Origin of the sequence: Pedobacter sp. 22163 (genome assembly GCF_052045595.1) — a bacterium.
GTDB lineage: Bacteria > Bacteroidota > Bacteroidia > Sphingobacteriales > Sphingobacteriaceae > Pedobacter.
The window spans coordinates 634,385-749,727 of the sequence record NZ_JBQEPM010000002.1 but is presented as its reverse complement, the minus strand read 5'-3'; the positions used below and the strand labels follow the sequence as shown (position 1 = coordinate 749,727).

118 protein-coding genes (2 of these 118 running past the window's edge) are annotated in these 115,343 nt (G+C 41.0%); 35 read left to right on the top strand and 83 right to left on the bottom strand.

Annotated features, from left to right (window positions below; translation table 11 throughout):
• Both ACTJKN_RS07775 and ACTJKN_RS07770 read right to left on the bottom strand, forming a co-directional pair.
• Window positions 1-513, bottom strand: partial view of a ferritin-like domain-containing protein gene (locus tag ACTJKN_RS07775; RefSeq protein WP_440823789.1) — the 5' portion only. Its footprint begins 9 nt before the window's first position; the window shows 513 of its 522 coding nt (coding positions 1-513); the start codon lies at window positions 511-513; the stop codon falls past the left edge of the window.
• A gap of 196 nt (window positions 514-709) precedes the next feature.
• Window positions 710-1,159 (bottom strand): BLUF domain-containing protein, encoded by a 450-nt coding sequence (locus tag ACTJKN_RS07770; RefSeq protein WP_440823787.1) that lies wholly within the window; start codon window positions 1,157-1,159, stop codon window positions 710-712.
• A gap of 182 nt (window positions 1,160-1,341) precedes the next feature.
• Here ACTJKN_RS07770 and ACTJKN_RS07765 point away from each other — a divergent pair, with 182 nt between their 5' ends.
• The 5 genes from ACTJKN_RS07765 to ACTJKN_RS07745 all read left to right on the top strand — a co-directional run bounded on the left by ACTJKN_RS07765 (window position 1,342) and on the right by ACTJKN_RS07745 (window position 7,267).
• Window positions 1,342-2,472 (top strand): Gfo/Idh/MocA family protein, encoded by a 1,131-nt coding sequence (locus ACTJKN_RS07765; RefSeq protein ID WP_440823785.1) that lies wholly within the window; start codon window positions 1,342-1,344, stop codon window positions 2,470-2,472.
• A 188-nt stretch (window positions 2,473-2,660) separates the two neighbouring features.
• On the top strand, window positions 2,661-3,299 hold the full coding sequence (locus ACTJKN_RS07760) for an MgtC/SapB family protein (RefSeq protein ID WP_440823783.1): 639 nt from the start codon (window positions 2,661-2,663) through the stop codon (window positions 3,297-3,299).
• A gap of 38 nt (window positions 3,300-3,337) precedes the next feature.
• Window positions 3,338-4,165 (top strand): MBL fold metallo-hydrolase, encoded by an 828-nt coding sequence (locus ACTJKN_RS07755; RefSeq protein ID WP_440823782.1) that lies wholly within the window; start codon window positions 3,338-3,340, stop codon window positions 4,163-4,165.
• A gap of 316 nt (window positions 4,166-4,481) precedes the next feature.
• A complete protein-coding gene (locus tag ACTJKN_RS07750; RefSeq protein ID WP_440823781.1) occupies window positions 4,482-4,841 on the top strand; it encodes an SPW repeat domain-containing protein in 360 nt (119 codons plus the stop codon).
• A 245-nt stretch (window positions 4,842-5,086) separates the two neighbouring features.
• A complete protein-coding gene (locus tag ACTJKN_RS07745) occupies window positions 5,087-7,267 on the top strand; it encodes a hypothetical protein (protein ID WP_440823779.1) in 2,181 nt (726 codons plus the stop codon).
• Window positions 7,268-7,349: 82 nt separating this feature from the next.
• Here the strand turns inward: ACTJKN_RS07745 and ACTJKN_RS07740 are convergent, their stop codons facing one another.
• Genes ACTJKN_RS07740 through ACTJKN_RS07730 form a run of 3 tightly spaced genes read right to left on the bottom strand, consistent with a single transcriptional unit; the run spans window position 7,350 to window position 10,304 of the window.
• A complete protein-coding gene (locus ACTJKN_RS07740; RefSeq protein WP_440823778.1) occupies window positions 7,350-8,414 on the bottom strand; it encodes a zinc-dependent alcohol dehydrogenase in 1,065 nt (354 codons plus the stop codon).
• 30 nt (window positions 8,415-8,444) lie between these two features.
• Window positions 8,445-9,530 carry a lactonase family protein gene (locus ACTJKN_RS07735; RefSeq protein ID WP_440823775.1) on the bottom strand — a complete coding sequence of 362 codons (1,086 nt, stop codon included), beginning with the start codon at window positions 9,528-9,530 and terminating at the stop codon, window positions 8,445-8,447.
• A gap of 18 nt (window positions 9,531-9,548) precedes the next feature.
• The gene (locus ACTJKN_RS07730; RefSeq protein WP_440823773.1) at window positions 9,549-10,304 is read right to left on the bottom strand and encodes an SDR family oxidoreductase; all 756 of its coding nucleotides are present in this window, start codon (window positions 10,302-10,304) and stop codon (window positions 9,549-9,551) included.
• Between the two features lie 505 nt (window positions 10,305-10,809).
• On the opposite strand from ACTJKN_RS07730, the gene ACTJKN_RS07725 reads away from it, so the two are divergent.
• The 9 genes from ACTJKN_RS07725 to ACTJKN_RS07685 all read left to right on the top strand — a co-directional run bounded on the left by ACTJKN_RS07725 (window position 10,810) and on the right by ACTJKN_RS07685 (window position 17,568).
• The gene (locus ACTJKN_RS07725; protein ID WP_440823771.1) at window positions 10,810-11,505 is read left to right on the top strand and encodes a DUF421 domain-containing protein; all 696 of its coding nucleotides are present in this window, start codon (window positions 10,810-10,812) and stop codon (window positions 11,503-11,505) included.
• 2 nt (window positions 11,506-11,507) lie between these two features.
• Window positions 11,508-12,212: a DUF421 domain-containing protein gene (locus tag ACTJKN_RS07720; RefSeq protein WP_440823770.1), complete on the top strand. Its 705-nt coding sequence runs from the start codon at window positions 11,508-11,510 to the stop codon at window positions 12,210-12,212.
• Between the two features lie 437 nt (window positions 12,213-12,649).
• Window positions 12,650-13,171 (top strand): DUF4142 domain-containing protein, encoded by a 522-nt coding sequence (locus tag ACTJKN_RS07715; protein ID WP_440823768.1) that lies wholly within the window; start codon window positions 12,650-12,652, stop codon window positions 13,169-13,171.
• Between the two features lie 49 nt (window positions 13,172-13,220).
• Complete coding sequence (locus tag ACTJKN_RS07710) at window positions 13,221-13,412, top strand: hypothetical protein (protein ID WP_440823766.1); 192 nt, start codon at window positions 13,221-13,223, stop codon at window positions 13,410-13,412.
• 75 nt (window positions 13,413-13,487) lie between these two features.
• The gene (locus ACTJKN_RS07705; protein WP_440823764.1) at window positions 13,488-14,438 is read left to right on the top strand and encodes a manganese catalase family protein; all 951 of its coding nucleotides are present in this window, start codon (window positions 13,488-13,490) and stop codon (window positions 14,436-14,438) included.
• A gap of 88 nt (window positions 14,439-14,526) precedes the next feature.
• Window positions 14,527-14,724, top strand: a complete 198-nt coding sequence (locus ACTJKN_RS07700; protein ID WP_440823762.1) for a hypothetical protein — start codon at window positions 14,527-14,529, stop codon at window positions 14,722-14,724.
• Window positions 14,725-14,837: 113 nt separating this feature from the next.
• Entirely contained in the window at window positions 14,838-15,665 is an 828-nt protein-coding gene (locus ACTJKN_RS07695; RefSeq protein ID WP_440823760.1) for a cyanophycinase, read from the top strand.
• Between the two features lie 264 nt (window positions 15,666-15,929).
• On the top strand, window positions 15,930-17,081 hold the full coding sequence (locus ACTJKN_RS07690) for a zinc-dependent alcohol dehydrogenase (RefSeq protein WP_440823758.1): 1,152 nt from the start codon (window positions 15,930-15,932) through the stop codon (window positions 17,079-17,081).
• Window positions 17,082-17,085: 4 nt separating this feature from the next.
• Window positions 17,086-17,568, top strand: a complete 483-nt coding sequence (locus tag ACTJKN_RS07685) for a hypothetical protein (protein ID WP_440823756.1) — start codon at window positions 17,086-17,088, stop codon at window positions 17,566-17,568.
• 108 nt (window positions 17,569-17,676) lie between these two features.
• On the opposite strand, the gene ACTJKN_RS07680 is transcribed toward ACTJKN_RS07685, so the two are convergent.
• The 9 genes from ACTJKN_RS07680 to ACTJKN_RS07640 all read right to left on the bottom strand — a co-directional run bounded on the left by ACTJKN_RS07680 (window position 17,677) and on the right by ACTJKN_RS07640 (window position 22,422).
• Window positions 17,677-17,889 carry a hypothetical protein gene (locus ACTJKN_RS07680; RefSeq protein ID WP_440823754.1) on the bottom strand — a complete coding sequence of 71 codons (213 nt, stop codon included), beginning with the start codon at window positions 17,887-17,889 and terminating at the stop codon, window positions 17,677-17,679.
• Between the two features lie 65 nt (window positions 17,890-17,954).
• Entirely contained in the window at window positions 17,955-18,167 is a 213-nt protein-coding gene (locus tag ACTJKN_RS07675) for a hypothetical protein (protein WP_440823753.1), read from the bottom strand.
• Window positions 18,168-18,318: 151 nt separating this feature from the next.
• On the bottom strand, window positions 18,319-18,585 hold the full coding sequence (locus ACTJKN_RS07670) for a hypothetical protein (protein WP_440823752.1): 267 nt from the start codon (window positions 18,583-18,585) through the stop codon (window positions 18,319-18,321).
• Between the two features lie 94 nt (window positions 18,586-18,679).
• Window positions 18,680-18,913 carry a coproporphyrinogen III oxidase gene (locus tag ACTJKN_RS07665; protein WP_440823751.1) on the bottom strand — a complete coding sequence of 78 codons (234 nt, stop codon included), beginning with the start codon at window positions 18,911-18,913 and terminating at the stop codon, window positions 18,680-18,682.
• A 561-nt stretch (window positions 18,914-19,474) separates the two neighbouring features.
• Window positions 19,475-20,023, bottom strand: a complete 549-nt coding sequence (locus ACTJKN_RS07660) for a cupin domain-containing protein (protein ID WP_440823750.1) — start codon at window positions 20,021-20,023, stop codon at window positions 19,475-19,477.
• A 69-nt stretch (window positions 20,024-20,092) separates the two neighbouring features.
• Complete coding sequence (locus ACTJKN_RS07655; protein WP_440823749.1) at window positions 20,093-20,911, bottom strand: helix-turn-helix domain-containing protein; 819 nt, start codon at window positions 20,909-20,911, stop codon at window positions 20,093-20,095.
• Window positions 20,912-21,107: 196 nt separating this feature from the next.
• Window positions 21,108-21,353, bottom strand: a complete 246-nt coding sequence (locus tag ACTJKN_RS07650; RefSeq protein WP_440823748.1) for a hypothetical protein — start codon at window positions 21,351-21,353, stop codon at window positions 21,108-21,110.
• 6 nt (window positions 21,354-21,359) lie between these two features.
• Complete coding sequence (locus tag ACTJKN_RS07645) at window positions 21,360-21,530, bottom strand: hypothetical protein (protein ID WP_440823747.1); 171 nt, start codon at window positions 21,528-21,530, stop codon at window positions 21,360-21,362.
• Between the two features lie 487 nt (window positions 21,531-22,017).
• Complete coding sequence (locus tag ACTJKN_RS07640; protein ID WP_440823746.1) at window positions 22,018-22,422, bottom strand: VOC family protein; 405 nt, start codon at window positions 22,420-22,422, stop codon at window positions 22,018-22,020.
• Window positions 22,423-22,584: 162 nt separating this feature from the next.
• Between ACTJKN_RS07640 and ACTJKN_RS07635 the strand changes: the two genes are divergently transcribed.
• From ACTJKN_RS07635 to ACTJKN_RS07620, 4 genes are all read left to right on the top strand, one after another.
• Window positions 22,585-23,178, top strand: a complete 594-nt coding sequence (locus ACTJKN_RS07635) for an NADPH-dependent F420 reductase (protein WP_440823745.1) — start codon at window positions 22,585-22,587, stop codon at window positions 23,176-23,178.
• Window positions 23,179-23,533: 355 nt separating this feature from the next.
• Window positions 23,534-24,742: a GAF domain-containing sensor histidine kinase gene (locus ACTJKN_RS07630; protein ID WP_440823744.1), complete on the top strand. Its 1,209-nt coding sequence runs from the start codon at window positions 23,534-23,536 to the stop codon at window positions 24,740-24,742.
• Between the two features lie 34 nt (window positions 24,743-24,776).
• Entirely contained in the window at window positions 24,777-26,018 is a 1,242-nt protein-coding gene (locus tag ACTJKN_RS07625; protein ID WP_440823743.1) for a YaiO family outer membrane beta-barrel protein, read from the top strand.
• Entirely contained in the window at window positions 26,018-27,184 is a 1,167-nt protein-coding gene (locus ACTJKN_RS07620) for a hypothetical protein (RefSeq protein WP_440823742.1), read from the top strand. Before ACTJKN_RS07625 ends, ACTJKN_RS07620 begins: the two co-directional genes overlap by 1 nt.
• Here ACTJKN_RS07620 and ACTJKN_RS07615 read toward each other — a convergent pair whose 3' ends face one another.
• Genes ACTJKN_RS07615 through ACTJKN_RS07600 form a run of 4 tightly spaced genes read right to left on the bottom strand, consistent with a single transcriptional unit; the run spans window position 27,185 to window position 32,053 of the window.
• Window positions 27,185-29,206 carry an LTA synthase family protein gene (locus ACTJKN_RS07615; protein WP_440823741.1) on the bottom strand — a complete coding sequence of 674 codons (2,022 nt, stop codon included), beginning with the start codon at window positions 29,204-29,206 and terminating at the stop codon, window positions 27,185-27,187.
• A gap of 2 nt (window positions 29,207-29,208) precedes the next feature.
• The gene (locus ACTJKN_RS07610) at window positions 29,209-30,636 is read right to left on the bottom strand and encodes a glycosyltransferase (RefSeq protein WP_440823740.1); all 1,428 of its coding nucleotides are present in this window, start codon (window positions 30,634-30,636) and stop codon (window positions 29,209-29,211) included.
• Window positions 30,630-31,694 (bottom strand): HEAT repeat domain-containing protein, encoded by a 1,065-nt coding sequence (locus ACTJKN_RS07605; protein ID WP_440823739.1) that lies wholly within the window; start codon window positions 31,692-31,694, stop codon window positions 30,630-30,632. Before ACTJKN_RS07605 ends, ACTJKN_RS07610 begins: the two co-directional genes overlap by 7 nt.
• Window positions 31,691-32,053 (bottom strand): response regulator transcription factor, encoded by a 363-nt coding sequence (locus tag ACTJKN_RS07600; protein WP_440823738.1) that lies wholly within the window; start codon window positions 32,051-32,053, stop codon window positions 31,691-31,693. The genes ACTJKN_RS07605 and ACTJKN_RS07600 overlap by 4 nt, the downstream gene beginning before the upstream one ends.
• 412 nt (window positions 32,054-32,465) lie before the next feature.
• On the opposite strand from ACTJKN_RS07600, the gene ACTJKN_RS07595 reads away from it, so the two are divergent.
• A complete protein-coding gene (locus ACTJKN_RS07595; protein ID WP_440823737.1) occupies window positions 32,466-32,951 on the top strand; it encodes a hypothetical protein in 486 nt (161 codons plus the stop codon).
• A gap of 120 nt (window positions 32,952-33,071) precedes the next feature.
• Here ACTJKN_RS07595 and ACTJKN_RS07590 read toward each other — a convergent pair whose 3' ends face one another.
• Window positions 33,072-33,440 (bottom strand): class I SAM-dependent methyltransferase, encoded by a 369-nt coding sequence (locus tag ACTJKN_RS07590; RefSeq protein WP_440823736.1) that lies wholly within the window; start codon window positions 33,438-33,440, stop codon window positions 33,072-33,074.
• Between the two features lie 386 nt (window positions 33,441-33,826).
• On the opposite strand from ACTJKN_RS07590, the gene ACTJKN_RS07585 reads away from it, so the two are divergent.
• Window positions 33,827-34,117 (top strand): hypothetical protein, encoded by a 291-nt coding sequence (locus tag ACTJKN_RS07585; RefSeq protein WP_440823735.1) that lies wholly within the window; start codon window positions 33,827-33,829, stop codon window positions 34,115-34,117.
• A gap of 117 nt (window positions 34,118-34,234) precedes the next feature.
• Here the strand turns inward: ACTJKN_RS07585 and ACTJKN_RS07580 are convergent, their stop codons facing one another.
• Entirely contained in the window at window positions 34,235-34,639 is a 405-nt protein-coding gene (locus ACTJKN_RS07580; protein WP_440823734.1) for a hypothetical protein, read from the bottom strand.
• Window positions 34,640-35,102: 463 nt separating this feature from the next.
• Between ACTJKN_RS07580 and ACTJKN_RS07575 the strand changes: the two genes are divergently transcribed.
• Together ACTJKN_RS07575 and ACTJKN_RS07570 are read left to right on the top strand one after the other, a co-directional pair.
• On the top strand, window positions 35,103-35,738 hold the full coding sequence (locus ACTJKN_RS07575) for a glycosyltransferase (protein WP_440823733.1): 636 nt from the start codon (window positions 35,103-35,105) through the stop codon (window positions 35,736-35,738).
• Window positions 35,739-35,776: 38 nt separating this feature from the next.
• Complete coding sequence (locus ACTJKN_RS07570) at window positions 35,777-37,093, top strand: glycosyltransferase family 2 protein (RefSeq protein WP_440823732.1); 1,317 nt, start codon at window positions 35,777-35,779, stop codon at window positions 37,091-37,093.
• Here ACTJKN_RS07570 and ACTJKN_RS07565 read toward each other — a convergent pair.
• The 42 genes from ACTJKN_RS07565 to ACTJKN_RS07360 form a co-directional block, all read right to left on the bottom strand.
• The gene (locus tag ACTJKN_RS07565; protein WP_440823731.1) at window positions 37,076-38,011 is read right to left on the bottom strand and encodes an FkbM family methyltransferase; all 936 of its coding nucleotides are present in this window, start codon (window positions 38,009-38,011) and stop codon (window positions 37,076-37,078) included. The two genes, ACTJKN_RS07570 and ACTJKN_RS07565, sit on opposite strands and share 18 nt — an antisense overlap.
• A 5-nt stretch (window positions 38,012-38,016) precedes the next feature.
• Window positions 38,017-39,291: an HlyD family secretion protein gene (locus ACTJKN_RS07560; RefSeq protein ID WP_440823730.1), complete on the bottom strand. Its 1,275-nt coding sequence runs from the start codon at window positions 39,289-39,291 to the stop codon at window positions 38,017-38,019.
• A gap of 10 nt (window positions 39,292-39,301) precedes the next feature.
• Window positions 39,302-41,488: a peptidase domain-containing ABC transporter gene (locus ACTJKN_RS07555; protein ID WP_440823729.1), complete on the bottom strand. Its 2,187-nt coding sequence runs from the start codon at window positions 41,486-41,488 to the stop codon at window positions 39,302-39,304.
• Between the two features lie 115 nt (window positions 41,489-41,603).
• Complete coding sequence (locus ACTJKN_RS07550) at window positions 41,604-43,712, bottom strand: S41 family peptidase (RefSeq protein ID WP_440823728.1); 2,109 nt, start codon at window positions 43,710-43,712, stop codon at window positions 41,604-41,606.
• A 70-nt stretch (window positions 43,713-43,782) separates the two neighbouring features.
• The gene (locus ACTJKN_RS07545; RefSeq protein ID WP_440823727.1) at window positions 43,783-44,856 is read right to left on the bottom strand and encodes a hypothetical protein; all 1,074 of its coding nucleotides are present in this window, start codon (window positions 44,854-44,856) and stop codon (window positions 43,783-43,785) included.
• On the bottom strand, window positions 44,853-45,998 hold the full coding sequence (locus tag ACTJKN_RS07540) for a hypothetical protein (RefSeq protein WP_440823726.1): 1,146 nt from the start codon (window positions 45,996-45,998) through the stop codon (window positions 44,853-44,855). The genes ACTJKN_RS07545 and ACTJKN_RS07540 overlap by 4 nt, the downstream gene beginning before the upstream one ends.
• Before the next feature lie 65 nt (window positions 45,999-46,063).
• Window positions 46,064-47,683 carry a hypothetical protein gene (locus tag ACTJKN_RS07535; protein ID WP_440823725.1) on the bottom strand — a complete coding sequence of 540 codons (1,620 nt, stop codon included), beginning with the start codon at window positions 47,681-47,683 and terminating at the stop codon, window positions 46,064-46,066.
• Between the two features lie 17 nt (window positions 47,684-47,700).
• The gene (locus ACTJKN_RS07530) at window positions 47,701-48,948 is read right to left on the bottom strand and encodes a lanthionine synthetase LanC family protein (protein WP_440823724.1); all 1,248 of its coding nucleotides are present in this window, start codon (window positions 48,946-48,948) and stop codon (window positions 47,701-47,703) included.
• A gap of 32 nt (window positions 48,949-48,980) precedes the next feature.
• Complete coding sequence (locus ACTJKN_RS07525; protein WP_440823723.1) at window positions 48,981-49,829, bottom strand: thiopeptide-type bacteriocin biosynthesis protein; 849 nt, start codon at window positions 49,827-49,829, stop codon at window positions 48,981-48,983.
• Window positions 49,826-52,018, bottom strand: a complete 2,193-nt coding sequence (locus tag ACTJKN_RS07520; RefSeq protein ID WP_440823722.1) for a lantibiotic dehydratase family protein — start codon at window positions 52,016-52,018, stop codon at window positions 49,826-49,828. The genes ACTJKN_RS07525 and ACTJKN_RS07520 overlap by 4 nt, the downstream gene beginning before the upstream one ends.
• Window positions 52,019-52,131: 113 nt before the next feature.
• Complete coding sequence (locus ACTJKN_RS07515) at window positions 52,132-52,365, bottom strand: class I lanthipeptide (protein WP_440823721.1); 234 nt, start codon at window positions 52,363-52,365, stop codon at window positions 52,132-52,134.
• A 492-nt stretch (window positions 52,366-52,857) separates the two neighbouring features.
• The gene (locus ACTJKN_RS07510) at window positions 52,858-53,970 is read right to left on the bottom strand and encodes a hypothetical protein (RefSeq protein WP_440823720.1); all 1,113 of its coding nucleotides are present in this window, start codon (window positions 53,968-53,970) and stop codon (window positions 52,858-52,860) included.
• Between the two features lie 50 nt (window positions 53,971-54,020).
• Complete coding sequence (locus ACTJKN_RS07505) at window positions 54,021-54,821, bottom strand: glycosyltransferase family 2 protein (RefSeq protein ID WP_440823719.1); 801 nt, start codon at window positions 54,819-54,821, stop codon at window positions 54,021-54,023.
• 1,578 nt (window positions 54,822-56,399) lie between these two features.
• Window positions 56,400-56,813 carry a DNA adenine methylase gene (locus ACTJKN_RS07500; protein WP_440824072.1) on the bottom strand — a complete coding sequence of 138 codons (414 nt, stop codon included), beginning with the start codon at window positions 56,811-56,813 and terminating at the stop codon, window positions 56,400-56,402.
• Between the two features lie 81 nt (window positions 56,814-56,894).
• Window positions 56,895-57,233 (bottom strand): DNA adenine methylase, encoded by a 339-nt coding sequence (locus ACTJKN_RS07495; protein WP_440823718.1) that lies wholly within the window; start codon window positions 57,231-57,233, stop codon window positions 56,895-56,897.
• 6 nt (window positions 57,234-57,239) lie between these two features.
• Window positions 57,240-57,440 carry a hypothetical protein gene (locus ACTJKN_RS07490; protein WP_440823717.1) on the bottom strand — a complete coding sequence of 67 codons (201 nt, stop codon included), beginning with the start codon at window positions 57,438-57,440 and terminating at the stop codon, window positions 57,240-57,242.
• A 25-nt stretch (window positions 57,441-57,465) separates the two neighbouring features.
• The gene (locus ACTJKN_RS07485) at window positions 57,466-58,329 is read right to left on the bottom strand and encodes a hypothetical protein (RefSeq protein ID WP_440823716.1); all 864 of its coding nucleotides are present in this window, start codon (window positions 58,327-58,329) and stop codon (window positions 57,466-57,468) included.
• A 16-nt stretch (window positions 58,330-58,345) separates the two neighbouring features.
• A complete protein-coding gene (locus ACTJKN_RS07480) occupies window positions 58,346-58,663 on the bottom strand; it encodes a hypothetical protein (protein ID WP_440823715.1) in 318 nt (105 codons plus the stop codon).
• Between the two features lie 463 nt (window positions 58,664-59,126).
• The gene (locus ACTJKN_RS07475) at window positions 59,127-59,927 is read right to left on the bottom strand and encodes a DUF4099 domain-containing protein (RefSeq protein ID WP_440823714.1); all 801 of its coding nucleotides are present in this window, start codon (window positions 59,925-59,927) and stop codon (window positions 59,127-59,129) included.
• 12 nt (window positions 59,928-59,939) lie between these two features.
• Window positions 59,940-61,157, bottom strand: a complete 1,218-nt coding sequence (locus tag ACTJKN_RS07470) for an ArdC family protein (protein WP_440823713.1) — start codon at window positions 61,155-61,157, stop codon at window positions 59,940-59,942.
• A complete protein-coding gene (locus ACTJKN_RS07465; RefSeq protein ID WP_440823712.1) occupies window positions 61,150-61,677 on the bottom strand; it encodes a M23 family metallopeptidase in 528 nt (175 codons plus the stop codon). The genes ACTJKN_RS07470 and ACTJKN_RS07465 overlap by 8 nt, the downstream gene beginning before the upstream one ends.
• 79 nt (window positions 61,678-61,756) lie before the next feature.
• On the bottom strand, window positions 61,757-62,179 hold the full coding sequence (locus ACTJKN_RS07460; RefSeq protein ID WP_440823711.1) for a hypothetical protein: 423 nt from the start codon (window positions 62,177-62,179) through the stop codon (window positions 61,757-61,759).
• A 34-nt stretch (window positions 62,180-62,213) separates the two neighbouring features.
• On the bottom strand, window positions 62,214-64,256 hold the full coding sequence (locus ACTJKN_RS07455; RefSeq protein WP_440823710.1) for a type IV secretory system conjugative DNA transfer family protein: 2,043 nt from the start codon (window positions 64,254-64,256) through the stop codon (window positions 62,214-62,216).
• 8 nt (window positions 64,257-64,264) lie between these two features.
• Window positions 64,265-65,104: a conjugative transposon protein TraN gene (traN, locus tag ACTJKN_RS07450; protein WP_440823709.1), complete on the bottom strand. Its 840-nt coding sequence runs from the start codon at window positions 65,102-65,104 to the stop codon at window positions 64,265-64,267.
• A gap of 2 nt (window positions 65,105-65,106) precedes the next feature.
• Window positions 65,107-66,330: a conjugative transposon protein TraM gene (gene traM / locus ACTJKN_RS07445; RefSeq protein ID WP_440823708.1), complete on the bottom strand. Its 1,224-nt coding sequence runs from the start codon at window positions 66,328-66,330 to the stop codon at window positions 65,107-65,109.
• Window positions 66,331-66,340: 10 nt separating this feature from the next.
• Window positions 66,341-66,727 (bottom strand): hypothetical protein, encoded by a 387-nt coding sequence (locus tag ACTJKN_RS07440; RefSeq protein WP_440823707.1) that lies wholly within the window; start codon window positions 66,725-66,727, stop codon window positions 66,341-66,343.
• Entirely contained in the window at window positions 66,724-67,344 is a 621-nt protein-coding gene (traK, locus tag ACTJKN_RS07435) for a conjugative transposon protein TraK (protein WP_440824070.1), read from the bottom strand. Before traK ends, ACTJKN_RS07440 begins: the two co-directional genes overlap by 4 nt.
• 8 nt (window positions 67,345-67,352) lie before the next feature.
• Window positions 67,353-68,480 (bottom strand): plasmid transfer protein, encoded by a 1,128-nt coding sequence (locus tag ACTJKN_RS07430; protein ID WP_440823706.1) that lies wholly within the window; start codon window positions 68,478-68,480, stop codon window positions 67,353-67,355.
• A gap of 2 nt (window positions 68,481-68,482) precedes the next feature.
• The gene (locus ACTJKN_RS07425) at window positions 68,483-69,256 is read right to left on the bottom strand and encodes a hypothetical protein (RefSeq protein WP_440823705.1); all 774 of its coding nucleotides are present in this window, start codon (window positions 69,254-69,256) and stop codon (window positions 68,483-68,485) included.
• Window positions 69,253-69,918 carry a hypothetical protein gene (locus tag ACTJKN_RS07420; protein ID WP_440823704.1) on the bottom strand — a complete coding sequence of 222 codons (666 nt, stop codon included), beginning with the start codon at window positions 69,916-69,918 and terminating at the stop codon, window positions 69,253-69,255. Before ACTJKN_RS07420 ends, ACTJKN_RS07425 begins: the two co-directional genes overlap by 4 nt.
• 4 nt (window positions 69,919-69,922) lie before the next feature.
• Entirely contained in the window at window positions 69,923-70,579 is a 657-nt protein-coding gene (locus ACTJKN_RS07415; protein ID WP_440823703.1) for a hypothetical protein, read from the bottom strand.
• Window positions 70,576-71,238, bottom strand: coding sequence for a hypothetical protein (locus ACTJKN_RS07410; protein ID WP_440823702.1), 663 nt, complete (start codon window positions 71,236-71,238; stop codon window positions 70,576-70,578). The genes ACTJKN_RS07415 and ACTJKN_RS07410 overlap by 4 nt, the downstream gene beginning before the upstream one ends.
• A gap of 8 nt (window positions 71,239-71,246) precedes the next feature.
• Complete coding sequence (locus ACTJKN_RS07405; protein WP_440823701.1) at window positions 71,247-73,685, bottom strand: TraG family conjugative transposon ATPase; 2,439 nt, start codon at window positions 73,683-73,685, stop codon at window positions 71,247-71,249.
• Window positions 73,666-73,962: a DUF4133 domain-containing protein gene (locus tag ACTJKN_RS07400; protein ID WP_440823700.1), complete on the bottom strand. Its 297-nt coding sequence runs from the start codon at window positions 73,960-73,962 to the stop codon at window positions 73,666-73,668. The genes ACTJKN_RS07405 and ACTJKN_RS07400 overlap by 20 nt, the downstream gene beginning before the upstream one ends.
• 1 nt (window position 73,963) lies before the next feature.
• A complete protein-coding gene (locus ACTJKN_RS07395) occupies window positions 73,964-74,275 on the bottom strand; it encodes a DUF4134 domain-containing protein (protein ID WP_440823699.1) in 312 nt (103 codons plus the stop codon).
• A 31-nt stretch (window positions 74,276-74,306) separates the two neighbouring features.
• Entirely contained in the window at window positions 74,307-74,618 is a 312-nt protein-coding gene (locus ACTJKN_RS07390) for a DUF4134 domain-containing protein (RefSeq protein ID WP_440823698.1), read from the bottom strand.
• Between the two features lie 9 nt (window positions 74,619-74,627).
• Window positions 74,628-74,963, bottom strand: coding sequence for a hypothetical protein (locus tag ACTJKN_RS07385; protein ID WP_440823697.1), 336 nt, complete (start codon window positions 74,961-74,963; stop codon window positions 74,628-74,630).
• 12 nt (window positions 74,964-74,975) lie between these two features.
• On the bottom strand, window positions 74,976-75,314 hold the full coding sequence (locus tag ACTJKN_RS07380) for a hypothetical protein (protein WP_440823696.1): 339 nt from the start codon (window positions 75,312-75,314) through the stop codon (window positions 74,976-74,978).
• Window positions 75,311-75,946 carry a ParA family protein gene (locus ACTJKN_RS07375; protein ID WP_440823695.1) on the bottom strand — a complete coding sequence of 212 codons (636 nt, stop codon included), beginning with the start codon at window positions 75,944-75,946 and terminating at the stop codon, window positions 75,311-75,313. Before ACTJKN_RS07375 ends, ACTJKN_RS07380 begins: the two co-directional genes overlap by 4 nt.
• 12 nt (window positions 75,947-75,958) lie before the next feature.
• Window positions 75,959-77,143, bottom strand: a complete 1,185-nt coding sequence (locus ACTJKN_RS07370) for a relaxase/mobilization nuclease domain-containing protein (protein ID WP_440823694.1) — start codon at window positions 77,141-77,143, stop codon at window positions 75,959-75,961.
• A gap of 3 nt (window positions 77,144-77,146) precedes the next feature.
• On the bottom strand, window positions 77,147-77,554 hold the full coding sequence (locus tag ACTJKN_RS07365; protein WP_440823693.1) for a plasmid mobilization protein: 408 nt from the start codon (window positions 77,552-77,554) through the stop codon (window positions 77,147-77,149).
• A 443-nt stretch (window positions 77,555-77,997) separates the two neighbouring features.
• Window positions 77,998-78,621, bottom strand: coding sequence for a UPF0758 domain-containing protein (locus tag ACTJKN_RS07360; protein WP_440823692.1), 624 nt, complete (start codon window positions 78,619-78,621; stop codon window positions 77,998-78,000).
• 171 nt (window positions 78,622-78,792) lie between these two features.
• Between ACTJKN_RS07360 and ACTJKN_RS07355 the strand changes: the two genes are divergently transcribed.
• Window positions 78,793-79,221, top strand: coding sequence for a hypothetical protein (locus ACTJKN_RS07355; RefSeq protein ID WP_440823691.1), 429 nt, complete (start codon window positions 78,793-78,795; stop codon window positions 79,219-79,221).
• Window positions 79,222-79,285: 64 nt separating this feature from the next.
• Here ACTJKN_RS07355 and ACTJKN_RS07350 read toward each other — a convergent pair whose 3' ends face one another.
• The 7 genes from ACTJKN_RS07350 to ACTJKN_RS07320 all read right to left on the bottom strand — a co-directional run bounded on the left by ACTJKN_RS07350 (window position 79,286) and on the right by ACTJKN_RS07320 (window position 89,713).
• A complete protein-coding gene (locus ACTJKN_RS07350; RefSeq protein ID WP_440823690.1) occupies window positions 79,286-81,211 on the bottom strand; it encodes a TlpA family protein disulfide reductase in 1,926 nt (641 codons plus the stop codon).
• A 9-nt stretch (window positions 81,212-81,220) separates the two neighbouring features.
• On the bottom strand, window positions 81,221-82,672 hold the full coding sequence (locus ACTJKN_RS07345; protein WP_440823689.1) for a RagB/SusD family nutrient uptake outer membrane protein: 1,452 nt from the start codon (window positions 82,670-82,672) through the stop codon (window positions 81,221-81,223).
• Window positions 82,673-82,687: 15 nt separating this feature from the next.
• On the bottom strand, window positions 82,688-85,921 hold the full coding sequence (locus ACTJKN_RS07340; protein WP_440823688.1) for a TonB-dependent receptor: 3,234 nt from the start codon (window positions 85,919-85,921) through the stop codon (window positions 82,688-82,690).
• A 222-nt stretch (window positions 85,922-86,143) separates the two neighbouring features.
• On the bottom strand, window positions 86,144-87,142 hold the full coding sequence (locus ACTJKN_RS07335) for a FecR family protein (protein WP_440823687.1): 999 nt from the start codon (window positions 87,140-87,142) through the stop codon (window positions 86,144-86,146).
• Between the two features lie 126 nt (window positions 87,143-87,268).
• Window positions 87,269-87,841, bottom strand: a complete 573-nt coding sequence (locus ACTJKN_RS07330) for an RNA polymerase sigma factor (protein WP_440823686.1) — start codon at window positions 87,839-87,841, stop codon at window positions 87,269-87,271.
• Window positions 87,842-88,215: 374 nt separating this feature from the next.
• A complete protein-coding gene (locus ACTJKN_RS07325) occupies window positions 88,216-89,022 on the bottom strand; it encodes a sterol desaturase family protein (RefSeq protein ID WP_440823685.1) in 807 nt (268 codons plus the stop codon).
• 94 nt (window positions 89,023-89,116) lie between these two features.
• Complete coding sequence (locus ACTJKN_RS07320) at window positions 89,117-89,713, bottom strand: Crp/Fnr family transcriptional regulator (protein ID WP_440823684.1); 597 nt, start codon at window positions 89,711-89,713, stop codon at window positions 89,117-89,119.
• A 265-nt stretch (window positions 89,714-89,978) separates the two neighbouring features.
• Here ACTJKN_RS07320 and ACTJKN_RS07315 point away from each other — a divergent pair, with 265 nt between their 5' ends.
• Complete coding sequence (locus ACTJKN_RS07315) at window positions 89,979-90,227, top strand: hypothetical protein (RefSeq protein WP_440823683.1); 249 nt, start codon at window positions 89,979-89,981, stop codon at window positions 90,225-90,227.
• A 535-nt stretch (window positions 90,228-90,762) separates the two neighbouring features.
• Here ACTJKN_RS07315 and ACTJKN_RS07310 read toward each other — a convergent pair.
• Together ACTJKN_RS07310 and ACTJKN_RS07305 are read right to left on the bottom strand one after the other, a co-directional pair.
• Window positions 90,763-91,635: an RteC domain-containing protein gene (locus tag ACTJKN_RS07310; RefSeq protein WP_440823682.1), complete on the bottom strand. Its 873-nt coding sequence runs from the start codon at window positions 91,633-91,635 to the stop codon at window positions 90,763-90,765.
• Between the two features lie 141 nt (window positions 91,636-91,776).
• Window positions 91,777-92,748 (bottom strand): toprim domain-containing protein, encoded by a 972-nt coding sequence (locus ACTJKN_RS07305; protein WP_440823681.1) that lies wholly within the window; start codon window positions 92,746-92,748, stop codon window positions 91,777-91,779.
• Window positions 92,749-93,389: 641 nt separating this feature from the next.
• Here ACTJKN_RS07305 and ACTJKN_RS07300 point away from each other — a divergent pair.
• Complete coding sequence (locus ACTJKN_RS07300; RefSeq protein ID WP_440823680.1) at window positions 93,390-94,532, top strand: hypothetical protein; 1,143 nt, start codon at window positions 93,390-93,392, stop codon at window positions 94,530-94,532.
• Window positions 94,533-94,534: 2 nt separating this feature from the next.
• Here the strand turns inward: ACTJKN_RS07300 and ACTJKN_RS07295 are convergent, their stop codons facing one another.
• Window positions 94,535-94,771 carry a hypothetical protein gene (locus ACTJKN_RS07295; protein WP_440823679.1) on the bottom strand — a complete coding sequence of 79 codons (237 nt, stop codon included), beginning with the start codon at window positions 94,769-94,771 and terminating at the stop codon, window positions 94,535-94,537.
• Window positions 94,772-95,096: 325 nt separating this feature from the next.
• On the opposite strand from ACTJKN_RS07295, the gene ACTJKN_RS07290 reads away from it, so the two are divergent.
• From ACTJKN_RS07290 to ACTJKN_RS07280, 3 genes are all read left to right on the top strand, one after another.
• Window positions 95,097-95,678: a Crp/Fnr family transcriptional regulator gene (locus ACTJKN_RS07290; RefSeq protein ID WP_440823678.1), complete on the top strand. Its 582-nt coding sequence runs from the start codon at window positions 95,097-95,099 to the stop codon at window positions 95,676-95,678.
• A gap of 105 nt (window positions 95,679-95,783) precedes the next feature.
• Window positions 95,784-96,230, top strand: a complete 447-nt coding sequence (locus tag ACTJKN_RS07285) for a MauE/DoxX family redox-associated membrane protein (RefSeq protein WP_440823677.1) — start codon at window positions 95,784-95,786, stop codon at window positions 96,228-96,230.
• A gap of 124 nt (window positions 96,231-96,354) precedes the next feature.
• Complete coding sequence (locus ACTJKN_RS07280) at window positions 96,355-96,678, top strand: DUF6520 family protein (protein ID WP_440823676.1); 324 nt, start codon at window positions 96,355-96,357, stop codon at window positions 96,676-96,678.
• A gap of 732 nt (window positions 96,679-97,410) precedes the next feature.
• On the opposite strand, the gene ACTJKN_RS07275 is transcribed toward ACTJKN_RS07280, so the two are convergent.
• Window positions 97,411-97,785: a winged helix-turn-helix transcriptional regulator gene (locus ACTJKN_RS07275; protein ID WP_440823675.1), complete on the bottom strand. Its 375-nt coding sequence runs from the start codon at window positions 97,783-97,785 to the stop codon at window positions 97,411-97,413.
• A gap of 109 nt (window positions 97,786-97,894) precedes the next feature.
• On the opposite strand from ACTJKN_RS07275, the gene ACTJKN_RS07270 reads away from it, so the two are divergent.
• Together ACTJKN_RS07270 and ACTJKN_RS07265 are read left to right on the top strand one after the other, a co-directional pair.
• Window positions 97,895-98,641 (top strand): SDR family NAD(P)-dependent oxidoreductase, encoded by a 747-nt coding sequence (locus tag ACTJKN_RS07270; protein ID WP_440823674.1) that lies wholly within the window; start codon window positions 97,895-97,897, stop codon window positions 98,639-98,641.
• 23 nt (window positions 98,642-98,664) lie between these two features.
• On the top strand, window positions 98,665-99,414 hold the full coding sequence (locus ACTJKN_RS07265; protein WP_440823673.1) for an NADPH-dependent F420 reductase: 750 nt from the start codon (window positions 98,665-98,667) through the stop codon (window positions 99,412-99,414).
• A gap of 463 nt (window positions 99,415-99,877) precedes the next feature.
• Here the strand turns inward: ACTJKN_RS07265 and ACTJKN_RS07260 are convergent, their stop codons facing one another.
• From ACTJKN_RS07260 to ACTJKN_RS07235, 6 genes are all read right to left on the bottom strand, one after another.
• Window positions 99,878-101,161: an HlyD family efflux transporter periplasmic adaptor subunit gene (locus tag ACTJKN_RS07260; RefSeq protein WP_440823672.1), complete on the bottom strand. Its 1,284-nt coding sequence runs from the start codon at window positions 101,159-101,161 to the stop codon at window positions 99,878-99,880.
• An 11-nt stretch (window positions 101,162-101,172) separates the two neighbouring features.
• Complete coding sequence (locus tag ACTJKN_RS07255; RefSeq protein WP_440823671.1) at window positions 101,173-103,359, bottom strand: peptidase domain-containing ABC transporter; 2,187 nt, start codon at window positions 103,357-103,359, stop codon at window positions 101,173-101,175.
• Window positions 103,360-103,417: 58 nt separating this feature from the next.
• The gene (locus ACTJKN_RS07250) at window positions 103,418-104,569 is read right to left on the bottom strand and encodes a peroxiredoxin family protein (RefSeq protein ID WP_440823670.1); all 1,152 of its coding nucleotides are present in this window, start codon (window positions 104,567-104,569) and stop codon (window positions 103,418-103,420) included.
• Window positions 104,570-104,578: 9 nt separating this feature from the next.
• A complete protein-coding gene (locus ACTJKN_RS07245; protein WP_440823669.1) occupies window positions 104,579-105,250 on the bottom strand; it encodes a hypothetical protein in 672 nt (223 codons plus the stop codon).
• A 71-nt stretch (window positions 105,251-105,321) separates the two neighbouring features.
• Window positions 105,322-105,501 (bottom strand): hypothetical protein, encoded by a 180-nt coding sequence (locus ACTJKN_RS07240; protein ID WP_440823668.1) that lies wholly within the window; start codon window positions 105,499-105,501, stop codon window positions 105,322-105,324.
• Window positions 105,502-105,677: 176 nt separating this feature from the next.
• Window positions 105,678-107,249 (bottom strand): thioredoxin domain-containing protein, encoded by a 1,572-nt coding sequence (locus ACTJKN_RS07235; protein WP_440823667.1) that lies wholly within the window; start codon window positions 107,247-107,249, stop codon window positions 105,678-105,680.
• A 522-nt stretch (window positions 107,250-107,771) separates the two neighbouring features.
• On the opposite strand from ACTJKN_RS07235, the gene ACTJKN_RS07230 reads away from it, so the two are divergent.
• The 4 genes from ACTJKN_RS07230 (at window position 107,772) to ACTJKN_RS07215 (ending at window position 111,293) form a co-directional block, all read left to right on the top strand.
• Window positions 107,772-107,954: a hypothetical protein gene (locus tag ACTJKN_RS07230; RefSeq protein WP_440823666.1), complete on the top strand. Its 183-nt coding sequence runs from the start codon at window positions 107,772-107,774 to the stop codon at window positions 107,952-107,954.
• Between the two features lie 291 nt (window positions 107,955-108,245).
• The gene (locus ACTJKN_RS07225; RefSeq protein ID WP_440823665.1) at window positions 108,246-109,451 is read left to right on the top strand and encodes a S41 family peptidase; all 1,206 of its coding nucleotides are present in this window, start codon (window positions 108,246-108,248) and stop codon (window positions 109,449-109,451) included.
• Between the two features lie 4 nt (window positions 109,452-109,455).
• Entirely contained in the window at window positions 109,456-110,571 is a 1,116-nt protein-coding gene (locus ACTJKN_RS07220; protein ID WP_440823664.1) for a sensor histidine kinase, read from the top strand.
• Entirely contained in the window at window positions 110,568-111,293 is a 726-nt protein-coding gene (locus ACTJKN_RS07215) for a LytR/AlgR family response regulator transcription factor (RefSeq protein WP_440823663.1), read from the top strand. The genes ACTJKN_RS07220 and ACTJKN_RS07215 overlap by 4 nt, the downstream gene beginning before the upstream one ends.
• Window positions 111,294-111,342: 49 nt before the next feature.
• Here ACTJKN_RS07215 and ACTJKN_RS07210 read toward each other — a convergent pair whose 3' ends face one another.
• Both ACTJKN_RS07210 and ACTJKN_RS07205 read right to left on the bottom strand, forming a co-directional pair.
• Entirely contained in the window at window positions 111,343-111,507 is a 165-nt protein-coding gene (locus ACTJKN_RS07210; protein ID WP_440823662.1) for a hypothetical protein, read from the bottom strand.
• 237 nt (window positions 111,508-111,744) lie between these two features.
• Window positions 111,745-112,515 (bottom strand): SDR family oxidoreductase, encoded by a 771-nt coding sequence (locus ACTJKN_RS07205; RefSeq protein WP_440823661.1) that lies wholly within the window; start codon window positions 112,513-112,515, stop codon window positions 111,745-111,747.
• 95 nt (window positions 112,516-112,610) lie between these two features.
• On the opposite strand from ACTJKN_RS07205, the gene ACTJKN_RS07200 reads away from it, so the two are divergent.
• The gene (locus tag ACTJKN_RS07200; protein ID WP_440823660.1) at window positions 112,611-112,961 is read left to right on the top strand and encodes a winged helix-turn-helix transcriptional regulator; all 351 of its coding nucleotides are present in this window, start codon (window positions 112,611-112,613) and stop codon (window positions 112,959-112,961) included.
• 519 nt (window positions 112,962-113,480) lie between these two features.
• On the opposite strand, the gene ACTJKN_RS07195 is transcribed toward ACTJKN_RS07200, so the two are convergent.
• Both ACTJKN_RS07195 and ACTJKN_RS07190 read right to left on the bottom strand, forming a co-directional pair.
• Complete coding sequence (locus tag ACTJKN_RS07195) at window positions 113,481-114,254, bottom strand: hypothetical protein (protein WP_440823659.1); 774 nt, start codon at window positions 114,252-114,254, stop codon at window positions 113,481-113,483.
• Window positions 114,255-114,602: 348 nt separating this feature from the next.
• Window positions 114,603-115,343, bottom strand: the 3' portion of a protein-coding gene (locus ACTJKN_RS07190; protein ID WP_440823658.1) for a RagB/SusD family nutrient uptake outer membrane protein. Its footprint extends 606 nt past the window's final position; 741 of the gene's 1,347 nt are visible here — the last part of the coding sequence; its start codon lies beyond the right edge, outside the window; it ends in the stop codon at window positions 114,603-114,605.

Below are 115,343 nucleotides of genomic sequence, written 5' to 3'. Positions count from 1 at the left end.
TACACCTGTATTTGCTTCAGTTAAAGCGATTTCTGTTAACAGGCTGTCGGTATCTTTTTCTTCCGCAAGTGTAGCAGCCAGTAACTCTTCGGCCTCAGCATGCTCCATCAGCTTTGCAAAGGTTACAAGAGTTCCATAACTCGCTATCTCGTAGTGCTCAACTTTTTGTGCCGCCGTGATTAGTGCAGCATCAAGCACCTGTGGCTCGCTGCTGAAGCTTTCGATAATTTCGTCCGCCTCTTCCAGGAGACCTTCCATTGCCTTACACTTTTTACCCCTCGCAGTGAGACCTATTGAGTTAAAAACCTCTTTCAGTCGGTCAATCTGTCCTTCGGTTTGGGCATAATGGGTTTCAAAAGCATTTTTCAGTTTTTCACTGCCGGCGGCTTCTGAGAGTTTTTTCAGACCTTTAAGCAACTGCTTCTCCGCTCCAAGTATATCCCTTAATTCATCCACAAAAAGTTCATGAAGATGCGCATTTGGCATCTGTACATCATTTTTTTTATTTGCCATGTTTTTATAGTTTAATGTTCATCATAAGAACATGGCCTAACAAAAAAAAGTTTAAAAAATTTAAACTTTGAGTTCTTCTTTCAGGCATTTTATAGGTTTATCTAATAAAAGAAATATTGGTAAGCGGGTGCGAAGCTGTTTAAGGGAAACAAGCCAAGTAGAAACGATCCTGTAAGATTTCCTTTAGCTACAGACATCACAATTTGCTGGATATATCATAAAAAGACTTTAAAAAGTCAAGGGCTGCGTTACCCTTTTGAGAATCTTCTTTTAATAGAAAATCGTCCCCGAGGGGGAAAAAGCCAGGCAGTTTTTGGTATTCTTCGTGTCTTATTGATTTAAAACCCATGGTCCAATCCGGGAAATTGCGTTCTTTTAGAAATGACTCCCTTAATACCAGTACCCCTTGATGCCGTTCGTCCTTAGCTATCTTTTCGAAAAGTTTTTTCACATTACTTTCACTACCTTCCAGCACCTGCATAAAACGGCCTTCATATTCAGAAAAATATCGCCCTTCCATATATAAAAGCATACCTGTAATATCATTTGCCAGGTTATTTACGCTGGATTGGTTAAGTAAGCTGGTAAGACCATCCACGGGCATTAGCGTCCGGGCTTTACTGAAATAGATTAAGTGAAATAACAAAATAAATAAATTAGGTAAAACTGTTCCAAATTATGAATTTATTCTAATCTGCCAATTTTAAAGCGAAAGAATAAGCTGCGCATAAAGGCAACTATTTTTCAAAACCTTCTGTTAAAAGAAATTGTTTTTTTAGAGTTCAACATAAACGACAGTCTATCGGCTACTGGTAAATCGTAAAACGGATGAAAAAATATAAAATAGGAATAATCGGTTATGGAGGTTTTGGTAAATTCCTTCATTATTGGTGGGAAAAACTGCCTAATGTAGAAATTGTCGCGATTGCAGATCCGCACAAAAACTTTCAATCCCAAGAAAATTTCGTGGTATATCGTGATTGGAAAGAATTGATACAAGACAAAAACATAGACATTGTAAGTATTGTTACGCCACCCAGTTTACACGCTGAAATGGCCTGCGCAGCAATGAAGGCCGGCAAACATGTACTGCTCGAAAAGCCTGTGGCAATAAGTGAAGAAGGTGCTCGGGAGATTATAGAAACGCAGAAGCAGACTCGCAAGGTGATAACCGTAGATCACATGATCCGTTATAACCCCATTATTCAAAATCTCATCAAATTAGGACAGGCAGGTACTTTTGGCAAGCTAAGGCATGTTGTAGTAAACAACTATGCGCAGGATGAGGCTTTACCTCCTGATCACTGGTTCTGGAAAACAGAAATGTCTGGCGGAATATTCATCGAACATGGGGTACACTTTTTCGATATTGTGAATGCTATCGGCAATCAGGAATATGTTGAGGTGTATGGTTGCACTGATAGTAGAAATGAAAACCAGCGCGATCGTATGGCTGCAATGGTATTATATAACGAAGGTTTAATTGCGAGCTACTACCATGCTTTTTCCGGACCAGGCTTATTTGAACAAACAACGATACACCTTGCCTACGATCTCGCCCGTATAGAAATTGAAGGCTGGATGCCTATGAAAGGGACTGTGAAAGCACTGGTAAACAGCCGGGGCAAAGCACAGCTGGAAAGCTTGCCGGGCTGGACCATTATCGAACTTGGCGGATTAAATACTTTGAGAGACGTTTCCCGGCCCGAGGGCTGGGGCAGTGAGGATCTATCGGCCCAAAATCAAGCTGTAAATGCCGGCGGAATAACTTACCTGGTAGATGAAATGCTTTCCGGCAATTTTGAAATCCATCAAACCAAGGGTGAGGTTTACGGAAAATGTGTTCAGTCAATTTTATCAGACATCATTCAAAAAATAGAAAATAAAGACCATAAACTTACTATAACGATAGAGGATGCCTTCGAAAGCTTGAAAACAGCTATTCTCGCTTCTCAGTAAGCAATTAAGCATATAAGAGAATGCACTCCAACAAACTCAATATGATAACATATTGTGCGTGCGTTTCTGCGCTGCGATGATTAAAAGAATAAAATATTATGTATGATGTTAGAAAATGTATTTGCGCAATTGTTTAGCTATCCTAAAAAATTGAATCATGAGCGCATTTTACAGATAACAAAAAAAGAATGATTGATCTAACTATTGAAATACGCGATATCATTGCCATGTTGGTTTCTGTCATATGTGGCGGCATCATCGGGTTCGAGCGGGAATACAGGAACAAGTCTGCAGGATTCCGGACCATTATACTGATCAGCCTTGGATCGACAATTTTTACAATTGTGTCCTGGCATGGAACGGGGACCGACGACCGTATTTCAGCAAACATTATAACCGGCATTGGTTTTATCGGTGCAGGTGTAATCTTTAAAGACCGCATATCGGTAAGAGGGCTAACCACAGCTGCTGTTATCTGGACCTCTGCTGCAATCGGCATGACCGCTGGCGTGGGTTATCATGCACTTGCGTTTGTGCTCACCATCAGCACCCTTTGTGTTTTGGTAATGGTTAGTTATGTTGAAAAAATCATATCAGACCTGAAAAAGGAAAGGATGGTTACGATAACTTTCGTCGACAATTCGTTTTCCAGCGTGCTTTTGCTCGAAAAACGGCTAAATAACACCGAAGCCAAGATTGAGCGTATGGAAGTTTCCAAAGAAGAGGGACGGATAAATGTAGTGTACCTGATAAGGGGTAAAAAGGCGGCCGTAAATGAGCTCAACACACTACTGGCTATGGCTGAAGAGGTGGCGAGCTTTTCTTAACTGATATTTTAATTGATAAACCTCAAATAAATATAGATATGGAACAGAGTAAGGACAATAGAGTCATTCCCATGACCTCGTTTTCCAGTGGAAACGGAGAAGCGGTAGCTGATGATGTATATTATTTCACCAACCAGATCGTTAATGTTGTTATGCTTGGCAGCCCGGGTGAAGACTGGATTTTAATAGACTGTGGCATGCCGAAGTGCGGCGAGGAAATTATAGCTGCTGCAGAAAAACGTTTTGGCAAAGATAACCCACCCAAGGCAATTTTCTTAAGTCACGGCCATTTTGACCATGTTGGCGGCATTGTAGCGCTAATCAACAAGTGGAATGTCCCTGTATATGCACACCCACTCGAAATGCCATTTATTACAGGAAAAGAGGAATACCCAGAACCCGACAGTTCAGTTGAGGGCGGGCTGCTGGCCAAACTTTCATCCATTTACCCACACGAACCAATTGATATTTCCGGGCATGTGTACAATTATCCGGAAGACGGAAGTTTGCCAGACATCAAAAAATGGCGTTGGATCCATGCACCCGGACATTCGCCAGGGCAGGTAGTATTTTTTCGCAAGATAGACAGGATTTTGATAGCTGCCGATGCATTTATAACCGTAAAACAGGATTCATTTTACAAAGTTCTTATCCAGAAACGTGAGGTACATGGCCCGCCGAGATATTTAACTACCGATTGGCAGGCTGCATGGGATACGGTTAAAAAGCTGAGAGACCTGCGCCCATCTATAGTGGTTTCTGGCCATGGCCAATATATGAAGGGCGCAACACTTAGGTTAGGGCTTAAAAAGCTAGCTGAAAATTTCGACACCTTAGCAATACCTTCGCACGGCCGCTTCGTATAACTTCGGTGAAACAATGTTTCTTGTTTCTAAATTACCGATAGCGTAAATTCTGCGCCATCGAAAACCTTAACTTGAACTTGCTGCATGGCCTCCAAAAAATGCGTGCATGAGGCAAGAAAAAGAGGGTGTAGCAGGCCTAAAATCAATATCCCTTTACCTTGAAGTAAAATACTTAATCAAAAAAAGGATAAATACGCTTTATATCGTTTCATAAAACACGCGGCCGGTAAATGGGGTTCTCTTTAAAGAACAATGTTTAGAAATCAAAGGCATACCCAAATTAACCTTTAGGAAAAAAGTAAAACATACTTAGCGCATGAAAAGAATATCGAGAAAAACACACGGAATAATTGACTACCTGTGGGCTGCAATGATGATTGCTGCACCTTTTTTCTTAGGTTTTACGACGGTTATTCCAGCTGCAACCTGTTTTTTTATTGCCGCCCTTAGTGTCATTCTGCTATCTCTTTTTACAAACTATGAACTTGGTGTGTGGAAAAGATTGCCAATGGCTTTCCATCTGGATATGGACGTTGTTTTAGGATTCACGCTGGTTATTTCTCCCTGGCTTTTTGGGTTTTATAACCAGATTTTTTTGCCAAACATCGTTATGGGTGCCTTTTCCATTGTGGCCGGATTAACCTCAAACCGCAATTCGATGATTAAAGACGGTTGAAGACAGGAAAAGATAAAGCGTTGGCATTTAAACTAAAATACTGGCGATACCGAATGCTAGCCCGGTACTTTCCGTAAAGTTAATACAGGGAACAAAGATGATTACCGTGCCCTTCAGCTCTAGTGAAACGTACACAGGTTGATCAGGTAAATATTTCCCACAGCCCTTTGGCCAATCAATAAGGAACTTTGTATTACTTTTTGAGCCGTTAATAAAAAAAATTAGTTTTTTATTCCACATCAAATATGAAACCTACTTCCATCTGGGCAGCAAATGCCCAAACAGAGCTTAAATCACTAGCGCCTGTTGCCGAGATTTCCAAATCGCTTCAGCTTTATGCTTATCTGTCAAGTGATACACTTTGGCTGGTAAAAGAACGGCCTGACGGGAGCCGTATTGCTTTCCGCACGGCATTTTCACCATCCGGAAAACTAGAAGTAAAAAAAATCCATCATGAAGATGGAGAAACAACGGTAAGCCTCGCCTGTTCAACAATTGTTTACCAGGTAACGGTACAGCATGAAGCAGGAGATAATTTTTTCCGTTATACTGTAATGGCAACACCGAAGGCACCATTGCTTATCCCTTATTGGCCAAGAGATATCATCTCTTTCGATGAAAAAGGCAAAATAAAACAACAGGGCAAAATCCATACCCAGCAAAGGGGAACCCGCTCCGGAGTCCTTTTTTTTAATGACGGTGATTCTGGCTCCGTTTTTTATTTTCAAAACCTAACAGCCCTTAATGATTATTGCGAAACTGCACAATGCAGTGCTAGTGGCGCTGTTGGAGGAGAATGGCCTGAAATCGGCTTCTCTTTACCAGCGACTAAGACACCGTTAAAAAAAGGCATAAGCTACTGCCTTAGTGACGGTTTTGTGCGCCTATCGGATCCACTTCCTTCTACCCCTGCCGAAACCGCAATATTGTATATGGATCAGTTAGCGGCAACTTATATTAAACTCCCACGACCAGAGCGTTTTTACCATGACTGGCTTGACACCGTGGAGAAAGGTCTGGCGGATTTGACATACCATAAAGGCTGCTGGACATTTGCCGGAGGCCATAGTTATCTCAACGCTTACGTAGCTGATTATAAAACGCCACCTGAAGTGATGGTTCAGCTTGCTGTATTGCTCCCGATGCTTGATTACCTGGATTGGAAAGGGGAAACCACTCATCAACTGGTAACCGAACTAAGGGCGGGGCTCGAGGCATTCTACCAGCAAGATATGGGAACAATTGTAAGATGGCTCCCATCGGCCGAAAAGAACCTGGACCATTCTGAAGAGCAGAAAAAACCGCGGGTGATGGACGCCTGGTATTTACACCATCCATTAATGAACCTTGCCCGCCTAAGCACCCGTGGTGACGAAGACGCAAAAAAAATCCTGCTTGATTCCATCGATTATGCAATTAGGGTAGCCCATAAATTCAATTACCAGTGGCCTGTATTTTATCAGATGGATACCCTTGATATTATAAAAGCAGAAATCGCAGAAGGAGAAGGTGGTGAAAAAGATGTTCCAGGCACTTATGCAGACTTAATGCTGAGGATGTGGAAAATAACCGGAGAGAAAAGGTTTTTTGAAGAAGCCAAAAAAGCAGCATCGAAATTAAAAGGCCTGAGCTTTGAACTGTTTTATCAGGCAAACAACACCGCATTTTCTGCAGGAGCCATGCTCCGGTTATATAAAGAAACTCAAGACAAAACATTTCTGGAACTGAGTTATGTATGTTTAGCGGCACTTTTTGACAACGTGCAGCTATGGGAATGTGATTACGGGAATGCAAAGAATTTTCCAACATTTTTTGGGGTTTTCCCTTTGAGAGATGCGCCTTATACTGCGGCTTACGAAGAGCAGGAGGTATATTCAGCCCTTCATGATTACCTTGCAGAAGCAGAAGGCCTGGAAATCCTCCCATCGGTAAGGTTGTTGATTGCAGAGTTCATCAGGCACATGGTAGGCCGTGTGGCCCATTACTTTCCGCCAATGCTGAAGGAAGAGGTGATAGCTGAAGAAAGCAAGACAGGTGAAATTGATCGCAGGCTCTGGATTGCACTGGAAGATCTGCACGACGGTTGGGAGCAATCTGGCGAAGTTGGACAGGAAGTGTATGGGGCAGGGATCGCATTCGGCGTAATCCCGAATCAGTATTTTAGAGTTAAAAATGAATCTTTCATCATTTTTTGCGATTATCCCATATTCAATTTTCGATGCCGGGCAAATGCGGTGTCATTAACCACTGGCGGCGACGAACGGTTGAACTGCAGGATGATTATTTTATTCCAGGGCGGAGAAAAACCCAATAGTTTGGAAGTGAGATCTGGCCAGAAAAAAGAAAAGCACAATCCAGTGAAAAACAAGCCGGATCTGCTGGAGTATAGCATAGCAGGAAATCAAAAGGTGAGTATTAATTGGTAGGTTAAGAGCAGTTGCAGCACGCTGGTCAATAACCACAGCGTGCTATTTAATTGGAATAACATAAAATCACTACCAAACGGCATTATATTTTCAGCGCGACAAACACTGCACCAGATTCTTTTTTATTTTGAGCGGTTTCGAAGGCTTCGTTGATCTGATCCAACGAAAAAGAGTGGGTAATCATTTTTTTCGCATTGATTTTTCCTTTGGCCAAAAGATCCAGGCATACCGCCATTTCAGGATAGATATCCCAAAAGCCATAACTTGCACTGGGGATAATTGTAATGCCTGACTTTTGCAAATGCTGCCAATCCATCTCTATACCTGTGCTTCCGGATTCGAAACCACCTACAATAATTACCTTGCCCCCTATTCGGGTGAAAGAAACTGCCTGAGGAAGTGTAGTTGACATTGAAGGCCCTCCGGCACATTCAAACGTAATATCTGCCCCCCTCCCATCTGTAAAAGTTTTCAAGCGCTCAAGCCCGTCTTCGACTTCTGTGTTCACCACTTCATCTGCGCCAAGCTCCCTGGCCAGTTGCAGTGCACTGGGAACAATATCAAAAAGGATCACATCTGCACCCGATGCTTTTGCAAGCTGCAGTTGTGCCAGCCCTATTGGTCCACCACCAATAACAGCCACTTTATCGTTAATATGCAATCCGCTTAACTGTTGCGCATGCAAACTCACTGCAAAAGTATCAAGAAGTGTTGCCTCTTCATCGCTTACATGATCGGGCAGGATATGAAATTTTGTTGCGGGACCAATAAGGTATTCGGCAAAGGCTCTGGATATGGTTTCCATCCTCACCTTATATAAGTTTGGACACAGGTTGTATTGTTGAATGCGGCACCATTCGCAGTCGCCATCACCCAAAAGGGTTTCGACTACAACCCTATCGCCTGGTTTTACATTTTTCACGTCCGGCCCTACTTCCACTACCTCGGCGGCAAGTTCATGGCCCATAATTTTACATTCCAGGTCGGGTTCATGTTTCTTCCAATGCCGCAGATCCGTTCCACATATCCCCGAAACTTTAATTCGTGCCAGCACCCAATCTGGCGCAGGTATTTCTACCCGGTCTACTTCCTGAACCTGAAAGGTCCCATCCGGCTTTTTCAACGCCGCTTTCATTTTATTGCTCATTCTGTTAAATTATAATTTAATATACATTAGCTAATTATCACCTGTCGATAGCTGCACAAACTGCATGCAGGCAGGTGCGTTTACCTGAGCGGCCACACCGCGATAGCTTAGTTTTCCGTTTTGAGGGGAGATCTCAAAAGCGGTAATTGAATTTCCCTTCTCATTGGCAGCAAAAAGATAACTTCCAGAAGGGTCAATTACCAGGTAGCGAGGCCCTTTGGCGCCGGAAGGTATTCTCTGAATTTCTTTTAAGGCGCCTGTATGTTCATTGATCGCAAAGACGATAATCTCATCTGCATCGCCCCGGTTGCTGGCATAAAGATACCTGCCGCTACGGTCGATTTTTATATCAGCAGCTTCGCGTCCGTTTGGTACCAGATCATTCGCTACCGTATAGCTGTATATCCATTTATCCAGCTGCCCTTTTTTAAATACAAAAATATCTGCGCTGAGTTCGCAGGTCACATAGAACCACAATCCGGTTGGATGTAGGGCCATACACCTCGGCCCTGAGCCGTCAGGCAGCGAAATAAAAGGAGTGTCTGCAAATATAAGCGGCTGTGTAGCTAAGGAATCATAGCGACAGACATAAATCCTATCAGTACCCAGATCTGCTATAAGAAGTATCCGCTGCTCTGATAGTAAAAGCGAACTGTGAACATGCGATGTTTCCTGGCGATCATGAACCGGTCCGGAGCCGCTAAATTCAAGGAGTTGTAAGGTATCTGACAGTTTTCCCCATTCATCAAAGGGCAGCATAGCCAAACTCCCGCCCCCATAATTGGCAGAGACAGCAAATTTGCCATCCCAGTCTACTGTTATATGACAGGCCCCGGAACCTTTGTATGATACTTTGCTGAGTAAGGCCGGCTTTGCCCCTGGAATCATCTGGAAAGTGACCATTGCCGAATAATCGCCTTTTTTGGTTTCACTGATGGCAAACAATAAACGCCCGCTTCGATCGGGAACGATGAAGGAGGGATTTTCCATCCCACAAACCGAATCCAACAAACCCAGTGTACCATCAGCGGTGTTAAAAGCATACCGAAAAATAGATTCCTGATCTGCCGCAGCATAACTGCCAACCAGAAGATGAGTTTCTACCTTGCTTCTCATACCTTGTTGATTAAATATTTAAATAATCTGCAAGCTTGGGCGGATTTTCAAATTAACCACATCACATGCCGGCGGCTGCGCGATACAGAAGGCTATGGCCCAGGCAATATCTTCTGCCCGGAGCATTTCTTGATTTCTGATCTGTTCTTGCTTTTCCTCCAAACTCGCCTCCTGCATATCGGTATCAACTGCTCCAGGTTCAATAAGGGAAATTTTAATGCCCATGGGATTAACTTCTTTACGCAGCGATTCTGAAAATCCCTGGATTGCCGCTTTGGTGGCAACATAAACAGCACTACTTTCTTCCCTTACATCAGCGCTCATTGAGCCGATATTGATAATCTGACCGGAGCCCTGTTCTTTGAACCTTACGATCGCTTCTTTGCTACAGGCCATGTAGGCCAATAAATTGGTATCCAGAATATACTGCCAATCTTCATAGCCTCCTTCAAGTATGCTTCCATATCCCAGGGCGGCGTTGTTGATCAATATATCCAGTCTGCCAAGCTGTTGATCGGCTTCTTTAAAGAGCCGCTCAATACCTTTTTCAGCCGAAAGATCAACAGCTATACCAAAACTGTTTAATCTGTTTCTTGCCGCAATCGCCTGTAGCGTTTCATCTATCTGCTCCTGATGACGACCACAAATAATACACTGGGCACCAAGCGAGCCGAGTAAAATCGCTGTTGCCCTTCCAATGCCTGTGCTGCCACCAGTAATCATAATTTTTTTGCCCAAAAAGGCACTGCTGAAATACGAATTAAAATCTTCCATAGCTTTAATTTAATTGTTAACAAATATTTATTATTGATTTGCTGAAGGATATTACCCCAGGTATTTCTTGAAACCGATCTGCGAAATACTTCCAATCACTCAGGATGCAACCAATTCCCCAAAGGATAATCCATGGGTTGTTTTCCGGTTCCTGCCGGTCATTCAGCCTATTTTTTTTATCTTGCCAGTAAAACTCCACTAGCGCCTTTATGCTTTTCTGTCTATCATCTCTATACTATTAACCTGCCCTAGGCTAGATTGTTGAGACAGAAACTACGTGTTTTGTATGTGGTTAATACCGTAACTTCTGTAACCGCACTAACACTTTAACCCTTTGTATCATCCATTTTTACAAAAAGCTTATCCTGCACGTTGAAATACGGGGCTTTTCTGCTGAAAGTACCCGTTTTGTGCTTCTATCAAACCGAAATTCCAGAAGAGCTGTTGAGCATTTAATCAGCTCGAACAAAGGTTATAGGGTTATAGCAGGATCAATCGTAAAAACATGAAAAAAGAAGAAATACATTGGGGTGACTGGCACCGCATCCTCATAGGCACCGCACCTACAGCATTTTTACTGGAAGTGCTGATCAGGACAATTATCATTTATCTGTTTCTACTGGTAACCCTTAGGCTGATGGGCAAAAGAATGGGCGGACAGCTGACGATTTCGGAACTGGCGGTGATGCTTACCCTGGGTGCAATCGTCTCTGTACCGATGCAGATACCAGACAAAGGTTTACTACAGGGAATCCTGGTACTTTTTTGTGCTTTTGCTTTTCAACGTGGCATTACCTATCTAGCTGCCAAAAACCATAAAATAGAACTTCTAACCCAAGGTAGCGAATCGTTATTGATCAAAGATGGGGTAATGCTCGCTACCAAACTCGACAGCATGAAAATCTCTCGCGAGCAGCTGCTTGCTGTGCTGAGAAACCAGCATATATACAATTTGGGCGAGGTACAAAGGGTTTATCTGGAAGCCTGTGGTATTTTTTCTGTTTTTAAATACGACCAGCCGAAACCTGGATTAAGCCTGGTTCCCCCTGCTGATGGCAAGGCGGAACAGGAATTTAACATAGTTGAGGAATCCATAATCTGCCTGGAGTGCGGAAATCCTGCCGCTGAACAATCAAGTAATAAAAAAACCTGTAAAAACTGCCACTCAGAAAACTGGGGCCAGGCTGTTATAGCAAAATGATTATGAAAGAATACGAAATTAAACTAACTGACATTCAACGCATCCTTCAGGGTGAAGTTCCGTTTCATTTTTTCATCGAGGTTATCCTCCGTACTGCTGTTATATACCTCATCTTAATGGTATCGATGAGGCTGATGGGCAAACGGATGTCTTCTCAACTAAGCCGTAACGAGATGGCGGCGGTAGCATCGCTTGCGGCCGCTGTCGGTGTGCCATTGATGAATCCTGACAGGGGCCTGCTACCTGCAGTAGTTATAGCAATGGTAATCATCGCGCTTCAGGTATTAATTGCCAAAATTGCCAGAAATAGCAAAAAGTTCGAATCATTAACACAGGGAAAATACAATATTTTAGTTAAGGATGGGGTGCTGAACCATAAGGCTATGTTACTAACCCGTATTACCAGAGACAGGGTGCTTTCACAGCTAAGGTCGCAGGGAATCAGCCACCTTGGAATGGTTAAGCGCCTGTACTTTGAAGCCGGGGGAACCTTTAGCCTGCTTCAGCAATCAGAACCAGTACCGGGTCTATCCTCAATTCCTGAATGGGACCAGGAAATGTCAGCTAAAATCCATCAGCAAAGTACACATAAAGTCTGCAAATTCTGCGGCAATTACCATAATGGGGCAAATAACAATAAATGCGAAAACTGCGGAAAGGATAGCTGGGTTTACGCGGTAAATAACCTCAACAATCAGCAAAACTGATTGCATGTAAAATAGCATTTAACCTAACATCATTTTAAGCCATAACGCCCGACGTTGTCTCGACCGGAGCAACTCATAGTGTTCCAAAGGAACCCCTTTGGAGGAGAGATCTTTGGAATAGATTAAAAGATCTCTCCACTAGGAGATGACGATTCATTGTAAAACGATCATCCAGCTCCTTTGTCTTGGCTAATACTAACTTCTGAAAGATTCCCAATAGAAAGGCGCCTCACAGCAATGGTAACACCCCAGGCTATCCCTTCCTCAAAAAATAAATTATCACCCACAAAAAATCCCAGAGAAGATGCCCACACCCAAATGGATCACACGAATAAATACGGAACAAATTCAGGAATTTATCGGCTTCTTTCGGGTATTTCACCCCTAAACCAGCACAATAAAAAAAAGGTTATCAATAGAAAGAAAAGATAAAAGTTATGAAAACATTAAAAACACTGATTATCGTTATGCTTACCATTTTAAGCTTACAAGCCTGTAAAAAGGATAACGAGGAAAATTACGCGATGGACAACCAGTCTTTTGTAAGCCAGGCCTCGATCAGTAACAGTTTCGAGGTGCAGGCAGGTGCGATGGCCATGCTAAAAGCGCAAAACACTGCGGTAAAACATTACGGCGAGCACATGACAACTGATCATACCGCCGTGGGAAACGAAATGAAATCGCTCGCGGAGGTAAAAGGATGGACTATACCAACGGCATTACAGCCCAGGGAGCAGGCAAACCTTGATAAGCTGAACAACACCGATCCATCATTATTCGACAGCGAGTTTATGAAGATAATGGTTGCCTCCCATCAGGACGCGATTACGCTGTTTTCTAACGCGGCTGGTGATATGGGGGTTTACGATGCAGACTTAAGATCATTTGCCGGAGCAAAGCTACCTTCACTTAAGACCCATCTCGAAGAAGCGGTGAAACTGCAGGCCCAGATCAAATAGCCAGACCAGTTAAGCACCTGTTTAACAACTAAAATATATTAATCCAAAGATGAAAGACAGCAAAAAGACGAAACACGGGCTGGAAGATGAGCCCCTTGGCAATGAAGATCAGAAAGCCGAAGACGGACCTCAATCATTTGAAGATAAGCGGCCCGCCGATCTGGAAATCCCAAAAGGGGATCATCCAAATACAGATACCAGCCGTAACCCGTCCGACTGGAAAAAAGAGCTGGGCGAATAACAAATGTGGACTGCAACCAAATCAGCAGATTATTGGCGCAGATCCACAAGTATTAAACAACTAACAAAATCAATTATGTTCCATCATTCAAAAGACCTACAATTTAATGCAAGGGTATCCAAACCGGATCCTGCATTTGCAAACATCCTGCTAGAACAGTTCGGAGGCGAAAATGGAGAACTCGCAGCTGCTATGCAGTATTTTACACAGGCATTCAATGCCAAACAGCCATATCCGGATAAATACGACATGCTTATGGATATTGCAACAGAGGAGTTTTCGCACCTTGAAATAGTGGGTGCAACTATTCAGATGCTGCTTAAGGGTGTTAACGGAGAATTGAAAAGAGCTGCAGACTCCTCTGAAATTATGCAGGTGCTGGAAGGTAAAGCTGCAAGGGAAGATATTATCCATAGTGCCCTCACAGCAAACCCACAGTTCCCGGTCATTACCGGAGGAGGGCCAACACTTCGCAACAGCCAGGGTATTCCATGGTGTGCTTCTTATATTCATTCCAATGGCGATTTAACCGTAGACCTCAGAAGCAACCTGGCCTCCGAATCGAGGGCCAAGCTGGTGTATGAACACCTCATGAAATTTACAACAGATCCGTACGTAAAAGACACACTTTCCTTTTTGATGACAAGGGAAGTTGCACATTACAAAATGTTCGAAGCCGCCCTGGAAACAATACAGCCCAACTTCCCGCCGGGCGTTTTACAATCAGATCCAAGGTTTACCCAGCAATACTTTAACCTTTCTACGCCAACAAGCTCAAGAGGGCCATGGAACCAGGGAAATATGCCGAAGATGGATAAAGAATGGGAATACATATCCGATCCGGCAGCCTATGTTAAAACGACATCAGGTCTCAGCGCTGAGGATATCAATCTTAACACAGAAATTGAGGAGGCAAATGCATTGAGTATCCAACTGGGCGAAATCCGGAGCCTGGAAGTCAAATCTTCAGAACCTGAAGGAACCGCAACGTGGAGCGATTATAATCCTGGATTAACATCCATTTGACATGGCAAATACCGAACCGATAAAAGCCTGGTCTTTTACTAGACCGGGTTAATCGGTGACTATCAGGATACAGTTATATAACATGCCTATGAAAGATAACAGCAAAAATAAAGAGCGGAGAGAACAAAGGGAAGAAAACAGCAACCCCTCCCTCCAGGATGAGATCGTTAAAACGCTTCAGAAAAAAAATGAACAGATTAAAAGTGGAGCAGAACAAACGAATCAAAACGGAAGCAAAAATAAGGGATCAATGGGTTTTGATGAGCGGTCGGTTTCCTGGCCATAATACCAGCTAATAATAGCAATGCTGCTTACAAAAATAGGATTGCTTGCCTGCCCGACCAGGAATATATCTCTTTTTTGCCTCAGGCACGGAAAAGTTATTTAAAGGTGCAAATTATGAAAAAACAAAGCTGTCCCCTTCCCAAGGGAAAACTTATGCTCATCGGAGGCGCTGAAAACAAATCGCCTACCGAACTGACCGATAAATCTGTCCTTTCAGCCTTCATTGAGATGTGTGGCAAATCTCCTGTTATTGAAATTATTACCACAGCAGGATCGGAAGAAGTTAATGATACCTACAATGTGTATGCAACTTGCTTTAATGCGCTTGGTGCAAGTACAACCGGCCATATCCATCATGAAAACCGTCCGTTGGATGCCGATCTGGCCGAACGTATTGATAAGGCAAACGGCATTTTCTTTACCGGGGGCGACCAGCTTAAACTCACGGCGATATATGGAGGAACGGAAATAATGGGGCAGATCAAAAACAGGTATATCCATGGCGGACTGATCGTTGCAGGAACAAGCGCAGGCGCAATGGCAATGTCGACCCCGATGATTTTTGACGGCACGGGCAATAACGAAATGGTGGCTGCGGGGGTAAAAGTTACCACTGGATTCGAATTTCTGCGAGATGTTTGTGTGGATACACATTTTGTTCACCGCGGGCGTTTTGTACGGATGGCCCAGGTGATTGCTACAAACCCAGCCTCTATAGGCATAGGTATAGAAGAGAATACGGCAATTATAGTTACAGAGGCTTTTAATTGCGAGGTGATTGGCAATGGGGTTGTTATATTGTTGGATGGCGAAGGAAGCAACGGCTCGAATATCACCTCGTTCGATGATGACCGAAAAATTACCATCCGTGATTTGAAAGTATCAGTTTTGTCAATGGGTGAAAAGTTTATTATTCCTTGCAGGAACACGCCTCACCTTTGAGCTAACCGGTTTCCATAAAAGGAAATTTATTCTCCTTACCTGCTTTCTTTTAAGCGTCTCTGACTCGTTTTTATTTGTAGGTCTGTAGAGACGCTACGCTTAACTCTACGGACAGAAAGGGGCATATAGCGGTTGAGCGGGATCATTTCGAATATAACTCTATCATTAACAGCAATTTACGTATTAACGCTTATCAAAAAAACAAAAATGCAATAGGGAATCAACAGAAAACTATCATTTACTTATATATTAAATTTTAAAATTATGTTAGCAATGAACTATCGCGGACCCTACAGGGTACGTACCGTTGAGCGGCCAATGCCTGAAATCCTGCATCCCGAAGATGCGATTGTGCGGGTTACAAGAACTTGTATCTGTGGGTCGGATCTCCATCTTTACCATGGGATGGTACCTGATACACGTGTTGGATCTACATTTGGGCATGAGTTTACCGGAGTTGTTGAAGAAGTTGGTCCGTTAGTAACCAATGTCAAAGTCGGCGACCATGTACTTGTACCTTTCAATATTGCCTGCGGCAAGTGTAATTTTTGCAAGCAGGGACTTTACGGAAACTGCCATGAATCCAATACAATGGCCACCGCTGTGGGTGGCATTTTCGGGTATTCGCATACGGCAGGTGGCTTTGATGGCGGGCAGGCAGAATATGTCCGGGTGCCCTATGCAAACGTTGGCCCAACAGTCATCCCACCTGATATGGATCCCGATGATGCTGTGCTATTGACAGATGTGGTGCCTACAGGTTACCAGGCAGCCGAAATGGGTGGCATAAAAGAAGGTGATACGGTGGTTGTGTTCGGCGCAGGCCCAATTGGAATAATGGCTGCCAGGTGCGCCTGGTTTTTTGGCCCTTCCAGGGTGATCATTATCGACCATGTTGATTACCGGCTTGAGTTTGCAAAAAATTATGCAAAGTGCGAAGCCTACAATTTTAAATCTATGGATGATCCTGTCGTTTTCCTTAAAAAAACAACCGACTGGTATGGGGCAGATGTGTGTATTGATTGCGTTGGTTGCGAAGCCGAAGGAAATGCACTCCAAACTTTTACCGGTAAACTGACCCTGATGCAGGCCGGAACGGCAACTGCGCTTCAGTGGGCTATAAACTCAGTAAAAAAGGGCGGAATCGTTTCGGTAGTCGGCGTTTATGGTCCACCGTTCAATTACGTTCCTATTGGCAATATACTCAATAAAGGTATCACACTAAGGGCAAACCAGGCATCGGTTAAAAGACTGTTACCACGCTTGATCGATCATGTTCAATCTGGCAGGCTTAATCCAAAGGGCCTTATCACCCATAGGGTTCCATTGGAAGAAATTTCGGAAGCTTACCGGATCTTTTCATCCAAACTGGATGAATGCATTAAAACTGTACTTATCCCATCAACTAAATCATAATGTTATGAACACTCAAAATCAAGACTACAAGAATATTCCGGGATGGGGCATGGATATTGATCCTGACAACGAACCCACCTACCCCATTAAAAACTATACCGGAGACGACCACAACAGAAGCAATTATGAAAAAGCTGAACAACAGCCTGTAAATATTGAGCTTCTAAAATCTAATGAGCGGCCACAGCCCAGCGTGGTATTCGGAACCTCCGTTCCCCCATCAGGACTCAGCGGTGCAATACGCAGATATGCTTTTAAGCATAGCGAGGACAGGTACCGCCACTGGATACCGCTAATCCTCGCAGACAGGGTAAATGCTTTGGAAGGCATCATTGAAGACGTTAAGAAAGGTACCTTTCCAGATATTGTTAAAGAAAGAGGCTGGAAATCAGAATTCAGGTATAATCCTGTCAATATGATAGGCAAGGCGGCAATTACCCTCGCCCTAGGTGGTCTGGTGATCAAGTATCTTTGCAAAAGAAAATAATAAAAAAAGGACCTGCCTTGGGACTAAGTACCCAAGGCAGGTCCAATTTCTTCAGTTATATTTCCTTATGCTATAATTTGGTTGATCGCGATAAAGGCACTCAAAATGTTACTGCCCATCACGCGGACCCGGATAAGCACGAGGGTCAGTACCGCGCTGTTCTTCCTTATCTACGTCTTCATCTGAACGGTTATTCCTTAATTCAGTAATTGCGTCATCCTCTCCCGCTCCTTTGATTATATCTTCTGCGGGTGGCCTTACCGGTGTAAGTGATCCGTTTTCGGATGCTTCTTTTAAATGATCATCTTTACGCTTTTCCATAATTTTTTATTCATTTCTACATCGCTGTAGGTATAATTAATACCAATTTGCGACCAAAATATTTTTTAATCTGGTGGGGTGCCCATCACCGTACTATCCGTGGTTGTTCCTTTCCTGCTTTTCGCAGTACCATCACCTCCAAAAGAATCGAGCCTGCTGCTATCCTGAAGACTAGAATCAGGACTTGTGGACTTGCGATCGTTTTCTGTTCGATCAGCGTGGCAGCCCATACTGGCCATCATTGCAGCTGTAGCTATAGCAAAAATATATTTTCTCATAACTTATTAATTAAGACAACAATGAATCTCCTGATACCTCACGATTTAATTTTAAGCCGGAGTACATAACATCACCTCAGAAAGCAAAATTTTACTTTCTGAAGTGATGTTATCCGTCTGAAATATCGGTTTTGATACCACTTTGGTCTGATTAACCGAGCCCTGGATTTCCAGTGCTTTCGTCAATGTCAAGCTCACTAGGGTCAGGTTGCTCGTCCTCGGATGATGCATCTCTGCCCTCAATATTTTCTGTGTCCTCTGATGACTGGCCTGGGGACTGTTCGTTCACTGAATCTCCCTCAAGGGTATTGTTTTCCTGGGGTTCTTCGTTGCTAATATCTTGTCCGGAATTTTGCTCTGTACCTCCGTTTTGTCCGGTTTCTGAGTCTTGCGGTGTAGATTGATTTTCTTGTTCCATTTTCTTGTGATTAAGGTTAAATTTTATACCAATGTTTAGAGAAGGGGCATCGCAACAGCACGGTATGATCTACCTGGCTGGCAACCCAGCTATCCTATTGTCTTTGCTGTTGAGTACCTGTACTTCCATTCTGAGCAGTGGAATCAGTGCTGGTGCTTGTACTCGTGCTATCACGGCTTGTGCTATCCTGCATAGGGTCTGTACCACTCATTGAGCTCATTGAAGTATCACTGGAAGTTGAATCGCTGCTTGATGAGCGATTTTCGGAGTTACAGGCCATTACTATTGAAGTTAATGCGGCTGCGAATAATAAATTCTGCTTTTTCATATCTGATAAAATTGTTATAGTAAAAATCCTTTACCTGATCAAAAAGTTTTTGTTTTCAAATGGAAAGCTTTAAAACGGGGGTTAACCGCAGGCTTGGCGAAGTATTTATCCCACTAATTCCCGTAAAAGAAACGTCCGTAGGTTATTAATCATTCGTGTCCCTTTACGTAACCGATATATTAAAAACATCTTCTTATGGCATAAAAAAGCACTAGCAATTACTCAAAAAAGCCGATCAGTAGCGAAGGTTTTGGGCATGATGGTGTTTATTTTGCTGAAACGGGTCAATCCACTCTCATTTACCCGTTTTAGGTTTTGGAAGTTATGTGTGCAAAGATTGCAAGATCGTAATACGTCGGCGAGTGATCATGCCTTGTTGCCAAAGAAAAACCCAGATACGCTATTTTGGGCTTATAATTACCGTACCGTTTTTCAGAACATCCTTCCCCGCAATGTATTTGGCCGACAGTAGTTTTTTTAGGGTATTGTGAATATCCTCCTGTTCTGAGAAGATATACACCGGATCATTCAGGCTACAGTAAAGTTTATAAAGCAACTGGCTTACAAAGTTAGCGGAGGCCCTATCACTTTCATCCCGCAGGTTTCGTGAATTTTATCAACCTCTTCTCTGGTAGGTGCGTACTTCAGGTTATTCATCGTCCGGAAAAATGCTTCTGTTTTACCTGCCGGCTGTGCAAAATAGACCATTTTACCCTTGTTGGTCAGCTGTATCCAGGTATGCGGAACGTTGCGTGGTAAAAAGATGGTATCGCCTGGGTTCATCATTATTGTTTCCTCGCCCACCACAAAGCGATAATTTCCTTCTGTCACATAAAAGATCTCATCCTGGTGAAAATGCACATGCAGCGAAGGCCCTGTTTTTTCATACCCCGTGTACTCAAACATCGCGAGTTGGCCATTCGTGTCCTTACCGGATATTTTAATATCGTTTGGATTTTTCCCTTTGTATAAAAAAGATTCGCCAAAACGACCTTTACCCGCAATTATCTTAAATGGTTTTTCAGGAGAGGTATTTGCTACTCCGGTTTCTCCAAAAGCCAGCATTGCCGCTGCACCCAGCCAGGTTTGTAAGAATTGTTTTCTTTCCATAATTTGCTTGTTAGACAAGGCAAATATCGAAAGCCAAATGCAGGGTTTAGTGGTAAGAATCAGACATATTTAATAAACCTCTTCCGTGCCCAGCCTTCGTTCCGGGGAATCAATAGCAAAGAAAACCGCCGGGGTGTGGCCGGTAAACACCTGATAGTCCTTACTGAGGTGCTGGTAGTCATGATAACCACAGGCGATTGCGATATTAAACCAGCTCATTTCCGGGCAAAAATTTTTCATCCGGTAAGCCTGATTAAAGCGGATAACTTTCAGGTATGCCTTGGGGCTAATGCCCATCCGGTCTATAAAATTACGGTCGAACTGCCGGTGAGAAAGAAATGCGTTTGCTACGTACCAGTCCAGATCATGCTGCGGATCGAGCATTTGATCGGCCATAAGGTCTATCGCACGGACTTCCCTAACCGTGCTTTTGATCAGTTGGAGCATAAACCGTTCGGCAATAGCGATCATTTCCAAATGGTCTTTAGCATGATAAAGCTGGTCATTCACCTCTTCAATGCCGTTTCCAAAAAAATTGGAAGCATCGATCAACTGGTCGGTTAATTCAGCCATTGAAAAACCAAGCAAACGGTGCAAAGCACCTGGCTGAAAAACAATTTGCAGTGAGAGGAATTTCTTAAAAACAGTTCGTTTATTCATCACGGTAGGCTGGCCAATCAGCAAACCATTTTTGGGCCTGATATGCTCACCTTTATCGCTGTACTCAATGATGGTTGGTGTAGGAAAAAATTGCAGGCATTGCTCAGGCCGCGGCGTATAAGCTTTCGGCGGGATAGGGTCATGATTCGGAAACTCAAAATCAATTATCCGATAACACCTCACGAAAGCGGTTAAAGCAGGGCTAGATTTAATTTCGCGTAAATACATGATTTGATATCACTAATTTAGCTAAAACCTGTCGTATTGCAAATTTTAAGGAAGCTTCTTTGTACTGCTGATCAGGATAAAAGTGACCATAGACTAACGCTCATCAAGTAACTTTTAATCTTTGCTATTTAAGCAGCTCAACCTGGAGGGCTGCCCCAGCGCTGCGCAGGCGCTGTGTGTTAACGGTAGAACTTTGCTAAGCATGCCCTGCATGCTCATCCCAGCCTTCATGAGCCTGTATGCCTTCGCGGACTGCATGCAATGCCGGAAGGTCCAGTTCGCAGCCCTGGCTTTCGCAGTGGGCATGATCTCTCTCATCCAATTGAATAGTGCCGATTACCTCGCCGTTTTCTGATATTTCATACCGGGCATTTCCCAAAGTGCGGATGTCGTAAAACCTGCCCTGGTTCTCTAATGCCACTTCTATTCTGAACTGTTCCATGTTCTGTTATTGATTAGGTTTATTATTGCCTTCTTCCGCTGGCTTGTCATTAACTCTCTGATCCTGCCGGAATCTGGGATCCAGTTCATCAGTCTCTGCGGTGATGGCAGGATCCAGGAGAACCTTTTGCTCTCCTGTTTCTTTTTTTGGCTGTTGGCGATCTCCTGTGGTTTCCATAGTGCTTTTTATGGTTCAACAATTTATTCCCCGAAAGGTTCGGGGCAGCGCTGATTTATATTTTCTATTAAGGGACCTGGGTATTTTGGTTTGGTTATCTATAGTGTACGAAGCTGACTAAGGCGCTGAATGATGTCTGCTTTGGGAATGATCGACAAAGCATCAATACCAACATACTGCATGATTTTGGGTAAAAAAACATACCATTTATATTCATTTCTTAAAGCGCAAACAAAAACAACGGCACATTTCCAACACGATTTACCTTTAGGATTTTGCCAAACGGAATAATTTAATAAAGCTATTATCATTGAAAAAACGGGAAAGAATATTAATTTACTTTCCCATTCTGAAATCACGAATAAAAATTATTGGGTTAATTTCCCAATCAGTCTGTTCTATTTTAATTTCAGTTTCACCTACTGTTTAGCTGGAGCTGCGTTTATAATAGTGGAGATTTAACTGCTAGTAGCGGATGGCTTATTTTTTATAGGAATTTCTTTTTCGCTTCGTCACTTACGGGAGTGAAAAAATTAATCAGATTACCATCTGGGTCGCGAAATAGTAAAGAACGATTACCCCAGGGCATTGTTGTCGGTTCCTGAACAATGTCGCTAGTTAAATCTTTAATCCTTTCGTAATCATCATCTACATTCTCAACAAGGAACTCTATAATAATACTTTTGTTATCTCCTGGTTGTGCAACCCCTTCTCCGAAGAAAGCCAATGTTCGTGTACTACCAATTGCCAAAGTAAAAGACTCCGATTTAATCTCTGCAAAATCATCTGTTGCCCATTTGGCCGTTGTTCCTGTTGCATGCTCGAAAAACTGAACTAATCGTCTTATGTCAGCCGTAATGATTCTTATTGATACTAAGTTTGATTTACTCATTTTCCTTTTTGTTTTTAATTAATATTGCAAAGTACAATGGCATTATGACAACAGTATGTCAGGCATCGCATTTTTTTCTTTGGTATCCAAAAATTCTGTTAGGGCAAATTTGTATGTTTCAAAGAATTTCAAGTGGTTGTATAACAAGATAAAACGAAATGTATGAAAATCGGAATTATTGGTGCAGGCCAGATTGGCAAAGCACTCGCAAAAAAATTGGTAAATGCAGGGTATCCTGTTATTATCTCTAATTCGAGGGGGGCCGAATCATTGCAGCCCCTGGTTAAAGAACTTGGAACGCTGGCATTAGCGGGCACGAGCGAAGATGCCAGTAAGGCTGATGTTGTTATCTTAGCCGTGAGATGGGAGAAAGTATCCCTTGTGCTCAATAAGCTGAAGCAACAGCTTATTGGAAAAATCGTCATTGATGCAAGTAATCGGCCGCAGGACGCCAATCTTCCAGATCAGAAAAAACCATCCAGCGCTGTAGTGGCAGATTTAATACCAGATTCTAAAATTGTTAAAGCATTCAACACGCTATTTGCAAGGTGGCTTGAAGCAGACCCTGCAGTGGACAACGGCAAACGTGTGAGTTTTATTTCAGGTGATCACCGATCTGCAAAGGAGACTGTCGGGAAGATTATAACACAATTAGGATTCAAAGTTGTTGACCTTGGTAATCTGATACAAGCAGGACAAATAACAGATTTCGGAACACCCCTATCAGGATTAAACCTGGTTAGTTATCCCAGTTAATTTTAACATCGTCGGATCTGGTAATGGCGGCAAATTGAATTTCAAATACAACAGCTACCCCAACTTACCGATATACAATACCTGCGGTCTTTAGTGGAGGTGAATCCAAAATGGCATTTGGATGAAATGAATCCAGATGCGATAGTAATTTCTTTTCGGAAGCACGGCCCTTAGGTTCCATAAGATATCCCTACTCAATATTCTGCCACTCCTGCTACAAGAATATAATTAAGAAACATATAGGTTGTGTTTCTTAATTTTTGCGGTCAAAACCGTATCTTCGGCATGTTTTGATACAACAATATTACACCTGGTATAATGCAAATGGTCATTTCCACATTAGAAACGTAAGCCCATGTCTGAAATAAATTATCCTGTACCATATAATGAATCCGAAAGGCTTTTAAGGTTGTCCGATCTCGATATTGATTACGGAAGCCTGTCTGAAAGTTTTAAAGACCTTACCCATCTGGCCGCGAAAGTAGCTGGTACAGAAATCTCATTGGTTAACCTCATCGACGCCTATACCCAGTGGACGGTAGGCAGACATGGCCTTGATTTACAGCAGATGACGCGGGAAGAGTCTGTATGCCAATACACGATTACACAAAACGACCAGTTCGAGGTACCGGATCTTTCGACAGATGAACGCTTCAATAAAAATTTCTATGTTGGTGCTCCGCTGTCCCTTCGCTATTATTTTGGTGTACCACTTAAGGATAACGACGGATTAAACATCGGTGCCCTTTGTGTGCTGGATACCGGACTGAAAACACTGAGCCCGGAGAAGATCGAGCTACTGAAAATCATTGCTGCAGAGATCATGAACAGGATAAAAACCTATCAGACCATGGAGTTGCTGCAAAATAATTTAAAAGATCTTAAAGAATCAACCAAAAAAGTTGCTCATGATATTCGCGGCCCCATTGCAGGGATAATAGGTTTATCAGAAATTATTACTGAACAAGGAAAAAGTGCCAACTTAGATCAGGTAATTGAGTTTATCAAATTAATTCATAGTGGAAGTAGATCAATTTTAGATCTTGCCGACGAAATACTTTCCGATAATGAAGAAGTGAAAGCTCCAGGCGTCAATGAATTTGACCTCAGCAGTTTCCGCACCAAGCTTCAGGAGCTTTACGAACCGCAGGCAACCTGCAAAAACATCAATCTGAATATCAGTATTAATCCAGACAAAAAAAACATTGTCTTTTCGAAAAACAAGCTGCTGCAGATTAATGGTAACCTAATTTCCAACGCCGTAAAATTTACCCCCAGCGGCGGTACAATAACCGTAGACCTTGACGTAGTGGTGAAGCCCGAAACCAATATTTTACGTATTGTGGTTACCGACAATGGCATCGGAATTATGGAAGACGAAATTGTACAGATTTTAACAGGAGGCATTGGCACAAAACAAGGCACCGGAGGTGAAAAAGGTTACGGATTTGGCTTATCGCTGGTAAAACACCTAATTGACAAACTAAACGGTGAAATGCTTATCACCTCTGAAAAAGGACAGGGGACAGTCTTCCGCATTGAACTTCCTCAACGCCATTCGTAATTTTCTGTCCGCTAAAAATCTAGTTTTTGCTATCATGAAGCCCAAATTTTATTTATTGCTATTATCAGCCCTGGTATTCTCTAAATTCTCGCAAGCGCAGGAAGGCAGTGCAGACGAGCTGTTTACCCAGGCAAGAACTGCAGCCTTCGAATCAAAAGACTATCCTAAGGCCATTGCACTCAGCAAAAAGGCCCTGGCTAAAAGTCCGGACTATGCAGACATCAGGATTTTTTTAGGCAGGGTTTACACCTGGAGCAAGCAACCTGATAGTGCCAGGCAAGCTTTCGCACTGGTTTTAACGAAACAACCCGATAACAAAGATGCACATCTTGCTAATTCTACGCTCGAATTTTGGGAAGACAATAATGAAAAGGCCCTGCTCAACGTGAATAAAGGTCTTACTTTTCATCCTACAGACGATGATCTTTTGCTGTTAAAAGCTAAAATACTCAACAGCTTAAAAAAATGGACTGAAGCGAATGCAACTATTGAAGAGCTACTAAAACGATCGCCTAATCTTACCGAGGCACGCACACTTGCCGCAAGGGTACGGGAAAATTCTTCCAAAAACAGAATAGGCCTCAATTACGACTTTGTATACTTCGATAAACAATTCGATGATCCCTGGCACATTGTGAGTATAGACTACAGCAGGCAAACCAAATTGGGTTCTGTTACCGGAAGAGTAAACTATGCGAATCGTTTTAACCGCAACGGCCTTCAGTTCGAGGTAGACGCGTATCCGCGTATATCAGACACCTTTCAGGCCTACATCAGTGGCGGGTACTCAAACGACGTAGGCGTGTTTCCTCATTACCGTGCAGGTTTTTCATTGTATGCAAACCTACCGGCAAGCTTTGAAGCAGAAGCCGGATTTCGCTATTTAACCTTTGGCGAATCAACCTGGAGTTATACCGCATCAATAGGAAAATATTACAAAAGTTTTTGGTTTAATTTCAGGACCTTTTTAACCCCTTCCAACGACCAGGTCTCTCAATCGTTCGCCTTAACCACCCGGTACTATTTCGGTGGTGCGGATGATTATTTTAGCCTTCGCCTGGGCACTGGTTTATCACCAGATGACCCCCAAAATAATGTTTTGATTGGAAACACGGCTTACAAGCTGCGATCAAACAACATTACGCTCGGTTACCGGAAAGCCTTTAAATCGCTTAACATCCTCATCATTAACCTCGGGCTGGAGAACCAGGAATACAGGCCTGACACCAAAGGAAATCAACTCGATCTCGGGATTGGCTACATAAGACGTTTCTAATGATAAGGAAGGTAAAGAAGCTATGGATTGTTCTGGCTGTTGCCGCCGGCATTCCATTAACGATGTGGCTCTGCTGGTATTTAACCCCTAAAACCAAAATGGTTGCTGCCATAATCGATAAAACAGTTCTTACACCTGCAGGCCAGGAACATATCTCCTTCTTATGGATTTTAAATCATGAGAAACTAACAAAAACAGCAAGCAAATTTTATAAAATTGACCACGATTATTTTGGGTTCTTCCCACTGGAGGGGGAAAAATTCCGCCTGAAGGGACTGGAGCGGTTTAACCATGATCAGCTAAAGCAACTAAGTGAGGATGTTAACCTGGTTTATTTTACGGATACCTACGGCATTTACCGAAACGAATGGTATACCCAAAAGAATAATAACGAACGCTCCGGAATGGTTTATGGCGGGTTGAGCAGCCAGGATATTGAGTTATTAAAGCAGATGAAGCAGAAGAAGAAGCTCATTATCACAGAATTTAATAGCATAGGAAGCCCCACAAGTCAAGAAACCAGAAAGCAGTTTGAGGATATGTTCGCGATGCATTGGACCGGCTGGACAGGCCGCTTTTTTGAAAGCCTTGATACGACAAGAAATAAGGAACTGCCGCGGTGGCTCATTAATAACTATAAACGGGCAAACAAAAACAACTGGCCTTTTAAAAAGTCGGGCATTGCTTTGGTTAGCGATCAAGACAGGGTCATCATCCTGGAGGATGGCCGCGACTTAAAAAACCCAATGCCGCATATTATCAGTAGTGAATACGGACAAAAAGTACTGGGCTTGCCCGAAGAGATCAAATATGCATTCTGGTTTGATGTCATTCAGCCGAACAGCGCCATTAATACCCAGGTTGCCAGCTTCCGGATGGATGTTAACCAAAAGGGACACGCACTTTTGAAAGCAAATGGCCTAAGTGCTGTTTTTCCTGCTGTATTGATGCATAAAGAAACCGATTATCGCTTCTATTACTTCTCCGGAGATTTCTGCGACAACCCAGTCAACCTATCTTCCTCTTATTTCAAAGGAATTGGTGCTTTCAAATGGTTATTCTACGACACCAGTAACCCGATGGAACGATCCAGCTTCTTTTGGAATTTCTATCGCCCAATGATGACCACCATCCTTGATCAGGAACGGGAGTACAACAACAAATAACTATTTCTTTGTTGGCCGGTATTTTAGAATAACCGATGGTGGCAGCACCCTTGCCTTTGAACCCAAACCTGCATTTTTTCGCTTAAAATTTTCGAATGCATTTTTTATGCGTTCGTAACTCACCTCATCTCTCACCAACTCCTCTTGCATATTGTCGCCTATTTGATAAAGCGATGTACCGTTGAGGTGATAGGAACCCTGGATAAAATCGACCATCTCGGTTTTGGTCTGTATCAGCGGGTAACTGTGCACATTTCTGAATGAGCGGGCAGTATCAAGTCCTGATCCTAACCAGCTTACAGCACCGGGTAAGTCTATACCATAGCCCGACTGAAGATAAGCGAGCAAGCTTGGTGTTACATCGAAATGTGTAGATATGGATGCAAACTGCGCACTACGCTTTAACAGCGGCGAATAAATAATTAAAGGGACATGATAGCGATCGATCTTGTTACTCATCGGGATCTCCGGCATCCGGTGATCTCCGGTAATTACAAAAATGGTGTTGGTGTAGTCTTCTCTCTTCTTATAATTGTTAAAAAAGCTCCTTAAAGCATCGTCGGCATATAAAATAGTGCCATACTGGTTTTTGTAATTACGATAATTATCTTTTTTGGCTTCGTCGAATCCCAAGTCCGTCATCCGTTGTTCAAACCTGGAATTATATTTTTCCTGTTCATTAATCAAGAAGGGATTGTGTGTGGTGACCGTTAAAATTACGTTCAGCTCTGCAGGTTTAGCGGCTTTTGAAGGCCTGTTTGCCAGATAATATTTATATAGCTCCTGATCTCCATATCCCCATGAAAATCCATTTTCTGCCGGCAGTTTGGAATAACCAGCCGAAAAGGACTTAAGGTCTCTGATTTCATCAACGCTGTTCTTTTGAAGAAATAGGTTCATATTATCGAAGCTTGCGTCTCCTCCATAATAGAACGAAGTTTTATATCCATTAAATTTCAACAAACTGAACAAAGAAAGATGATCTGGCATTTGCTTTCCCTGCTCAAGAAAACCATTTTTACCGAAAGGCAAAGATCCCATTAAAGACGGGAGGACTGCAAACGTTCGACCACCAGCACTTAAAAAGTTTTTCCAGTAAAGGCCTTTACTGGCTAATGAATCGATAAAAGGAGTGAAATTTCCCAGATAGGCGCCTTCGTTGGTAAACGCCCGGCCCAAGCCCTCAACGATAATGATCACCAGATTCGGTTTACTGTTGGCTTTATTGAAAAATGGCGTTAGCACATCACGATCATTTGCTTTCCTATAAAACGGGTATTCCGATCCGCCAAGGTAGCTGAAAGTAGCGGGCGCAATACTACCGTCGCCATAATCTCCAATATAGGCATCAGCATAAATATCCACATCCTCATCCCCGGGATAAAAGTGAATATAAGAGCTGCTAAAAAAGTAATCGGCCTTGTTTAATGCGAGGTTATTGACAAAAAGGTTTTCAAAGTTTTTTTTGAAAAGACGCCCCTCGCCACTGGTCATTAAATAAAAAACGGACAGTACGGGTAAGGACCAGGCCAGCCATAACGGAACCTTGATGCGGTTTGGCAATCGCCTAAGTGCAAGTACCAGGAGTACAATAACGAATAAAAAACTTAGTATTAGCGGCAGACTTACCGTACCGGATGCACCAACGGTTTGCTTAATATCGGCAAAAGAATAACCATAAAAATCTGCTCCCAAAGGCACCAGGGCAGTAGCGAAATACTGGCAGAGCACCAGTTGAATGAAGATGGTAATGGCAACAAATATTTTAAAGCTAACTTTAGCCAGTTTAGGATGTACAAAAAACAGCGGAACAAATAGAATAAATTCAAAAATAAGCCATTTTAGCCAAAAGCTCAGATCTGCCATCCACGACCACAACATAAAACTAAATAGCTTAGCCGGGAATTGATGAATTAATCCATTAACCAAAACTTCTACAACTCTGATCACAATTAAAGCAATAAGCCAAACAAGGGCGATTTGCAGAAAAACTATGGTTGCTGATTTAAAACGGCTGATCATTGTTAATTTTTTTCTTTTGTAAATCCCTTCCTGGTCATTTCTCCCCATGAATTCTTCTTCCTCAACAGATCGATATTGCCTTTGATAGCCGACCATACCACAAACGGGTGGAAGATTAATGGCTCCAGAAAAGCGGTAAGAATTAAAAGCAGGAGATTTCTGTTCGTTTTGTACTGGTTATAAGTGAGCACCTCCATCAATATTGCAAAAACCGAATATAAAAATCCGAAGCTGAATATAAAAAGCAATAAACCCAAAAAGAAAGACCACTGGATCAATCCGAAGCTGGCAAGAACAATAAAGGTGATAAATCCGAAAAATTCCACTAAAGGCGCCAAAAATTCAAAGAAAAACCAATATGGATAGCTGATCATACCTAAAAGGCCATATTTGGGATTAAAGAACATGACTTTATGTATCTGCAGGGTCTCTATTGTGCCCCGGGTCCAGCGATTTCGTTGCCGCCCCAGTATTTTAAAGGTCGATGGCGCCTCCGTCCAGCAAAGGGGATCGGGAATAAAGCTCACTTTGTGCGCAATCCCCTTTTCTTGCATGTATCGTCTCATTCTTACTACCAACTCCATATCCTCACCTACTGTTTTGTGATTATATCCTCCGCACTTGATCACAATCTCTTTATCGAATGCGCCAAAAGCGCCTGATATGAGCAGCAAACCATTTAAGCGACTCCAGGCCATCCGACCTAGTAAAAAGGCCCGAATATATTCCAGCGTTTGAACACGCGGCAGGAACTGTCTGGGAAGCTTAACTTTGAGCAAACGCCCATTTTCCACAATACAGCTGTTGGCAATACGAATTACTCCTCCCGTAGCAATCACCCGCTCTTTCGTGTTTTCCAAAAAAGGCTTGGCCAGTTTCAGAATAGCATCCTGCTCTAAGATACAATCAACATCGATACAAACAATATAATCGTTGCTTGAAACATTTATACCAACGTTTAAGGCATCTGCCTTTCCGCCATTTTGTTTATCAACAACAATTAACTTTCTGTAAACTACTTTTCTGCTTCTGTAAACGCCTCTTACTTCCTTGGTTTCAATCTGGCCGTTAATAAAAAAGTCAGCCTTATAAAGATCATAAACTTCAATCAGCTTTGATAATGAATCATCTTTACTCCCATCGTTAATAATAATTACTTCCAGATTGGTGTAATTAATAGACAACAAAGACCGTACATTTTCGATAATATTGGCTCCCTCATTATACGCAGGTGCCAATATACTGATACTTGGCGCCTGCCTGGAACCTGCCAGCACGCCATAATCTGTAAAACTATTTTTTCGCAGGTAGTTGCGGATCTCTCCCATCGAAAACGCCGCGATGAATACGTAGCAGGACAACAGCACCAGTGAATAGGTTAATAACCCATAAGTAAAAAAATCTGTTAAAAACGATTGCCAGCTCACCATTTAATCTCGCTTTTTAGTTGGGGAATCATGTCACTTAAGGGGTAATTTTTGGATCTGGGATCGTTAATCAGGCACTCCAGGCCGATAGCACTGCCGTTGACAAGCGCACGTGCAACCGCAAATTTCATTTCGTGCTGCTCGGCTTCGAGATAACCTAGCAGCGTTGAAACATTTTGCACATCCCCAATCACTGCTACTGCATTCATGATAGCGATCTGATTTTTGTAGGTTTCTGCCTCGAACCTGCTCAGCAGTTTTTCTGATGTACTTTCTATGTATATTTCGGTTAATGTTGAGATCGCCTGCCTCCGCACATTGGCATCGCCATGATCCAGGCAACTTACAATGTTCTCATAAAGCTCGTATCGATGATAATTCCGGACTAATTTAAGGGCAAAAATGACAACGCTCGGATTGCCAGAGTTTAGCCATTTATCAATCCCCGTTAACTCGGCCTGTGGCACTGTAGACAACTCTTTTAAAAGCCTGATCTGCTGCCACTCGGTGATCTGATACGAGATGACATCAAGAAAACGAAGTCCTTCGAATCCAAAAAGATTCAGTACGGCAATCTGTGCTTCAATACGAACCAGGTCATTTTTATTATTCGTATAACGGTATATCTTGGTAAGATGCTCCTTAAGGACCATCGTTCCAATCTGCTGAATAGCATAAGCCCGCACATGCCATTTTCGGCTTTCCAATAATTGGAGTGCCTTTTTATCCAAACCAAGCTGAATGTATAAATGACGCAGGTTTTCACCATAACGCCCAGACATGTTACGCTTTGCTGCAATAATTTTTTTCACAAATTGCTTACAGAATCTCTTATTCTCCAGGTTGGCTTTTAACCGTCGGGTTACTGGAATTAAAGCCAGTTGCCCGGTATTGTCCTCATGAAAGAATATAGCTTTACGAAGTAACAGATCTATCATCCTGTCCCACTTAACATATTCCCTTCTCCAGATTTTCCTGACAAATAGATAAAAAGAAAGAAATGTGATCAGGCAGATCGCCAGAGCGAAGAAAAATGACAGCAGTACTTCAAAAAAAATCATCTCTGATTAACTACTGCAAACCGCTTTATCCGCACAGAAAGTTCGTTAGGACTAAAGGGCTTCGTTAAGTAGTCGTCTGCACCTAAACGAAAAGCTTCAAGTACGATATCCTCCTGTCCCATTCCAGAAAGGATAATGATGGGAGTTTGGCTATTTTCTTTTACCGCAGCTACAATTTCCAGGCCCGAAAGGTAAGGCATCATCACATCGGAAATAATCAGGTCAGGTTGGTACTCATCTATTTTCTGCAACGCATCTCTTCCGTCACGCGCCAGGATCACCTCATGGCCGTCTTTTTTTAAACGGAATTCGACTGTTCTGAGCATTAACTCATCGTCTTCAGCAATTAATACCCTCATATTTAAAGTTATTGGATGTCTCTTGCAAAGTTAATACATTTCAATGGATAATTAAACAATGCGACTGCAATCCGTAATCATTATCAAAGAAATACACAATGCCCAAACACTGGATAAATAGCACCAAATTGAGCACTTAAAAGCAGAAGTTGCGTGCAAACCACTTTCCATGCAATGGGTGAAAATCCATAATTTTAGAGAACGGAACCCAGTAACTTTTAGCGCACAACTACAAGCTTTAAACTACGACTAAATGCATAAGGGTAGATGGATAAGTGGATGAAAAATCACAGTCTTGAAGATGAAGGAAGACACCAATGACTAGGCCTATTTACAATTTTGGTACATTGGTACCTCCACCTATTACCACTGCACTGCCAGATGCGGCACAAGGTTCAGCGCAGAAAAGGCGATGAATGCTGATTTTGAGGCAGAGCTGCTGAAATACCTGCCAAGAGAAGGCATAGTGGAAATTTTCACCAGAACGATAAAGGGTCAGTATAACAGTCAAACGTTTTCTATCGTCGATGACCGCAAGGACTACCCCAAGCAGATCGAAGACCTCGTCAAAAAGATTGACAGGGGACACGAACTTTTGCTAGACGGACACGTTGAGGGAGGTGACGTTCAGGCGATCAAAAATAATTGCAACAATCGGATAGAAATTTTGGAGGCGAGAATAAACGACCTGAATGTGGAGAATGCGGCGGTGCCGAATATAGAAGGCTTACTCCTAAAAGCTATGCGAAATATTGAGCAATTGGACGAATTTTACGATAAATCTTCGGTCGAGGGGAAAAGATTTTTGATGGGCCTGTACATTGGTAGTTTTGATGGGTTCGTGAAGCTGCCCGCCCAGTTTTTTAGTGAGTCTCCCCAGCATCTCCTGGTTAACTAAAAAGCGTTCTGATCCATCTGGAAGTATGTACCTACCATTTCCAATAAATCTGACCAATGACTCAATGCCGATTTCTGAAGCCAGGCGGCAAAAGAAATATCCTCCAGGTTTAAGTACGCGTCACATGGAGGTTAGCATAGCTTCGAAATGTTCCTGGTTTTCCGCAAAATGGAGTACAGGACTGCTAATAACCAAATCAAAACTTTCTTTTGTAAAAGGAAGCTTTTCGACCGGAGCAATTTTAAAGTTTTCTTCTGAGTTGATCTGAGGAAATGCGGCAGCAAAGGTTTTCAGCTGCGAGATGGCTTCCGTGTTTTGATCAACGCCATACACTTCCGCTCCGATTTTTAAAAAATACAACAGGTTTCGACCTGTTCCGCACCCAGCGTCCAAAATGGTACAGCACTCATCGTAGGTGCCTTTAAGCAACTGGTCGAATAAATAAGTATCAATGTTTCCGAAGGTTTCCTGAATATGCTCACTTTTCATCTGGACGATAAAGATAGAGACAAAGAACGGTCAATGGAAATTCTGCCTGCGTTGTTGATACCAGTGTAGAAATATTGCGATGTCCTTGAGAACTTCTTTTTTGGCGGACCGAATGTTTTACTATTTTCGGGCCCGATGCCCTATCCCATCCATTATGAAAATTCCCGATACCTGACCCATGGCTTTCGTGCGGTGGATCTGGAACGATTTGATGCGTTAAGCGTGGAGGTCTTCCGGATATTATCTGATGATCATACTTTGCGCTATCTTCCATCTAAGCGTATGGAAAGCCTACAGGAGACGGAATTCTACCTTCGGACGATGCTGATCAATTTTCATACAGGAAAAAACCTCTTACATTTTATTACGGATAAAAGAGCGGTCAGGTGGTAGGCATGATTGACCTGATTTCTCCGGAACTGGCCAGGGAGCAATATCGGGTCAGTGAATATCCTTTTTTTGTTGAGTTTTATTTGGGCAGTTTTGCCAGTGGATCCTATTTGATGACCGAGTTATTGCCTGCTGTGGTTGAGCAGTTACTGGAGGGTGGAATTGGGCGTATTGGTGCTGTGGTGAACAGGCGAAATATTGCGGCAGAAAAAGTACTCAAAAAGGCAAGGTTCAAAAAGATAGATGCTTTTGATCTGGAGCAGGGTCTTTACGAGGTTGGATTATAATGGATCAGCGATTGGCTTTAAGTCAAGTTATGTCTTTTTCTCTGAATGGAATTCTTAATCTTTAGAAAAGTAGCGGTAATACAAACAGGTTCTGCAAGACTGAAATTGTAGCGAAGTTTATTCCGGAGAAGGGATATCACTGCTTAACAAAACTGGATAAAACGACCGGGAAGATTGAGATTTTAGATAGATAAGTTTGAGTATAAAATCATCAGATAAATCTTTATTGAACAGTTTCAATAGAAAAGCCTTAACCACGCCCACATCTTCAATAGCCATAGAATCAAAAAGCAGCATTCGTTGGCTGTCTGTATTCTTATGTAAAATACAGATATATTTGCCGATGATGTTTATATTTACTACATCGTCGGTGTATACAGATTTTTGTATTTCTATATCTTGCGCATATTTCTCGCAAAAATGGTTGATATTTTTAGAAATCTTTCTCGCGTCCTGAGTATAGTTTAGGAAGTTATCCCTGTCATTAGTATCTACGTATAATATAATAGGATTGTGGCTCATAAATAGTTCATTTCTTAAACCTAGCAAACCGCTGGCGTAAAAACAAATAGTTTTGTTATAATTACAAGCAATTATTATTGAATAGTAAGGTGGTTCCGGTCATCAAATCCGCCAATTTCTAAACTTAGCATAGCAGTAGGCGCGTTGCCGTAGACTACATTAGATTCTTATCCTTGTTGAGGTTTCCAAAATACTGTTTGCAGCAAGATGCCCTGCTAAATATTAATAGAATTGCCCGGAGTGATATAAATTCACCCGACACATGGTCCGGGTTTCATCAAACCGCTAGATCTCAGTCTGGAAGAAATTATGGATTCGATAAATTATTCAATCTATCTTTCAACAGCCTAAACCTAGCATATTATTAAATTCTAACAAAAACAACAAATCTGGAAGCTCGATTAGTCGTAAAATACTGACCATTTTCTTTACCTTGCATTTACATAATTAAATAAACAGTTGAATGACACCGAAAATAATTCATCATATCGTCGGACCTTCCAAAACAGAAGTAATAATTGACTGCATACAATCCTGGTCCATCTTAAAACAACATGGATTCAAAATTGCAATATGGGATGATGATGGTTTAAAAACATTTATTCAAAACTACTTCCCCTTTGCCCTGCAGGCATTCCTTACAGCAAGAAACCACGCAGAGGCATCTGATATTGCTAGATATCTGATTATTTATAAGTATGGAGGATATTATGTAGATTGGGATATTAAGCTGTTTAATATTGGAGGATTTATAGATCTCTGCAATTCAACACCACTTGGATATTTATTGATAGATAAAAGCAATGGCACGTTAGCGTCAGAGCACTTCTCGGCGCCAAAAAAAGAGAAATATTTAATGTTTCTAGTAAAAGACATTATTCATACCTTTCAGCGTGATGAGCGAGACTTAATGGCCACTCCACAATACTCAGGACCTTATAGAATGAGATCGGCATTTAGGAGGTATCAGGAGTCTCAACAGGAAGTACTTGACGTAAAGGACGTTTTTGAATATGATTATTCAGAAATCCGCAAGGCAGAGGTGTATGGAAAGAAAAATATAATGGTACATTTTTGGGCACATTCTTGGATTAAATAGCTTAACATAATTAACTATTAGCAACTCGGAGGTATATTGTGAATGACTTTTTTATAACAACATATATCATTAGCAGCGAAAGCAAGGCTCAAATCGAGTATAACCTTGATCTGTTTCCTGAACTTAGCCTGAGCGATCTTGCATTCCCAGAAGGTTTAACTGAAGTACAAAAGCTAAGTCATATACTTGAGGAAGCAATCGCTGAAAGAGATGATGCAATCCTCATCATTTCGAATACCGATTTCTTAAAAAACTACCATCGTGATACATTTCTTTCATCCATTTTTCAATTAGTTGACAAAAAATTACACTCACTCATCCTAGATGGATATTTCACTGAAGTTCCTACATGTATTAATGATGAATTTTTCTTAATTGAAAAAACAGACGAACTAAAAAGTTTCCTTCTTTTAGGTAATACTTTTGAATTTATCAAACGCGTGATCCAAGACTCAACCGCTCTTAGCAAGGGGATCGGTGAAATAAAAGACATCCTGAATTTATATCATATAAAAAAAGCCTTTTCGTCGAGATTGGGAATCAAAAAAGATAAATTAATTAAGGAACGCCTGATAGAAAGCAAACATCACAAAGATAGAAACCGGATTAATCTAATTGTACCTTTTAGAAATGTTGAGAAATACATTGAAGAGTGCTTAGAATCCATATTAAGTCAGAACCATTTAAATTTCAGGGTATTTTTTATTGATGACTGCTCTAGCGATGCCTCGACAGACAAAATACCCAATCATCCAAAATTCGTGATTGTAAGAAACAGTGAAAGAAAATATGCGCTTCAAAATATACATGAAGTTTTAATTTCCCAATTATTTTTTCCGGACGACATCATAGCTATTTTGGATGGTGATGACGCGCTTATGGATAATTATTCACTCGATGTTGTAGATAGGTATTATCGCGGAAACAACCTTATGACATACGGCAGTTTTAATATCTCAAGAAGCTATTCACTACCACAGGAATATTGTTATACCGTTGAGGAATTTAGAAATCTCAGGGTTGCAGCATGGAAAGCCTCACATTTAAAAACTTTCAAATACAAAGCTTACAGCGAACTGCTCTCACAAGACCCGGAATTAACAGCTTTCAAAGACTCTTTTGGACAGTTTTACAAAATGACTTACGATATTGCTCTAATGCTTCCACTGATGGAGATTTGCGGGTACGATTACGTAGCATTTAATCCGTTACCAATTTACTTTTACCGCCTTCATGAAAACAACGATCATATGGTGAATAGAGCATTGCAAGAAAAGATCGACTTTGAGATAAGAGCTAAAAAACAATTTAGACAAACTAATCTTATTAGTTCTCATCTATTTGATAAAAATTAGATTTTCATCGCCAATATTGTTGTCAAACATATAGGTAAGTATTTTTGAGAATTTTTTCCTCTTTGCCCGGATTCTCAGCGAGGGGACTATCATTATTTTAAACCCCGGTAAGACTTTTAGAAAAGTGTCGACGCTAATTCCACTCACGTTTCTTAAATGATGAGGAAGAAACTCAACTATAAGAACTGTAGCAGACGATAATATTCTTTGCATTCCTTTAAGGGCAAAATATTCCGATCCCTCAATATCCATTAATACAACATTGAACTTTTTATTCTTGAAAACGTCATCCAGTCTAAAGGCAGGGACGCTAATCTGTTCCGGATTATCGTAGTAGTACATATGATCCTGTATTATTGGCTTCCGCTTGCTTCCTCCACTGTTTTGTGTATTTAACAGGAACTCAAGTTCAGTAGGTTTATCATTTGCCGCAAAATTAAAAGCCTTACAGTTTTTAGTATTGTTTATAGCAAGATTGTATTTTAATAATTTATAGCTTATAGGGTTAGCCTCCACAGCAAAAACCAGTTTTGCAATTCTGGAAAGTGGTATGGTTAATGTTCCGATATGAGCTCCAACTATAAGCAGTTTTGTTTCTGAAGAAATAAAATTTGCAAGATATTCGATTTGTTCAATGGCGTTTTCTCCATATTTTCTTAAGTTCAGTCCTATACAGTTATCTTCTGGCTGGACCAAGTAATTTCCATTGCCTGTTTCAACGAGTAAAGCCTTAGTAAACTTCTCATTAATTAAATTTGGAAAGTTAATAACCATGTTCGACCCTTGCTTTAAAGCTTTATTTGTATCTATGTTTTCTTCTTTAAAAAACTCATCTCTCATTTGAGAAAAAAATATTTCTCTTTCCCTTTCATTCAAACTCAAGATTTTTTGGCGAACTTTTTCAAGTGATTTATTCATCAATTTTACCTATAATGTATCGCTTTACTGACCGATCTACTTATTCGTTCGAAAATAGAAAGGTTATCAGTTAGTATCTCCGCATCTGCGAGCATTCCAATTTTTAAATGTATTCTTTTGTTCTGTGTTTTCTTTGAGATTATTACCTTGGAAAAAAATAAACTATCTTTTAGCGGTATTTCACTTATAGTTGAAATTTTTCCTTTCAGATATCCATACTCCTGAAAAGGAAAACTGCGGACTTTGATGAGTACTTCCTGACCGACTTTTGCTTTGCCGACATTTATCTGCGGAATGTACATCTCTCCGAAATAAACCGCATCCTTGGGATTGATAAAAAAAACATCTCTGTTCGCTTCCAGATACTGGTTCTCCTCAATGGTGCCGGAAAATAAAAGCCTTCCTGGAACAGGTGCGGTTATTACATATTTTTTTATCCAGCTTTCTGTTTCGCTTATTAAACTGCTCAATGATTGGACAAACTTTGATTTTTGCGTTTCGACATGATCATCCAATTCCGCCAGTTTCTGCCTTTGTAAGGCGATCGATGATTTATTGTCTATAATCATACTTGCCGTTTGGTTCAATGGGTATTGTTTATTTAAATAATAGGCTTCCCTCTCTTCCAGTTCAGATTTCGATATCACTTTTTTCTCGTCCAGCTTTTTGTAACGCTCAAACTCTCTTTTAGAAAGTTCAAATTCTTTTTCCTGCAATTTTTTCCTTTCCGCTATGGTATTGTTTTGTTGGGATAAGAATTCGATATCCTTTAATATAAAATTTCTATTTTTAGCATATATACCCAAATCGAGTGAGGCTTGATAGGAGATATAGGCTTGATAAAAAATCTCATATGACGCCTGTAATTCGCCAAGCTTTAACACACCGGGGTTTTTAAGCAACATCTCGTGCTTACCATTAACGCTCTTTAGTGAAAGTTCCCTTAAAATCTTTAAAAGTGCTAATATCTGTTGATGGTCGGCAGTACTTTCCATAAACGCCAGCACCTCGCCTTTTGTTACAGTTTCCCCATCTTTGATAAAGATCTTATCTATATTGCCTGGCACCCTATTTATTACTACTTTGGGTCCGTTTAAGGCATTTATTTTAATTGAAGCGTTAATTGTGTCTGGATAGGTGATAACAAAAGAAAGTCCCAGGATACAGACAAGCACCATAAAAACAAAACTAATACCCCGTTTTAGCAGCCACGATGGTGGCTTAGCTATGATATCCTGCAGATCTTCACTATGTTTATCTTCATTAAAGTGCTTCGCCATAAAATGCGGATTAATTTCCAAGTTCTAGTTGATTTTTCACCAATTTATAATATTCACCTCTCTGTTCAGTAAGGGCTTTGTGTGTACCTTCTTCTATAACTTTACCTTTTTCAAGTACAATAATATTGTCCGCATGGCTCACTGTGCTGAGCCTGTGTGCAACTATGATTACAGTTCTGTTTTTAAAAAAGCTTTTTAAATTATCAATAATCACCCGCTCATTATTAGCATCTAAAGCATTGGTTGCCTCATCAAAGAGGATGTATTGAGGTTGCTTATAAACCGCCCTTGCAATGAGCAACCGTTGTTTCTGACCTTGACTAATTCCCCTGCCCGCTACTCCGATTTTAGTTTGAATTCCGAATGGTTGTTCGCTGATGAAATCAGATAGGTTAGCCATCTCTATAGCGTGCTGAATGCGCACTTGATCTGGGAATTCTTCTCCAACGGCAATATTGTTTTCTATCGTATCTGCAAAAATATGGCCTTCCTGCATTACAATCCCACAAGACTCACGCCATGTATGAAAAGATATTTGGTTAAGTTTTTTTCCTCCTACCAGTATTTCACCCTCCTCAATTTCATAAAACCTCATCAATAATTTCAAAATGGTTGTTTTACCGCTACCACTCATGCCAACAATTGCCGTTGTTTTACCTTCAGGAAATTTTAAAGTTAGATTTTCAAAAATCAAATTGTTTCCCGCCCCAAAATATCTAAACGATAGATTGCGCATTTCAATACCTTTATCGGCGGGCAGGTCAGAGGTAAATTCCTTCTCTATAGGCTCTTCATCTTCGGTTTCATATATTTCATTTATCCGCTCAAGACTTATTTTAGCATCCTGATAAGATTGTAAAAATTCTAACAGCTGTTCAACAGGGCTATTTACCATTCCAACAATATACTGTATGGCCATCATCCCGCCAAGCGTAATATCCCCATCTATAACTGACTTTGCGCTAAGATAGGTAATTAAGATGCCTTTGATCTGATTGATGGCCATTGAGCCAACTTGTTGGTATTGAAATAGAGCAAGGCTTTTTACTTTAAACTTGAACAGCCTAGCCTGATATTTTTCCCATCCCCACCGCTTTTGTTTTTCGGAATTACTCAACTTAATATCTCGAATACTGGAAATCAATTCAACCATATAAGTTTGTGTGTCAGCAGAGATTTTAAATCTTTTATTGTCAAGTTCTCTACGATAGCCCATAAAGAACAGTATCCACGCGGTGTATAGAACTGTACCTAAAATGAACACAAGAAAAATGATTTTATCATAGATAATCAGTATTGTACCGAATATTAATAAGTTGAGCATGGAGAAAAGCGTAACAAGTGTAGAACCTGTCAAAAAAGATTCAATTCGTTGCTGATCACCCATTCGTTGCATGATATCCCCATGCGTTTTAAGATCGAAAAAAGCCATAGGCAGCTTCATCAATTTCATCAATAAGTCAGTTAAAATTGATATGTTAACCCTTGTGCTTATGTGGAGCATAATCCAAGAATGGATAAAAGATACACTTACCTGGCCTATATATAGTACCAATTGTGCAATCAGGATTAGGTTTACAAAACCAATGTTTTTTGTATTGATACCGATATCTACAACAGATTGAGTCAGAAATGGTGTAATCAATTGCATCAATGTTCCAAGCAACATCCCTAATATGATCTGGAAGAACAGTTTTTTGTACTTGAAGAAATAAGCAAATATTTTGTTCCACTTTAACGAGTTTTCGGGTTCATCATCGTCCGAATCATAAAACTTTGGAGTTGGTTCCAATAAAATCGAAATTCCTTCATGCAATTGCCTTTGTGCAAACCAATTACTGGCAAATTCCTTACGATCCATTGTGACCAGCCCATTCGCTGGATCAGCAATATAGTATCGTTCATTTTTTATCTTATAGAGAACTACAAAATGATTTTGGTTCCAGTGTAAAATACAAGGGAGTTCTATCTCGTTTAATTGGTCGATGCTAAGTCGTACACCATAAGTCCGAAAACCCATTGTCTCTGCCGCCTGACTTATTCCGAGCATATTCACACCTGACGTTGTTACTTGACATAGGCGCCTTATACGGATTATGGGAACATTTTGTCCATAATATTTAAACACCATCCGTAAGCAGGTGGCGCCACAATCCATCTGGTCATACTGTTTATAGAAAGGGAAATTCTTTCTCAATGTCTAATTATTTAATAGGTTTAATATTTATAGCAATATCAAGTTATATTTCGTAAAACAATTTACATATTGCACATAACTGTGGGATACCTGAAATATACCAAAAAATTCGACTTTACCGACTTAACGATATCGCTTTTTGCAGTACCAAATCTTGTCTTAACTTAATAGACTCTATAGACTGTTCACAATATACATCTGGCTTTATTCCTTTCAAATGATGTTTTTTGCCATCCGTGGTTTTGACCAGCATACCAGTAAAATATACAGTAACCTTTCCTGGCAAATATGCAATATTTACATCTCCATTTGTTCCCGAAGTTGGCGTTCCGATTATTGTACCGAGGTGGCAATCCTTCACCAATCCAAGGATTGATTCGGCCGCGCTCTGGGCAGAAGCATCTGCTAAAAACATGATGTTTCCCTTTAGATGATTGGCTATAGAAGGATTATATTCCTCTTTCACTGGAAGATAACTAACATTTCTATAATCTGGATACAATATTTCCGGAATGAACATTCGGGAAACCTGAAGTTTTTTAGTGATTAAAGCTTCAATTAGATTTTCACTAACTGTCTGGTCGAAAGGGTACCCACGAAGATCAAAAATTATATTACGTGCAGTGGTCAACTCTCTTAGGTCTTTGGCATTTAATGAATTTCTTGTCAGATCGAAGTAATAGACTTGAGGGTTCAGCCACCCATTAGATCTTTTCAGATAGCCGCTATTTCCAGGAACTAAAAACTTCGCGGGTTCGTCGCTTTTCAAATCTATTTTTTTTATAACATTACCACGCTCAATCTTCATCGAGATATTCTTTGGCATGTTCTGCGTCAAGGCATTATTTAAAGCTAGTAGTGTTTTCATCTGCCGTGAACCCGAATTATAGTTCATCAGAGAATCCAATATCGTTTTAATCGATTTATCATTAATCTCCTTGACGATATCCCCCGGCGAAAGGAAAGCAGATGTAGTTTTATTTAGCACATCCTTAACAACGACTTTCTTCCTCACTTTAACTAAAGAAATTGCTGGACTATAAAGGCTATCATTTATATCCTTAGTAACTACAAACATATGAGCGTCGTTATAGTATCCAGTCATCTTCTTGATAGTTTGTATGAATCCTTCTGGCGACTGTGGACGAGCAGCATCTGCCAAAGCCTTTTCCAGTATGGCCTCGGCTGATATTTTAACATCTCCCCAATATGGATAAGAATGTTTAAAAATGTTCCAAAGTATAATGACATCAGCTAACCTCACCTCCGTAAACGAAAATGCAGTTTTACCGTAGTAGTCTTTGTTCAAAGTTTTGGCAATGGAACCTGATTGAAAATCATTTGATTGAATTGCCACGGGAAAAGTTTTACTTTGATTCCCCAAAACAACCAACGGCATCAGAAAGTGAATACCTTTAACTAGCTCCGTTTTAATATACTCGCCAAAATTGAGTTCTTTATTGAATAATGGAAGGTCTGTCGAATTGACTTCAAGTGTTATTTGCTGAGTTCCCAAAGTTTTTCCATCATCGTCTATCTCCATGGGTTTAACCTTTAGTCCATTTTCAATAACTATGAGTTCAGGTTTGTTCAGTGACGCTGGTATTCCCAAATTTGAATTGAGTTTGAAAATTAAGTGATTTACAGAATCTCCAACCATACCATTAAATACATAATCCTTACCGCTAGTTTTATCAAGAATCAAATTTTTGCTAGAAGACTGCGTTCCTGAGATACCCATTGACAGCGGCAAAGTAAATGTGCTATCATTGACTTCCGCACGAATCCTAAATTCAAATGGAAGGCCGCGATATCTTCTGACATCATACTTTCCAGTAATATTTGCTGTATACTGATTCCTTTGCTCAAAGGGCGAACTGCGGTTTACCCGTATACTGTAATATGGTCTTTCCATTATTCCACTATAAAGGTTGAAGCCTAGATGTTGCCAATAAACTGGTAGTAAATCTTTCCTATCTAATGGGCTCATCTTCTGTTCATCAAATTTGATAGTACTTCCGTTGTCAGAAAATTGGAGGGAAGGGGCAAGTGGCAAAAATATTGCCTTTAGGTTTTGTAACAATTCCTGATCATTTTTTACATCCATCATTATCTTGCTGCCATTGATGGCTACGTTATCCCAAATCCCTAGTTTAGCCTCGTCGGATGGGTGGAAATATTGAACATATCCAAATGTTTTGGAAAATGCTATTAGATTTTTCATTTGTCGCTTGGATAATTGACAAAAACTAAAAATGGGAAGCAGTATAAATATAAAAATAACAAGATAAAACTTACTTTTCATGCTTCGTGGTGTTTTCGATTAATGTTTTCAATTGTTCTTTTTGACGCAATTCAGTGAAATAAGGAAGTTCAATATCCATGTTATGAAATGCTATCATATCTAAGTCATCAAAATACTGACATTTAACACCTTTACTTAGCAGATCTACTAGATTTATAAAATTCGGTAAGTTCCCTTTCCGGAATAAAAGTACATCAGCTTCGGAAGCCAATTCTGAGATCTCTTTTTTATTAACCTTCCCTATAATTTTAAGATTTGGAGCAAACCTTAAAGATAGGGGTACCTCCTCGAGGCTAATCCCACAAATAACGAAAACATCTTTAGTAACGTCCCTGAGAATGGATAAAAGTTTGACTACGTGTTCAGATTTTTCGTCCTGAAGATAAATAAACACTATTTTTTTATCCTCAGCTGCAGATAATTCAGACATTATCAAAGACTGTTTTCCCCCGCTTGAGTTATTCCAAATACAGTTTGACCAAACCTCAACCCTTTCATCTAGTATACCGTAAACCTCCATAAGTGCGATTTTGGTGTGCGAATCTTTTGCAAGGATTAAATGTGAATAATTTAAAAATAATGTACCAGATTTTAGATGGGCCAATTCATCAGGTGTTTGTTTACTTTCCAGCAAATAATTTCTTCCGGGATTTACCGATGCAATATTTGTAAACGGCCTATCTTGGTACAAAATGATCTTTGAATTAAATCTACGGATTATTGTTGCGGCAATATAGTAAAGATCGAAATTATGGAACATAAAGCAATATTCTTTTCCGGCAGTGACAAAATCGTTCACAACCATTATTTCGATAATCCTATAACCAAAAATCATTGCATCTGATTCGTTGCTGATATTAAATTCGGAGGAGTTTGGATAAGGTATAAAAATTTGAGATCTAACATCATGCCTAGAAAGTGTTAAACACTGTTCTGTTCCAATATGAACAAATATCGTCGAAGAAAAAATCCCTGTATGGTTCCTGTCAATAAACTGATGCAAATAACCATCTGTGGTTGAGCTGTCCAAAAACAAAACCCCTATAATTTCATTTTCGTTCATATGGTATAATTTTTTTTTAAAATGTGAGTGGCGCTTATAAATTTATGATCGAGGCTGATCATCAATAAAATTCCCAGCCCCGCGGGCCCCAAAAGGCCAAGAGTAGCTCTAATGGAGGAACTGTTGGTAAAATCTGAGCAAAAATTCTTTTCATCAAAACTTTCAAGAATGGCATCAAGATAATTGTTAATACCCGTCCAAATAAGTTGCGAATTTAATTTGTCATTGACTTGGAAAAGACTTATTAAAGTCGCAATATGTAAGTCAATTGAGTTCTGCCGCAAGTCTAGACTCGAACTAAGGGCCTTTGTACATAAAAAGTCGTTTAGAAAGGTTTCAAACTGAATTTTATCTTCATTATAGGGGCCGCCGTTAAAATACATTTTTATGTAAAAAGAAATAGTTAAGAAATGTAGTTTGGTGGACAGCGCGAGAAAATTTTGCCCGAATTCGCTGTCATTATATAACAGTATCAATAGATCATTGTTCTTTTTTTCTAGTAGGGAAAGACATCTATCGACAACTATGAGATAGATTTTTTTCTTCTTCAAAGCGTGCAAAAAATCGGCAATATTTAATAAATTTTTAGAAATGTTTTTAACCCTTATAATATCGGCTGAGCGATCTATTGATTCGGTTAAGCTATTGTCTTTTAAAACTTTTAGCGAACCTAAAAACGTTTCAATTATATCAACATGTTCGACAGCTCTTTCTAAATATAACAACTTTTCGATCTGATTAACATTCTCGACATCCGAGATATCAAATTCGTTTAACAGATAAAGCGTGGTGTGTAGAGAATCTGGCTCTAAAGATGGTTGACCATATCCCCTTAAGATTTCAATATTCACGTTGGCGAAAAAATCATCACGATCGGGGATTTCGATTATGTCCTCATTGTGTAAATAATGCAAAACGTCTGCAATGCCTGCGATACCATGAGCATATGACATATCATTTTCATTCAAGGCATCCAAAATTATTAACAACTGCTCATTACACAAGCTGAATAGTATTTCGCTATCCTTTAATTCTGCATATAAGTATAAATACAGAATACTACCCATCCTCCCAGCAGATACACCTCTCTGTTTGTGGAAATCTATGTTTAAAATGATGTTATTGGCTATCTGTGCCAGCATGTTAAATGACCTGTTATTCTTCATCTATTGATAAAATTCTTTTTTAGCTCGACAATGTGTAAACACTATCCGATTAAATGTTTACTGTATGACATGATATCTTTGAATGCCCCTTTTTTTGAAATAGATCGATTCTTAATAAACTTTTGTGGTGTTTTTATCTCGGCTTTACCAATATTTTCCAAATGAAAGTGCTTATTAATAAATTTTGCTGTCAGTACAATTTCTTTTAAAAAATAAAACATTGACCTGATTGACGACTTTCCTTTAAGAAGCATAATGAGCACTTCTTTATCAACGGTCAAACTTGAAATGTCACCACATAAAACGTTTTCATTGTCGACCAAAAATCTGTTAATACGCGGAATATCTAAATTGCGAACAAAATCCTTTCGTAATCCCCCCCTTATTCGGTCAAGGTAATATCCTGAAGATATCGCCAGGGTCTGTGAACTGTCTTTAACCTTTTTCAGGCAATTGTCAAGATGGACTGGCAATGTTAGTGTGTCGCCATCATACAAGCAGATAGTGGAAGTTTGAATTTGAGGTAAAATCTGCAAAACAAATGATTCCAGAGATTGAGATGAAGAGTCATCGGACGGGTTTGATCTATAGCTCAATATAGCTGCTTGTTCACCAAATCTATATTTTAAATAGGATGTGTTTAGGTCAATATTGCAGTTTGAATCTTCACCACTAACCACTATGAAAGTCACATCTTCAGAATCGTATTTTTTTATTTTACCAATTTCTGTGATTTTCTCCACATACTTAAAACTGCATGTATGCTTGGAAACGAAGTCGAAGCTATTGTCGTACGGAGAGAAACTATTAAAGGCGCCTTTATAAAAATATCGGTTCTTGCTACTTAAATCGATTCCTGCATTATGAAAGATTTTTTTGTTGGCCCAGACTTCAACATCATCCGGGGGCCAACAAAAATCCAGTTCTTCATCAATCTTCGTAGCGTAATTTTTAAATGAATTCCATAATAAAGCCCACATATCGGCACACCAGCTTGCTATCGGAACATAATCTGCTGCTTTTCCTGTGCGACTTTCTACAAATTCAGCTTTGTATCGTGGTTCACTTCTTTTCAGATGATTATAAAGATTTACACAATCGGTCTCCATGTGTATCCAGAACGCTTCGTTGACATTTTTAATAATAGCTTGCGCTCCCCCAGCATTATTATCATTCGCGATAACTAGGTTTGCGTCTATACCAATGACTTCACACATTTCCCTTAAAACATTAGGACCTTTTGCTCTTATGTACCTTGAATCAAGATATGACCGAGCATCTGAAAAATACCAGTTATCATCCGCGCATAGCCTATCGAAATCTGGAAGGGAGGTTGTAAATACAATATCTGAATCATGATAAAAAATAGGCTTCTCCTCAAGTTCTGGGAAAGCACTGAAATGTTGTGCGATAATATGAGGTCTGATACTCGAAATATAATTCTTACATTTTCTTCTATCTGGATAATAATAAAACTTTGCATATGCAGAATAACTCTCACTAAACCTTTTAAATGATTTATTTATCCCCTTAGCTTCCTCATATGCTACTAGCACGTGAATGTTATTCGGGTCAATTTTAAATTGAAAAAAATTTAGAAGCTGTATTTCAAGCTGCCAAATAAAATAATTATCGTCGGGCTGTGCAGATAAGAATAACATAGTGAAAATATAAGCCTTTAACGGACAGAAAGTGAATTAAATAAAAAAAAAGCTTCTTTCCATGACTGCACACCTGTATTGCGAATTGTCTTTCTTTGCGTACGATTCAACAATGCACAGCCTATTCCTGAAATGCCCTCCAAGAGTTCGAATTTGTATTCAGAAAATGGATCTTTAAGTGCCATAAGCTGTTTTTCCTGTTTCCCAAATGCAGAAAGCGTAACTGACAACCAATATTCAGCACTCTCTTGGAAGGCGATTTCCCCAGTCCTTTCATAAAGCTCTTGAAAGAGCAGCATAATTCCACTACTTCCATGACAACAAAAGGCATCTTTAACCAAGGAATCATCGAAATCCCTTCTTTTAGACGTCTCGATAGCCATAGCTTTTAATAGGTTAGAATTTTGATGATCTGATAGAGTTACTGCAGCCTGGTGTAAGGCATTTAAAATGGTCAGGTCTCCGTAACACCAGGCTAGTTTCGAAAACTTTGGCTCGTCATTTTCTCGATAACCGTCATGAGCAGGGATGAAATCTTTCCAAAAAGAACCGATGTTATAGAAATCCTGTCGCTGGCTGAGATAAAAATTTAAAACATTGCTTATCAATTTTCGACATGTGTCCCGAAGAATCCCGTTCTTATAGCACTCACTTAAGAAAACAATTATTCCTGAGTTGCCATGCGCCAACCCCATATCAATGATATTCTTTGAAAAGTACGGCTCAAATCTTTCCCAAGCCATCCCAGTGCTTTGAGTTACAATTGTTCGGTTCAAAGCAAAAACTATTTTTTCGAGAGATTGCCTGTTCATTCTTTTCAAAAAATAGAATCCAATCCCAATATATCCATACAGTGTATCCCATTTGCTTTCCTGAATAAACACATCAAGAAATGAATTGAGATAAAGATCAGTGTCAGCTAGGAAATCATCAGTATCAAAATCAACATAATCAATTTCTTTTAAAAAAATTAGCAACCAGCCGATGCCAGACAGACCTTCGCAAAATGAAGGTGACACACCATCTCGGCCAGAGACGATGTCCATTATCTGGTTGATGATCCCTAAAGGTAATTCATCAAAAAATGAATCGTCGAGTATCTCATTGTAAAGTATGGCATATAACAAGACCCCTGCTGAACCCGTGTGAAGATAAATGTTTTGGTTTGAAATAATCTCTTCCTCATTTGCCTTGATCATTCTATTTATATCATTGAGAATTCGATAAATATCTGGATTAACGTAAGTTGGTTTTTTTAGTCTCATAGTGGTTCTAGGTTCTGTTACTGCCGTTGAAATTAAATAAGTGTCTTTTTTTCCATTAACGCGTTTTTTTTGTACAGTTTGCTTAATAAATAATATATGACCACCTCATATGTATTTTGATTATGTGAAAAAAAACGGTTAAACTCCATATGAATAATACTTTTGACAACATCTTCAACGGTCGGTTTACCACTTCCTATCAGAATTGACCTGTCAATTTTTGAAATGTTATTCTTTAATGTGCGCATGTAAAGTTGCTCATCAAATCCAGGTAAATTACATTCTATGTACAACGTTTGCTCTGCTTCCTTCATATACTCGCGTTGTACAGTTTGTATGTGTCTTTTCAAGTACAGATCATCTGGAGACCTGGTAATAAAATTTTGATACATTTCTTCACAGACCAGATGTTTCCGGTCATTAGAAAAGTCAAATGCGTCAAGAATTACGTTTATTATTGGAATAATTTGCAATCCTTTTTTTTCATTTCTTAAATAGTGGATGATTTTGTAGCTATTCAAGCTAAAGATATCTTCAACTATTTCAATTGTTGCTTCTCCGTATCGTTCGATTTCGCGATTGTATACATCCGTCGTAATGGTTTTTATATAACGGTTTTCAATCAAAACGGTAAATTTTTGATGAAATAACGTGATAATTTTGTTAATGGAGGACAACTCACATAGATGAAATCTTAAACGTAGATGTTGGCCACCATTATCGGTATATCTAATGAAAAAAAACTTATCAATAAGCCGCCTATCGTACAAGAAGGACACAACTTCAAAAATTTCATTGCATAGTAACTTGTCCAAAACGTTAACTCCAGAATAGATTTTATAATAAAGCCATTCGCTACCGAGGAAAAATTTTCTTGTCAAAGTTTTGGGATAAGTTTTGTAAAGGTTAAAAATATTTCATTGTTATGAATCCCCTTTTCAGTGGAAATCAAGGCTTTTTCGTTGTCGAAAAGGTATTCTTCAAATACTATATATGGTTCTTTGGCCGCCTCTGCCCTCAGAATATCCATCGAAGATTTATGATTAAAATCTATTAAGATCTTCGAATCGAAACCTTTTCGCAGCCAAACTTTGTCAGGTATATTCATTTCGATTTTCATCCTGTACATTTCGTCAAAAAATTTTGGTGTTGAATCAATCTGAATCTTAGATATCTTCCATCGCGCCAGAATAAGGATTATATTGTCCTCAAAGCAGACTCTAGGAAAGAATCCGTCAGGCGAGGAAATATCTTCCCAATCCAATATAAACCTAAACTTGGCTCTTTCATGCACCTGTAGGGATGAAAGGAAGTAATAAAGTGGATTGGTTTTGAAGCTATAATCGTGAGCGGATGTATTTTTTGGGATAATTCTTTTACCATTTTTTTTAGACTTAAGCACAATCTGGTTGGAAGAATCTATAGAAACTAAAATATCCGATGGACTGATAACGTTTTCTTCTTCATGGGAAGGTACATTCATAATTGGAATTTCATATTTATACCATGCCCGTCTTTGAAGAATAATGGAAGAATCAATTTCTTCTGGGAGATAAGATATTTCAGCAGCTATTGTATTGTCATTCAACAGGCTTTCCTCAATTTCTGTAACCTGTTTTACATATTCACATAATTCTGGACTGGATTTACAGAACCTATTGATTAGATTGACACCGGTTGTACCACCAGCAAACTTCAGGTATATCAATGGAGTTGCTCCTGTGTCATATATCTCGTTACCTACAAGAAATGAATTTGGGAGATCTGCATACCAGTTTTTTGGATAGTCACCTAGATCACTATGGACGATATTAATAAATCCTTTTTCCGGATTTTTAAGATAGTTTTGAAATTTTCTAAGCAGTAGGCTATCAATTGCAGGCCCACCAGATCGGGAATTGTTCTGCTTGTTGATATTAAAATCCATAATTATTGGATCAGTTTGAATGCTCTCGGCCGTAAATTGCGCAAACCCTACTCCGATATCCGGATCTAAAGCCTCCAATAGTGGAATGTCTTGTCCATCATAACGTTCAAGGAACTGTATCTTAAATTCTCTTAATGCTAAATCCTCTGTTTCTCGAACCGACAGCAGTGTGATTAGTCCTACCAGCCCGTTATATATTTTATCAACCAATCGTTTTTCCAATTTGGCATTATTCTTTACGAACAATGTTGTGTTGGTTAGTCCTGCCTTCGAGATATCCCTGAGATTAAGTTTGGATATAATACTATTCTCCAACTCCAATAACTTCTTTTCTCGACCTCCGATACTGATTAGATTTAATTCATTTAACTCATCTCGAATTGAAGTTATAACCATTATCAATTTCTCTGCTTCTTGATTTTCATAAGATTGCAGTTTTTTTATCAAAAACCCTAGCTGATCCGTTCTGGTCAAGCTTAAATCCAGTTCGCTCACCAATACATTATTATTGATCAATTCATCTATGAATTCCAATGCATCTGAGGTTTCTTCAGCGTGATCGTGGATAACAAGAAGCTGCGCTAAATAGTATGCTGTTTGAGGTACTTTACAGGATTCTATCAATAGAGTAATAAAATCGTCGGCTTTAATTTCGGAAATCCTAAAAGGCCCATTTTGTATCCTTTCGTTATATCGGTATGTGCCTGCAAAAAAGAACAATGATGTATTGACAGAATACTTTTGGCTATGACGAATATTTCTGTTCTTATTTATGTATTCTAAAAGTCCTTCATAAAAACTGAAATTAAAATCGGTGAATGCATCAAAATCAGTGCTGCTATCAATAGCTATACTCGTCTCTGTAGAGACGTATCCCACTCCTATTCCCGCAAAAATACCTAAGGGAGTACTTTTTGTGCACATCCTAGCAAGATATTTGTTTAATGTAACTCTAACTTTCGGAGAATACCCTGAGTTTGAAACATTTTTTTCTAAGTCTAAAATTTTTCTAAATCCTCTGGAAGAAACTGAAATCGCTTCATAAAATATCGGGCTATCAACTAATCCTTCTTGTAGATATGAAAGATTATTTAAGGTTGGCGTCCGGAAAATAAATTTTGGAAAACAGACATATTCTCTCATAAAAATCTGTTTGGCTGTCTTTAGGCCCTAAAAAAAGAAAATGTCATAGTTAAACTCTATATGTTATGGTTAATAGTTTGCATTCACCAAAAAAGGTGAATGCAAAAGAAATATTATGCAGGTGCGCAGGTTTTGTAAGGTATTGTTCTGCATGACTCTACAGGTGTGGCAGTCAACGGACATGTAGCTAAGTAAGATGAAGGCTTATAAGTGGTAGGCGTCGCACATACTGTATTGACATACAAGTTGGAGGCTCCACCTATATCCCCGCCGACAACGTTTTTCTGTTCGATATCAGTGAGATATCCTAACGTCAGTTTGTTCAGTGTTAATTTTTTCTTTTTCATGTTTTTGTGATTATAAATGTTTAATGGTTAAAGAATTCAAATAGTCAAATCAGTGTTGATTAAAGTCTTAAATCACTTTTTATAAATACAAGGAAATAACGTTTTCATTTACTTTATATTTAATACAGTTGTAGAAAACTTATAGAGATTTATTATGACTCTCCAATGTTACTAGTTTCTACGTATGAATATTCCACATTCTGCATTCACCTAATAATACAAAACCCAATAGACTCAAAACGTTATTAAAGGAGCCCGCAATTGTACATCTGCGCGATTATAAAACTCGACCTCAGCAGTTTTCATGAGGATCTCGCACTGATCTCTGATTCGACATAATCAATAAAAGCTGTAATTTAATAGTATAATGCTGTATTTAAAGCAATTTAGAAATAATAAATATATCTTTATTAATTTAAATGTAACATAAACAACGACATTTAAAAAACACCACACTGTATCACTAGAATTACATCGCAGCTTACGTTTAACTTACTTTTTAAATCTATTTTTATTTAAATAATCGCGTAATAATTCATTGTGATAAAATTTTTTTGATCTTAGATTGTGAAGAATTTCCAGACAGCTTTTTTCAAAACCAGGGAATAATTTCTCAAAAGATAATTCAGTTACGTTTCCAGTTAAATCTATTGCGTTATGGCCCCGTTGTCCCCTTTTAAATTGGCAATTTTTGTTAGATGCTGAAGGAATGAATGTCTTAACAGTCTCCCACACGTGTTCTTCTCGCTCAGTGATGTCCCATTTCAACAAATTTCTATGCAAAAAAATAATTTCGCCGCTAGGGTCGTGCTGAACCATTGTAATCCCATTGAAGGCGCCTGTATCCTGATCAGTATAGCCGCATGAACCTACTTCCTTTTCTATCATCGATACAGGCTTGCCCATTGCCAACCACGCGAACCTAAATGTATCTTTGTCACCATAGATAAAATTGTAATAATCATGATGTCTTATGTTAAAATACAGACATAGCTGAAGTTGGTCCCAGGATTTCTCTTTGTTAATAAGAAGTTGACCGCTATCTTGCTCATAACTGTCAAAATATGCTAGTTCTAAGATTTCCCAAATTGGATTATCTTCAGAGGTTTTCCAATAATCCGGCCAAAATAAATTACCTGTTTTCAGGTAGTTTTTGTCATAGAAAAGGTACGATGGATCTCTTACGCACATGTTATCTGCGTCAAGAAACAATACTTCTTTGAAACTGCTATAAAGAATTGACAATGGCTTCATTAAAAAACCGTGTGGCGCTTCGTCAACATAATTTTCGATATTTTTACATTTCACTTTGAACTTGGACAAGTTACGCTTCATTGAGGCGGATACCTCGTCTCCATAATACCAAAGCTCGATATCCAAATTGCATCCTGATTCTCTCAACTTAGATATCAAAACCCAGCTTGAGGTGAAGTACCTCAGCCCTCCTGCGCTTATAACTATACCCTTCCCAGTTCCAATTTTTTGACCAAAGAATTCGCTTTTTTTTTTCAGATACTCTTTCCAGTCATTGCGGAGCTCTTCTATTTTTTCCTTTGTTGTATTTATATTCAACCATGGCACACTACTTATCTCTGATTCTGTCATTTTTGGATATATGTCTACTAAAACTCCGTAAATATTTAAATTAACTTATTCTATTTAATTGGTTTAATCCTTCTTGAGGCATTATACAACTGATAACACTTTGAATTAATGGAGATTTTAATCCCAAAAAAACCTTCCATCCATTCTAACTGTTTTTCATTTACATTGTAATGATTGAACCGAAGCTTATCGAAATCGGCCAAAAGTATAGTGCTGTTTTTCACTGGTATAAAATGTATTCCCCAATCGACGAGGCTATTTTCGTCGAAGTAAATGTTTCTGACTATCACTTTCATGGCCCATCCCGAAGTATCCAACCCATCAATACAATCAAAGATCTCAATGACGCGTTTATTTGAGCTATCAAAACGGTCCCTAAATTTTTTCTGCTTCATTACAATACTTCCGGTATCACTTTTACTTTGCTTTGCTAAAAATTTCCGAAAGCTAGTAGTACAAAAGATAAACTCATCGATATCAATGAAAGCAGTCCAATCAGACAGTTTTGAATATCTTTTAAAATAGTCAACAATAGAATCCTTTTGTCCATAAACTATTTCACCTTGGGCATTTTTTGGAGACCAGTCTATTATTGTTAATCTATCGCTAAATCTTCTTAGGATATCATTTAAACTATGATAAAGTTGTTCATCAGTGACGGCTGCTGTTAAGGCTTTAAAATCAATATTATATCTATTATTACCATTAAAATTATACTCGTATTCTAATGATCCTGAATTATCGTACAAATAAATGTGATTGAATCCTAGACAGAGGTGATATTTAATCCATTCTTCTAAAAAAAGGATATTCTCCCTTAAAATAAAAACAGTATGAATCGCTAAAACCATGGATTTCTTTTAAGCAAAATAAGGTTTTCTTTTAAAAAATCAATAAAGTTTGCGAAAAACTTAATGAATGCCAGTAAAATAATTTTCAATAATACCAATCCCCGCTTATCCCGATGTATTCTTTGAAGGTTTCGGTCATGCATGGCTCATCAATGCCTACCGCGGCCACTACATGATCCAGCACAGCGGCGACCTGTCACTATACTCAGCCAACACCAACCTCTTCCCAACTGACAGCGTCGGCATTGTCGTATTGGTCAATAAATTTGACGCGACGGTGCCTGAAATGATCAGCTACTATATTGCAGGCAAGCTTCTGGACCTGCCCTATAAGAACTGGAACGACCAGATCCTCGCCATGCGAAAAAGCAGAATACCCCGAAACCTACCGGCAAGGAATCCAGTACTATGCCAGCCCGGATTCCGCAATCATTACTTCATACAGCTTACGCGGGAATCTACCAAGACCCGGACGACGGCACCGTGGTGATCACCCAGGAAATGCATTAAGAAACTTCCATCACAAAACCGCTCTACTTAAACTCGGCTGCTGTACTGATAGCTCAGAAGATAACCTGCTATGGCCACCAGGGGCCTATGATGAACAGCATGTGCATTGCCTGTGCATGATCGCATCCATCAACAATAGTCTTCGGTCAGTGATATCCAGCTCAATGCTTAGGAAGAATGTCAGTATAGGTATACCCACTCAATTAGACGGCCAAAGCCGTAGAAGCTCCTCTGTGAAAAGGCCACAGAGTTTACAGAGACTAATCGTAGAGCAAAAAAATGTTCGCTGGAGGTTTAGCAAAAAAGTTTTCCAACAAGTACAAACTTTACAGATCGAGATTTCTACGAACTAGAAACTAGTCTTAAAAATTAGTCGAAAAATTCAATTTTTATATGTTTGATTGTTGCACTAGATTTTGACTTTCCTGATGAATCCTACCATCTTTATGGAGATCAATCCTAAAATATTTTGCACATTATAAATAGCAATAGTTTTAGGTGGCCATATCAACGGATCCTCTAATTTTTCCCAATCAATCCCTATATCATTTGGGTAATAGTCCCAATTATTCCAAGCCCTTTCTTTTACCATCAGTCCGTCGTAACCCAGCTGTTTAGTCAGATATTCATTGCGGTTGCCCTCCCAGTCTGGGCCATAACTTAAAAGATCTGCTGCCTTATCAAATTCTATAAACTTACTGTTATCTAAGTCACGATGTTGCTCAGAAACCCCGCGTAGGATAAGACACTCTGGACGCGGGATGCCTCCAGAGGCTGTTCAGCATCAAGGATGCTGATGTTTTTATCTAAAAAAATTTGATAAACCTTGGCAAATCCAAGGTTTTCATATGCTTCTCCTCCCGATAATCTCGATTTCTGCAACACCAGGTGGCTGAACAAAAGTGCTGCATCCTCGCTTAGGGAAGTGTAAAAAGCATCACCGAGTGTAAGACTATCTACCCTTTTCCTGATTGAATATAGATTTCGTTTCCTACGAGCCCGAGAGAGCCGTGGAACAATTTTACGGTATCAGGATTTTTCAATCGATTGTGTTCCATAGCAAGCATGTTAAACATTTACAGTGATACTTTCAGATTTGAGGTCTAATGGATAATTAGCGGTGAGTACCTCTGTTTTGCTTTTCTGCTTTCCACCTTTCGCATTCACAGAAACCTGCTGTTTTACAGACCATTGTGACCAACAGTATTCCTTAGTATATTTTTCAAGCAGCGGTGATGGGTAAGAGGAAAGAAGAAACTTACCCTTAATCCTTGGAAGCAAAAAAAGAAGCGCTTCGAAATCCTGCTCAGAATACCCATCATAATGCCCGCAGTCTGAATTGTAGTATGGTGGATCGCAGTAGAAAAAGCTTCCAGGAGTATCCCTACTGCCAATGATATAAAGTGCATCTGCACATTCTATCTGGCAGTTCTGAAGCCTGATGGCCATTTCTTCAACAAACCCCTCCTTCTTTGAATTGATTTTCTTGGTGGTCGTATTGCTCGATTTGTCATAACCCCAACTGCTATCAAGCTGCGATGAAAAACTTTGTGAGGAAGTTAGTCATACCGCCCATGCCCTTTTGATCTCTGAGAACATATCCGGATTGTTATAAATCACCGAAGCTTTTCGGTTCAAATCCCTGCTGTGCAGCGAAATCCGGATTTCCTTTTCCAGTGATGTAAAATCATCTTTCGCTACGCGATAAAAATTAATCAGCTCTTTATTGGTATCATTAATTACCTCGATAGTGGATGGTTTCTTTGCAAAAAACACTGCAGCCCCGCCAATAAAGGGTTCGCAATAAAGCACAGGTGGTGGGATTACAGAGACAATATGCTTTGCTAGTTTTTGTTTACCCCCATAATAACTTATGGGGGTCCTTAATTTTAATTTGGTCATGTTTTTTTAATACAAATCATCAATTGTTAAATCGACTTTTTCTCCGTTGACAAGTATTGAAACCTTGCATTTGATATCAGGAACACCTATACTTTCAATTTGAAAGCGTTTTCCGTCAAGATGATATAAAGTATGATTTTTGTCCAGGTCCAGGACTACCCAGCCCCTGGAACGGATGCGTTCTATTTTGGCCAAGAGCTTCTTCATTGTTCAATAACAATTTCTTAAAATATCACCGGCCTATCTCGCCGTTCTGGGAAACTTCTGCTGTCTGATTTCCTTCCCATGGAAAGCGGTCTTCCTGTTGACTGGCATTCACCTCATTTATTTGTGAAAGGCCCTGCTCAGTTGGCCCAGCGGTATTTTTTTCTGCTCCCTTATTTGGAAAGATTTCGTCCTGACGAATGATAGCCATGTTCTTATCAAAAACATCAAGCCCTTTAAACTGGGGATTTGCGGTAATAAATACCTGAACAGCTTTCTTCCCTACCATCATTTCTGCCTGGGCCAGATTGCCATTCCTTAGAAGTTTCATCATCGCATCTTTCCCTGATTCGTCCAAAGCTTTAAAAGGATATTTATCTATGGCATCAGATAGCTCGAACTTAAATTCGGGATAGATTTTTTTCAACGGATGGTTCCCATAGGCATCCTGGACATCGAGGTTAAGCTTAAACCACACCTTCTTCTTTTCCGAAATCTCACTGTTTTCGGACTTTATATATACGTCCCTTTCTAGTGAATTCCCGGACAGCAGTTTATATGCCTGCAATGCTGTGATACGGTTATCCCTTTCCAGATCAAAAACCTGTCTAACCGGCAAAGTGCTTCCGGCCCTATTTAGGGTCACCTCATAATCGTTGAGAAAATACATATCGCTCTGTTTGGAGCGGTTAAAGTTCAGCATGAACCTAACCTGGTCTGAGCCAAGGGTCGGATTCTTTTTAGCCTGTGGCGATGTGTAACGCTGCGTCACCCCCAGGGTAAAGGATGGGAGTTCCCTTGAGATCGCTGATTCAAGAACATCGTTAAGCTTTGCTCCAAAGCCCAGGTAGTCCAGGCTCTTTTTTAAGTACTCTAAATTTTTTTCATTCATATCAATAAGTTTTAAATTAAAATAGGCTGAGCTGTTGCTCAGGCTGGGGAGGTTCATAGCCGTTTTCTATGGCGATGTGCTCGCCAAGGGAGACCGCCAGTTCCTCTATGGATCCAAATCTGCATTCCTTTAAAAAAGCAGAAAAAAGAAAATGTGACCGATATCGGGAATTAGATATGATAGGTGAAGCTGAGCGGAACTCCAGGTGAACGACAGTTGGCTCTTTTTCATCATTTCTTTTGACGGGCCAGTTGTACACATAATTTACATTGACATCGAATCCGAATACCCTTATATCTAAATTGACATCCTGTTTAAAAATTTCTGGAATCATGGAGTTGAATTTTACCGCATTTGCAAAGGCCTGACATTTGTCCTAAATCCGGTAAGCCTGCAGAATCTATTAAGTGAAAACGGCGATTCCACACATGAAATTCGCCCGACTTAAATGTGAAGATCACTTGATTGGAGGAAATAAGAAAAGATGCATCGATTCCTTTCAGCCATAGGGCAACCTTGCAGGCCAGCACCATCCCAGGCAAATCACTGTCGAAAACTGTCCTAAACCTTGCATTCTGGAAAGTTGAACGGATAGAGCCTACATTTTCTGGAATTAGCAGGAAGCCCACCGTTGCCAAGGCGGTATGTTGAGCTTTTAAGAACCGTGCCCTCGCACAAAACTTTTAAGGCACCCCTCTTTTCATAAAAAATGCAGCCGGTAAGAATAGTGATTGGAGGCAGCCCAGACGGGATTAAGTAAGAAAAACCACTTTGGTCAATCCAGTTAATATCCACCTTTATCTGGATGTGGTGTGACTATAACCCCTTGTATATTCATTTTTGAAATCTTCAAGTTCCCCCTGCTGCAACTTTTCATCGGAAATAGAACCATCGGATTTATTCATTTCCAGAAATGCGGACACAAAACCAGGAGAAAACGGTGTATGATGAATACTTACATCCATTATCGGAGAAAGGTCCTTAACCAAAAAACTTCTGGCCGCCCCATATTCCATAACAGTTAGGATCAGGGCTGTGCGGCTGGCTAATATGCCCTTGGGTTCAGTAGCTCTATGTTGAATCATCGTCCCATCGGAAAGCTGAACGATACGTCCCATGGCAAAATCTGCCCTATTCTTTGAATCCAGTAGCTCTCCATTGATTTGGTGGGGAACCTCTACCCCTTCGGGATGGTAGGAAACAAATTCCCTCGTCTCACTATCATATTCAAATACAATAACCCTGCTGCTGCCATCTGGAAAACTGACAGATTTTGCAACATTTTTAACATCTCCAGATATCAGCTCATTGGCTTCGTCGTCCAATAATTCCGGGGAGCGTTTCGGTTCCTTATAGATAGGGTGCAGTTTAATTTCCTGAAAGTTATCTTCATCGGTGTGCAGAGAAAGTTTTGCATCCAGGCTATCGATCACATAAGCTTCACTGACCAGATCCCGAAGGTTGACCATGGAAGTTCGCCTTCCGGAAAGCAATGCGGAAAGATCTGTATCGCTTAATAAATGCTTGTTACCATCATATAATCCCAGCCTGGAAAGCTCTGCTATCGGCAGTGCCTCGTTTATCATTAAATGTTTCATCAAAATTTTGTTTTATCTGTTAGCACTATACAATGGCGAGTCTCCATCTAGGTTCTTCCCCGAACCATTAGATGCAGTTCTTACCTGCTCATTGGTCATTTCCCGCTTGAGATATAAAAGGGAAGCATATAGTTTATCGCCTTTGCTTAAGGTAAAACTGTTACCAAAAAGGCTTTCCTGCATCTTCAGCCTTCCCTGTTTTAAATGCCCGATCACTTCATAGACTGATCCATTATAAGGAATTTTGTCACCGGTGGTAAGATAACCCGGGGGTTTACCTTGCGGTAGACCAGTTGCATGCATATGCTCTTGCTCTACTGATTTTTGCTGCGCTCTTTCAAGATCCATGATATAATTGAATATACGTTCAGCATCCATTGAGGCAGAAAAAATCTCAAAGGGATTATCTTCCAGGATTTTGATCCAGCTTTCTACATATGCGAAATGCTGCCCCGGATCATGGCCTATACCCAGCTCTTGCCCCATGATCATGGAGGCGATCTCTGCCCTTAACTCCTCTTTTGCATAAAGTAAATCTCCGAAGCTATTACCCATATCCCGGTTTAAACGTTGTGAATGACCGGTCCAATGACCCAGTTCGTGAAGTAGTGTGGCATAGTACTTATGGTCCTGCGAAAACCAGTCTTTATAAGGTAAGGTTATGGCGTCATTTTTCGGGCTGTAAAAAGCTTTGCCGGAATACTCATGCAAGATTTTAGCGCCAGAGGAGGCAATCATTTTTTCTGCCCGTTCATTGGGCTGCCAATCGATACCTGGTAGTTCCCGTTCCAGTTTCGGCATTCCATCAATCTGGGCAGCATTGAAAACGTATGCATTTCGGATGATGGCATGGGGAAGCGCAGTAATATCCTTGATTGGCTTTCCCAGCTCATCATGCATAACCTTTCCCGAGGCATCGCGCTTGGTACGCTCATCTGTGGTTTTAACAAACTGGATAAGCATTGACTTCTCTCCTTTTCTAACCTGCATCCCACTTTCTTCTGCTTGCCTGTAGGTCATCCACCTTGGATCGTCCCTACCTGCCATTAATAACGACAGCGCGTTAATACCCTTATATCTTTTGCCGCTCTGGAAATTATAAGGTAATAGAAAGGGCATCCCACTTGCGTCCCATGGAATCTGCCATGGGGCAGTCCCTGCCCTAAGTCCTTCAATAACCTTTTCCGCAACCTGCACATGAAGAGGTTTCTGAACATCTTTTTTATTCATCTTCAGGCTCCTCCCTGTCGGCAAAATCTATCCCATAGACCCAAGCTTCATCGAGATTGAGTTCAATCTCCTCCACCATGGCGAGCAGTTCCAGCTTTTGCCTTAATGTTAAATAAGCTGTACTTTCCATAAATTTTTGCTGATTAATTCCCAGGTTCACCTGGAGCTGTAGGATAAAAAGTATGGGATCTATATAGATGCCATCAATGCGCAGACTAAAATGCAAATGCTCCCCTGTTACCCGACCAGTTGATCCTGTAACTGCAATAAGTTCCCCTGCCTTAAGCACCTGGCCGTTATGGACCAGGATTATGGATAGATGGCCATAGATACTTTCAAGTCCTGAATGGTCTATCTTTATAAATTTACCAAGTATAGGATTGTAGCCTGCCTCGGATACCTTCCCCGAAAAAAAAGAAAATACAGGCTCATTCCTCGCACGCAGATCGATGCCGCGATGAAAGTCATTTTGATGTGTTACTGGATGGATCCTGTTACCAAATGTGCTATTTACCTTCATAGAATTCAGCGGCATGCAAATCTGGGAGTAGGCTGACAAAGAGGAAAATACAGCAATTAGAAATATACCTGCCAGGAACCTAACGCTCAAACGAAACCTCTTCACTAACGTCTATAATCTGGTTGCGGGAAATATAATCCTCCAGGAATATCATGCTTCTTTTCATAGCCTCCGGATTTTCTAACGCAATTTTCATTGCGCCAGAGACATTGCCGTAATCGGAACGTTCCTGTTTCATATTGATGTCGAGCAGGTCTTTAAATGTCTCAGCATCCATGTCCTTTACTCCGGTCATGATATCCTGATAAAGCTCGTTTTTATTCTTCAGCACAAGGAGGGCATCCGAGGAATATCTGCCCAGTGGACCAGCGCCAAAGCCGACACTAATGGTATCGTTTTTTAGATCAGCCGTCGCAATTACACCGATTTGACCCTGCCTGGAAACAGGATCTGTTGTCAGCTGGGGATGTACCACTACAAGCTGGCCGGTTAGTTCTTCCATAAGAGTTGATTTTAAGAATGAAAAAATAATTTGTTTACCGCTTTATGCCTCCTGCCATCGAGGCTCTGGGGATTTCGCCATTTTTTGGAGCGGTAGTCTCTGTTCTGAATTTTGTAACCAGTACCCGTATTTCGGTATTGATGCGCATGAAGTTTTTACGCAGTACCTCATCTTTTTTCCCGGCAAAATCATAATACACCGGCATATCAGGGTAAGCCTTTTCCTCTCTTGCTATCTCCTTCATATCCAGGTTTACCCTGCAGTTGATCGCCGAGGTCTCATACTTACCTGTGTATTCCGTTACTGCATCCGCCGCCAGCATACCGACAAGTTCCCCGGCTTTTAATGAGGCAATCTTACCGGCGGGAATTAGTGGTTCAAGCTTTTCAGAGAGTGAAATGGAGGTCTTGGTCCTATCAATTGATAAGCTCTCGGACTGTTGCTTAATCTTTCCAAAAAGCCGCTCCAGCCATTCCAAGGTTTCCTTGTTTCTTGCCGATCCGGAAAGCACATTCCCTACGACCGAGGTAATTGTATTTGCGGTATCCTTTCCATACTGCTGCTGAAACTGCGGAAGTTCCTGAAGGCCCATGAGTACGGCAACCATGTTGGATCTTGCAGTCGCTATGAGATTTTCGATTCTGTGTACAAAAAGGGTCGGTAGCTCATCAATAATCAATGCCGAGGGCTTATTGCCTTTAGAATTGATGAGCCGGGTCAGCCTATTGAGCACGACAGAATAACAGGCAGAATTGATATTCTGTGTATTTGGATCATTGGCAAGAACCAACATTGAAGGCTCAGCATGAGCGGAAATTTTCAGATTAAAATCATCACCTGAAAAGACCCAGAACGTTTCTTTCGTAGCTAGCCTGGAGATAAACACTTTCAGCGTTCCAATCTGTCCCTCCAATTGATTGAATGCTTTGGCCTGATAGGCGGTAGCAAAGGGAGATAGCAAGCTTTTAAGTTCGGGATTTGAAAAAAGAACAGAAAATATCTGCTCGTAGCTGCAGTTTAAGAAAGAAAGTACATGGGGAAAAGTGGAAAAACGCCCGCGTTCGTATTGTGAAAAAAAATAGATACACGCTGCCAAAAAATTAACTGCGCTCTGGGTAAAAAACTGATCGCTTCCCCCCGATTTATCTCCCTTCTTTAATGCTTCTACCAGGGCTTCCGCCGTTTCGCCCGCGTCTGCCAGTGTAACGATATAATCGGGCCTTAATACATTGATCCGCCTGCTTTTCTCTACCGATGTTAGGTTAATGACATGGAAATCGAATCCTTCAAGCCGTCCCTGTTTTTTCCCAAGAAGATAATGATAATAGGCAATCTGGGCCAGATCAGGGAATTTGAAATCATAACAGCATATGCAGAACTCCTTAAAAATCAGCTGCCGGATAAAAGGCATAACCACTCCAAAGCTCTTACCGGATCCAGGGGTTCCGATCAAAAGCGTGCCCCTGAATATATTTTCAATATTAATGAACCCCGCATGTACTTTTTTCCGGTAGTAAAATAATGAGGGAATGGAAACTGCGAATTTTCCATTCACCGGTTTCCTCGCCTGCATAAAAGATTCTTCTTCAGTATTCCATTTATCCTTTCCCAGCGAGGAGCTGATAATCTTGGAAACGTTATCCATAGCAACATGGACCGATATAGTACCCGCCAACAAACAACCAATATAACCGATATCTTCCCAACTGGTGCAGTAACCTATAACTACGCCCGTATTACCGAAAAAATATATGCTAAAAACCATCGAGACCGCTCCAAAAACAAGTGGGAGAACAATCGATGTTTTAGCTTTTAGATCCTTTTCTTTTTTACTTAAAGTGCCGATAGAGACCAGGGAAATAAGCAAAAAAGAAAAAAAGCGGCTATAGATAGGATGCTGATAGATGATAATCCTGGACATGCGGACAAGAAAACTGCTCAGGCCGAATCGATGCCCAATCTGGCTTTCGAGCAATTTCGGTGAATACACGAACACCAGTATATCCAATAGCAGGGCAAGGTAGATGGTAAACTGAAGAAAGCGGTGCAGGCTCTGTTGTTCCTTGCTTTCCTCCATCTCTGAAATTAAAAACTATCAGCCTTTAGAATGTCAGAATAACGGAGTGAAAGTTGGAGGTTCCGCCCTGAGAGCTGCTTTTCAGAGAGTTCAATACTGAATACCTTATCTCCGGGAAATGTTGCTTTCTTTAATATGTAGATATTACGGTAAGTGTTTTTAAACCGTTCGAACGGATAAAGGCTAAAGACGGGTTTTAGTTCTATGGACTGTACATTGGTTGATTTGTTAACCTTTCGGTCTTCGATTTTAAACCTGAGCTCATCTACATCAAAAATAAGATTGGTTTCATTTTTAAAACCCAGGTCCAAAAGAACACAATTGCCAAGTGTAAAAACCCTGTTGACGGTTACCGATATTCCATACCCTCTTGTACGGCTTACATATCCCTTGCTGCGTAATTTCAGGATGGAAAGTGCATTGGCCCTCATTTCAAGGGTTGATAACCCTTTTTGGGAATTGTCCAACGGCCTCATGTACTGCGGAAGGATCTCAACCTGGGTGGCAATAGATTCAGATTTTTGCGAGGGCAAAAAACATAGCCTAAACTGGGAGATAAAGGTTTCCCCTACAATGGTTACAAGGCCTGCTTCACCGCTGGATAGCAGACCAGGAACGGAATCAGGGACAGCTTTGACCCTGAGGATATTCTTTTCGGGAAGGTCCCCGATCAGCGAGGGACTGGAAAGGTCAACATAAGAGATTTTTTCCGGCGAAATAAAATGTAGTGAGACCGAGCCGGAAATACCGATAGCCGGAATTTCAGAAACAGCGAGGGTACCGGCTTGTTGGGCAAAAAGCGTTAATGAGCACAGTAAAAACTGTACCGTCAGGATTATTTTTTTCATAACTAATAAGATTGTTGCTTTCTTTTAAGCTCATCGGGGTCGATGAGATAGATTTCGGTATTATACCTGATTTTGACCTTGTTGGAGCGGATGAGCTTATTGACCGCGGTAGTTGTAGACTGGAACATTTTAGAGAGTATCCCCATCACCAGTTGATTGTTATTTTCCGCTTGCTGTTGAATGGATATCCCCTGTGATGTGGATCCACCAAGATCCCTGGTAAACTCCCTGAAGGCAGAGGAGGGGACATATATCCCGGCAAGCCCGTCATTATCATAAATCTGAAGATTTATGGGAAGGATTTCACCGCCATAGAACACTGATGAGACAGTGAGCGAGACTCTTTGGGCAGAAAATCCCGATATGGTGGCATAAAGGTAAGTCCCTTTGGGGATCACAAACTTTCCTGCCATGATATCATCCAGCAGTCTGATGCGCAATCTGGAACCTGAAAACCCGGTAATATCCTGATCAATCATCGCAGAAATCGGGCGCTCATCGGCTGAAGAGATTACAGTATTAAAAGCACCTATAGCGGCATTTGTTTTTTTTACCGGGAATTTCTTTTTACCCTTCGCTTCTTTTTCGGCAATTTCAAGAAGCCGTTCTTTCTCTCTTTTTTCGATAAGAGAAGGATCATTTGCTTTGCCCATACTATCGACCAGTGCCATCTGGGCACGGAAGATCTGCATTGGATCTGCAGGCTCTTTTCCTATTTCAGGTTCAGTGCTAAGTTGTCCGTTTTGCTTGATCTTTGATAGTGCAATAGCCAATGCCCTGTCTTGTTCGGTTTTAGAAGGATTCTCCCCTTTTTTATAGGTTGCAAAATTTTCTATGTAAGGGGAAGACTTGTTTTGTTGGACAGCGGCGGTTCCATATTTCCTTTTCATCACCTGATCGATGGAATCCAGCATCCGCTTTTCGCGCTCGTTATAGGATGAGTTTATCTGCGACTGTTCCTTGGTTTCATCTGAAATACTGCCAACGGCGGTATAACCATCTGCCTGCTTGAACTTATTCCGGTAGGCATCAAGTTTGCTGGAAAGACCTTGATTTTTTACCTGATCGGATACTCCGGCAACGTTAACCTGGAGTGAATCCTTTCCCAGTGCCTGTTTTCCTTCTTTGCCAAAACTAATTTTATAGATATAAAAGAAAAGCAGGATAAAGGGGAAACAGATCATAGGCAGGGCATACCTCGCCTTTTTAAGATCTATTTTTTTCATAACAATAATTTTATTTTTTTCTATCGCCTGTTTTTTCAAGCTCTAAGACCATAGCGGCCATTAGTGCGCTGTCCGCTGAAGTCAATGAATCTTTAGCGAGCATTGTTTTCAGTGCAGCCCTCATCTCCAGCGCCTTTTCCAGGCTATTCACGGTTGTACCGATTTCAGATAAGCCATCGCCAATGTGAGTTAGCGCTTTATTTTCAAACCCCGGTTTTGTGGGCTTTTTCCTAAGCAGCGTAAAACACAGTAATAAGGAGGAAGCGATTAACAGAACCATTACTGAAAAGGTGGCCTTTGGATATTGGTTGAAAAAACGGGAAGAAGAGCTTCTAAGGCAGCTAACCTGTGCTGCGAACTCATTTTTCAATTCAGAAAGGATGGTTATTTTTCTCATTGGAATGCATTTTTTTCTGTAGTTAAAAGATCCCTGTTTTCTAATGTCTTCCATCTTGTGATCAGCACCGCATGCGGGTTGTTTTCAGACCTTGTTTCCAGATCAGTCAAACTCCCCTCAGTGATCAGTGACCTGGTAATGGTGGAACTCCTGCGGTCTATTTTCTGGGTTCCATAATACCTGAAGTACATGCGTTTCTCGTCCAGGAAAATAGAATCGGTACGTAGGGTCAGTACGGCAGAAGAGGACAGAATAGAGGTAAAAAAGCCTTTTTCTTTCAAGTTATTATACTGTAAAACCCCTGTTTCATCGATCAGGTACATGGCCTGTTTCATCTGGTATTCAATAAATTTATCGTCTGGTACAAGCGAGAAAAAAAGAGAATGGAATTTTGCAATATGTGCCCGATATTCTGCAGCCCTGTTCAGCTGTACATCGGTCTGTTTTGCCATAACTGGAGTTCCGGAGGGATCCAGGATATAAATACTCTTTCTCGAATCCCGGACATAACCATATGCAAAAAAGGAAACTATGGCTACCACGGCTGCGCATAGCAAAAAGCTACCGACTGAAATCAGGGTGGCAAGCCGGATTTTTGATTCAATATTTTTAATCATCATCTCTTCTACCCTCCCATAATCTGTCCGGCAACCCTTGTCATACTCGATGCTCCCCTGCCCATCGAGCTGGCTGCAGATGAAATGCCGGATGTTGATACAATCCATGTTGAAATGCTTGGAACGGTCAACATGGTCAGTGCACCTATTATGAAGGTTACGATTACCATTCCAAAAGACAATATCCCGTTACTGGCAAACCATCCCAGTTTTTCAAGACTCGCTTCCCCTGTCCCTATCAGTTCCTGATATCGAGTTATTTCTGCTTCCAATGCATAATGCTGAAAAAGCGAGGCTACATACATCACCAGATAGGCGATACCCGAATAGAGATTTACAGAAATAAATCTTGCCACCCAGGTGGAAAAGGAATCCCTAAAAGCAGGAAGAATCGATACTGCAACCGAAAAAGGGCCAAGGATAATCAGAATGGTTGAAAAGATAATCTGGATAATAAATATGATGTAGGTACATATCCTCAATATCCAAATTGCCAATGTCTCCAGTAGGGAGGTTGCAAGGAGCTGAAGGCCGATCTGCAAACGGTTCCGCATTTCTACAACGGGCTTCCAAACCTCTGAGAACCCTTCTTTTACTGAAGAGCTTACCGATTCCCAGGCATTTTCATACCAGGTATCTGCTTCTGTTTTTGCTGTTTCTGTTTCAGCCTGAAACTTTAAAAGCTGATCGGAAACTTCCACCATCAGCTTGGCCCGCTGAAGCCTGAGATCATTGATCTCTGCCTGGCTTCCATCAAACATCGCAGAGGTCTTCTGTTCCACCACGTCCGTCGGATAGGCAAGAACACGTGTAAAGATGCTCCACCAAAGGATCACCATTGTCAGCCCAAAAGGACGCAATAAAGGCATAATTTCCAGTTGCTTATCTCCGGAGATCATTTCATAACTCTTGACTGCAAAAAATATAAGCATGAAAATCGCAGCAAGGGCCTGTGCATCAGCAATAAAGGCATCATAATGGGTCCAGATTGTATTTTTCATTTCATGAAGGAAGTGCATCATGCCTTCCTCATAAACCCCGTTTCCCTGGAGAAAATTAAAGGTATCCTTAAATGAGTCGGGAACAGATTGCACAAAAAAACCGGCAGTACCGGTCAGGTAATTGGGTAAGGTCATATTTACAGTTTTGATTTTTTAAGGATATCATCAGCGATCTGGATATCGGTCTTTCTACCACGAACCTCAGGCGGATTCGCATTCCTTATTTTTTCGGCTGAGGATTTAATCGACAAAAAAGCTTTTGCTTTCGACTTCTTCATCTCCCAGCTAGCCAGTAGCTTTCTATATTCGCCGAGCATTCCGTGATAGGCCATAATCCTTGAGCCCCGGTCAACAGTAGTGGAACGGGCTATTTCCAGCCTTTCCAAAAGTGCATGGCTTTCATCCCTGTACCAATCAAATAATCCGGAAGAAATCAGATAGCTTCTTTCGGCAGCAGATAGCCCAGTCAACAAATCGGAATCAGCCTGATTCAGCAAACCTTCAAATTCATTCCGGTAATACATCAGCCACAATGGATCTGCAAAACTCAGCGCTGAAGAATAGTTTGAAGCCTCGCTCAATGCGGTATTGCGCAAAGTATCTGAATGTAACTTATAGAGGTTGTCTGTGTGTTGCATGGCAGCGGCAAACATCAACCTTTGGGTCTGTGGCCCCGCTGGTCCCAATGGTCTGAGATCGGTTTTGGGATAATTGGGATGCAGCGCCCAGGTAATCCAATATTCTGGGTTCAGGCCCAGAAAACCCGGCTTTGGAGTAAACTTATCGCGGTCCCATTGTTTGAAGACCATGCGTTCCTGCTGGTAGATGATGTGCTTGTCAGTTATCTTTTTTTGCGCATTTGCTAAAAGAGCAATTACACAAAAAAGAAACGTCATTAGATATTTTTTCATTGTTTTAGGAGTTTTGATTTAAATAGAATATCATCCGCTGTGCGCAGATCCTGATTAATAAAATTCCGATACGGATTCAACGAATGCAATACCCCGTTCATTTTTGCCCAGTACATAGATTTTTTCATGCTGAATACAAGCGCGCGGATAACGCGTAGTTCCAGGGCGATCTTTTTCAGCAGCGCATCCCGCTTTTCAAAATCCATCAATACATTTTCACCCTCTTTTAGCACGAAAGATGAAACCTCGGAAAAGAGTCCGATGCCCCTGTTTTTAACTTGCCTTGCAACATCTTCGGCAAAAAGTATCAAGTGGGGATCCGAGCGGGCCATGGCTATCATGCCATTGCCTTCTAAAGTGATTTCCGCTACCAGACTTCCGATCTGTCTTACGGCAATGGCGCTTTTTAGCCCCTGATCAACTTCTCGGAGCGAGGAGAGTATAAGCGATTGGACCATTACCACCGCACCTAGATTTACATTGATATCTGAAAGCCTGTTATTGATCGTATTCTGATAGTTACTGTAGGTATTTTCAGCAGCGAGGCGGACTGCCCCATTTTCATTTACAATTGAAAAATGTCCGCGGTCGAATACCAACCGTTGGGCCTGGACTGACAAGGTTATGACAACCAATAATACCGTTGTGATGTATGCGCTCATAATTTTAATTTTTAAGTATATCCTTTCTTCGCAGAATACTTTCTACCAGTGCCTTATCAGTATTGATAAAATCTGAAAATGGGTTCACTGCATTCAGCGCATTCTTTCCGGAAGCGTATTTCAGGGATACTGCAAGCCCCCGGGCGGCACCGGCTATCCCGCGTAATTCGGTCAATACATGAGAAAAAAGCATCTTCCGGTCACTTTGCTTCATCTGGTTGATGTCACTGGTTGAAAGGGCAATTCCATATAAAAAGTTTAATAGTGAATATGCCCTATCTCCCATATCCATTTCTGCCTGAATTGCAAGAATGGACAATACCGGATCATCCTTGCACAGCCTGAAAATAGTTTCCTGGCTTCGTGCTATATCATTAATCAATGGATATGCCTCTATCCCTACTTGCGCAGCATCAATGGCAAGGCCCAAAGTTTTAAACCTTGAATGGATATCTCTGTAGGCAGTTTTCAACCTCACCATTAAGGTCTTATTTACTTCCTCATTGGTTGTAGCTGCAAGCTGTCGGTCCCTGGCATCGGTTTGCTTTCCGTGTTCGGTTTTGCTATTTCCAACCAGTTGATGTAAAAGCGTAACATTAAGCTGGGCATGTGAGGAAAGGGAGATGATAATCAAGCCGAAAAAAATTACTATATTTTTCATTGCTTGAATATTTTATGGTTTCGGATAATATCATCAGCGATACGCTTGTCAATATTAATGAAGCGCGCATACGGGTTAAGTGAATTTAAAATACCACGCTGTTTCGCCCAATACATTGAGCGGTACATGCCGTAAGCAACTCCCCGAAGGATGGTGAGTTCGGTTACAATTTTGTTCAGCAGCTTGGCTCTTTCGCCTGCATCCATAAGGGCATCTTTGCCTTCCTTGAGTACAAAGGAGCTGACCTCTGCTCCCAATTTTATCGATCTGTTTTTAAATTCCCTTGCCCCTGCTTCAGCAAATAGTAAAAGAAGGGGATCGGATGAACTGATATTGACTGCCTTATTTACATCCTGCACAATATCCTCTGAAATCTCGTATATATCCTTTACTGAAAGCAGCGACCGCATTACTCCAGAAACCTCAGAGAGGCCGCGGTAAATAGTGGACTGGAGATCGTTTACGATACCAAGCTGCCCGGTCACAGCAAGCTGGGCTCTTTGAACAAGGGTCAGGTTGTCACTGGTCCGGGAAAGGCCGCTGTTCATTATCCCAGCGTGTGCAGCAGTTGCAGCGGCTGTTGTTGGGTCAACATATATCTGCGCCCGGGCAATCTGAGCAAAAAGCGCAATTGATAAAAAAAAGAATATTCTTTTCATGATTTTATTTAATTATAAGCTGTTGCATTTACTCTCCGGACAAAATCGGGCAATGAAAGCCTGCTGGATTTCATATCAGAAACAAAATTTTCAAGGCCAAGGCGATAAGATCCGTGGCAGGAAACATAGGATTCCACTGCTGTCTTTTCAGGTTTTTCGGTAGTGAAAGTCAAATATTGAAAAAGGGACACTTCTACGCCATATACCTCACCTATACCCCCGCGCTTGATGTAAACCTCTTTGAATTTACCCCGCCCGGATTTATTTTCCAGTGTATTTACGGTAAAGATTTTCCGTTGCTCTGCCTCGGGTAAGACGAGTAACTTGGCCACGTGCTCATAATTGCCCTTATATTTAGACTGGTCAAGTAGGCAAATCGTATCGGAGCTTGCGAGTATGGAATCCTTGATAACTGCATTTCCGATAATATCGTTAAGTTCCTGGGTTACGACAATAGGTTCCCCCCAGAATTTCCGCATGGTCTTGTAGAAAAACAAAAGATAATTGGCCATCAGTGGCGAAGCGATTGCTTTCCAGGCCTCCTCAAGTACCAGGGCTTTTCGCTGAGCTGTCCTGTGCCGCATTTTCTGGAGCACCAGATCCATAATCGACAGCGTAACGATGGGAAAAAGGATCTTATTTTCTTTTATGGAGTCTATTTCATAGACTATCAAGCGTTCGGTAAAATCAGATTTATCTGCGCTTTCGTTCAACAATCTGCCGTACTCTCCTCCAAGGCAGAATTTTTTGAGCACATAACGGTATTCATCAAGGTCAAAGCTGATTTTTTCTGTTTGCATTATTTCGGCAATTTTTGCTACTGAATAATGGTAAAAGGTATCAAAGCACAAGGCATATTCTGCATCGCCAAGAAAGAAATCCGAGTAATAGGCAGATAGCACATTTGAAAAAACCGTATCCTCAATCTGTGAAACATAGCCCTCAGCGCCTTTTAATAGCAGCCCGATCAGCGTTTTCAAAAAATCCTTTTTTTCGATGTTATACTCCGCCTCAGATATTACAAACGGATTCATCGTTATCGGATGCTCTTCAGTGTAGGTGTAATATTTCCCTCCGAAGTAACTGCATAGTCCGGAGTAGGAATGTCCAATGTCAACGATCACCACATCATAATTATAGCCCATATACTGCTCTAGCAGGCTGTTCATAAAAAATGACTTACCTGTTCCAGAATTACCGAGTACAAATTTTGAGCGGTTGGTAATCCGGCCATTTTCCATCGGTAGATCTGCTAAATCGATTCCTACAGGAATACCTCTCCGGTCAGCAAAACGCATTAAAAATTTGGAAGGCTCATCAACCATCATGCGCTCTTTATAGAAAAGGCATAATGCAGCGTCAGCGGTTGTTAGAAACCAATCATATTTTTTAAGCGCTACTGCATTTCCAGGGAGCGCACTTCTAAAAAGCTCCAGCTGGTTATAGGCATTTTTAGATGGGATAATCCCCTGTTTAAAAAGGGCAGCTTCGATATAATTACAGCTGGTATCCAGTGAATCAATGCCAGAGCAGACAAGTAGTGAATAGTGAGCGTTGACCAGCAACTGGTTTTCCCTTGCTACATCCACCAGCAGTTTATCAATATCCTCCACACACATCTGGTTAGCAGGGTCGGGTACCCCGGAGTGGCGCTTCCGCTTTAACTGAAGTTTGTTCATGGTCATTCCCTGGCTTGGAACCTCTATCAATTGGTTATAGATCAAACATGATATCCCTGGGACAGAAGATAGAAAATGTAAATTATCCATTGGAAATTCCTCTAATCCCTTTCCATCCGTCACATTTAAATATGGGCCAATTGATTCCGGCAGATCAATAGCATCTACATCAACAAGGCTCATGCAACGGACAGCCCTTTCGCCCATCCCAATTTCATTATCTCCTGCCCGAAAATTGTTAAGGGAAAAATGCTCAGCTGAAAAATCCATTGCCAGCATTCTAGCTATGTATTTTTCTATCTCCACCCGGCTTAGCATTTTAGGCGATATCGATGCACCTTTAAGCAGTTCAACAATCTTGGCAACATCAGAGAGAAAACCCATGAAAGCCTTATTGTCGTAAACATAAATTGTCCGTCGTTTCACCTGACGGGTGATAATCAAAAAAGTGGAATGTTCGATATATTCCCTGCCTGAAAAATGCTCATCATATTTTTGTTGTAACCACTCTGTTTGCTCCTTGGGACAATAAACCTTTCTCGAAAAAATGTCCTGCTTCTGCATGATATATCCTTCTCCGAGATTCTTGACAAGATTTAGCAGTAAACGATGAAAATCTTTATATGCCGCCTCATCAGCGGAATAAATAAGCACAGGATTTGATATTGATATGATTATTGAAAAATCCCCCTCTTCTCCATATAATACCGGTAGTCCGTTCACTTCATCAATTCCAGCATAGGGCAATTTAAATTCCTGTTTTCCCATATCCCCGCCTTAAATAAATTCTATGAATAAAAATCCCTTTTGACCGGGTCTTGTCATGGAGGCCGGACTGCTGTTTGGAAAAAGTATAGCTCAGACCGGAAGCAATGGAAGCGATAGTGACCAGGCCTCCGATATACATGTTTACCATTGCCCCTGAAAGGCCGCCAAGGACAAGACCAAGGCCCAAGGAGGAAATACCATAGGCAATAAATTTGCCCTTGAAGCCACGGTAAACAAGGGGCTTCTGCAACCCCTTGTACACTAAATACAACTTCATATTAAACCCCAAAGAATGCCTTGATAACCACAGAAACCAGTACAAGAAAAAGACAGGACCCTCCCCAGCCCATTATCTCCTTGTTAATGTCCTGGTCACCGGAGTTCCATTTGATATATACCCGAACTCCACCAATAATGCCTACTACGGCACCAATTGCTAAGGTGAGGGTAGATACAGGATCTACGTAAGCGGTGAGGGATGACGTAGCTGCATTGATACCGGTTGTTCCGCCACCGGCTTGTGCAGAAAGCGACTGGGCGGCAAATAATAATGCGGCCAATGACAAAAGTTTTTTGCTTTTTTTTGCCATAATGATTGAATAAAAAGTAAAAAAAATGTGATTACAATCGGAAGAGACCCCGAAGGAAGGCTCCGATCAGAGAGAGGAAAAGACAGGAAAAAAACCAGCCCATTACCTGGGCATCAATATGGTGCTTTCCCATCTGCCAGTTGGAGTAAACCCTTAGCCCGCCAAAAATCCCGGCTATTGCACCGATGACCAGAACAAGGTCTGACATGGAAAAATACCAGCTCTTCACCTCGGCAGAGGCAGAATAAAACTCAGATATCCCTGGCTGGGCGCTGGCCGAAAAAACACAGGACATAAAAAAAGCAGCCAGCGCTGCTACAAATAAAATACAGTGTGGTTTCACTTGGAGAAACTAATAGGGTATCGCCCTGGTATGTTCTATGAGGTTGTTTTTTGCCATTGAAAACAGCTGCTTTAAACCTACTCCTCCACTGGAGCTGATCGTTCCAGAAGAGAGGCCTGCTTTAAGTCCAGCAGCATCAGTCTTTTCTGAAATGGTTGAGGGTGTTTCCAGTCCCTCATCCGGAGTGATAAGCTCGGGAGCAAAGGTTTGGGAAAAGAACAGTTCGTCTTCAGCAATGTCACCCACAGTTGCTTTTGGAGCAATGAAAAGATCAAACAACAGGTTTATAGCATAGTAAGAGACGTAAATGATCAAAATTAAAATCAAAAAATTATTCCAGCTCATGGGTCATGGTATTTAATGTTTAAGAAATATATTCGCTGAGCCAGGGATGGTTTTTTGAGAAAATACAAATATGCGCGTCATGTCGACATTTGATGCAACCTTAAATCCCCTTAATCTATTCATTGATCTCTTGTCTATTCGGATAAGTATTTTCTCTTGTCCATCCATGGGAAAGTTTTGAAGGGATTCAATAAGCTTTGCTATCCGGTCGGTATCAAGTGTCGGTTTTTTTCCAGCCTTTTTGGCGGTGGGGTTTTCGTTGGCTGGATTACCTGAAGGTTTTGGCAATATTCCTTTCTGTTCTTCAAGTTTAGATTTAAGCTGTTCTGCCAGGGATTTGATTTGACTCATGAAGTTTTGCCTTTCTGCAAGAAGCCGTTAAAGATAAAATCAAGTGTGCCCATGAAAACGGGCACCAGCCCAGGTGGAATGTGAATAGTGCCAACACGCTGAAAATCTATCCGGTCGGAAATAGCCGGGGCAATTGTGCCAAACCGCGAGAGCGCTTTATCGACCTCTTCCCTTGTTTCATATTTCACTGTGGATTTTATCCTGTTTGGAACAAAAACCATTGGCGAGGTTTTGTTGATTTCCTTACATACCAGGGAAAACAGAACCGTACTGTCGACAGAAAATTCATCGTAATTAAACGGGCAGATGATAAGTGCTGCTGATCCGATGATAGGTATCAAAAGGTCATCATCCATTTTCCCTGGAAGATCGATGAGTACAAATTCTTCCTTATTTTGACTGAACAGTTCCAATAACGCAGGAAAGTATTTCAGGTCTGATGGGATTACCTCGTAGATGGGATCATTCTCGAGAATTTTAGCCTTTTCAAACTTCCATGAAATCGACGCCTGGTAATCCATATCAAGCACGGTGACCTTCTTTTTTTTCAATGTAGAAAGATAATAGGCCAATAGCATACATAGCGTACTTTTACCGGCGCCCCCTTTCTGGTTTCCTGTTAGTATAACCATAAGCAATTGATTTTAACGTGTATTTGTTCTGGCCTTCTTCTGCCTTCTTCTATTCCGGCCAAGGATCTGCTCATCATCGATATCATCTGATATGTCAATATCTAAAACGAAATCAGAGATAGATATACCTTCATTCATTTCACCATGCTCAGGAGAGAATATTGGATCTGTCGGATTTTCCGGAAGCATTCTTTCACCTGGAGAAAACTTATTATCGTAAATACTTGTGTTGAAACCTTCGAGCTTCTCTTGGGCGACCAGTGAAGGTTCAATAAATTCATTAAGGACCATTATATCCCCGCCGTTGAAGACATGCTTTCTGGAATGGTCGAGAATTGAATAGCCATATGGAAATTTATCGCCTTTGAAATGAAATACAAACTCAAGGCCAAATGAGGAAGAAAGTTCTTCGCTTAATGTAGAAAAATAGCCTATCACCTTTCCCTTATCACCTCCGGAAAGGTTTTTCCTTATGGTCTGCAAAGCTGAGTCAGCGATAAGCCTGTATTTTTTAAGGATCTGTTTCAATTGCGACGTTCTTTCTTCATCAGCAGAAAACCGAGCGATACTTTCATCAATCCTTGTTAAACTTACATCGCCCACCTTTCCCCCAAACTTGAAAAGTTCCATGCAATTATCAAGTACCTTCAGGCCGTAGCCTTGTCTCTTAAGCAGCATCATAAACTGTGCCCTGGTAGAGAAGTTATACTTAAGCGATTTTTGAATCGCTTTTTCAGCAGCTTGCTTTTCATCTTTGCCTATAAGCATATTCAGTACCCTGTAAGCTCTAATCTTCTCAAAGTTATCCGAAATCTTTTTCCCCTCCCGGTCCACCCTGGTGGATACTATGTGGATATGGTTATTCTGGGTATCCTTATGAAAAATGAGCAGGTAAGGCTGCTTGCCGTATCCCATTCCTTTTAGCCAGTTTTCAGCTAAGGACACGAGCTCTTCCTTGCCCAGGGATCTTCCCTTAGCAGATATCATGGCGTGGAACTGCGGGTAAACAATCCTTCGGTTTCGCGCTGCCAGTGAGCAGAGGTAGTTTATATAATCCTGGGCTTTAATTTCCGATAGCCCCTCAAGTGCGCCAAAGCCGGAAACCTTTAACAGCTCACCCTTATTTTTTTTTACTTTGTCAGTGTTGTACCTGACCGCTCTGAAGGTTTTTGATTTCCGGAGGATTTTTACGATCATATTCTAAGCCTTTAGCAGCCGTAGCAGTTTACGTGTCGATTTCTCCATTTCCCTGAACAAGAAAATATAACAGGAAAACAGCTCGTTAAATTTGGCTATGACTTCCCCGGAGAGCAGCCCCCGTTTATTCATGAAGTCGGCATGTCTGGCCAGTTGATTAATGTTGTTGCCGGATCTTCCGATCTCCGAGCCAATATCATCAAGTCTTTTCAAAGCCTCAGCAGCATTTAGCCTGATTGAGACAGATGAAGGTTTCAATACCTTTAGCCGGAGAAATTCACTTTCTTTTATTCCAAGCGAAATCCAGAAATCACGGATTAAAGTATATTCCTCTTCACTAACCCTCGCTCTGATATATCTTGTTCGTTTTCCCTCAAGCATCAAGGGCCTTCCATTATTTTTCTTGGTCATATCGAATACTTTAAGAATATCCTCCCTAAAAGAAAACTAGTTGCGACGTTTTTTCTACCATCATTCTACCTTTTCCAAATGATTAAAAAGTAGATACTCAAAAACCAAAGAATGGGCATATGCCCATTCTTGAACGCTGTGTTGCCGCAAAATCAAGGCGGACAAATTTTATAAGGTGCGGAACTACTCACGTCAGATCCTCCGATCCGGGCCGTATAGGCCTGCCAGTGCGCTTTCACCAAGTTGACGTTATCTCAAGGCTTCGCAGAATTTCCGGCTTTCGCCCGGATAATGCTTCATTCCCAAATGTCAAAGACCAATCGTTTTATTGGTCAAAATTCATGAGGAAAAAAGCGGGGATTTGACACTTTGGCTAAAGTGCCGTCGATTTTTCTAAAAATTTAAATACTCATAAACCCAAAATAATCAGGGGAAACTTACAGCTATTTGATTACCGCAATCGGCCTTTTGCCTTTTTGAAAGGTAAATTTTGGCACCGTGGAATAGATTCTGCGAGAGAGTTCAATGGCGGAAAGTACCGCGCAGCACTTTGCCATTCCCATCCCCTGAAAAGAGAATAATTCGGAAAAGCTCATCTGAGATAGCTTTTGCAGATCACCACCTACGCTGCAGAGCATCTTTTCTGCCAGCGCCACTGCGCTTGCTTCCCTACTTCCAGACCCGATAAGCAAAGCGATGAGCTCTTTAGTTTCCAGCGACTCCGCACCAGATTCGGCCAATCTTTCCCGCGGGCGTAAGGCGGGGTCCCACCCCTTTATCCCGCTGCTCCCTTTCTCCGCCTTGCTACTGGAAAAAAGATCATGGATACTACATTCTTTAGCTTCAGCATGCGCAGCCGAATGGAGCAGAGAAGAAAACCCGGAAATCAGCCACTCAAAATCATCCATGAAAACAGCCAGCCTTCTGGTGGTATATGAGCCATCGTTCTCCAGCTCCCGCTTGGTAATCTGAATATAGTTGCTGCCAGTGCGGGCAACCATAAAGTCTAAAAAGAAACTCCTCTTTCCGTAAGAGAAAGCTTCGCTTGCAATTGTTCTTTTTTTCATAACAGATACAATTAAAATTAGAGACAAGGCCGGTCAGGGCCCTTTTGACTATCACAGTTCCAAATTTGCATTTTGAATTTTATACAGTCGGTTGTATTTTTAAGCATCCGATTTAACCGCTTATAAATCGGATATACATTTGATTTACAGAACCATAAAATTTCAGCGATCATGGAAAGTCAGATAGAAGAGCAGAAATACTGCGCCTATAGCAAATGCGGAAGAAGCTTCGGGGGAAGGGCCGATAAGATTTATTGCGGGGATCAGTGCCGCAACGCCGCAGGCAGGGAAAAGAAAAAACGCGAAAAATGGGAGGAGCCCGAACACTTCGGGCAGACCAACCGTATCCTCATGCGCAACTACCAGATCTTAAAATCACTTTTCAATGAAAAAGGCCGCCCGGTAAGCAACTGGAGACTCAGGGACGAGGGATTCGAATTCAGGTTCATGACCAGCATTTACGAAACCGAAGACGGCATGAGACTGAACATGTGCTATGACTACGGTTGGCAACAGCTGCCCGGCAATGAGATCAGAATCTATCCTGTTCCACCGCTTATGGTATTGGGCATAGCAAAAGCGACAAAACATCAAAAATAAAATTAAAACATAGAAGTGATCGGCATAAGATGCAAGCAAAGCCATCCAATGCCGATCGGTATCTTTATTTACCCCTCTGTTTTCTTTCGAGCAGAACAGCGATTTCCACATCAAGTTTTTTCTGAAGGATCTCCCCCTCAAATCCAATGGTCCTGAACTGCATTTTTCCCTGCTGGTCTAGAACGGCGATGGTAGGAATTACAGTAAATCCTACCTTTTCTCCTATATTTTTATCGTTGTTGAAATAAATCGGAAACTCATATTGCGGATTCTGTTTTGCCCACTTTTTAGCATCTTCGAGGGTATTGTTGGAACCGCTGTTAACCACCATGAACATGACGTCCTTATTGTTGCGGTATTTCTCGAAAACCTTATGAAAATAAGGCATTTCCTGCATACAGGGAACACACCAGGTTGCCCAGAAATCAAGGATTACAATCTTTCCCTTCATCATTTCTGCGGTAACCGGCCGGCCTTCGAGGTCTACCAGACCTGATAATTCCGGTCTGGGCTTATCCATCATCAATAGCCTGGTTTTAGCGGTCAGCTGGGCGATTTCCAAAGCTTCCAGCTCTGCTACCTTTGATCTGAAGCCGGCTTCTGACTGATTATATTTTAAAAAATTGATTTTTGCACTTTTCAGTACGGTTGAATCTGTTGGGTTCTTGATCAGCAGTTTCCAGAGGATATTAAAAGCTTTCTGATTTTCATTTAACCTTGCAGCCACTTCAGCACTGTTGATCAGCCCTTCTCTCCCATCCGAAAGGTTTACCGCCCGGTCCGCTAGCAGTCTTGCTGAATCGATTTGGTGCAGCTCAAGATAATTGAGTGCTTTGATAGATAGCAAAGCAGACCTTGCCTCTGCTACGGTCTGTTTTCTTGTGCTATCCGGAACATAGGACGGAATATAACCGAATTCGGGAAAATACCTGATAATCCCCACCGGCCAGGCATCTGAAATTTTTAACGACCTGTCTGCATAGGCAATAGCGGCCGATGGGGCGATTTTATTTTCGGTCAGCCTGGCTGCAATATCCTTAAGTGCCTGAGGTGTATAGGGGCTGACTTTTACGTTCAGTTTTGAAGCATGAAACAATGCCCTGGCAGAATCCTTGACCGAAGCATAATGATCAAAGAGCATTTTATGGATCCCTTCGGACCCTTCTTCACCAAGCTTATCGCTTTTCTTTAGCATCGCTTCCAGTTTTGCAATTTTAGCGGCAGTATCCTGCTCTTTGGCGATAATTGCTGCACGCATGTCTTTGGAAATATCTGCATCCGGGAAGCGTTGCATAATTATTTTGCGCACCGAATCGAGCCTGCTCTTTTCGCCGATCATCAGATAGCCCATCGTAACAAGGTTCACATTTCCCGGCAGAGTAGGGTTTTCTTCAAATTTCGCTGCTATGACCTTCCTGGCCTGCTCCCTGAACTGCAATTTTTCTTCAGGGCTTTTGGCCATGATCATCCTGGTATTGAGCTGCGCTACCTTAGCCTCATAATTGTCAGGGTTGTTTCTTAACTCTTCACCAAGAAGCATCAGTTTTCTGGTCTGAAGATCAGCAGATTTAGGCATTTGGGCAGACAAGCTATAAGATTCATGCAGAAAACTGCTTTTCACTCTCTTTTCTCCATCAAATACACGCAAAGTATAATGTTGATCAGCAGCAGGTTTCTCAATCTGCTCTCCGCTCTGAAGATAAAAGGCCGCAAATGTTGCAAACCTTCCGGCTACAAAAGATGCTGTCCATATTTTGCCCTGTTTTATCATTGGCATTTTCCAGGGCAGGTCATAAAAAGTAGAATAGGTGAAAACGATCGTTACCGAAGGGGCATCAGGTGTTATTTTAGCATAGGGAGCTGTAGGGTCGTAACTGATGGTAACGGTATCACCTCTTTTTATTTTTTCGGGTTTAATGGTCATACTTTGCCCCCGTGCCTGAACAATGGCAAGCACAAGGAGCATATAACTGAATACTATTTTTTTCATAAGGATTAATTAATTGTAACCTGGATTCTGAACCATATTTGGATTGGTACGCATAGCCTCGACTGGGATAGGGAAAAGTACCGCGGTGGGTTTCCATGATGGTTTGCTCAATGGAAGAATATCATCTGCCCTGGATTTCAAAGGATCCCCCGACAGGCTTTTCCAGCGTTTAAGATCGAACCAGCGGTGTCCCCATTCCGAAAACAGTTCTACCCTTCTTTCCTGTTCAACCTGGGCCATCGCGGCAGCCGAGCTTGCTGCAACAGCCAGAGGTGTTAGTCCGGCACGGGCGCGAAGTACATTCAGGTCATCTTTGGCATCAGAAAACCTGCCCAGTCCTACCCTGGACTCCGCACGGATCAGATAGGCCTCTGCAAAGCGGAGTACCATAGAATATTCGCTTACCACAGCACCGGCAGCTCCAACCCTCACCTTATATTTAAAAGGATAATAATGCGTGACAATAGGGGCTGTAGCGGTACTGTAGCTGCCAACCCAATTGCTAAAGCGCTTATCGCCTGCTTCAAAACCTGTTTCCAACCCATATGCGCCTTTGGTAAGCCTATAAAACGGAGAGGCAGTTGGAATTAGGGTATTTCCTTCCCATGTGTTTCTTCCGCCAAGCGTATTTACAACCTGAAGCTGCCAAACAGCTTCATTTGAGTTTTTCAGGAACGCCCTGGTCATGTGTGCAGCATCATTTGGATCTGCATTTTTTAAAATCGAGTATTGTGCTGTATTCGCAATTACCTCACTGGCTTCAGACTCTGCCATGGCATTGTTCCCAGTATATAAATAGACCCTCGATAGCAAAAGTGTAGCTGCTGTTTTATTTGGGCGTGTGCGCTCGCCCGCACCAGGGTAGGCGGCTACCAGTAAATTTTTTGCATCTTTTAGATCCTGGATAATCGCAGCATAAACCTCAGCCTTAGGGCTCCTGGCTTTATTGCCGTTGCTCAATACATCAGTATTGAGGATAAGCGGTACATCACCAAAGAAATTTACCAGATAGAAATGGCAGAAGGCCCGCATAAACTTAGCCTCGCCCAGTAACTGGTTCTTAACTGCCGGCGTAAGTGTATTAGAGGCCGAAACGCCTTCTATAACGGCATTGGACCGGTAAATAAAATTATAAGGCGAAGACCACATAATACCCACATAAGTATTTCCCGAAGTTAGGGCGTTATTCTTGAATTCGTCAAAATTGGCCAGTACAGAAGCATACACAAACTCATCGGCGGCCATGGCACAGGTAAAACTGGTGAGTACATTGGCAAACTGGTAATTAGAGGCATTCATATCGCTGTAAATACCCACCATTGCGGCAGTCGCGGTAGCATCGGTGGTAAAAACCGTTCCAGTAGCCAACTGATCTTTTGGATCTTCGATTTCTACATATTTTTTGCAGGACAGACCTGTACTGATCAAGGCAAGGGATAATATATAATAGATAATTTTCATCGGAATTAATTTAAGTTAAAATGAAACCTGTAAACCTGCGGTGTAAACACTTATCGGAGGCATTGAATATCCTTTAGTTTCGGGGTCAAAGCCATCATATGAAGTTATGGTAAAAAGGTTCTGTCCCTGGACATACATGGTGATGTTGTTGAATTTCCAGCTTTTAAGCAGGTCTTTGAAGTTATATTTCAAAGAAACATTTTTCAGTCTGATAAATGAAGCATCACCCCAAACCGCATTTGACAGCCGATAATTGTTCTGGTATGCAGTGTAGATCGGTTTACCGGCAGTCGCACTTGCTCCCGGGATCACCGCCGGGACACCTGGCGTTGTCCATCTTTCAAGCGCACTGAGGTCTTTGTTCCTGAGTGCAGAACCGTTGGAATAACTCAGATACCCATAGTTTAACAGTGGTCCCTCCTGCTTTACAAATTGAAAGAAGAAATCAAGACTGAAGTTTTTATAGGTGAAACTGTTCTGTATGCCACCATAGAATTTAGGCATCGTATTTCCGATCACGATCAGATCTGCCGGATCGGTTATGGCCTTATCTCCGTTAATATCCCTGAATTCTGGAACACCCGTTTGTGGGTTTATTCCCAGAAAATCAAAACCCATTACGATAGATAGTGGTTGTCCGATAACGTATCTGGCCGCATTTGCCGAGTTTTTTAGGCCTGGATATTCCAGTAGTTTGGTTTTGGCCAAGGTTAGGTTAAAGGAAGTATTCCATGAAAAATCTTTCTCTCTGATGTTGATCGAATTCAGCTCGAATTCCCAGCCTTTATTCTCTATCAAGGCAGGTAAATTGGCCTGGTAGCTGGTAAACCCAGACTGCGAGGAAAGCGTGCTTCCGATCAACTGGTTATCCGAGCGGTTGCGGTAGAAATTTGTAGTGAGTAATAACCTTTCATTAAAAAAACCAAGGTCTAAACCTGCTTCCAACTTCCTGTTCACTTCCCAACTGTAATCCGGGTTTGGAAAACGGCTTGGTGATATTCCACCTATGCCGCCATATGGATAGGTGGTAGGCGTCCAGCTGTCCAGGAACTGATAATCACCGATCTGGTCATTCCCCACCGTACCAAAACTTCCCCTTAGTTTACCAAAACTCAGGAAAGGAAGATTTTCTTTAATAAAAGCCTCATTGCCGAACAGCCAAGCTGCACCCACGGCACCAAAATTCCCAAAACGGTTATTCGGGCCGAACTTAGAAGAACCATCCCTGCGGAAGGTACCATTTATTATATATTTTTCATCCCAGTTATAGGTAAGCCTCCCAAAAACCGATGTATAACGGTATTTGGTGTAACTATAGTTTCTCGGAGTAATGAGCGTGGCTGCCTTAATGTTATCCAATTGCAGATCACTGATGTATCCGCTTCCGGTTACACCTTGCCCTTCTCTCAGGCTGTGCTGCCAGGTTCCACCTACTAAAGCAGCCAAACTGCCCTTGCCCAGTTTAACATTATAGTTTAGCTGAGGCTCTACAATGTATGAATTTAAGTAAGCGTCTCCGTAGTTCGCACTGCTCCCTGTATAATTGATCGGGTTAAAGCCCAATTTTGGAAGCGTTTGGGTCTGTTTCATATCCATCCTGTTAAAACCGGCGCTTACTTTAGCCGTTAGGCCCTTCAAAAACTGATAGCTCAAAGTGGTATTGCCAAAAATATTGGTGGTATTGCTCACATTTGTACGTTCAAAGTAGGCCATTGGGTTCTGCTCATTTCCTACCCAATAGTAGTTACCTTGGGGATCGTAGATCGGGAAATTTGGCGCCAGGTTAAAAAAGCTGGTTACATCACTCTGCAAGGTATTATTTTCATCGAGTGTATATTTTAAAGAACTGGTAAACTGAAATTTTTGATCAACCGAGCTATGATTAAGCGACATGTTCAATGCCCCTCTTTTAAAACCTAAGTCACCCGGCAAAACTATTTTCTCGTCCCGGTAGGTCCCGCTGATCAGGTATTTAGTCTGCTCTGTACCGCCACTGAGCCCTAGCTGAAGTTCAGAAAGATTGGCCGAATTACCGATCAACAGATCCTGCCAGTTCTGATCAAGATGCTGGTCCCATAATAAAAGATCCGGCGCCTGTAAATCTGTCGGGGTAACCGCGTCTTTGACATAAGCCTCACGCCTCATGGCCAGGTATTCTGCACCATTAAGCATCTTCACACGTTTATTTACCGTAGAAATTCCGGTGTATACATTCGCCGTAAACGCTGGCTTGCCCGATTTTCCTTTTTTAGTGGTAATCAAAATCACGCCGTTTGCTCCCCTGGAACCATATATTGCAGTTGCATCTGCATCTTTTAAGATATCGATCTGCTCGATATCGGCGGGATTGATACTCGCTAGAGGACTTTGGCTCCCGTTTGCCCCGGAAAACTGGCTCAGACTTTCTGAAATAAAGGGTACACCATCAACAATATACAAAGGTGCGGTACCGCCGGTAATCGAATTTTGGCCCCTCAGGCGTACATTGTAAGCTGACCCGGGATAACCGGTTACCGAAGAAATATCCAGGCCGGCAACTCTGCCCTGCAAGGCTGCAACCGGATCTCCTACAGGCTGATTGGCAATCTGTTTTGCCCCTACCGTGGCTACAGAACCTGTATTGGTTCTTCTGGTGGTTGTTCCATACCCGATTACCACAACAGCATCCAATGTTCCGCTTTGCGGCTCCAAAAATATATTCATTGGTTTAGCGCGCTGCACAGGCCGCTCTATAGTAGAATAGCCTATGTAACTAAATACCAGGATATCATCTGCCGAGGCCTGGATCTTAAACGCACCGTTGCTATCTGTTATGGCGGCAATGGTTTTGCCTTTCACCTTAATAGAAACACCAGGCATTTCATTTCCCTTTTCATCCTTTACCACACCATTGATTTCTTCCCTGTCACTGACAGGCGTGAGGGGAACCGGTGCCTTAAAAATAATAATGCTGTTATTGAGCAGCTTATAAGTTAATCCGCTGCCCTGCAAAAGCTCATCAAGGGTCTGTTTAACGCTTCGTTGCCTGGCTTCAAGCTGTGGTACTTTTACACCTGAGATGACCTCTTTTTTATAAGCAAAACGAAAATCGGTCTGTTGCTCGATTTTTGAAAAAGCCTCCTGTAAATTCCCGTTAGAAAAGCCTAAAGAAACATTTACTTCATGCAGGCTCTGGGCAGAACTGTTAAGGGCATACAGGCTACTAACGGCAAATAATGAGATAACCAATAAGATCGCATTTACTTTCATGAAAAATCTTAATTTTTGGATTATAGTGTGGTAATAAGTCAATAGGGATTGACTTGCAAAAAGTGTATTTTTATAATACATTGCAATGGTTTTAGGTTGTTCGATATATAATTTAAAACTGTTGTAAGCCCCGGTGGCCGCCGGGGTTTACTTAAATTCCGCTCCTATCTCAGCTCGGTGATACTTTTCTCTTCATCAAATTTTTATGTTTTTGTTGGTTTATTAATTTTCACACCCTGCACCGTCAATCAAAAGCTGGTTACCTTTGCGTTCAAAAGAAGCTCCGGTAATCGCGCTAAGCACTTCTGTAACCTGACTGAGGTTATTCCTATTTAAAAAAGCAGCGGTAAAGCGGCATGTTTTTACTTTATCGCTTTTAAATAAAACTTCTATGCCGTAACGCTTCGCGATCAGCTCCGAAGCCTGCAAAAGTGTAATATCATCCATAATCAAATCCTGCGCCTTCCAGGCGGTAACCTTTTCGGCGTTTACAGTCTGCTTGTTCTGATGCTCCTGACCGGTTTTCCAGCTCAGCTGCTGGTTAGGGCTTAATACGGCCAGCGTTTTGTCAGCACGCTGTACCATCACCCTTCCCCTGGTGACCGTCACCGTTACAGCTTTCTGATGATCATAGGCAGAAATATTAAACGCGGTCCCCAGCACAGTTGTCGTGATTTTGCCCGTATGGATGACAAAAGGATGTGCTGCATCGTGGGCCACATCGAAAAAAGCTTCCCCATATAAGGTTACCTCTCTTTTTTTCTTTCCTTTAAAACCCTGGTCATACACTAAACGGCTATCGTTGTTCAACTGCACAGAGGTTCCATCTGGTAATTTGATCCATTTATGCCCCCCTGTCTTTTCTGCAGGTTCATCTGTCTTGTTTTTTGCAGCGATAACAGGCTTGGATACCGGTTTAAGCACAAAATATGCGGCTGCTGAAATCAATACCACAGATGCAGCATAACCAATCCAATGCAATGGCTTTTTCACCGTTTTTAATGTTGTCCGGTTTTCTATTTTTTGAAAAAGTACCTGCTGATCAGCCAGCTCAGCTTCTTCTTCTCCGCCTTCAAATTCAGACTGGAATTCCGTCAAAGCCTGTTCCCATTCTTCCTGATAGCCACCGCTCTGCATCATCGAGAGCACCTGATCATTTTCCTGCTGTGATGCCAGGTTCCGTATGTACTTTAAAAAAAGTTGCTTTGTCGATTGTTCCAAAATAGCGCTGCGTTTTATATCATAACACATAAAGCGTATGGTACATTTACCCGGAAAGAAAATATTTTTTTTTATTGTTTCCTGTACCCGCTAAAAAGAGAAAAACAGATTGAAATTTAAATAGGACTAAAAAAACAACGACAAAAGTGCCCCGTTCCTGATGAGGTATTTTTTGATCGAGCGGATGGCTTTAACCATTTGGCTGTTGATGGTTGCATCTTTAAGGCCAAGTTCTTCAGCTGCCCGTTTATAGGAATAGCCATTGCCATGGCAAAGTTCATAGATTTTTCTGCGCTGTGGAGGCAACAGTGCAATGGCACGCGACACAAATTCTTTGGTCTGCATGTGCTGGGTAAAAGCGAGCCCGTTCTCACCCTGATCCAGTGCATATCTAGCTATTTCATCAGTAATTATCGTTTCTTTAGCTGCCTTGCGGATTACGTTCAAAGATAAATTTCTGGCTATAGTAAACAGATAAGCTTGGAGGGATAACTCAGGATCGAGTTGGGCAGCATTCTCCCATAACCGGACAAAAACCTCCTGAACAATATCTTCTGCAAGTGCGGGGGATTTTAGAATTTTTAAGGCAAACGCGTATACCCTTTTTACATGCATTTTGTAAAGCAAAGAAAATGCACTCCTGCTTCCGTCTTTCAACTTTAGCAACAATTCCTCCTCTGAATCTTTGACAACACGCATAGTCTACAAAATTAGTAGATTTTATTGATAAATATAATGGGTTTGAACGCTGGTTTCCAAATTTAGAAATTACAAGGTAAATCCATGCAGTTTAGCTAAGATAATACACTAATACCTAAGGTCTTTTATCAGTTCTCGTAGTTGAAACTATTTAACATGGCGACGTGATTTTCAGTAAATCCGTTTTTTTAACGTTTCCATCCAAATGTTCCAGTTCTTCAATATCTCCAGATTCTTTTGGGGTTTCCGATTATTTTTAAATTAAAATTAAATATAACACTTTGTAGTTTGGCGTAATAAACCCTGCCGGCAAATAAGTGCAGCATAGTTAGAATTACAGGATCACGGAAAGCTGCAGCGTAGCTATCGTCTTTTCACGCTGCCTGTCCCTTATGATTGTTTTCTTCCCGAGAACTTTGATGAAAACGACGGTCCTGCAAACGGTCATATTCCCTTACATAATCTGAATGTTCCGTGCCCATCATCCGGTCCCAGATCCTGAAATACAAGCCGTAATTTCCCTTGAATTTACTGTGATGCAGGTTATGGTGTACCGAAGTATTCAAGATTTCAAACGCCCAGCTAAAGCGGAACCATTTAGGCATAATTTCATAGCCCAGGTGTCCGTACACATTAATGATAAAGCCAGTTACGGTAAAGAGTAATATCGTTAAAGGATGCATCGGCAGCAGCATCACGATTGGCACTAAAACAAGCCCCTCGGTAATGGCTTCCAATATATGAAAACTATAGGATGTCCATGGGGAGGGATTGGTGCTCTTATGATGGACCAGATGGGTAAGCTTAAATAATCTTTTGTGATGTAATAACCGGTGCATCCAATAAAAATAAGTATCATGTATAATCAGGCTTAGTACCAACGCAACACCTATATACCATATTGGGAAATCATTAATGTTTATGTAAATCCGGGTATATTGATGTAGGGGCGTGAAAACCAGCGCAACTGCGATGATTGAAAATACCAGTGTACTCTGCATAGAATGCCAGACCTCACGGATGAAGTCTTTTTTTGTGGCTAGTTTTTGCTGAATTTTAAATTTACCTAACTTAGCGGGCATAAGCAGATAAAACAGCGCAAAAGGAACTCCGGCAAGTATAAAATACCGGATCGCCGAAACACTGAAAATACTAATGGTGGCCTCTAATATCTTTTCCATATCTATTTTGTTTTATACTCCAAAAGTATAAAGCAGGTAGATTTTGCGACGTTAACAAAAGATAATTTAGGAGCTTAACAAAGGATAATTTATTTTACTGTTTTCCTTTTGTATGCATCCTTTTGCGGATCCGGCTTAAGGACACCGGAGTGATACCGAGCATGGATGCGATATATTTATCAGGCACGCGGTTTACCAGGTCGAAACGCTCAGAAAGGAGTTCCCGATAACGCTCTTCCGGCGACTGTGTCACAAAGGATTCCAGCATTTTTAAAGCTTCCGCCAGCATTTTCATCAGGAAGAAGTTACGGAGCGGTTCATATTCCGGGTGGGTTTTCAAAATCTCCTCCAAAACATCGTAATCGATCTGCAGCAACTTAACAGGTTCCAGGGCACGGTAGATAAACCGTGAAGGTTGCCGGTTAATAATGGTATCATGCGAGGCAATAAACTGGCCCTCCCAGCGCAGGAGAAGTGTAGCTTCATCTCCATTTTCCTTAACGGTGTATACCCTGATGACGCCTTTTTCAATAAAAGCCAGTCGACGGCTGTTTTCTCCTTTGCGGATGTAGGCTTCATTGGTTTCCAACGATACCGGAGTCGCCATGGCAAATAACGGTCCGGTATCGGCAGGCAGTACGCCCGCTAGATCAAACAATATTTCCTGTAAGGTATCAATTGATGTTGCCATATTAAATAGAAAAAAGCCGATGAGCAATTGCTAAATTAAAAATATCCCAGCAAGCCTGCAACAAGGACAATCAACCCAATTTTGAGTGACGCAGTACTGCTATTGGCGCACTGGTTATTAGTATTAGAAAATGGACAATATCAACTCTTGATAGATTAACGTCTAAAATATATCCGTACTTTACGCAATAAGCAAGATTATAATTTAGGTATTATCGTTGGTAAAACAGGTAAAAATCTTAACGGCAAATGTTCTATCATTGTATATGATCACTTTTATTTACGCGAAATCTGATTCTTTTTACAAGGCCAATCTTGTTAGCATTAACGATGGTATAACGCCTCAATGCCTGGGAAAGAACGCAGGGAAGCTAATTGCTATCTACGATGGGAAACTACGTTCCACAATATACAAAGCAATCGATTTTGAAGAACATGTCACCACTCTTTCGGGAAGGATTAAAATGAGAATAGCCAATGTGAAAAATTTTTATGACCAACAGATTAAAGGATAGTATTAATCCACTACAATTATTATTTCCTTGGCCAAAAGATAAAAGCCAGGACAATAACCAAAATCCATATTGATCCACTTAAAAGTAATAGATATTCCTTCATAATGCTACGGTTTGTAAGAATTCTGACGCAACGATATTAATATTTATTCAATTTTTAAAAAATGCTGATGGTTCCAGTAACCCAATTTTGACCATACCTGCTACATTTTTGATGATGAAAATATTGTATCACTTAATAACCGGCCATATTGAGCAAACACACGCATTCAGTACCATTGGTTCTTCTAGCGATCCAAAAAAAGCAATAACCGAGATCCAAGAGCTAAAGCCCCATTGTCATATTTACCTACATTAATATGCCCTATATTCCGGGATAGATCTCGCAAGCCAGGTTGACCACATCGCTTTAATGGTATTTATCAGCTCTGACATGCTGTTTTCGCATCCACAGATAGATCTCGAAAAGTCTATGTTTCTAGGTAAGCCTGTTAGCTTATTTGTAATGCATATAACCGCTGATATACTTTAAAAATCAAGAGCGGAAAGCCTTCGGCACATAACTATTCTTTTCTGCAATATAGCTTTCAATCTTATCCCTCATCTCATCCAGGTACTTCGTATAGCTCAAATTTTTCCTCCTGCCTATGGAGATAAACTTACGGTAAGCGACCCCTAGATCTATGCTAAGGCTCTGCTCTAACCAGTGCACAACATCCGCAATCTCCAGTTTACCATTATTCAGCGAACCCGAAAGAAATATCCCATAGGCAAGTTCCACCAGTTTGATCTTCTCATCCGTCCACTTGAGTCTGCCTCTTGATAATAGCACATCAGGGATAACAGGCTCAGGCCGAATGTAGATCAGCCTTATCCTTTCTATAATATAGTCCTGCAGTTTTTCAAGCGCCCTGAACTTCGCAAAATTATAATCCTGGTTTGTAGAAAATCCATCATCAAAAACGCCGATCACGCCAGCTCCCGCAACTTCTGGCAACAGTACATCTAAATTCCGACGGAGAAAAAAAGCTTCGTCCATAGCCTCTTCCTCCCGCTGATAATAATCATACAAAAAACTATGCTGCGAATAAAAACGCTTTATAAAAGCAAGCTCCAAGAGGTAATAATCCCTAACCATATCGTCTGTTCCCCGGGGCACACCAGAAATCAGGTTATAGAGTTCAACTTCATAGATATAAAGCATATAAAACCTGGGCTTTATGAACTTAAAAAACACAACCTCTTCTCGGTCCGTTAGAAAGCCAGTAATCATGACGCGTTCCCTCAATTCTTTCAGCGCCCTTGAAATTGCAGCCAGCCTCGCTGCATAAAATGCAGCGTCACTGCCCAGTTCCATTAATTCATCTTCAAGCTTAAAATACAGGTTATCAAAAAATTCAGTATCCATAAATAAAAAAATTAAATCCTCAATCTAAGAAAACTGAGCCAGGTCAATAATTTATTTAATATGCTCAGCATATGGCATCGCGCCTAATATATACCTATCACCATATATAGAAATACGGATATGAGAATATCCAGAATAACATCACCGCTCCAATGCGAGCCCCGGATTATTAGGAGAAATACTTAAAGCTGACGCTATTTTATTCTGGACTTTCAAACCGGCAACAAGCATCTCGTTATAATCCTTGAAACCAGCATAAACCCAGGAGCAGTCCCTGCTCAGCTCCACATCCGCCACAAATTCACCCGTCGCCGCCCTGCCCGCCCTGTCATGGTCAAAATACAGCTCAACAACATCAAACTTAGCTGCCCTGGCTTTTGCGGTCTGCAGCAAGGAGAGTGAATTCAACACCAGAACCGACGCAGGATCCTTCTCATGCTCTGCCCTCCAGCTCAAAAAATCAAAATAACCCTCGAACACGCAAAGCCTTTTAGCCGACCCCTCCAAAAAACTCACACCCTTATGCCCAAGGCATCCCTTAAAATACTTATTTCTTACTTCCCATCCCCCGTTCTCATTCGGCCATCCAGAAGCGAAGTAATTGCGAAGCCTGTTTTTATCATCCAGAACAGAATAATATACCTCATACAAGTGTCCCTTGGCAACCGCCCCAATACCCCTGCTGTCCAGATAAGCGCTTATTGCTGTATTAGTTCCCAGTTCCTCCATCCTTTCGATAGCATAGCGGGGAACTTTTTCGGGCCTGGATGCCGGAACCCGCTGTGACTTCATATCTACCGAGCCATCAATTTCGACCTTCCCGTATTCTACGATTTTATGCAGGACTTCAGGAAAACCTGATGGGTACCAGTAGGCAAGCCCAAAATCAATCACACTACCGCTCCTGATCCCGGACACTCCCGCCCCGCCATGGTCGAACCATACCCCTAATTCATCATTTACGCATAAAGAAGCCGTGTATTCCTCCCGCAACATGCTCAGGAAAAAGTGTTCACCCCCAGAGACCTTCTGCGGGGTAAAACCAAGGTTCCTTAACAGACCAAGCAGCGATACCTTCTCCTTGATCTCATTTACATTTAAAAAAGCAGACATAATCCATTATATTTAAAACTTTACCTGTCGCAACACATAACCTTGCAACCGAAACCGCGCGGAACCGGTCATAACATTCATCAGGAATCCCGGAACCGGCACATTCAATATCCCAAAAATCTTAATGCCATATCAGAAGAGTTGACACTTTGAAAAAAGTGCGCTGGAAAACCCCAGCTTTAGCAAAGCTTGTGAGTCTATAAAGAGCGAAAAAACCGGATCCACCAAACCCGGATCAAAGGCCGGCTTACCGGTACGCAGCCTTTCAGGTTCAAGTTGATCTGTATTGCCCTTTTGCATATCATTTCCCCACAGGCATTATTGACGCGCTGGTCAGGAATACCATTAAAAATCCAGTACCAGCAGACATCAACATTTTTAAGTGCCAGACTGAATGCTACACAAATTTTAAGCTTAAAAAACTTTCAGTCAAGTTGCTACCGGGTTGCCATAGACTGCAACCCTGGGAAATCCGGGATAAAATGGCAGAAAGAACAATAAGTTCAAATTCAGAAACAGGGTCAGATTTATCTTTTGTCACAGTCAGGCGCTGTTTCGCGTAAGTCAAACGCTGCTTTGCATAATAAATTTGGCCGGTCTTTAAAAAACTCCCTTATTTAAATACAGCGCAACCCTTAAATATGGACGATGAACTTGGAAATATTTACAGCCTTTACCAATCTGTTAATCCAATAGCAGATCTGAGTGAAGAAAAAGCAAAAAGAATTCTTGAAGACTTAGAGATAATATCCGCCCGGATCATCGATCAGCTCCATCTATCCGAAGCACTAAACGGCAATAATCCATCAGTCATAGCAAGGTACCAAAGATCATTGTGCATACTGGATGATAGCATATGGGAAGAAATTGAAAACGCCTCAACCTTAAAAGAAAAGCATACAGAATTCAAGCAACAGTTCCTCAAAAAATTCTCCGGCGTACTCTTAAAACTGACCAGGGAAATCAGGAAATTTTTTCCCGAAAACTTCGATGAGCGCTATCCCGCGCCAATGCTTCATCTGCAGTCAGAAGCCCGGCATCTGGATAAAAAACTTGCGAAGCTCAGCTCCCAAGCTGTATCAGACGCGGAAAATGAACTTTTATCCATCCTTGAAACGACCATCAGCCTAAGCAACCTTAGATCGATAAAAGCAGGTTTTTTTCACCTCGGATTCCTCGCAGACCTGCTCGGAGCGATGAACGCAGCTGAGGACTCCTCCGGCAATAAAACACAGAGATGGAAGAACCTGATGATAGAATACGGTTTCAACTCACCCGCATTCTATAGCTATTGCTGTATGGAAATCATTAAAAAACGTGATAACTGCCAGGACATCATAGAAAGCTATAGCGAACTGTACTGGATCAAAAAAAGATTGCAGCAACTGGTGCCTTGGAACGGTATGCCTTTTCACAAAGCGCTTCCGGACATCAAAATCTCGCTGTTGAATTTTGTCGATGCAGAAATCTCCCATCTTCAAAGCCTTGAAAAAATAGGCGGCGATCTGGCCGGCTACGGCCAGATCAATGAAAACTTCAGGGTATCTTTCAGCGTAAAAGAACTGGCCTACTTCATACACCTCCAGGTGGAATGCGGGATCATACTGGAGGAGAAGCCAAAGAAAATACACCAATACGTCATCGGACATTACAGCACCCGGGAAACAGAAAAAATTTCGGAAAAAAGTTTTAAGAATGCCTATTATGCTAAAGGATCGGATGGGGTCAAAAAAGTTATCGAAAAGCTCTCCCAGATGCTTGCCCGGGCACAGGCGTTGAGTTAGCGCTACCTGGAAATCAAATGGATCAGGCCATTACGTTCGAGCAGATGGACAAGCTCCAGATACCACCTTTCGCTATAATCTTCCCACCCGGAAACCTCATGGAGGTCGGAACTGACGATTTCACCAAGGGAAAAGAATCCCATCAGCTTGCTGCGCAGTATGAACCCTTCTGTGACCGGAAGCTCAGCGATTGGAAGGTTTAAAAGGAAAAGGTTTGGGTGTTGCAGGTTTTCGTCCATAAAAAAGCGCGGGTTGACCTATCGCCTGCTTCAGAGGGCCGCAACGCCCCACAACACAAGACAGAAAGGGACCCACGCATAGCGTAGGCAACCAATCTATTTTTCCTGTGTTGTTCGAAGTGTTGCGGATTTCTGAAACAGTCAAATAGCTATTGCTACTATATCTTAATTATATTTATTCTCTTTTTTATATCATAGCGCAAATATAACCCATTTAGCAATTAAATTTTGATTAAAAAGCTAAACTATTCAACGGTTGCCCAGGGTTGCGGTTTTAGCAACTTGACAACAGCAGAAAAGCGGCTTTCTTTGAAACAAAAACAATATGGACAAAGAAAAATTTATAGCGCAGATGGGGACTCATCCGCCTGTGTCAGTTGGACTGGCGGCATACCTTAGATATGTAATGTTAGAAGAACACTACAGGTCCAAAGACCGGATATACCCCGCTCAGAGTGAACTGAACACACTTAGCTTACTTTTTAAAGGTAGTGCGAGACTTTATCTTGAGCAGCACGAAACCAAGGAGGAAATCACCATGATGTTTTACCTTGAAGAAGGTTTTCTTGTTACAGAAAGGGAAATGGAGATCTGCGGTAACTCAAAGTTCGCGATAGAATTTTTGGAGGACACCACCCTTTATCTTATTCCTGACAAACATATCGGCAACCTGTACAAACTTTTTCCCGAGTTTCACCTGATCCAGGCGAATCTGAACCGCATGATGAAGACAAAAATGTTTTCGCACCAGCTTAAACAGAGCCGGTTGGACGCAGAAGGGCGATATGAACAATTCTTAAAGGACTATCCAAAGATCGCGCTGGTCTGTGAACAGAAAAAAATTGCAAGTTTTTTAGGGATAGACCCAAAAACTTTGAGCCGGATAAGAGGCAAATTCTTAAAATAGTAACATTTATCACCACTAAAACACGCTTTACTGTCCATTAAGTGATTTTTGGCTAGCATAATACTGCCAGGGTCTATTGAACTTTAGTTAAAATTTCAACAGGCCATGGAAAAGGAAAGCACAAAATATTGGATACTACAGGGCATTGTCAGTCTTCTGATCCTGCTATGGATATATGCAGCGCTATCCAAACTGACCGATATAGATCAGTTTACCAAAGAAATCAAACAGCAACATCTGCCATTGCTGACCGCTCAAACTGTTGTATGGCTATTGCCGGCCATAGAACTCATTGCCGCTACCTTACTTATTTCCCCAAAGTGGAGACGCACAGGGCTGCTTCTCTCCTCAATCCTAATGTTCACCTTCACCATATACATCATCCTGGTATTATCAGGATATTTTAAGAACATACCATGCTCCTGTGGCGGGGCATTAAAACAATTAGGCTGGCGTAACCACCTGATATTTAACATCTTTTTCCTCGTCTTGGGAATTATAGGTATACAATTATCGATCGGAAAGGAGGATGCTGTGACAGCGATAAAATGAAAACCGGCCAGCAAAGACTGGCCAGCTATGGAAACCAGCAGATATCCTGAACCAGATATCATCAACAACCTTTAAACTAAACTTTTTTGCCTGTTTTTTCAATAGCAAAAAACATCCTTAAATTATGAAAACTTCAAAATTCAAAATGCCATTATTGGCTGTTTTAGTAGCTCTTGGTCTAATTGTAACGCAAAGCGCCTTTAAACCGAAATTGGTTGGCCAGACCTATTATTACAATACAGCGGTTTCACCTGCGGTCTGGCAGAATGCAGGCACCTTACATGAAGATAGCAACGGAGATGACGGGTATGATGAAAATTCTTACAGATGCGAGGACAATATCGAACAGAATTGTACCGCCCAGTTTGAAAGCACAAGCCCAACACTTCCTGCCAGTTCAACGCCCCTTCCCGGCAGTTTGAAAGCCGGCGATTTTGCAATCAACTAAAAACAGCCATTTTAATGGCAACAGAGCCGGTCAGCAGCGCTCACGCTGGCCGGTATCTAAAAATAATTGAGTCAAGTCGAAGTCTTAATTCACTTTAAAAACACATCATCCAAGCAATCTTATCAGACTTCCTAACGATCAAAATCCATTTGCAGGTACTGGAAGGATTTAAAAAACACCATAGCCCCTTCAAACCAGCGAAGCGACCATAGTCGACCCCGAATCGTAGATATGCTCCCAGGAGCCTTTATTTATGCAGAAATTGAAAGATTATTCCCGAAAGCCAGCCGTGAAAAAAGCTGATTGAAAGATCAGAATGGCCAGTTTGTCTCGGAACAGGTAGTCACTTTAAAGCGAAATGGGTGACAGTTTAAATGCGGAACGGGCGGCCATTTTTAGGTTCTTTCCCACTTTTTGTGACTCGTCCTGATTTTACTTGTCGTTTTTGAGTTATAATACTAGAATTAGTTTACATCTTCTGGTTAAAAACAATGTCGCTTTAGTTGTGAAAAAAATGTATCAGTCAAAGAGCAATTAAAAGGCGCTTTGCTATTCAATTTCATTATTAATTTATCTTACCACCAAAAATGGGGAAGAACCATTTTCAGCGGAACATACGCAATTACCGTCAGATAAAAAATAGACATAGTAAATATTGTTAAAAGCGAAATGGAGCGTATTAAGGATGATCCCAACTTACAATATTTGGTGCAACAAGACTGGAAAATATCTTTACATATCTAATTCCTTAAAAAACGAACTGGTTGTACAGTAGCTCTCTTGGGGTTCTGTTTCATATTTTTCATTCCAAAGTATTATTGAATTTAAAATTGGCAGAAGTTCCAGGCCCTTTTCAGTCAATGAATACTCGACACGTGGAGGTATTTCGCTGAATGCTTCTCTTACGATTACGCCATCATCTTCTAATTCTTTTAACTGTTCAGTTAATACTTTCCTCGTGATTAAAGGAATTAAGGCATCTAATTGACCAAATCTTACTTTGCGTTTTTGCAACACATATACTATAATAGGTTTCCATTTGTTGCCTACAATTCCCATCGAACGGGTCAATGAACATTTTGAAAAACTAAATCTCACATCTTTCATCTCTTAAACGGCTTATTGTTACTGCAAAGTAACTACTTTATTTTCATAATAGTATCATATGGAAACAAACAAAAGTACCTTTGTGAAACAATTTTAAAATAGATAAAAAATGAGCAAAAAATTAGCAAACAAAGCCGCAGTCGTAACAGGCGGCTCACAGGGGATTGGTGCTGGTATCGTTAGAAAATTAGCAAAAGATGGTGCCAATGTAGTATTTACCTACAATTCTAATAAAGACGCAGCTGACAAGCTCGTTAATGAAATTGAAACTTCAGGGTCTAAAGCAATAGCTATAAAAGCAGACGTAACTAAGACAGAAGATTTAGAATCATTATTTGAGCAAGCAGCCAATCAGTTCGGTAAACTTGACATCTTAGTAAATAACGCCGGTGTATTCACTTTTCAGCCGATTGAAGCAACAACACTAGAAGAGGTCAACCGTCTATTCAGCACAAATGTATTTGCACCAATGTTTGCAGTCAAGTCAGCACTCGGTCACTTTAACGATGGTGGCAGCATCATCAATATTGGTTCTATTGTAGCAACCTCGGCACCAGCAACGGCTGTTGCCTATGCATCTAGTAAAGCTGCCGTAGACGGAATTACAAAAGTGCTTTCTAAGGAGTTAGCTCCAAGGAAAATAAGAGTTAACCAAATCAACCCCGGCTCTATTAGAACAGAAGGAGCACAAAAGGCAGGTTTAAACGAAGAATTTGAAAAAGTATTGGTTGCAGGTATTCCATTGGGCCGAATGGGATTTCCAGAAGATATTGCCAACCTGACGGCATTTTTAGCTTCGGATGAGGCACAATGGACGACAGGTGAAATTATAATGGTAAGCGGTGGCGCCCGGTAGTCGTAACTAAAATATAAAATCGTATGAAAATTGGAGTTATTGGTACTGGGAATATTGGAAAAGTAATCATCCAAATACTTAGAAAAGCAAATCATGATGTGAAAATTGCAAACGAAAAAGACCCGAAATTCTTGAAAGAGTTTGCAAATGAAATTGGAGCAGAAGCAGTTACTGTCGAGAATGTTGTAAAGGATGTTGATGTTGTTTTTCTTGTCCTTCAGACAAAAAATATACCCGAATTGCCTAAAGGACTTTTTGAAAAGGTTAAAAAGGGCACAGTGGTAGTTGATGTATCGAATTATTATCCATACAGAGATGGTAAAATTGAAGAGATAGAAAATGGTATGATTGAAAGTGACTGGGTTTCAAAGCAGATAAGCTTTCCTGTCGTGAAATCATTTAATACAATGCTTTCTCATTCTTTGTTTCTCAACGGTCGCCCAATTGAATCTAAGGAAAGATTGGCTCTCGCAATTTCCGGAGACGATATCAAGGCAAAAGAAAAGGTAGCAGATATAATCAATTCCGTTGGATATGACCCTGTTGATATTGGAAACATAAGTGAATCTTGGTGGCAGCAAGGCGGTTCACCCATCTATTGTACAGACCTTACAAAAGAAGAGCTGTTACATTGGTATCCAAAAACCAAAAGAGAGGTACTCCCAGACAGGAGAGATAAGATTACAGAACTCTACTTCAAATGGTCAGAGGATGTTACCCTTGCAGAGCAAATAAAAGATTTGCGAACAGTTTTCCAAAGCGACTTGGAATAGTCCTATCACTCCACATTCAAGTACCAAAAAAACTGCCTAGATGAAGACTTCACAATCTGCCTCAAGGCAGTTTTGGTCGTTAGAGAATACTCTATTTGGCATTGTATGGGAAGAAAGAGGCTAATATAGGAATCGCCTCAGTTCATAGAACAAACGAAGACATCAAAGGAGCGGTCAGATAACACTTTAATTTCAAAATAACTTGATGGATAAATTTTACAATGAAACGCTCCATAAGCTGGAAGCGGCAATTAAGGAATTGGAGATTGAAGCCATTATAGATATAATTGGAGATTTTGCTTGAAAATGACCGAAACGCCTGGGTTAAAAACAATGTCGCTTTAGTTGTGAAAAAAATGTATCAGTCAAGGAGCAATTAAAAAGGCGCTTTGCTACTCAATTTCATTATAATCTATCCTACCACCAAAAGTGGGGAAGAACCATTTTTACCGAAATGCCCAGTCTAGCCGCTATTTAGCATTTTGGTTATATTCCTAAAAAAACGTTGCAGTAAAGAGCTTTCTTCTGTAATTATTTCAGCGTCAGCCCGCATCCCGTTCTTGAGGGCTATCTTTCGATCCCGATCTTTATTCTCAAAATGTTCGAAGCTTACTTTTGCAACAAATACACTGTCATGAAAAGCCACATCAGAAATATAGGTCAGTCTTCCCCTGATAATGCCATATTGTTCATAGGGATAGCTATGCATTTTCACCAATGTCCTTGCGCCTTTTTTTATTTTACCCATATTATATTGCGGGATCTGTATTTCCCCAAAGAAGTCTGTATTGCCCGGATTAATAATAAAAACCTCCTGCCCCGCTTGTATATTTTGATCCTGCTGTACGATGCCGGCAAAACTAACCTTTCCATCAACAGGGGCAAATAAGATATGCTGCATGATCCAGGAATCACTCTCGGTAATACATTGGTTTAACGCCTGAACAAATTTTGCCTGCTCTTCCGATATCGTATGACGCAGGTCTAAAAGCTCCTTTTCTTTAGCGCTATACATTCCAGAGTTATTAAGGATTGCCGTCTCACTCTGTTGCAGCGGGTATTTCGAAGCTAAATATTTGTTTTCCTGCTGCGCAAATTCGCTTCGGGAAATGACCTTGTTCTTATATAATTTTTTATACGCCTCATACTCCTCTTCCTGGTTCTTATATTCCTGTTGTTGGATTTTCTGCTGTTTTAAGATCTGGCTGTTCAACGCCTTGATATCTTTCAGGTCCCTTTCAAGAAACGCCATACGGTTAAGGTAATAGCCATTTTTGGTGGTTGCCTGATATTGCAGATACTGCCCGTAAAAGTTCTGATAGCTGCCCTGAAGCTCGCCGATATTTAGCCCCTCGGGTAGTAAAATAGCTTCAAATTGGCGTTTCGCAATCCTTAATTGTACTTTTTTCAGCTCCTGATTCAGCCTCACCACATCCTTAGCGTTTGCAGTACTTTCCAAATACGCCAAGACTTGTCCCGATTTTACGGACTGTCCTTCTGAAACAAGCAAAGCACTAAGCTTTCCTGTCTGTTTGGCAAGTACAGCCTTCGGGGCATTTAGGCAGTTGACTTTCAGGCTGGTTTTAACGATGTCGGGGTAATTGATAAATGAGGATAGTAAGATTATACTGCCCAAAATGCCGAATACCAGGGTAATTCCCCACTTCAATATCCATGATGGTACCGCTGTAATAATTTCGTCAATTTCCTCGCTGTTAACCTGCGGTTGTAATCTAGTCTCTGGCATAATGATAAAAATTAATCACCTAATTCCAATTGGTTTTTCACAAGCTGATAATACTCACCCTTCAAGCTGGTCAATTCAGCGTGCGTTCCCTGTTCAATAATGATACCCTTGTCCAGCACCACGATATTATCGGCGTTTTTAACAGTGCTCAGCCGGTGCGCCACTACGACGACCGTCCGTCCCTTGAAAAAGTTTTCCAGATTCTGCATGATTACCTTTTCATTATTGGAATCCAGGGCGTTAGTTGCCTCATCAAAAAAGATGTATTCGGGATCTTTATATACTGCCCGCGCTATGAGTATCCTTTGCCGCTGCCCCTGGCTGATCCCGTTTCCTTCGGTGCCGATTTTCGTATTTAGGCCAAGAGGCAGGCTTTCTATAAAATCTGTTATATTCGCCATATGGACGGCGTGCCTAAGCTTGACCATATCCGGATATTCATCTGCAACGGCAATATTCCGGGCAATGGTATCCGAAAAAATAAAGCCGTCCTGCATCACCACGCCACATATGCCGCGCCAATAACGAAAGCTGATCTGGTCAAGGTAACCGCTACCGACTTTAATATCGCCCTTTTGCGGTTGGTAAAAACGCAGCAATAGTTTTAATATGGTTGTTTTACCGCTTCCGCTCATACCTACTATAGCCGTGGTTTTACCCTGTGGTATAGTCAGGTTTATCTTTGAAAGGACAGCTTCGTTTCCCGCCCCCGGATAAGTAAATGTGATATCGCGTAGAGATAAGCTCATATCATCTGGAAGCTCTTTCACAAAGCTTTTTTCAACCGGCTCCTCATCTGCGAGTTCTCTCACTTCATTCAAACGTTCCAGCGAAATCTTAGCATCCTGTAGCTGCTGTACAAAGCCCAGCATCTGCTCAATAGGACTGTTAAGCTGGCCGATAATATATTGAACTGCCATCATAGCCCCCAAGGTCAATTGGCCGTCAATAACCGACTTGGCGACCAGAAAGGTGATAAGGATGTTTTTACCTTCGTTGATAAAAAAGGTCCCCGCCTGTTGGTACTGTCCAAGCTTCAGGCTGGAAATACTAAAACGGAAAAGCCCGGCTTGCAGATGCTCCCATTCCCAGCGTTTCTGTTGCTCACAATTATTAAGCTTAATCTCCTGCATCCCATTGATGAGTTGAACGATCGAACTTTGATTTTTGGCAGAGAGATCAAATCGTTTGAGATCAAGCTTACGTCTTCTCTTAAGAAAAATGACAACCCATAAACTATATAAAATCGTGCTTACCAAAAAAATGAGGAAAATGGTCACGTTATAATAAGCAAGTACAAAGCTAAATATAACCAGGTTGAACATGGAGAATATAACACTCAATGTAGAACCTGTCAAAAAAGATTCTATCCGTTTCTGGTCGTTCATGCGTTGCATGATATCTCCGGTCATCTTTGTATCAAAGAAGCTGATTGGCAATTTCATCAATTTGATGAGAAAATCGGTCAGGATAGAAATATTGATGCGTGTACTGATATGCAGCAAGATCCAGGACCTGATAAAGTCTACACTCATCCGGCCAATGAAAAGCATGGTCTGGGCAATCAGAATAATATAAATAAAATTCAGGTTCCTTGTATTGATCCCGATGTCCACGACAGACTGGGTAAGAAAAGGCAAGATCAACTGTAAGAGACTCCCAACGCCAAGACCGACTAAGATCTGGACCACCAATGCCCTATGCGGCTTTAGGTAGCCGAGAAGATAAGAAAGGTCTAATGGTTTTCCACCATCTCCCTGTTGCTCATAGAATTGCGGCGTGGGGGTAATAATTAGCCCAAACCCGTCAAGACTGCCATCATAAGCTTTTCCAATCCAATATTGCAGCAATTCACTTTCAGAGTAGGTTATTAGCCCGTTTCCCGGGTCGGCAACATAATACCGGCCATTCTTTATCCTATAAAGTACTACAAAATGGTTTTTATTCCAATGCAATATAAGCGGGAGCTCAACTTCATTTAAAAGTTCAATATCCAGACGTGCTCCGTTAGCCCTGAAGCCAATCTTCTCTGCCGCCTCGCTGATGCCCAAAAGCGAAACACCCGCACGGTTGATGCCAGAGAGATCTCGCAGCTTTTGAAGACTAAAGTTTTTGCCGTAATGCTTGGCTATCATGCGCAGACATGTCGGGCCACAGTCCATTTGATCGGGCTGCTGGTAGTAGACGAAGGACTTCAATTTCGGAATTGGTTAAATAAATAACAGTAAAGTAAGCAGTTTTAAAATTAGGTATTGATCATTTAGGAAAGAGCTCCTGGAGCTTCTTTTCCAGCATGTCACCCCGCAGGTCCTGGGCGATGACCTTGCCCGTAGGGTCTACGAGAAAATTTGAGGGAATGGCGGTGACACCGAAAAGTGATTTAGCCTTTTCATCGAAATCACTCACATTCGACCATAAATCTATACCGTCTTTATGCATGGCAGCGATCCACTTATCCTTATCCCCCTGGCGATCAAGCGTCACGCTTAAAATATCAAAGCCTTTTGATTTAAATTTTTGGAAAGCTTTGATCAGAGCGGGATTTTCGTCCCTGCAAGGCCCGCACCAACTTGCCCAGAAATCAAGCAAGAGATACTTCCCTTTATAATTTGACAGCGCAATCCCCCTTTTCCCCGTTGGATCCTGCAAAACAAGATCCGGTATATTTTCCTGTACTTTTACGATTGCTTTTGCTTCATCAATTTTAGCAGATAATATCTTCGCGGAAGGAAAACTTTTTATCCCTGTATCAAGCGATTGATAGAGTGAACGGATGAAGTCGGGCTTAGATTTTATTCTTGGAGACGCGATTGGCGTCATTGCGTATTTCCAAAGTGCATATAACCCTACCACAGATGATTTATATATGAGCACATTTTTTTTATATGCGTTCTCTTCAATAACAGTAGCAAGGGAATCTTTTAATCGGGATATTTCACCTTCGACCTGTTCAATGGACCTGTTTTCATAGCTGACGTTTTTGAGTAATGAATCCCTTTTGAATTTGATGGAACGCTCCTGCCTGTCTATTTCCAAAAAATCCTGGTTAATAGATGTTTTGTTCCTCAATGCGGGCTGCAGGCCATCTTTAAAATAGAGCTCCTGCATGGAAGCTCCCGTCCAAAAACTTACTGACGTTGACTTCGATTTTTTCCAATAGAAAATAAAGCTAAGGAGCATTGGTTCCTCCAGAGCCATTGCAAAAGACAGTTTACCATCGATAATGGTACCACTATCATATCTGGTGGCAGCGCTGCTGATGGTATTGATCACAATAGCAATCTTTTGAACAGAGTCCTGCAAACCTTTTAGATCTGCAATAACCTTCAAAGGGCCTTGATTACTTGTCTGCGCAAATAAAAATTGTGATTGAAAACAGATCAGGAAAAATAAGGTTAATAATCGCATCCTATTTATTTACTTTACAAAAAGACGATCCATTCTTTTCTTTAATGCAACTCCCTGCTTAGTTGACCTTAGCCGCTCGGACAGCAATTGATAATATACCCGGGGATCTCTACCCTGAGCTTCAAGCTGGGAACGCAGTGGAAGTTCATACATCAAGACAACATATTGCAATTGAAAGAGACTCATTGGTGAATCAGGATATTTTTTTAAAAATCCAATCTCTTGATCATTATCCAACATCTTATAGTATTCTTCCATTTCTTTGGTCAGCTTGCCACCTTTTGTAATACCCGCTGATGCCAAAGAATCCTTATTTTTTATTTCCAGTGTCAAATCTTCCACAACAATATGCCTTGCCTTAGCAGACCAGATACCTTCTTTTACCTTGGAAATTGTTTCAGGCATGGTAATGTTAGCCCTATCGTCAACAAAAATATACGCAGTCTTTAAAATATCATCTCCTAAGTCGACTGTACCCTTGAATTCGGCGATCCCATCGTTGATCGGGACAATCAGGAACTTTCCCGTATCCTGGGTGGAGCTCAGATTTTTGGGCATCGCTAAGTAGGCATACTTAGCTTTAACATTAGTACCGAGAACTGTCTTTATATGATAGTTCATCACTTGACTACAGGTCACAATGGGCAAGAGCAACAGGAATAGGATTTTGATATATTTCATATTACTTGGTAGTTGATAATAGTAAGATAGGTAAAATAACAGGTCATGCGACCTGTTATTTTACTTTTAATTTAAGTTGTCTGACTAGGTGCATAACGCGCGCAGGCATTCGCTGCATGCTCCAATGAAAGACCATACGCAATGCTGCAATTAAAGCAGATATCATAACTCGCCCAATTACCTGTTGAACATACATTTCCACCGGTTACATTTTTCATCTCAGCTTTGCTGAGTAACATTACTTTTTTCATTTTTTAATGGTTTACGTTGTTGTAAATATTTTTGTCGTCCATCACGCAGGAGCAACTTCAGCGATGCAGGTAAACGCCGGCATTCGTTTTTTTCGGACAGCTTCGTTGCAACTTATCTGCCCTTTTTGCGCAAAAATTTCGTTCAGATTCTCTTGGATATATCTCTTGCCAATACTTCAGTTCAGAAGATACCTTAGATCTTCAGGACTATATACACTCGGTAACTTATAGCCGTTTATGAGAATGGTCGGCGTAAAAGTAATATCCGCCATTTCACACCACTCTTTTTGTTTTTTCCTCATATTGTCACCGTTATCATTGTTAGCTAGTGGATATTTAGCAGACCAGTTTTCATAGGTTTCTTTTTTCGAATACCAGTGTGCCAACGCCTGCCCGGCAAGCTCCTTATCATCTGATAAGGTCAGTGCCGATAAATGCCGCGCGGCTTTTGTGCGAAAGTCATCATCGCTGTCTGAAGTAGAAAAGATAACTTTGACTAGTATATCCTTTTTAGTTTTCAATAAGTCTTCCATAAGGGTGTGCGCTTTTGCACATGGATCACAATAAGGATTGCTGACCATTGTAATTACTGTTGAAGCGGTTGGATTCCCTAATAAAATAGGGAAAAGCTCATCACCAACCGCATACCTAGGCTGGCTGGTTAAAACCTGCCGGAATAGGGAAGTATTATATTTAAACTTATTCAATTGTTGCTTGAAGGGCCGCACCGCTCGTTTAAATGATATTTTTAACAATGACCATACGACAATGGGCGTCAAAAAAGAAATGGGCAGCATATATAAGAGCGCTACGTCAAATGTTTTACCGAAAGAATGAAAACCCACATTCACCAGGAACTCAGCCCAAAGGACAATTTGGATAAGAGAACATAAAATACACCACTGCTTATTCCAAAACTGGTAGCTTAATGACCAGATGGTATACGGTAACGCGAGCACATTCAACCATGCCAGTAAACCGATAGAAGAAGGATATATCAGTAATAGTAAAAACGAGCCTGTAAAATAATATAGTCCGATCTCACTCCAGCTCAGCCAGGGAGACAATTGCGCGGACTTCGATTTTAAGATGGTATCACAACCGCCCTTACCGCCTAGGCTGCATAGATTTTGTACAAGTGAATTTTTTGGGTTTACACTTTGAATAAGCAATAACATGCTAATTGCGCAGCCAATACATTTGACCAAGCACACAGCGAGATAATTTCCTGAAAAAGAATGAGAAACAATTGTTAGCCCAAGCATTGAAAGACCTAAAACAAAAGCGGTAGGATAAAGCATTTTTTGTAGAAAACCAAATACATACTGTCCCAGGTAACCCTCCTCGCCGCTCCGATCGGTTTTTTCCGCGTAAAGTGCGATCCCATCCCATCTTTCCAGAAAAACATTTTCATTCATTAAAGCATGTTTCTGGTATTCATCACTATAATGTATGTTTCCATCTTCAATGCCATGTACGAGAATAAATCTTCCGCCATGTTCAGGGAAATGCGCAGTGAAAGGGAATAACAGATCATCCCGGTCATAATCCGCTTTGTCAATTTTAAAGGCGTCGTTTTTTACATTCCATTTATCTAAACAGTCACTCAATGATAAAATACTGGGATATTCAGGATGTTCCTGTACACAATTCTCCGCCGTCAGGTTGGTCACCCTAACATGCAAGTGTTTTACAAGGTCAGTTGCAATACTTTCCAGGTTTTGTTTCTGTGCTGTAAAGAGATTCATGTTAAGTTGTGATCGCTTATATTGTTCAGGTAATTGATAAGAAGGTTCCAAATAAAATTTTCATAGAATAGGCCACGCTTGCCACCCTTCTTTGTTTTTACTAAGTTTCTCACTTTTTATCTCTAATCAAAGGGGCCAAAACCACAATTACACCAAACCGCCTCTCAGATGGACAACATACCTACTGTTCATTGACCAACACGAAAAAAAACTGATAAGAAATGCTTTTTTTATGATGAAATCGAAGCGCCCAGGCGTTCTTTATCGAACAGAACTTTCGAAAAAAAATCCTAAATGACACTTTCGACTCATAAAAACTACGTGGAATCGCAGAAAATCTGTAGCGCAATTGGATCAGGTCAGATATAAATTTTTTATAGATCTTGGAATTTCTATTTAAAAGATGTACCGACCATACACGCATTTCGTCCTGAAATATAACCGTTTGGTGTATTACACTTGGAGACTATACTAATAAATTATACTTTTAATTAATTTCACAGATACTTTATACCTATTATTATGAACAACAAGAAACTAACAAAAAGAGTACAATTCGTTTTTAAAAGAAAGCCGATCATGAACCTTACAAAAGAGCAAATGCGACAAATTTACGGTGGAGACACTACGGGAACAACCGCAGGTCTATCTACAGAACCTACTTGTGTGGAAAACAAGCCAACGGTTGGAACTGTCAGCAACTAATAAAGTCAGGCAGGCATTATTAAATCATAAAACTGAATACTGATAAAAATCAATATGTCCAAATATGTAAGGAATCTCGTTCCATTTTTTTTTATTTTCATTTTTTTTTCTTCAAAAGCCCAAAACTGCAATTGTGGGGACAATTTTAAGTTCGTAGTCGAAAGAATAAAAAAAAATTATGCTGGTTACAGCGACAAGGTAAATTTCTCAAACAAAGACAAATTTGAAAGATTTACCGATAGTCTACAGAATGAAGCTAATAAAGCAGCTACCTATCAGTGCCTGCCGGTTTTGAGGACATGGCTTGCTTTCTTTAATGATAAGCACATTGGTGTCACTTACGACGATAGTGGCTACAGCAAGGAACAAATTAGAACCTATTATTCGAAAGAGGAGAAAACGAATTGGACAGATTCGATCTTCGCTTCTTATCTAAACAAAAAGCAAAGTGGTCGGGACAGCTTGGAAGGCCTGTGGAAAGATCAGTCTGGAGCTTACCAGATAGGGATAGTCAGGGACAAAGAAAAAAAAAATGATTTCATTGGCTTTATTATTAAGGCTGACGGTGCGCGATGGGTGCCCGGGCAGGTAAAACTAAAGATTTCCAAAAAAGGCGGCAAGTATTTCCTTAAGTATTACAGGGCTGTTGATCACTCGCTTAATTCTCTTTCATTTAATAAAAGAAAAGATACATTAATACTTGGCGATGCCAATGTTACTGCAAAATGGTATAGAAACTCAGTTATTGTTCCTCAGTCCTCTCAAAATGAGCAGAACTCTGCCATATCTTCGGTATTTAGGATTTTGGATGACAAAACCTGTTTATTTGAGATGCCTGCATTTGCATCATTAGAGAATGTAAAAGTGATGGATAGTCTTATCAAAAAAAACGCTGGTGAACTGGACAAACGGGATCATTTAATAATCGACCTTAGAAACAATTACGGCGGCTCAGTGCTCGGTTACGATAAATTGATTCCGTATCTTTATACAAGTCCTATTTTAACTGAAGGCGCAAACGTACTGGCCACCGAAGAAAATATCCGGGATTATTATGGCAAGATCCCATTAAATGCATCCGACACCAGAAAAAAGGTACTGGAGAGAAATCTCAGTATTCTCAAAGCACACGTTGGTGAGCTTTATCCTTTATATCCTGTGGATACGGTCAGAATGCCTAAAGTATTAAGCTATCCAAAATATGTATCTCTGATCGTCAACAAGAGCACGGCGAGTGCTGCGGAACTTTTCATCTTACAGGCAAAACAAAGCTCTAAGGTAAAAATTTACGGCACTAACTCATCCGGGGCTATAGACTATCTGGAAGTGGTAAGGATTGAACTGCCTTGCGGTTTTTATCGCCTGGGTTATCCTGCATGTAAATCATTAAGATTGCCCGGGCAGCCACTGGATAACATCGGGATCAAGCCTGATATAGAAATTCCACTCAAAGTATCTGACTGGATAGATTTTGTAAGAACACACAGGACAAAATAAAAACATGAAAAAAAATCACAGAATAATACTGTTCCATGTCATTTTTTGGGTTGTATACATGCTGATAAGTACCCTCATTGAATTTGCCCTTAATCCGAAAGACTATGCATTTAGTATCGGAGATTTTTTCTTTAGCCAGTTTCCCAATATCTGTACCTTCTACTTATGCATTTTTGTATTCGCTAAATATGTCAGTCCGGTAAAAATCATTCCCCTAGTAATTGCGGTAATTGCTGTTTACCTGTTTTCATATGTACACTGGTTTGTAACAGCGTACCATATCCGGCCTTTGATAAAAGCCAATGGCGGGCCCACCACCACTTTTCATGTTTGGACGTTTGCAATTGCCGTTCTTTGGCTATATATCAAATATTCATTTTTTGCCTTCGGGTATTATTACTCCAACGAAACCATTAAACATCAAAAAAGGCTTCGCATTATCGAAAAAGAAAAGCACCACGCGGAGTATGCCTTCCTCAGAGCCCAGATCAATCCCCATTTTTTAAACAATACGCTTAATTTTTTCTATGCTAAATCATTGCCGCTGTCTTCAGAACTGGCCGACGGAATTATGGCGCTGAGTGAGATCATGCACTATTCTTTAAAACAGGACAGGGAGGACGAGACCACATTGATCGAAGAAGAGATTGCACACATCAGGAATGTGATCAACATTAACCAGCTCCGTTTTAACAATGAACTGCAAGTACTTTTCGAGGTAAACGGCCATACTGCAAATGCACGTATTATCCCCCTGATCCTGATTACCATCGTCGAGAATGTATTAAAACACGGTAATTGTACCGATGAGTCAAACCCAGCGAAAATCATCCTGAACATTAGTGAAGAGGAAAGTTATGTACAGTTGAAAACCTATAACGCAAAGAAAAAAGGCCCTAAAGAGTTATCCAGTGGCATAGGCATGGAAAATATCAGAAAAAGGTTAAGCCATCATTACGGAAAAGATTATCAGCTCTCTATCCAAGAAACAGAAACTGATTACACGCTTGAAATGATTTTATTTCAGATCTACCACAACAAGGCAACAGCATACAATACCAGTAAACATTCCCCTTTATTTCCGGTAGTACTTACCAAGCCACAATATCCTTTACCATGATAAACTGTATTATTGTTGATGATGAGGCACATGCTATAGAAGTTTTACAGCATCACATCAAGTCTATTCCTCAACTGAACCTGATCGCCAGTTTTACAAAACCCACTGAAGCCATTACCTTTCTGAGCGGACAGCAGGTGGACCTGATATTTCTGGATATCCATATGCCGGAAATATCGGGAATAGAATTCATTCAAACCGTCCGCCACGAAAACTACCATTTTATCCTGACTACTGCTTACCGCGAATTTGCACCCGATGGATTTGACCTTGATGTGGTTGATTACCTTATCAAACCCATATCCCTGACCCGATTTTTGCAGGCGGTTACGAAAGCCCAAAAAGCAATCAGCCAGTCTAAAACAGATTGGGTTAAAAATCCCATAGAAACTGAATACTTCATGGTAAAGGGACAGATTAAAGGCAAGATGATTAAAATCAATCTCATCGATATAGATTACATCGAGGGCATGAAAAATTACGTGGCTTTCCATCACAACGGCATTCGTACAGTCGCCCTGACCACCATGAAGGAAATCGAAGGAAAGTTACCTGAGCAATATTTTATCAGGGTTCAAAAGTCCTTCATCATTGCCATAAAGAAAATCACCGCCCTTGATGGAAACCGCGTTATACTTAAAGATGTCTCTTCGGAAATTTTAATCGGTGATACCTATAAGCAACATTTCCTGGAAATAATCAAGAAAAAGCAGATTATTTAATTATCAGGTAAGGCAATAAATTTACACCATAATCTTTTATATCCCGCATTTAACCATGGAACTGACCTGCTACATTGTTGGTGACACTTTCACAGATAAAATCAATGTAGAGCAAAAGGGATAATGGAAGTGTTAATAGTAAAAAGGTAAAGTCCTGGGTAGGGTTATTATTGATGGCATCCCTATCGGCCGGGCTTTCTGCTATATCTCCCATATCGGGAGGCTGCCGCTGCAATCACTGATGCAAAAAAAAACGCATTTTCTAATGGGCTGATTTTTGCTTATCGCTTGGTCTATAGCAATCAATATTCTATGCAGCTATGTCAATGATGGTACCAACCACCAATAAATGAATAACTTTCACCTAAATAAGTTAACAAAATAAACCTTCAAACAGTCCCATTCGACGGTTTATTTTGTTAAACACCTTTCGTCTGCTTATTTTTCGCTCCTATTTCATCAGGCTGATATTGGTCAGACCACCGTCAGAAAGAATTTCCGTACCCACGATAAAGGATGATTCCTCAGAAGCCAGAAATACAGCAGCATTCCCAATATCTGAAGGCAACCCTTGCCTGCCAACCGGCGTAATATCGATCCACATCTGCTTCACCTGATCCAATTGCTCTTCGGGGACGATCTTTCCGAAAACCGGAGTGTCAATAGACCCGGGTGAAAGCGTGTTCACTCTTATTTTTCTGGGCAGCAGATCCGAAGACAATCCTTTGGCAAGCGATATGACAGCTGCCTTCGCCGCGCCGTAAATGGTCATCCCGGGTGCAGCCCGATGAGCTGCACTAGATCCGATGAGTATAATCGATGCACCATCATTTAAGTAAGGCAGCGATTTTTGGACGGTGAAATAGGTGCTTTTCAGATTGAGATCCATATAACTGTCATAGTTTTCCTCAGTGACATCATTAATTGCGGCCATCGGCATCCCATCAACGACACCTCCAGCATTTACTACAAGGACATCGATCTTGCCAAACCGCTCGGTGGTTCTATTGAAAATGTTTTCAAGATCTTTGTTGACCGTGACATCTGCTGTTACACCCAAAAAGTCAGTGCCCAGTTCAGTTACTGAACGGTCCAATGTTTTCTGGTTTCTACCGGTAATTACGCCCACTGCACCTTCATTTTTGAAGGCCTCGGCAATTCCAAAACCAATCCCACTGTTGCCGCCGGTTATAACAGCGACCTTATTCTTTAATTTATTCATTTTATTGATTATTGAGCAACAAAATTAGGCTATATAAATATATTTTAGTTACTTTGTTTCAAAAAGTAACAGTAACCTTGAGGTAACAAAGTAACATGGACTGCAAACCAATAGATCAAAATGATCGTAAAAAAGAGATGATGGCCATCCATGATGCCATGGATGTTTTGAGTGGAAAATGGAAAATTTACATCATCTCATCGATATGCCATTACAATAAGCGGCGATTCTCCGACATTCTAAATGATGTTATCGGAATTTCAAACAAAATGCTCAGTAAGGAGCTGAAAGAGCTGGAGGTCAACAAGCTGGTTAAAAGAACCGTTTTAGACACGCACCCTGTCACCATTCAATACGAGCTTACCAAACACGGCAAAACGTTACAGACCATAATCAACAACCTGACGGACTGGGGAATTCAGCACCGGAAAGAAATTATTGGATAAAGCGAAACACCAAGCGCAATTCTAGTCCTCCTGGTTAATGGTACGCTAAACAGAAAGAGCAGGATTTACATACTTTATCCAAAATTCCCAGAGTCAACCTGTTCTCCAAGTTCCGCGACCCACCGATCCAGATAAAGGTCCCTCCCGCTATGGTATTCCCAGGCGGAACCCCTTTTGACAATATTTAATTGATTCCCATCAAAGTCGATACGAAAGCTATACACATTTTCATACCCGTCCTGGAAAATAAGAAGTGTACAGGTGTACTTCCGTCCTTCAGCACCCGTAAAAAAATATTTTGACCTAAGCATAAAGAAATAGTCGAAAAGGAGCTTCCAAAATAGAAAATAAAATCGTCAATCCAAATACGGGCTAAATGCAAACAAAAAACCGTTTTTTTTCTATGTTTTGAGTGACCAAGAATTAGAATTCAGGCAGAAATTTAATTGGAAATTGTGTTTCATACGATCTCCCTGACAGAAGACATTTTTTACAGTAGTAAAATGTAAAGTTTCTGATTTATTTAACAAGCACCGCTTCTGATCTACTAGCCACACTGGTACCTAACCGCTCACTGAAACCTGCCAGGAAAGAGATTGAAAGATAAATATAATGTTCCTTTCCTTCTAATTTGATAGGTAGCATTCCGGCGTTTATGAGTCCGTAAAGAAATATTGCAAATCCTATTCCAATCAAAGGTCTCACACATCCCGTAAAGAAAAGAACGGAGGTATCACTCATCTTGCTAAAGTCCTGCAACCTGACCAAAATACTCACTATACTGCCCAAACCGCCAGCAAGTATGACAGTCATTAAATCATTTTTCTGTTTAATAAATTGAGGCGTCCCATCTACCATTACAATGTTCACAACCGTTACTACCAACAGCATCACCAATGTTGTTGCAACTAAACCATAAAACGCCCTCCCTTCAGGAGCCGCGGCATGTAACTTCTTTTGACACCAGTTTCCTCTGGCCAGACAGCTGATGTTTTTTCTACTTTCATATGCCATTTTCAGATTGGGTTCATCCAGCATCAGCGTATTTAAACAAAAATAGAATTCTTGCTCGCAGAACAACTTGCGGCTTTGCTGCTGCGCCGTTTTTTCCTTCATATTTTCTATTGAATGTCTTAGCGGCATGAGTTTGGCAATTTCATATTGCACCTCAAGGGCATGCTGTTTTTTAACACATAAGGCAATCAGGTTTTTAATTTTAATCTGAAGTTTTTGCCATTCGGCGGAAGATGATTCCAGCCTAGGCTGCGATGCTATAGACGGTTTTTGAGACATGATGTAGCGTTTTAATGAGTAGTTTGGTTACGCTAATATACTGATAAAGTGGTTTTTATCAATATTGAAATATATTAGCAAACATTCATTATTTCTGACATACCTGTTGGCCGGGCTCCTTTCAGCTATATCTCCCGTACCGGAATGATGCTGGTGATCAGAAATAAGGGGACTTTAACACGCTAATCAGCTGACTGACTTAAACACTTTGTTTTAAGGAGCTTACTTTTTTACTCTGGAAATCCCGTTCTGCCACCTATAATTATTCTATTTTAAAATTGAACAAATTGACACCTTACCGGCCAGGAAATATTCCCCGGCCAGTTTGATGCCACGGACGATTTAAAATCAACGCTGGTTCTGTTCAATTCCCGAAAGAACAACTTCCTGATCGGGAATGGGAAAAACATATAATGGAGAATTTGGAAGCAGTATATAATCAGCTGCGCCTACTTTTTTTGTAACCGTCACAGCAGTCTCTACATTCAGATTCAGTCTGCGGAGATCCCCCCATCTCAGCCCCCTCACCAACAGCTCCTTCTTGCGCTCAATCAGTACTTTCTTTAAGGCATCCTTCTGATCAATTGCAGAAACAGGAACGTATTTACCTGTTTTCCATCGATTGATAAGCAGCTCATTAAGAACCCTTATCCCTTCCTCTACCCTGTTCAATCTTATCAGGCATTCAGCTTTATTAAGGTAAACCTCATCTAAGGCAACACCGCTGAAAAGGCCTATATTGGACGAATAAATCAGTCCCCTTGCGGTATACCTTCCCCCGGTCCTGGCCAGGAAATAATAAGTTTTCCGAAGATCATCATCAGCATAGCTATTGTAAAGCTGCTGGTCTACAAAATTCAGCGTAGAGTTTAAAAAGGTATAGCTGACCATTCCCGTATTAAACAGAACTTCGACATTTCCCTTTGGTGTTAAAAAAGGAGATACATTAAAATCGTAAAGTTTTGACTTCAGTTTCAGGCACTCCTGGGCATACTCCAGCGAAAGGTTATAATCTCCCATTAACAGATAGATCCTGGAAAGCATGGCCAGAGCCGCCGGCTTTGTGGGCCTGTTTGTAGCAAGTCCTTC

Coding starts and splice junctions, on each gene's coding strand:
- traK (WP_440824070.1), bottom strand. CDS start 67,344: ATGATTAAAAATATTGAATCAAAAATCCGGCTTGCCACCCTGATTTCA.
- ACTJKN_RS07240 (WP_440823668.1), bottom strand. CDS start 105,501: ATGAAAAAAGTAATGTTACTCAGCAAAGCTGAGATGAAAAATGTAACC.
- ACTJKN_RS07410 (WP_440823702.1), bottom strand. CDS start 71,238: ATGAAAAGAATATTCTTTTTTTTATCAATTGCGCTTTTTGCTCAGATT.
- ACTJKN_RS07730 (WP_440823773.1), bottom strand. CDS start 10,304: ATGGAAGATTTTAATTCGTATTTCAGCAGTGCCTTTTTGGGCAAAAAA.
- ACTJKN_RS07260 (WP_440823672.1), bottom strand. CDS start 101,161: ATGCCAGAGACTAGATTACAACCGCAGGTTAACAGCGAGGAAATTGAC.
- ACTJKN_RS07530 (WP_440823724.1), bottom strand. CDS start 48,948: ATGAGACTAAAAAAACCAACTTACGTTAATCCAGATATTTATCGAATT.
- ACTJKN_RS07420 (WP_440823704.1), bottom strand. CDS start 69,918: ATGAGCGCATACATCACAACGGTATTATTGGTTGTCATAACCTTGTCA.
- ACTJKN_RS07220 (WP_440823664.1), top strand. CDS start 109,456: ATGAAAAAAAATCACAGAATAATACTGTTCCATGTCATTTTTTGGGTT.
- ACTJKN_RS07505 (WP_440823719.1), bottom strand. CDS start 54,821: ATGGTTTTAGCGATTCATACTGTTTTTATTTTAAGGGAGAATATCCTT.
- ACTJKN_RS07540 (WP_440823726.1), bottom strand. CDS start 45,998: ATGCTGGCACAGATAGCCAATAACATCATTTTAAACATAGATTTCCAC.
- ACTJKN_RS07350 (WP_440823690.1), bottom strand. CDS start 81,211: ATGAAAAAAATAGTATTCAGTTATATGCTCCTTGTGCTTGCCATTGTT.
- ACTJKN_RS07670 (WP_440823752.1), bottom strand. CDS start 18,585: ATGGAACAAGAAAATCAATCTACACCGCAAGACTCAGAAACCGGACAA.
- ACTJKN_RS07250 (WP_440823670.1), bottom strand. CDS start 104,569: ATGCGATTATTAACCTTATTTTTCCTGATCTGTTTTCAATCACAATTT.
- ACTJKN_RS07620 (WP_440823742.1), top strand. CDS start 26,018: ATGATAAGGAAGGTAAAGAAGCTATGGATTGTTCTGGCTGTTGCCGCC.
- ACTJKN_RS07665 (WP_440823751.1), bottom strand. CDS start 18,913: ATGAAAAAGCAGAATTTATTATTCGCAGCCGCATTAACTTCAATAGTA.
- ACTJKN_RS07740 (WP_440823778.1), bottom strand. CDS start 8,414: ATGAGCAATAAAATGAAAGCGGCGTTGAAAAAGCCGGATGGGACCTTT.
- ACTJKN_RS07475 (WP_440823714.1), bottom strand. CDS start 59,927: ATGAAACATTTAATGATAAACGAGGCACTGCCGATAGCAGAGCTTTCC.
- ACTJKN_RS07715 (WP_440823768.1), top strand. CDS start 12,650: ATGAAAACATTAAAAACACTGATTATCGTTATGCTTACCATTTTAAGC.
- ACTJKN_RS07735 (WP_440823775.1), bottom strand. CDS start 9,530: ATGAGAAGCAAGGTAGAAACTCATCTTCTGGTTGGCAGTTATGCTGCG.
- ACTJKN_RS07405 (WP_440823701.1), bottom strand. CDS start 73,685: ATGGGAAAACAGGAATTTAAATTGCCCTATGCTGGAATTGATGAAGTG.
- ACTJKN_RS07375 (WP_440823695.1), bottom strand. CDS start 75,946: ATGGTTATACTAACAGGAAACCAGAAAGGGGGCGCCGGTAAAAGTACG.
- ACTJKN_RS07295 (WP_440823679.1), bottom strand. CDS start 94,771: ATGGACGAAAACCTGCAACACCCAAACCTTTTCCTTTTAAACCTTCCA.
- ACTJKN_RS07495 (WP_440823718.1), bottom strand. CDS start 57,233: ATGACCAAATTAAAATTAAGGACCCCCATAAGTTATTATGGGGGTAAA.
- ACTJKN_RS07285 (WP_440823677.1), top strand. CDS start 95,784: ATGGAAAAGGAAAGCACAAAATATTGGATACTACAGGGCATTGTCAGT.
- ACTJKN_RS07635 (WP_440823745.1), top strand. CDS start 22,585: ATGAAAATCGGAATTATTGGTGCAGGCCAGATTGGCAAAGCACTCGCA.
- ACTJKN_RS07290 (WP_440823678.1), top strand. CDS start 95,097: ATGGACAAAGAAAAATTTATAGCGCAGATGGGGACTCATCCGCCTGTG.
- ACTJKN_RS07280 (WP_440823676.1), top strand. CDS start 96,355: ATGAAAACTTCAAAATTCAAAATGCCATTATTGGCTGTTTTAGTAGCT.
- ACTJKN_RS07460 (WP_440823711.1), bottom strand. CDS start 62,179: ATGGAAGAACTAACCGGCCAGCTTGTAGTGGTACATCCCCAGCTGACA.
- ACTJKN_RS07720 (WP_440823770.1), top strand. CDS start 11,508: ATGAAAGAATACGAAATTAAACTAACTGACATTCAACGCATCCTTCAG.
- ACTJKN_RS07710 (WP_440823766.1), top strand. CDS start 13,221: ATGAAAGACAGCAAAAAGACGAAACACGGGCTGGAAGATGAGCCCCTT.
- ACTJKN_RS07490 (WP_440823717.1), bottom strand. CDS start 57,440: ATGAAGAAGCTCTTGGCCAAAATAGAACGCATCCGTTCCAGGGGCTGG.
- ACTJKN_RS07675 (WP_440823753.1), bottom strand. CDS start 18,167: ATGAGAAAATATATTTTTGCTATAGCTACAGCTGCAATGATGGCCAGT.
- ACTJKN_RS07700 (WP_440823762.1), top strand. CDS start 14,527: ATGAAAGATAACAGCAAAAATAAAGAGCGGAGAGAACAAAGGGAAGAA.
- ACTJKN_RS07355 (WP_440823691.1), top strand. CDS start 78,793: ATGGAAAGTCAGATAGAAGAGCAGAAATACTGCGCCTATAGCAAATGC.
- ACTJKN_RS07640 (WP_440823746.1), bottom strand. CDS start 22,422: ATGAGTAAATCAAACTTAGTATCAATAAGAATCATTACGGCTGACATA.
- ACTJKN_RS07205 (WP_440823661.1), bottom strand. CDS start 112,515: ATGAATAAATTAAAGAATAAGGTCGCTGTTATAACCGGCGGCAACAGT.
- ACTJKN_RS07305 (WP_440823681.1), bottom strand. CDS start 92,748: ATGTCTGCTTTTTTAAATGTAAATGAGATCAAGGAGAAGGTATCGCTG.
- ACTJKN_RS07690 (WP_440823758.1), top strand. CDS start 15,930: ATGTTAGCAATGAACTATCGCGGACCCTACAGGGTACGTACCGTTGAG.
- ACTJKN_RS07595 (WP_440823737.1), top strand. CDS start 32,466: ATGAATGCTGATTTTGAGGCAGAGCTGCTGAAATACCTGCCAAGAGAA.
- ACTJKN_RS07580 (WP_440823734.1), bottom strand. CDS start 34,639: ATGAGCCACAATCCTATTATATTATACGTAGATACTAATGACAGGGAT.
- ACTJKN_RS07235 (WP_440823667.1), bottom strand. CDS start 107,249: ATGAATCTCTTTACAGCACAGAAACAAAACCTGGAAAGTATTGCAACT.
- ACTJKN_RS07480 (WP_440823715.1), bottom strand. CDS start 58,663: ATGATTCCAGAAATTTTTAAACAGGATGTCAATTTAGATATAAGGGTA.
- ACTJKN_RS07625 (WP_440823743.1), top strand. CDS start 24,777: ATGAAGCCCAAATTTTATTTATTGCTATTATCAGCCCTGGTATTCTCT.
- ACTJKN_RS07315 (WP_440823683.1), top strand. CDS start 89,979: ATGATCACTTTTATTTACGCGAAATCTGATTCTTTTTACAAGGCCAAT.
- ACTJKN_RS07200 (WP_440823660.1), top strand. CDS start 112,611: ATGGACTGCAAACCAATAGATCAAAATGATCGTAAAAAAGAGATGATG.
- ACTJKN_RS07615 (WP_440823741.1), bottom strand. CDS start 29,206: ATGATCAGCCGTTTTAAATCAGCAACCATAGTTTTTCTGCAAATCGCC.
- ACTJKN_RS07695 (WP_440823760.1), top strand. CDS start 14,838: ATGAAAAAACAAAGCTGTCCCCTTCCCAAGGGAAAACTTATGCTCATC.
- ACTJKN_RS07550 (WP_440823728.1), bottom strand. CDS start 43,712: ATGAAAAATCTAATAGCATTTTCCAAAACATTTGGATATGTTCAATAT.
- ACTJKN_RS07745 (WP_440823779.1), top strand. CDS start 5,087: ATGAAACCTACTTCCATCTGGGCAGCAAATGCCCAAACAGAGCTTAAA.
- ACTJKN_RS07365 (WP_440823693.1), bottom strand. CDS start 77,554: ATGACCAAGAAAAATAATGGAAGGCCCTTGATGCTTGAGGGAAAACGA.
- traN (WP_440823709.1), bottom strand. CDS start 65,104: ATGAAAAAAATAATCCTGACGGTACAGTTTTTACTGTGCTCATTAACG.
- ACTJKN_RS07275 (WP_440823675.1), bottom strand. CDS start 97,785: ATGAAAGATGTGAGATTTAGTTTTTCAAAATGTTCATTGACCCGTTCG.
- ACTJKN_RS07660 (WP_440823750.1), bottom strand. CDS start 20,023: ATGGAAAGAAAACAATTCTTACAAACCTGGCTGGGTGCAGCGGCAATG.
- ACTJKN_RS07415 (WP_440823703.1), bottom strand. CDS start 70,579: ATGAAAAATATAGTAATTTTTTTCGGCTTGATTATCATCTCCCTTTCC.
- ACTJKN_RS07650 (WP_440823748.1), bottom strand. CDS start 21,353: ATGGAACAGTTCAGAATAGAAGTGGCATTAGAGAACCAGGGCAGGTTT.
- ACTJKN_RS07605 (WP_440823739.1), bottom strand. CDS start 31,694: ATGATTTTTTTTGAAGTACTGCTGTCATTTTTCTTCGCTCTGGCGATC.
- ACTJKN_RS07630 (WP_440823744.1), top strand. CDS start 23,534: ATGTCTGAAATAAATTATCCTGTACCATATAATGAATCCGAAAGGCTT.
- ACTJKN_RS07340 (WP_440823688.1), bottom strand. CDS start 85,921: ATGAAAGTAAATGCGATCTTATTGGTTATCTCATTATTTGCCGTTAGT.
- ACTJKN_RS07370 (WP_440823694.1), bottom strand. CDS start 77,143: ATGATCGTAAAAATCCTCCGGAAATCAAAAACCTTCAGAGCGGTCAGG.
- ACTJKN_RS07705 (WP_440823764.1), top strand. CDS start 13,488: ATGTTCCATCATTCAAAAGACCTACAATTTAATGCAAGGGTATCCAAA.
- ACTJKN_RS07520 (WP_440823722.1), bottom strand. CDS start 52,018: ATGAGAGAATATGTCTGTTTTCCAAAATTTATTTTCCGGACGCCAACC.
- ACTJKN_RS07195 (WP_440823659.1), bottom strand. CDS start 114,254: ATGTCTCAAAAACCGTCTATAGCATCGCAGCCTAGGCTGGAATCATCT.
- ACTJKN_RS07685 (WP_440823756.1), top strand. CDS start 17,086: ATGAACACTCAAAATCAAGACTACAAGAATATTCCGGGATGGGGCATG.
- ACTJKN_RS07470 (WP_440823713.1), bottom strand. CDS start 61,157: ATGAATAAAAAAGATGTTCAGAAACCTCTTCATGTGCAGGTTGCGGAA.
- ACTJKN_RS07230 (WP_440823666.1), top strand. CDS start 107,772: ATGAACAACAAGAAACTAACAAAAAGAGTACAATTCGTTTTTAAAAGA.
- ACTJKN_RS07215 (WP_440823663.1), top strand. CDS start 110,568: ATGATAAACTGTATTATTGTTGATGATGAGGCACATGCTATAGAAGTT.
- ACTJKN_RS07440 (WP_440823707.1), bottom strand. CDS start 66,727: ATGAGAAAAATAACCATCCTTTCTGAATTGAAAAATGAGTTCGCAGCA.
- ACTJKN_RS07400 (WP_440823700.1), bottom strand. CDS start 73,962: ATGAAGTTGTATTTAGTGTACAAGGGGTTGCAGAAGCCCCTTGTTTAC.
- ACTJKN_RS07590 (WP_440823736.1), bottom strand. CDS start 33,440: ATGAAAAGTGAGCATATTCAGGAAACCTTCGGAAACATTGATACTTAT.
- traM (WP_440823708.1), bottom strand. CDS start 66,330: ATGAAAAAAATAGATCTTAAAAAGGCGAGGTATGCCCTGCCTATGATC.
- ACTJKN_RS07510 (WP_440823720.1), bottom strand. CDS start 53,970: ATGACAGAATCAGAGATAAGTAGTGTGCCATGGTTGAATATAAATACA.
- ACTJKN_RS07600 (WP_440823738.1), bottom strand. CDS start 32,053: ATGAGGGTATTAATTGCTGAAGACGATGAGTTAATGCTCAGAACAGTC.
- ACTJKN_RS07560 (WP_440823730.1), bottom strand. CDS start 39,291: ATGGCGAAGCACTTTAATGAAGATAAACATAGTGAAGATCTGCAGGAT.
- ACTJKN_RS07330 (WP_440823686.1), bottom strand. CDS start 87,841: ATGCGTGTTGTCAAAGATTCAGAGGAGGAATTGTTGCTAAAGTTGAAA.
- ACTJKN_RS07385 (WP_440823697.1), bottom strand. CDS start 74,963: ATGAGCTGGAATAATTTTTTGATTTTAATTTTGATCATTTACGTCTCT.
- ACTJKN_RS07535 (WP_440823725.1), bottom strand. CDS start 47,683: ATGTTATTCTTATCTGCACAGCCCGACGATAATTATTTTATTTGGCAG.
- ACTJKN_RS07645 (WP_440823747.1), bottom strand. CDS start 21,530: ATGGAAACCACAGGAGATCGCCAACAGCCAAAAAAAGAAACAGGAGAG.
- ACTJKN_RS07465 (WP_440823712.1), bottom strand. CDS start 61,677: ATGAAGGTAAATAGCACATTTGGTAACAGGATCCATCCAGTAACACAT.
- ACTJKN_RS07545 (WP_440823727.1), bottom strand. CDS start 44,856: ATGAACGAAAATGAAATTATAGGGGTTTTGTTTTTGGACAGCTCAACC.
- ACTJKN_RS07425 (WP_440823705.1), bottom strand. CDS start 69,256: ATGAAAAAATATCTAATGACGTTTCTTTTTTGTGTAATTGCTCTTTTA.
- ACTJKN_RS07725 (WP_440823771.1), top strand. CDS start 10,810: ATGAAAAAAGAAGAAATACATTGGGGTGACTGGCACCGCATCCTCATA.
- ACTJKN_RS07680 (WP_440823754.1), bottom strand. CDS start 17,889: ATGGAAAAGCGTAAAGATGATCATTTAAAAGAAGCATCCGAAAACGGA.
- ACTJKN_RS07300 (WP_440823680.1), top strand. CDS start 93,390: ATGGACGATGAACTTGGAAATATTTACAGCCTTTACCAATCTGTTAAT.
- ACTJKN_RS07430 (WP_440823706.1), bottom strand. CDS start 68,480: ATGACCTTACCCAATTACCTGACCGGTACTGCCGGTTTTTTTGTGCAA.
- ACTJKN_RS07575 (WP_440823733.1), top strand. CDS start 35,103: ATGACACCGAAAATAATTCATCATATCGTCGGACCTTCCAAAACAGAA.
- ACTJKN_RS07765 (WP_440823785.1), top strand. CDS start 1,342: ATGAAAAAATATAAAATAGGAATAATCGGTTATGGAGGTTTTGGTAAA.
- ACTJKN_RS07395 (WP_440823699.1), bottom strand. CDS start 74,275: ATGGCAAAAAAAAGCAAAAAACTTTTGTCATTGGCCGCATTATTATTT.
- ACTJKN_RS07485 (WP_440823716.1), bottom strand. CDS start 58,329: ATGAATGAAAAAAATTTAGAGTACTTAAAAAAGAGCCTGGACTACCTG.
- ACTJKN_RS07655 (WP_440823749.1), bottom strand. CDS start 20,911: ATGTATTTACGCGAAATTAAATCTAGCCCTGCTTTAACCGCTTTCGTG.
- ACTJKN_RS07310 (WP_440823682.1), bottom strand. CDS start 91,635: ATGGATACTGAATTTTTTGATAACCTGTATTTTAAGCTTGAAGATGAA.
- ACTJKN_RS07760 (WP_440823783.1), top strand. CDS start 2,661: ATGATTGATCTAACTATTGAAATACGCGATATCATTGCCATGTTGGTT.
- ACTJKN_RS07750 (WP_440823781.1), top strand. CDS start 4,482: ATGAAAAGAATATCGAGAAAAACACACGGAATAATTGACTACCTGTGG.
- ACTJKN_RS07455 (WP_440823710.1), bottom strand. CDS start 64,256: ATGGAGGAAAGCAAGGAACAACAGAGCCTGCACCGCTTTCTTCAGTTT.
- ACTJKN_RS07245 (WP_440823669.1), bottom strand. CDS start 105,250: ATGAAATATATCAAAATCCTATTCCTGTTGCTCTTGCCCATTGTGACC.
- ACTJKN_RS07755 (WP_440823782.1), top strand. CDS start 3,338: ATGGAACAGAGTAAGGACAATAGAGTCATTCCCATGACCTCGTTTTCC.
- ACTJKN_RS07265 (WP_440823673.1), top strand. CDS start 98,665: ATGAAAATTGGAGTTATTGGTACTGGGAATATTGGAAAAGTAATCATC.
- ACTJKN_RS07325 (WP_440823685.1), bottom strand. CDS start 89,022: ATGGAAAAGATATTAGAGGCCACCATTAGTATTTTCAGTGTTTCGGCG.
- ACTJKN_RS07515 (WP_440823721.1), bottom strand. CDS start 52,365: ATGAAAAAGAAAAAATTAACACTGAACAAACTGACGTTAGGATATCTC.
- ACTJKN_RS07380 (WP_440823696.1), bottom strand. CDS start 75,314: ATGAGTCAAATCAAATCCCTGGCAGAACAGCTTAAATCTAAACTTGAA.
- ACTJKN_RS07270 (WP_440823674.1), top strand. CDS start 97,895: ATGAGCAAAAAATTAGCAAACAAAGCCGCAGTCGTAACAGGCGGCTCA.
- ACTJKN_RS07565 (WP_440823731.1), bottom strand. CDS start 38,011: ATGAATAAATCACTTGAAAAAGTTCGCCAAAAAATCTTGAGTTTGAAT.
- ACTJKN_RS07345 (WP_440823689.1), bottom strand. CDS start 82,672: ATGAAAATTATCTATTATATATTATCCCTTGCCTTGATCAGTACAGGT.
- ACTJKN_RS07320 (WP_440823684.1), bottom strand. CDS start 89,713: ATGGCAACATCAATTGATACCTTACAGGAAATATTGTTTGATCTAGCG.
- ACTJKN_RS07360 (WP_440823692.1), bottom strand. CDS start 78,621: ATGAAAAAAAGAACAATTGCAAGCGAAGCTTTCTCTTACGGAAAGAGG.
- ACTJKN_RS07210 (WP_440823662.1), bottom strand. CDS start 111,507: ATGGGAGATATAGCAGAAAGCCCGGCCGATAGGGATGCCATCAATAAT.
- ACTJKN_RS07610 (WP_440823740.1), bottom strand. CDS start 30,636: ATGGTGAGCTGGCAATCGTTTTTAACAGATTTTTTTACTTATGGGTTA.